The organism is Mesorhizobium sp. C277A, assembly GCF_040324395.1.
Taxonomy (GTDB): domain Bacteria; phylum Pseudomonadota; class Alphaproteobacteria; order Rhizobiales; family Rhizobiaceae; genus Mesorhizobium.
Genome location: NZ_JAMYVW010000002.1, coordinates 1069627 through 1178423 on the forward strand (window position 1 = coordinate 1069627; position 108797 = coordinate 1178423).

Below are 108797 nucleotides of genomic sequence, written 5' to 3' on the forward strand. Positions count from 1 at the left end.
AGGCCGATGCCGAGTTTGATGGCGTCGGCGGGCGAAGCCGGGGCGATCGGCTTGCCGTCGAGCGCAATCGTGCCGGCCGCGATGCGGTCGGCGCCGAAAATGGCGCGGGCAAGCTCGGTGCGGCCGGAACCGACGAGCCCGGCAACGCCGAGGATTTCGCCGGCCTTCAGATCGAGGTTGACGCCTTCGAGCACGATGGCGTGCGGCGCCAATGGGTCGCGTACCGTCCGCAGCCCGCGCACCGAGAGCCTGACCTCGCCGGCGACATCGCGCTGCGTCGGCCGCGCGTAGAGCTCGGAGGCGGCGCGGCCGACCATCTTCTCGATGATTTTTGGAATCTGGATCGGCTGGCCGTCACGGTCGAGATGGCCGGCCAGCCTGCCGTCGCGCAACACCGTCATCCGGTCGCAGATCGCCGACGCTTCTTCCAGCCGATGGGTGACGAACATGATCGCCACGCCGTCCTTGCGCAGCCTGTCCATGATCGACATAAGCTTCTGCACCTCAGTCTCGGTCAGCGCCGAGGTCGGCTCGTCCATGATGATCAGGCGGCTTTCCAGCGACAGAGCGCGGGCGATTTCGACCAGCTGCTGTTCGGCGACCGAGAGCGACGACACCGGCGTCGCCGGATCGATGTCGAGGCCGACGCGGGCGATGATCGCGCGCGACGCGTCCTCCATCCTGCGCCAGCTGACCAGCCCGAGCGGACCGAGCGGCGCGCGGCCGATGAAAATGTTTTCCGCAACCGTCAGCGTCGGGATCAGGCTCAGTTCCTGATAGATGGTGACGATGCCATGCCGCTTCGCATCCTGCGGACTGGACGGCGCGTAGTCGGCGCCGTCGAAGACGATGCGGCCGCTCGACGGCGGCATCACGCCGGACAGGATTTTCAACAGCGTCGACTTGCCGGCGCCGTTCTCGCCGAGCAGGCCAAGGATCTCACTGGGCCGCACCTCGAGCGAAACGTCGCTGAGCGCGGTGACGCCGGAAAAATGCTTGGTCACGCCTTCGACGGAAAGGAGCGGGGGCGATGATGCGGCGGGTTCAACGGCGGACAAGCATTGCTCCCGGATTGCGATAGGCAGCGGGACAGCGCCCCCCTCTGTCCTGCCGGACATCTCCCCCACACGGGGGGAGATCAGCAGTTTTGCCGGCAGCACTATTTCTATAACGTTGGCGATTGGCGAAAGCAGACGTGACGGCCAATCTCCCCCCAAGTGGGGGAGATGTCCGGCAGGACAGAGGGGGGCGCGACAGAGCGCGACCTCCACCCGTCATGGGCCCTACTCTCACTTCGTCTCGTTCAACCTCTCCGCCTTGTCGAGATTGTCCTTGCCGATGACGATCGGCGTCAACAGCACCAGCTTCTCCTTCGGCTCGGTCTTGTCCCTGGCGAAGGCGACCGCGATCTGCACCGCCTTGCGCGACTGTTCGCCGGGGAACTGCTCGACCGTGCCGGCGAGCTTGCCGTCGCGCACAGCGACCAGCGCTTCCGGCAGTGCGTCGAAGCCGTAGATCTTGACGTCGGTGAAGTTGCGGGCGGCACAGGCTTCGAGCGCGCCGAGCGCCATGTCGTCATTGGCGCAGATGATGGCGTCCGGCTTGCCGTTGGCGGCAAGCCCGGCCTCGGTCACCGACAGCGCTTCGGCGCGGGCGAAATTAGCGGTCTGCTCGAAGATGATCTGGTACTTGTCCTTGAGCGGATCGAGCACATTGTGGACGCCTTTGTTGCGGTCGATCGCGGGTCCGGCACCCGGTTGGCCCTGCAAATGGAACAGCTTGGCGCCGTTGGGGAACGCCGCCACCATGGCCTGCGCCTCGGCCTCGCCGCCCTTGACATTGTCGGCGCCGACATGGGCCAGAATGCCCTCGACGCCGTCGACGCGGCGGTCGATGGTGACCACGGGAACCCCGGCCTTGACCGCTTCCTCGATCGCCGGCGCCAGCGCGTTGACGTCAAGCGGCGAAATCACGATGGCGTTGACCTTCTGCACAAGTGCGGCCTCGATGTCGGCGGTTTGCTTCGGCGCCGAGTTCTGGCCGTCGCTCTCGGTCAGGTTGACGCCTTGCGCCTGCGCCTCCGCCTTTATCTCGTTCAGCATGTGCACAAAGAACGGAAAGCCGAGATTGGGCACCGAGCCCAATATGGTCAGTTTGTCGGCGGCAAAGGCCATGGGCGCGGCCAGCGCCATGGCGCCGGTCGCCACCGTCGACAACAGGAATTCGCGTCTGTTCATCAGATATCCTCCACATGAACGCAGGAGCCCGAAACCGGGAGCGGCTCGGGACGGTCCTTGCGTCAATTCAAAAATGGAGTGTCCTGTGAACGCCCCGAAGGGACGCGAGGCGCTCCAGCCGGTCCGCCGCAACGTTCTCCTCCGCACGGCGCCGACCCAGGGATGCTAGCCAAGGAAAATCGATTACGCAAGGTGAGGCGAGGGGCTGAAACTGCTAATCTCCCCCCTTGTGGGGGAGATGTCCGGCAGGACAGAGGGGGGCGCTGTCCCGCCGACATTGGCCAATTTCACTTACATCTTTGAGCTAACCTCTACGCAGAATACTTGATGCGGGCGATCCTTCGCGCCCCCCTCTGCCTTGCCAGGCATCTCCCCCACGAGGGGGGAGATTGGCAGCTTAGACGCCTCTACCGATCGATCGTCGTCATCACCCGCTCATTGTAGCGCGGCCCTGAGACCTTGCCCGGCGCAAGGGCTGCGTCGAGCGCAGCTATCTCGGCCGCGTCGAGCGTGATCGCGGCCGCAGCAACATTTTCTTCGAGATACTTGCGCCGCTTTGTCCCCGGGATCGGCACGATGTCGATGCCGAAACCGTCGCCCTTGCCGAGCACCCAGGCCAGCGCGATCTGCGCGGGCTTTGCCCCTTTGGCCGCGGCCACCTCCTGCACCGCAGCCGCAGCCGCGACATTGGCGTCGTAGTTGGCGCCCTGGTAGCGGGGGTCGCCGCGGCGGAAATCGCCTTCCGGATAATCCTCGGCGCGCTTGACGTCGCCGGCGAGGAAACCGCGGCCGAGCGGCGCGAACGGCACCAGGCCGATGCCGAGCTTTTTGAGCAGCGGGATGATCTCCGGCTCCAGATTGCGCTCCCAAAGCGAATACTCGCTCTGCAGGGCCGACACAGGGTGCACGGCATGAGCACGGCCGATATTCGCCGCGCCCGCTTCCGAGAGGCCGAAGAAGCGCACCTTGCCCTCGGCAACCAGCCGGCCGACCGTGCCGGCGACATCTTCCATCGGCACCGCCGGATCGACGCGATGCTGGTAATAAAGGTCGACATGGTCGGTGCCGATCCGCTTCAGCGAGCCCTCCAGCGCCTCGCGGATATGGTCGGGCCGGCTGTCACGCTCCGTGCCGACCTGTCTGCCGTTTTCGATGCGGAAGCCGAATTTGGTGGCAAGGGTCACCTCATCGCGCCGGCCCTTCAGCGCCCGCCCGAGCAGTTCTTCATTGGCATAGGCGCCGTAGACTTCCGCCGTGTCGAGGAAGGTACAGCCGAGTTCGATGGCTCGGTGCAGGGTAGCGATCGATTCCGCCTCGTCGGCAGGGCCGTAGGACTGGCTCATACCCATGCAGCCGAGGCCGATCACCGAGACCTGCAGCCCCTGGCTGCCGAGTTTGCGGGTGCTGAGGGTCATTGCCGTTCTCCTTGGGGCTGAGGAAAACTATAGCGGCCGCTCCTCCAGTTTCCATAGCTGTTCGGCGGAAGAACAGCGCTTCCCTTGACAAAACCCAGCCGCAAGCGCCTTTGCCGGCGGCCATTGGGGGCCATGGGATACCAATGAAGAAGATCTACGAGAAGCCGACGCTGAACCGGCGTCAGCAGCTCTCGCGTCACCGCGCTCATAATTCCTTCGGACCACTAACCGAATATTGTCGTCGCCATTGCAAAGTCCGCTGCCGAGGCGCAGCGGTTTTTTGCTGCCGTCGGATCGTAGCGCTGCCAGAAGCAGGCGGTCAAAATTGACAGAGCGGCCGATCTCCAGCATCCTTATGCCGCCGCCATGTCTTGCGGTCTTGTGTATGAGTGAGCCATGGCCAGTTCCGTCACCAGCCAGAATTCCAAGCGCGCCGCGGTGCGCAAGGCGCTCGACCGCCACAAGGTCTACGTCACCGCGCAAAGCTTTTCCGGCGGCGTCTACTCGGCCCGCGTGCTGGTCGACGGCGAGGCCTACTGGGTCGACGAGTTCCGGCTGAGCCAGCTCCAACAAGGGCTGTCCCCGGCCGAGCTAGACCTGACGCCCGCCTCAGACGATTGAGCGTGATCTCCACATTCTTCGCACCACGCTGGGAAATCTGAAATGTTGGCGGGACAGCACTGTGCAGGAACGCGGCGCAGGGAAGGTTCGTCCGCCGCCGCCGCTCCCGCCTGACCCATGCCAACCCCGCCAAAACTCAAGGCCTACCGCGCCAAGCGCGAATTTACGAAGACGCCGGAACCGGCGGGCGGGCTCATTTCAGGCGACGGCAACCGCTTCGTCGTCCACAAGCATCACGCCACCGCCGACCATTACGATTTGCGCCTGCAGGTCGGCGGCGTGCTGAAAAGCTGGGCGGTGCCGCGCGGGCCCTCGCTCAACCCGGCCGACAAGCGGCTTGCAGTCGAGACCGAGGACCATCCGCTCGAATATATCGACTTCGAGGGCGTCATTCCCGAAGGCGAATATGGCGGCGGGCCGATGATCGTCTGGGACACCGGCACCTGGGCACCGATGGACGATGTCGACAAGAGCCTGCGCACCGGCGCCTTCAAGTTCCGGCTGGCCGGCGACAAGTTGAATGGCGGCTGGATGCTGACCCGTCTGAAGCCCAAGCCCGGCGAAGACAGCGAGAAGAAAAACTGGCTGCTGTTCAAGGAGCGCGATCTCGCCGCCGATACCGGCCTCGACATCCTGGAAGCGCGGCCGGAAAGCGTGAAGTCCGGCAAGCGGATCGAGGAGCTGGTGGCGCCGCCGAGGAAGCCGGCCCGCCTGCCGCCCAAGCCCGGCGCGCTGAAACCCGGCGCGTTGTCCGGTGCGGTCAGGGGCGATCCGCCGTCGCGCATCGAGCCGCAGCTCGCCACGCAGGTGCCGAAACCGCCGGGCGGGCCGGTGGAAGACACAGGTGAACTCTGGCTGCATGAAATAAAATTCGACGGCTATCGTACCATGGCGCATGTCGGAGATGGCGAGGTCAGGTTGATCACCCGCGGCGGCATCGACTGGACGAAGCGTTACGGCGACCTGCCGCAAGCCTTTTCCCGGCTACCGCTCAGCCAGGCGATCATCGACGGCGAGATCATGGTGCTGGACGAGAAGGGCATCTCGCGTTTCGCGCTGCTGCAGGATGCGCTGTCGGCGGGTGCGAGCAGCAAGCTCCATTTCTATGCCTTCGACCTGCTGCATCTCGACGGCTGGGACCTCCGCAAGGCGCCGCTCGCAAGACGCAAGGCCTTGCTCGCCGAACTGCTAGCCGGGCAGGGCGCCAACTCCGCCATCCAGCTGAGCGACCATGTCGAAGGCGACGGGCAGGGGCTTTACGATCAGGCCTCGATCCTTGGGCTGGAAGGCGTCGTCTCCAAGCGCGCCAACGCCATCTACCAGAGCGGCCGCACCAAGACCTGGACCAAGGTCAAGGCGCTGGAGACCGGCGATTTCATCATCGCCGGCTACACCGTTTCCGACGCGGCCGAAGGACTGGCGGCAATCGGCATGGCTGAATTCGCGGATGGTGAACTGCACTATCGCGGCAAGGTTGGCACCGGCTTCGATGCCGCGACGGCGGGCGACTTGCTGGCCCGGCTGCAGCCGCTGCGCGACGGCGCGACAGCACCCGAGGGTGTGCCGCGCGAGATCATGCGCGAGATGAAATGGGTGCGGCCGATGCTGTCGGCCCGCATCCACTACGCCAACCGCACGGCGGACAATTCGCTGCGCCACGGTGTGTTTCGGGGCTTGCGCGATGTCGGCCTGTCGACGCCGGTGTCGCCGAAGCGCAAGCGACTGATCGCCGAAGCCGATCTCGCAACCATCTGGGTGACCAATCCGGAGCGGCGGCTGTTCGGCAAGACCGGACCGACCAAACTCGACATCGCCGTCTATTACGCGCTGGTCGGCGATTTCATGCTGCCGCACATTATGGGCCGCCCGGTGTCGCTGGTGCGCTGCCCGACGGGCCTGCCGAAGGACTGTTTCTTCCAGCGCCACGCCTTCACCGGCATGCCGCCGTCGGTGGTCACTTTTGACGCCACCAACTCCGAAGGTGAAACCAAATCCTGTCTGTCGGTCGAGGGAGCAAAAGGCTATCTGGCGCTGGCGCAGTTCGGCGTCGTCGAGTTCCACACCTGGGGCACGCATCGCTTGAGCCTCGACAAGCCCGACCAGATCGTTTTCGATCTCGATCCGGGTGAGGGCATCGCCTGGCGCGAGGTGGTCGAGGCCGCCGTCCACATCAAGGGCGAATTGGAGCGGTTCGGCCTGGTGCCGTTCGCCAAGACATCCGGCGGCAGCGGCATCCACATAACCGTGCCGGTGACGCAAAAGCAGAACTGGAAGAAGCTGCACCAGGCGACCAGCGCCATCTCCACGCACCTGGCGGCCACCGCGCCCGACACTTTCACCACCACAATGGGCAAGGAAAACCGCAAGCGCCGCATCTTCATCGACTATCACCGCAACGCGCGCGGCCACACCTCCGCGGCGCCTTATTCGCTGCGCGCCCGCACCAACCTGCCGGCGTCGACGCCGGTGAGCTGGAGCGACCTTGAGACGATCGATGCGCCGCAGGATCTGAACTATTCCTCGCTGCCGGGGTTGTTGGCGACCTCGGGCGACCCCTGGGCGGACATGGAGGATTTCGCGAGGGATTTGCCGGTGTTTTCGGGGAAGTAGATCGGGAGGTGTTGGCGATCCGGCACACCCCCCTCTGTCCTGCCGGACATCTCCCCCGCAAGGGGGGAGATCGGATGTCGCCTCTGCTTTCGCCAATCGCAAACCTTGCAAGAGGAGCGATAAGGTTGAAGCTGCCAATCTCCCCACTTGCGGGGGAGATGTCCGGCAGGACAGAGGGGGGTGCTGTCCCTCCGGCATGACTTACTTCCCCAAGTCCATCGACCATGCGGACAATTTGAATTATCCTCCGTCGGTGCCCTCCAGCTCACCTGGAAGGTTTCGTCAGGAATTTGCCGGTATGTTTGGGGCCGGTGTAGGATTTCCGCAGCACCATTCGTCCTTTGGACGAAGCGCTGCAGTAAGCATGATCCCGAAACGTGGGAACCGGTTTTCGGTTAAGATCATGCTCAGTCTGAAATGTCAGTGCGTGGCCGCGTAGGAGAGTATCATGGCGCCCAGGGCAAGTTGGAAAGGTTACCTCAAGCTCAGCCTCGTCAGCTGTCCGGTCCGGCTCTATCCGGCAACGACGACCAGCGAGCGCATATCGTTCAACCAATTGCACAAGAAGACCCACAACCGCATCAACATGAAGCCGGTCGACCCTGAACTCGGCCTCGTCGAGCGCGCGGACTTGGTCAAGGGTTACGAATACGAGGACAAGCAGTACATCATCATCGATGAGGCCGACCTCGAAGCAGTGCGCATCGAATCCAATCACACGATGAACATCGAGGCCTTCGTCGACGAAGACGAGGTCGACGTCATTTATCAGGATGCGCCGTACTACATGGCGCCGGATGGCGCCATGGCGGAAGAAACCTTCGCCGTGCTGCGCGAGGCCATGCGCAAATCCGGCAAGCTGGCCATTGCCCGCCTTGTCCTGTCCAGCCGAGAGCGCGTGGTGACGATCGGCGCGCGCGAGAACGGCATGTTCGTCTGCACCTTGAGGAACCCGAACGAAGTGCGCGGCACGGCTGAATATTTCGGCAACATCCCTGCCGGCAAGCCCGATCCCGAAATGCTGCAATTGGCCGAAGCGCTGATCAAGCAGAAGGAAACCACCTTCGATCCGAAGAATTATGAGGACCGCTACGAGATCGCGCTGATGACGATGATCCGCGAGAAACTGAAGGGCCATAAGCCGATCATTGCGGCGGCGCCCGAGCGTGGCAATGTCATCAACCTCATGGACGCGTTGAAGGCGAGCCTGTCGCAATCAGCCAAGCCGCCGGCCAAGTCGAAGAGCAAGGCCGACGACGCTGAAAAACCTGCCGCCAAGGGTAAGGCGGGTGCGGCCAAGGAAAACCCGTTGAAGGCCAATCTGCTCAAGGCCGTCGGCAAGAGCAAGGGGTGACGGCGCCTACCGGTATAATCCTGGGCGCCGTCTTCGGCGCCATCGGCGCGCTGGCGGCATTTCCGCTGCGGCTCGCGGCCCGTGAGGTGGAGCGTCAGCACGGCCAGTTGCGGCGCGGCGTCACCAGGCGCACCAGCCATGTTGTGTTCGGCCGAACGCTGATCGCCAAGGCCGGCACGGCGAAGGGCGGCGATGCCGAGATCGAGCGCCGCGTTGCAGCCGAGGGCTCCGCTGGCCGAACACTCCTTAGCGAAAATGGCTTCCTGCGCCTGCTTGGTCTGATGAAGGCGCCGGAGGCGTCTTCGCTGTCCAGGCAGTCTCTCGTCGACCAGTCCAGACTGTCCGGTGCCGACCTCGACCTGCTCAGCCTGTTCGACGCCTTCGAGCACGATTGTGAACCCTACTCGTTCCGCGATCTGATCCTTGCCCGCAAATATGCCGGGCTGGTCGCCGGCGGTGCATCCTGGGGCGCGATCGCGCGCTCCGTGCATCGCTCCGGTCCGGTCGCTTCGCTCACCGCCAAATCGCTCAATGTCGGCTCGCAGCATGGCCGGCCCGGTGCGATCTATCTCGAAGGCGGCCAGAGCGAACTCGACGGCCAGCTGCTGTTTGATCTCGGCAGTGCAGCCGGCGACGACACGCTGGAGGACCTGTTCGCCGAGGCTGAAAGCGCGGAGGAACAGGGCGATCACGAGCAGGCGGCGGCCCTTTACCAGCGCTGCCTTGCCATCGATCCGAGCGACGCCATCGCCGCCTTCAACCGCGCCAACTGCCTGCGCGGCGCAGGGCGTGTCAGTGAGGCCGCGCACGACTACGCCCGCGCGATCAAGCTAGATCCCGCATTCGTCGAGGCCTGGTTCAACCTCGCCGGCCTGATGAGTGAGCAGGGCAAGGTGCCTTCTGCGCGCCGCCATCTGCAAAAGGCGATCACGCTCGACAGGACTTATGCCGATCCAGTGTTCAACCTCGCCCGACTGGAATTCGACGCCGGGGATCTACTGGAGGCGCGGCGGAACTGGGTGCGCTATCTCAAACTCGATGCTGAGTCCGAGTGGGCGCGGATGGCGCAAAAGGGGATACAGTTCGTGGATCTGCAGACGGCGCGGACGGCGGGGTGAGATGTTGGCGCGCGAGCACCCCCCTCTGGCCTGCCGGCCATCTCCCCCTCAAGGGGGGAGATTGGGTGTCGCCATCGCTTTCGCCAATCACTATCGTCGCGAGGTCCGTGAGGCGCTGAAACTGCCAATCTCCCCCCTTGAGGGGGAGATGTCCGGCAGGACAGAGGGGGGCGCGAAGGAACTCGGCCTTTACCGGCAGCGCACCCCATGACCACCTTCCTCTTCGACGGCAATTACACCGCCCCCCTCACCATCCTGCTGGCCCACGGCGCCGGCGCGTCGATGGATTCCCCCTCGATGACCGACACCGCCAAGGCGCTCGCCACAGCCGGCTTCCAGGTTGCGCGCTTCGAATTCCACTATATGGCGGCGCGACGCTATGGCCAGCGCAAGCCGCCGCCGCGCGCCGAGACGGTCAACCCGGAATACATCAAGGCCATCGCCGATCTGAGGGCGAGGGGCGTCGCTGGTCCGCTCATCATCGGCGGCAAGTCGATGGGCGGGCGCGTCGCCTCGATGGTCGCCGACGAGATGTTCGCCAAGGGCGAGATTTCGGGCCTCGTCTGCCTCGGCTATCCCTTTCATCCGCCGGCCAAGCCCGAGCAACTCAGGACAAAACATCTCGCCGACCTCAAGACGCCGACGCTGATCTTCCAGGGCACCCGCGACGAGTTCGGCACGAAAGAAGAGGTCGCGACCTACGGCCTTTCCAAAGCCATCGAGGTGATCTGGCTGGAGGATGGCGACCACGACCTGAAGCCGCGCAAGAGCGTGTCGGGGTTTTCGACCGCCGATCATTTGAAGACGCTGGCCGGGACGGTGAAGGCGTGGACAGGGCGGATCGTTTCCTGATCGCCAAATGAAAATCGCCACCTTCAATATCAACAACATCAACAGCCGGCTGCAAAACCTGCTGGCGTGGCTGGCGGCAGCCAAGCCCGATGTCGTCTGCCTGCAGGAGCTGAAGGCGCGCGACCTGCAGTTTCCGCGCACGGCACTGGCCGACGCCGGCTATGGCGCGGTGTGGAAGGGCGAGCCGACCTGGAACGGCGTAGCCATACTGGCGCGAGGAGCCGAGCCGGTGCTGACCCGTGACGAACTGCCCGGCGATACCGCCGACAAGCAGAGCCGCTACATCGAGGCGGCGGTGTCGGGCGTCGTCATCGCCTGTCTCTACGCGCCCAACGGTAACCCGCAGCCGGGGCCGAAATTCCAGTACAAGCTGGCGTGGCACGCGCGGCTAGAGGCGCATGCCGCAGAACTGTTCGACACCGGCCTGCCGGTGGCGCTGGTCGGCGACTACAACATCGTGCCCGAGCCGCGCGACATCTACGCCACCCGCTCCTATGACGACAACGCGCTGGTGCAGCCGGAAAGCCGGGCGTCATTCCAGCGTCTGCTCGAGCAGGGCTGGACCGATGCGCTGCGCAAGAAGCATCCGAAGGAAACGCTCTACACATTCTGGGACTACCGCCGCAACCGCTGGCCGCGCGATGCCGGGCTGCGGCTCGACCACATCTTGCTGTCGAAGAAACTGGCGCGCCGCCTCACTGCTGCCGGCATCGACCGCGATGTCAGAGGTGAGGACGGCGCCAGCGACCACGCGCCGGTATGGGTCGAATTGAAGTGAATTTGGCTGCGTGATCGCGCCCACTTTCGTGGGCGCAGTTTTGCGCTATTTGTTTCGCTGCGGCGGCCGCATGATGAGCAAGGTGCGGCACCGGAGGGGAGTCCGATGGACAGGTTGGCCGAAAGGCTGTTTGCGCTTCCGCTGCTGGCGGCCGCTTTGGCTTGTCTGGTGCGGGCGTATCTGCTGCTCGGCGACAGAGATTTCAGCTGGAGCGGGATCGACCACATGCTGCACGGCCCAGCCACGCTGCGACCGGTGGTGTTCCTGACCGTCGGCGGGCTTTGCCTGCTTGGCGCCCTGTTGTTCTGGGCCGGACTGCTGCCGGGTCGGCGAAGCCAGCCTGCTGGAACGCCGCTTTTTGGCCGCGACGCCGAGATGGAATCCAAGGGTCGCCCAGGCTGGCGGCGCGCCTTCCTCATGTTGCCGGTGCTCGCCGTGTTGGCGCTGCTGGCCGACCACTTCCCTTGGGCGCGTGACGCCGGCCCGGGCGCTGAGGTCGTCGCCCCGAGGGAGCCCAAAGCCGAGCCGAAGGGCCAGGATATCGCCGGCGTCCCACCGGACCTGGCGACGCCGGCGGTTCCACCGAGTTCGCCGCCGCTCGCCACGCCTCCCGAGCCAACCCCGCCTGAGCAGGCTGCCAAACCGCCGGAACCGGCGCAGCCTACGCCTCCGGCTGCTCCCCCTCGGCCGCCACAAGTCGCAGTCGCTCCGGCGACACCGCCACCGGAGACTGCTCCACCGCCGGCTCCGGCGACACCGCCACCGCAAACCGTCGCGCCGTTGCCGCCGCCTCCGCCGGCGCTGCCGACCGAGCCCGACGGCCATCGCGACGCCGTCGTCTGGCTCGCCGTCTCGGCCGATGGCCGCGACATCATGAGCGCCAGCACCGACCATATGATCAAGCTCTGGGACATCGCCGGCAAGCGGCTGATCCGCAACCTTGGTGAACACAAGGACATGGCGCGCACGGCGCTGTTCATGCCCGACGGCGCAACCGCGCTGACCGCCGGCGACGATGGCGAGATCGTGCTGCGAAAGCTTGCCGACGGCGCGGTGCTGCATGTCTTCTCGTCGGGCGCGAATGGCGGCGTGCGTAAGCTGGCGATCAGCCCGGACGGCAAGCGCGCCGTCAGTGGCCACGACACCGGCAACGTCATCGTCTGGGATCTCGTCAACAAATCGGTGCTGCATGTGATGACCGGACATGACTGGCCGATCAGCACGGTCGCAATCTCGCCCGACGGCACGCGCGCGCTGAGCGGCTCCATCGACGGCACGCTGAAATTCTGGGACGTCGAAAGCGGCAAGCAATTGCGAAGCTGGCACGGCCACGAGCAGGGCACTTACGGCGCTGTCTTCACCGCCGACGGCCATCATGTCGTCACCGGCAGCGGCGACTACACGATCAAGCTCTGGGACCTCGACACGTTTAGGGAATTGCGCCGCTTCGAGGGTCACGAAGGCACCGTCTATACGCTGGCGCTGTCGGCCGACGGCAAGCGCTTGGCCTCCGGCTCGCTCGACGGCACGGCGCGGCTGTGGGATGTCGGCACCGGCGGCCAGACCGCCATGTTCGACAGCCGCACCGGCCCGATCTACGCCGTTGCCTTCGCCACCGACGGCACGCTGCTCACCGGCGGCGACGATCGCACCATCAGGGATTGGCCGGCGGCTGGCGGCGATGGCGAAATCCTGTTCGCCGGCGCACCGCAGTAGCGACATCAAATGCTTTGGATATTCCAGAACAGCCTGGCTTGCGCTATGGATTACTGGTGGCTGCAAATGGATTGGGGACGGTGAGCAACAACGACTGGGCGCCCAAAGTGGATACACCTGTCTACAGCCCGCCCAAGTCGCGTCGCCGAGGGGTCCTTACCGTCGTTCTGGTGTTGCTGGCGGCTTTTGTGCTGCTCGGTCCTGGCCGAAATTACTATGTGCAGTGGTCAGCCATTAAGAAGATTCAAGCGGCTGTCCTGGCAAAGGATTATCGCGAGCAATTCGATCAGATCTCCGTGCTGGCCGACATGGGAAATGCTGACGCACAGTACAATCTGGGATTATTGTACTGGCGTGGCCAGGGTATTGCCCAAAATGACAGGCAGGCGACCTACTGGTGGGGCAAAGCAGCCGAGCAAGGAAATTCAGATGCGGCATCCTTGCTCGCTCAGGCCTATTCCCATGGCCGAGGTGTCGAAAGAAACGACCAACTGGCGTTAAAATTTGCCACACAGTCGGCCGACAAGAGCAACGCGAATGGTTACTATGCCATCGGCACCCTGTACGCGCAGGGCCAAGGTGTTCCGCAAAGCTATGAGCAAGCTCTCTCCTGGTGGCGCAAGGCAGCCGATGGCGGCAGTACCGAAGCTGCCTACTGCATCGGTCGATCCTATTATCTCGGTGAAGGCGTCGAGAAGGACGATCAGCTCGCCGTGATGTGGGTGCGAAAGGCGGTCGACATGGGTGAGCCGAATGCCCAGTCTTTGTTGGGCACGCTGTATTCGCTTGGTCACGGCGTCGGTCAGGATGACCGCCTGGCCTTCGAATGGTGGATGAAAGCCGCGATCGCCGGTGTGCCGGAAGCGCAATACTCATTAGCAAATGCGTATGAATTGGGAAAAGGCATCGGCAAGGACGACGCCCAGTCGTTCGCCTGGTTGGTCAAGGCGGCGGAACAGGACAATGTCCGGGCGCAGTCTGCGCTGGCCTTTGCCTATGCTACGGGCAAGGGCATTGCCACAAGTGATGCCGAAGCATCGTCCTGGTGGCTGAAGGCGGCGAGCCGGGGAGACGCCTATGCGCAGGCGAACCTCGGCCTTGCATATTGGACGGGCGCCGGACTGACTCAGAGCGACGCTGATGCCGTTTCGTGGTGGCTCAAGGCCGCAAAGCAGGGGGACGTTTCGTCTGAACTGTACCTGGCTGTTGCCTATGCCCGCGGCAGAGGGATAGCCAAGGATGAAAAATCCGCCGAATTCTGGTTGCTGGAGGCAGCCAAGGCGGGAAATGTCGAAGCAGAACTCAACCTTGGCAAGCTTTATTACACCGGGATCGGCGGCAAGCCGAACTATCCGGAATCTGCCAAGTGGTTTTCCACATCGGCAAGCCACGGAAACGCCGAGGCCAGGACCTTCCTCGAAATGATGAAGGAAAAAGGCCAGTTCGACAGCAAGACGCTGTGAGCTCAGGGTCAGGCAACGCCGATGATGTCGGTGAGGTCGTGTCATACAATGGACATCGGCAGCGGATACCAAAACTGTCTTTCATCAGTCAATTTCGGAGGCCACTTATGCCTGCCGGCCATCTCCCCACTTGGGGGAGATCAGCAGCGTCGCCGTCACACCTTCCGTTTGAGGCGTGACACTCGCATCGCACGATGCGAAGACTCATTTGCTGCTGCATCTCGAGAATCCCATGCCCAACCTCCAGCTCGTCGAAGCCACGATCGCCGACCTGCGCCGGGCGCTGGAGGCCGGCACCGTCACCAGCGTCGAGCTGGTGGGCGCTTATCTCAGGCGCATCGCGCATTACGACCGCCATGGCATCGCGCTCAATGCCGTGCCGGTGCTTAACCCGGCAATGTTCGAGGAGGCGGCGGCGTCCGACCTGCGGCGGCGCAATGGTGCCACCCTCGGGCCGCTCGACGGCATCCCCTACACCGCCAAGGACAGCTATAAGGTGAAGGGCCTGACGGTGGCCGCCGGCTCGCCCGCCTTCGAGCATCTCGTCGCCAACGAGGACGCTTTCACCATTGCCAGGCTGAGGGCCGGTGGTGCTGTGCTGATCGGGCTGACCAACATGCCGCCTATGGCCAATGGCGGCATGCAGCGTGGCGTCTATGGCCGCGCCGAGAGCCCCTACAATGCCGACTATTTGACCGCCGCCTTCGCTTCCGGCTCGTCCAACGGCTCGGGCACGGCCACCGCCGCCAGCTTCGCCGCCTTCGGGCTGGGCGAGGAGACATGGTCTTCCGGCCGCGCGCCGGCGTCCAACAATGCACTTGTCGCCTACACGCCGTCGCGCGGCGTCATTTCGGTCAGGGGCAACTGGCCGCTGGTGCCGACCATGGATGTGGTGGTGCCGCACACGCGCGGCATTGCCGACATGCTGGAGTTGCTGGATGTGATCGTCGCCGACGATGCGGAGACGCGCGGCGATTTCTGGCGTGTGCAGCCTTGGGTGTCGATCGCGAAAAGCGCTGCTCTCAGGCCGCCGAGCTACACTGCGCTCCAACTGCAAGGCTCATTACAAGGCAAACGCCTCGGCGTGCCGAAAATGTATATTGGCCGCGACGGCGGCGCGCCCAAACCCATCGAGACCCGCGCCTCGGTGCTCGACCTCTGGCGGCAGGCGGCGCGTGACCTGGAAAAGCTCGGCGCGGAGGTGGTCGAGGTCGATTTCCCCGTCGTCTCGAACTATGAGCGCGACCGTCCGGGCACAAAAACCATGGTCGAACGCGGGCTGGTGCCGGAAGCCTTTGCAGAGCGCGAAATCTGGGATCTCTGCATCTGGGGCTGGGACGATTTCCTGCGCGCAAATGCCGATCCGGTGGTCCCCGACCTGGCTGCGGTCGACGGCCCAAAGATTTTCCCGCAGCCGCCGGGCGCGCTGCCGGACCGCTATGGCGATGACGGTTTCGATCTGGCGGACTATGTCACACGCGCCAAACAGGGCGTGACGCCATTGCTGGATATTCCAACGCTGGCGGAAGGTCTGAAGGGATTGGAGGCGACGCGGCGCATCGACTTCGAGGACTGGCTGGACGGGAACCGGCTCGACGCCGTCGTGCTGCCGGCGGTCGCCGATGTCGGCCCGGCCGATGCCGACGTCAACGAGACCTCTGCAGCAATCGCCTGGCGCAACGGCACCTGGGTTGCCAACGGCAATCTGGTGTGGCGTCATCTCGGCATTCCGACCGTCACCGTGCCTATGGGAACGATGGCCGATATCGGCATGCCGGTCGGGCTGACCTTTGCGGGCAAGGCCTATGATGATGCGGAGTTGCTGCGGCTCGCCGGCGATTACGAGCGCGCCACCCAACGCCGCACCAGCCCGCCGCGCACGCCGGAATTGCCGGACGATGTGTTTGCGGGGCGGCCTGGTGGATTGCGGGCCAGCGATGCGCCGGCGCCGAGGCTTACGCTTGTTGCCGAGACGACGCGGCGAGGAGACCAGGCCGAGATCGCCGTGACGGTTGAACTCGATGCGGAGACCGCTGGCGTCAAGGTTCACGTCAATGGCGAACCGGTCGCTCTGCGGCGCAGCGGCACAAGCTTTCACGGTCGCATCCTGGTGCCCGCCGGCGAGCACGAAAGAATGCACAGTGTGTGGCGAGGCGCTTACGGCTCGATCGTTACGGCCGTCATACGGCTGGAGGATGGACGCACGGCTGGTGCTTACGTGGTCGCGGGTGGAATCGGGTGAGGTACATGTAATCTCCCCAAGGGGGAGATCAGCAGCTTCGCCGTCTTGACCCTCCCATCGCCCGCGTTATCTTCTCGCCATGCCAAACCTCGCTCCCCTCATCGTCATCGATCTCCAGACCAACATGTTCGACGGGCGCGTCGAGCCGCCGATCCATGATGCGCCGGGCATAGCCGAGCGTACCCGCTCATTGATCGACTGGGCACGGCGCAGCGGGCGAAAAATCGCGTTCGTGCGGCATGACGGGCCGGCCGGCGATCCGCTGGCGCCGGGCGAGCCGGGTTGGCCGGTATGGCCGGAACTCGGCCAGGCCAAGGACGAGCCGACATTCTCCAAGACCGTCCGCAACGCATTCTCGAATGCCGAGCTTGGCGCCTGGGTGGCCGGGCAGGGGGCCGGCGAAGTCGTGCTCGCCGGAGCGCAAACCGATTTCTGCATCGCCGGCACCGTCAAGGGCGCCCTGGCCGAGGGCCTCGGCGTCACTGTCGTTTCCGATGCGCACTCGACGCTGGACACTGAAGGCGAAACCGCGACCGAGATCATCGCCCGGTACAATGCTGATTTCACCGATGCCGGCGTCACGCTGGTGACGACGAAGGCGCTGACCGGCGACTGAAGCACCGCGCTTCGAAGAGTGGGAGACTGCCGTGCCAACCCTGAAATTGCCGGCCGAAGGCGGATGCCGCTGCGGACGCGTGCGGCTCAAGATTTCCGCAAAGCCGCTTTTGACCATGGCTTGTCATTGCACCGGCTGCCAGACCATGTCGGCCAGCGCCTATTCGCTAAGCGCCGCCATTCGCTCCGACGGCTTCGAGATCACGCTAGGCGAGCCGGTGATCGGCGGGCTGCACGGCGCCTCGAAACATTTCTTCTGCCCACATTGCATGAGCTGGATGTTCACGCGCCCCGAAGGGCTCGACTGGTTCGTCAATCTGCGTCCGACCATGCTCGACGAGCCCGGCTGGTTCACGCCGTTCATCGAGACATGGACCAGAGAGAAGCTGCCCTGGGCGACGACGCCTGCGGTGCACAGTTATGAGGCGCTGCCGGCCTTTGAGGAATATGAGGGGCTGGTGGCGGAGTTTGCTGAAACCGCGAGTCTCCCCACTTGAGGGGGAGATGGCGGCAGGCCAGAGGGGGTCGGTGCGACTGGGCTCGACGTCCTTGCTGCAGATGGAAGGTTGGCGCTTCACGCGCGGCGACCCCCTCTGTCGCCTTCGGCGACATCTCCCCCTCGAGGGGGAGATAAGCCCCGCTAAAAATTTGCATCGAATCGATTGCGCAAACGTTTCGATCACCCTAAGCTCCCCTGAAATCCGCCATCAGAGCGGACGGGAAACGCATAAGGGAGGAGCGCTTGCAGGCGCTGATATGTCTTGCCGACAATGGCTGAAGTGGCGCGGCGCGCCGGCGTGTCGGTGTCGACCGTCTCGCATGTCGTCAACAACACGCGCTTCGTTTCGCTGGAAAAGGCGAGGCTGATCAACGACGCCATTGCCGCCATGGGCTACCAGCCCAACGAGCTGGCGCGCTCGCTGAAGGCCTCGACCACCAACAGCGTCGGCCTGGCGATCTCGGCGATCTCCAACCCTTATTTCACCGACATCATCTGCGCGGTCGAGGCCGAATGCGCACGGCTTGGGCTGATGGTGTTTCTGTCGGATACCCAGGAGGATCCCGACCGCGAACTGCAGGTGGTGCGCGCTTTTCATCAGCGCCGCGTCGACGGCGTCATCCTGGCCCCGTCGGGCTCGCCGCAGCGCGCCATCGATTACCTCGCCGACAAGAAGATGCCATGCGTTCTGATCGACCGTTTCGCCGACGAGCGCTTCGATCAGATCGGCGTCGAGAACGAAACGTCGATGCGCGCGCTGATCGACCATGTCGCCTCCTTCGGCCACAAGCGCATCGGCTATATCGCCGGACAGCCGGGCCTGACGACGACGCGCGAGCGCATCGAGGCGTTCCAGGCTTCGCTCGCCGCCAATGGACTTGAAAGCGTGCCGCGATATCTCTCGGCCGAGAATGTCGACACGGCGGCGGCGACCGCATCCACCCACGCCATCCTGTCGCTGCCGTCGCCACCAACCGCATTGGTCACCGGCAACAACATGACGACGATCGGAGCCGTCCGCGCCATCCGCGAAAAAGGCCTCACCATTCCGGGCGATCTGTCGCTGGCCGGCTTCGACGATTTCGAATGGGCCGATTGTTTCGAGCCGCGCCTGACGCTGGTCGCGCAGCCCTGCACCGAGATCGGCAGGCAGGCGGCGGCGCTGCTCAGCGCCCGCATCGCGGCGACCGCTTCAGCGCCGCGCTCGGTGCGGCTGCAGGCGACGCTGCGGGCGCGCGCCTCCTGCGGGAGGCCGACCCACACGAGGCTAACATGAGCGCGCCGCTGCTGGTAATGACCGGCGCCGTCAAACGCTTCGGCGGCGTGCAGGCGCTGCGCGGCGTCGACTTCGACCTCAAGGCCGGCGAAATCCATGCGCTGCTCGGCGAAAACGGCGCCGGCAAGTCGACGCTGATGAACCTTCTGTCGGGCGTCTACACGCCGGACGAAGGCACGATCGAGATCGACGGCAGACCCGTGCGCTTCAACAACCCGCGCGAGGCGCAAGCGGCGGGCATCGCCACCATCTTCCAGGAGCTCGACCTGGTGCCGTCGCTGGATGTCGCGGCCAATCTTTTCCTCGGCCGCGAACTGATGCGTCCGGGCGGCTTCCTCGACGTGCCGGCAATGCGCCGTGAGGCGAAGAAGCGGCTGGAGGCGATCGAGATCGCCATCGATCCGGCTGCCATGGTCGCCGACCTGTCGATCGGCCAGCGCCAGGTGGTCGCGATCGTCAAGGCGCTGTCTTACGCCTCGCGCGTGCTGATCATGGACGAGCCGACGGCCGCACTTACCGTGGGCGAAGTCGAGCGGCTGTTCGACATCATGAGAAAACTCGCAGCCACCGGCGTCGGCATCGTCTATATCTCGCATCGGCTGGAGGAAGTGCCAGGGATTGCCGACCGGGTGACGGTGATGCGCGACGGTCGCGTCGCCGGCATCACCGAGCCGCACGCGCCGCAGGCCGAGCTGGTGCGCCTGCTGGTCGGACGTCCGCTGGATGAGCTTTATCCGCAACGCGCCAAAGCGGCGGGCAAGCCGCTGCTCAGCCTGAGGAACGCCAGCTTCAAGCTCGCCCGCGATAGCGCCGGCTGGCAGGCGCCGCAAGGCGTTTCGCTCGATGTCCATGAAGGCGAGATCGTCGGCCTGGCCGGCATTATGGGGGCAGGGCGCACCGAGCTGCTTTCCGCGCTCTACGGCACCGGCCTGTCCGGCCGCTGGGAAGGCGAGGTCGCCATATCGGGTGAACCGGTAAAGCTGGACTCGATCAGCGCTGCCCGCCACGCCGGCATCGCCTTCGTCACCGACGACCGCAGGGGCTCAGGCCTGATGCTGCGCATGGCGGTCGGCCTCAACCTGGTGATGTCGGTCATATCCCGAATCTCGCCGAACTGGCTGGTCTCGCCGCGCCGCCAGGCCGAGGCGGTGAAGGAATCCTTCGGTCAGTTCGATATCCGCCCGAAGAACCCCGACATCGCCGTCGGCGCGCTGTCTGGCGGCAACCAGCAGAAGGTGGTGCTGGCCAAGGAGATCCTCGGCAATCCGCGCCTGTTGCTGCTCGACGAGCCGACACGCGGCGTCGATGTCGGCGCCAAGGGCGAGATCTACCAGCGGCTCAGGGCACTCGCGGCGCAAGGGCTGGGCATTCTGGTGGCGTCCAGCGAGATGCCGGAGCTGATCGGTCTGTGCGACCGCATCGTGGTGCTGCGCCAGGGGCGCAATGTGGCGGAATTTTTGGGCGGCGTCGACGAGCACACGGTGCTGGCCGCGGCTAACGGCAGGGAGGCCTGATGTCTCAGGACAACAATCCAGTGGCAGCGAGCCCAGTGACGGCGGCGCCTCAAAAGCATCGCGACCCGCTGGCGCTGATCGTGCGCTTCCAGAGCCTGATCGGCCTGGTGCTGGTGGCGATCGGCGGCATCATCTTCTCGCCGCGCCGCCACGGCGAGATCCTGTTCCTCAACCCCGACAACATCGCCAACATCGTGCGCGCGGTGTCGGAGACCGGCATCATCGCCATCGGCATGACCTTCGTCATCATCACCGCCGGCATCGACCTCTCCGTCGGCGCGGTGCTTGGCCTGTCCAGCGTCGTCACCGCATCGATGATGATCTCCGGCGGCTTCGGCCTGATCCCCACCATCCTCGCCGTGCTCGCTTTGGGCATCGTTTTCGGCGCCATACAGGGCACTATCTCGACCCGTTTCCGGCTGGAGCCCTTCATCGTCACGCTGGCCGGCCTGCAGGCCGCGCGCGGCCTGGCGCTGGTCGTCTCCGGCAACCAGTACATCAACATTTCCTATGGCGAAGGGCCAGGCCTGGCGCCGCCGGTGTTCGCCGTGCTGGGCGAGCGGCTGTTCAACAACACCGTGCCGGTGGCGACGCTTGTGTTCGTCGTCTTTGCCGCGATCGCCACCATCGTGCTCAACACCACGCGCTTCGGCCGCTATGTCTTTGCCGTCGGCGGCAATGAGCGCGCCGCGCGCATATCCGGCGTGCCGGTGTCGATGGTGAAAATCTCGGTCTACGCCATCACCGGCTTTGCCGCCGCCCTTGCCGGCATCGTGCATGCCGGCCAGTTCAATTTCGGCAGCGCCAATGACGGCATGGGCTATGAGCTGACGGCCATCGCCGCCGTGGTCATCGGCGGCACCAGCCTGTTCGGCGGCGCCGGCTCGATGGTCGGCACCGTTGCCGGCACCATCATGCTGGGCGCGCTCGCCAACATCCTGCAGCTCAACAACATTACGCCCGCCATGCAGCTGCTCGCGACCGCCGCGATCATCGTCCTGGCGGCAGTGCTTCAATCCCTCGTTCGCCGCCGCGAGGGGTTGGGTCGTTAGTGCATGTCGCGCAAAAGGTTTTGCGATGACGACATGCACAAACAAACAAGGAGGAGACGGCAACACGTGAACGTCAAACCAAGGTCTGGCCCCCCGGCCGGACGAGGAGGAGAGTGAGTTATGAAAACGACACTAAGAGGATCGACCCTCAAGGCCGTGCTGCTGGCAGGCGCCGGCCTGTGCATTGCAGGCTCCGCTTACGCCGCCGAGCCGCTGGTGAAAGCCTGCGCCAAGGACGGCCAGTTCGTCATCGGTTTTTCGCAGGCCAACAATGCCGAGCCCTACCGCCAGCACGTCAATGACGAGCTGGAGGCGGCGGCCAAGGAAGTGCCCGGCTTCACGCTGCAGATCGCCGACGGCGCCGGCAACGTCAACACGCAGACCTCGCAGGTCGACAATTTCATCACCCAGAAGGTCGACATCCTGCTGATCTCGCCCTTCGAGGCCGCACCGCTGACGCCGGCGGTGAAGCGCGCCATGGATGCCGGCATCCCGGTCATCGAGCTTGACCGCAAGACGGTCGGCGACCCCGGCAAGGACTACACCGCCTTCATCGGCGGCGACAATTTCAAGATCGCCGAGGAAGCCGGAAAGTACACCGCCAAGACGCTGCTGCCCGACGGCGGCGAGGCAGCGGTGCTGCAAGGCCTGCCGAGCTCGACGCCGGCGGTGGAGCGCCTCAACGGCTTCAAGGAAGGCGTGAAAGGCAACCCGAAGGTCCAGATCGTCGCCGAGCAGGCCGCCGACTGGGTGCCGGACAAAGCGCAGGTCGCCTTCGCCGCCATGCTGCAGGCGCACCCCGACATAAAGGTGCTCTACGCCTCCAACGACATGATGGCCGCCGGCGCGCTGCTCGCCGCCAAGGGTGCGGGCAAGGACGTCAAGATCATCGGCACCGATGGCCTGCCGGGCCCGGCCGGCGGCATCGAGGCCGTCGCCAAGGGCGACTGGGTCGCAACCTTCACCTACCCGACAGGCGCCAAGGAAGCGATCGAGATGTCGAAAAAGATCCTGCTCGACTGCGCGACCGAGGTGGACAAGACGGTGACGGTGGAAACCACCGCGATCACGGCCGAGAATGCCAAGCAGATGATGGGGAAGTGAGGGCGGAAGAGCCCGGCACTGAGGTTTGTGAGCAAGGCCCCGGACGGGGCCTTGTTTGTTTGGGGGGAGCGCTGGCCCTGCCGAAGAAATGGCAGCGTCGCGCCTCATCTCGGTCGCGATGACCTGCGTTGCCATACCTGTTCGTTCGCCCCCCTTGGTCGCATGCTCGTCAACGAGTTCGTCAAAGCTCGTGGCGGTCTTGAACGGGCGATATGGTCGAGGCCAGAAAACAACTGAGGGAGGTACACGCTAGGATGCCGAAATACGTCCCCATTGTGGAGCCAGCCACTGCGAGAAGATCGGACTCTTGTTTATTCTCAACTTGGATCACCGTTCCGAGCGATCACCATGTGCCTCTTCATGGGATCGCTTGCTTAGCTGCTGCAAATGGAGTGTTCTGACCAGCATATGGCTCATTCTTTACGGCCGCTGACGATGAAGAGTCCTGCTCAAGCAATTCAGCTCGCTGGCGAGCGGCGCCAGGTAACTGCGCTCTTCTACGACGTCGTTGGATCGACAGAGCTGCTGCAGCGCAGTGATCCGGAAGAATTTTCCCGTTTACTGGCAGATTTTCACCGTGTTTCCGAAAAGATCATCCAGCGTCATGGCGGTTTGCTCCACCAGAAGCTGGGCGATGGGGGATGCAGCTACTTTGGCTATCCTGAGCAAGCGGAGGACGCCGCAGAAAAGGCCGTTCGGGCCTCGCTCGACCTGATCGATGGGTCGGTCAGACTTCAGAAGGCTCAGCATCATCCATTCAAAATCCGAGTGGGGGTGGCTACCAGCCTGGTCGTAATTTCCTCCGACGGCAGCGGGATCATCGGAACAGCACCAGTGGTGGCCGCTCGACTCCAGGCAGAGGCGGAGCCGAATTCGGTTGTTGTCGCCGACTCGACCTATCTACTGACGCGTAATCGATTTGACTACCATTTCCTCCGCGGTGCCCATCTCAAGGGCTTTGCCGACCCGATGCCAATCTGGCGCCCGCTTTCGACAATTGCCACGGCCCAGAGATTCTCGCCCAACCCGGAGCAGCGCACGCCAATGCGCGGCCGCGACGAAGAACTTGGCAAGCTGCGGGCAGCATGGCGTGCTGCCCGCGAGGGAAAGGGCCGGTCAATGGTGGTTCTGGGCGATGCGGGGATAGGTAAATCCAGGCTTGTGAGCGAACTTCGCCGTCAACTCCAACCCGAAAACGACTCCGCTTTCGCTTTGCAATGCCACGCGCGTCTCACCAGCCAGCCTTTACATCCATTCATCGGCTTTCTTGAGACGACCCTTGGGACGTTGGCACTTCAGAGTCGCGACGGCAGTGCGTTACGCAAGGCCCTGCGACAGGCGGGAATAGCGGTTGATGCCAACGCTGCAACAGTGATCGCCGACTTTGTGGGTGAACAACGAAGAGCGACGTCTGGGAGCATCTGGTTGGCCGATATGTCCGGCCAGCAACGCAGGAAAGAAGTGATTGACGCAGCCGCCCAACTGCTTTGCAGCAGGGCATCCAAGGGCCCACTCCTTGTTGCCGTCGAGGATGTTCATTGGGCCGACAATATGACCTTAGAGCTGCTCGACGTGCTGACAGCACACGTGCGGGAGCTGCCTATGCTCCTTGTCCAAACGTCCCGGTCGGCGGTCTCAGGTACAGGGCGTGAGACATTGACGCTTTCGGGTCTCGATCACACAGCGATGAGTCACTTGGTGGCCTCGATTTGGGGAGAAGCGCCGCCACCTGATCTGACTTCGTTTGTTCTGCAAAAATGCGATGGAATGCCCTTGTATGCTGAGGAACTTACCCTTTTCATGCGGACCCGGCACGCCTTGGCACAAGGGTCGTCAAGCTGGACGAAATTACTGAGTGAGAGCGGGGTCTCTACGCTGAATGATCTCCTTTCGGCCAGGCTTGCCGACGTCGGGCATGCCCGTCGAATCGCTCAGCTCGCAAGTGTCATCGGAAGGGAATTCAGCGCTGCTCTCCTGCGTGACCTTCTCGACGGCATTGACGTCTCTACGCTGGAGACCGATCTAAACGCCCTTACGTCGAGCCGCGTCATTGAGCGAAAGGAAACTAACGGCGATATTTATCGCTTTCGCCATGCCCTTCTGCACGAAGCGGCCTACGGGAGCCTTCTCAAGAGTGATCGACGCGACATCCACAAACGCATCGGACGTCTTCTGATTGAAGAAGACGTGCCGAGTCTGCCTGCAAGCGTCGCCGCTTGGCAGTGCGCGCAAGGGGGTATGCATGTCGAGGCTGTGCGCTTCGCTCTGAGCGCCGGCGAAGCATGCGTGCTGCATTCGGCGATGCAAGAGGCGGACCAATTGCTGGAGCTTGCAACTGAACAAATCGATGCGATGCCTCGGCAGCCCGCTCGCACCGTGCTCTTGCTAGACTTGCTACAGCTTCAAGGGGTCGTATCAGTTTCCCTCGAAGGAGAAGGATCTGAGAAAGCGCGCAAGATCTACGCGCGGGCCGTGTCACTCATGCGCCGGCAGCCCGTGGCTAACAGGGCCGAACGTTTTTCGCTGTATTGGGGGTGGTGGTTTACTGCATCGAACATTCGCACACAGCAATCGCGCGCACATTTGCTGGTCCACGAGATGAGGAGCGCCGAAGATGTCGAAACGCGTCTTCAGTCCTACCATTGCGCATGGGCGACAAGTTTTCAGGCGGCGCAACACGATTTCTGCTTGGACTGCGTCGCAAGAGGCCTCGCACTGTATGATCCTGACCGTGCCATCAGAGACCGCGCCTTCTACGGCGGGCATGATGCCAAGGTATGCGGATTGGGGGAGCGCGCCCTCTGCAACCTCCTTACGGGCGAGCATGCCTCCAGTGAGGTGGCAATCAGCCAGTGCTTGGAATGGGCAGCAGCGACCGACCACGTCGGCAGCATCGTGCACGCTCTACATTATACGATCGTGCTGCGTCGCTGTCAGGGCAGGTACCACGACGTGGCCAGTTTGGCGGAGCGTATGCGCTCGATATCCGAGCAACATGGATTAGCCGCGAGCCTCGCACGCGCCGACATCTATGGAGGGTGGGCTGAGGCCATGTCTTCCTCACTCGAGCGCGGCGCCAACCAGTTCGAGTCCGGACTCGACTTGCAGCAGAAGATAGGGACCGGGGACAATATGTCTATCCATATCGACATGCAGTCCGAGATCTTGCAGCGCTCGGGTAGGCCGGCTGAGGCGTCAGCGCTCGTCGACAAGGCGATCCTGCTCGGGCGGAAAGAGGGCCAATGGTTCTGGCTTTCGGAGCTGTATCGTCGCAGAGCGCAATTGCGGCAAGTATTGGGAGACAAGCCGCAGCGTGTCGTGAGCGACCTCCGTCGGGCCATCCAGACGGCAGAGAGCCAAGGCGCCAAATGGCTCGCGGTGCGAGCCGAGGATGACCTGCGCCTTCATGGGGGCTGAGGTGAGTGATCGGGCGAGGTGGATTCCGTCTGAGGAGGCACTTGATACTCTGCTGCAAGGGCCGTTCCCGGCCGCGGATGAGACGTGGGTTACGGTCAACCGGATTCTGGAGCGCAAGCGTGAATTCGGCATTACCAGGCTCGGGTCCATTACCGGACTGGACTGGATCGGTATCCCGGTTGTCCAGGTTGTCCGACCGGATTCGCGCTCGGTTGCCGTCAACCAGGGGAAGGGCCTGACTTACGCCCATGCTGCCATCTCGGGCCTCATGGAATCACTTGAGGGCTGGGCGTCAGAACGCATTTCGGCTGAGAAGACGTGGCAAGCTGGCCTTGCATCGGTTGACGGGGATGGCGCCTGGTCCCACTTGCTTGACCAACTCCTGCCGGCCGAACGCCATTCGCCACTGGGTTGGATCGAAGGTTGGGATCTCATGGCAGCCAGGCCATGCCCGGTGCCGCTTGCTCTGGTCGACACCGCGTACACCATTCCTTCACCGCATCCGCGCTGGTTGCTAAGGAATTCAGCCGGCCTCGCTGCTGGAACCAGTCTCCAGCAGGCTATGGCGCACGCCTGCTTGGAGATACTGGAACGCCATGCGCGTTGTATCGCGATGAGAACGCCGCATTTCTTTGACCGCTTCCAAGTCGAAACAGGAACCATCCATAACGGCACGGCAGCCGAGATCATCGAACGTCTGGCTCATGCTGGCTTTGCAGTCGGTGTTTGGTTACTCCCCTCCGCCCATGGGCTGCCTGTCTACTGGTGCCATGTCATGGAGGGAACCGGGCGACCTCCACTAGCACCACTCCCTGCTGCCGGTTTCGGCTGTGACGTTACTGATGACCGAGCGCTAGCCAAGGCACTTCTCGAAGCCTGCCAGTCGCGCCTCGGGGTCATTTCTGCTGCCCGTGAAGACGTAACTGGCAAGTTCTACGCGGCGCCCGCCGAGCGCGAACTTTCCGCGTGGCGTGAAATGCTGACAAGGTCCGGATCTCGCTATCCCGACGCTCGATCGCGTCCTGAGACCGCCAACCCGTTGAGAGCGGGCCTTGACGCCTTGCGGGTGGCGGGGGCCCGCGCGGTAGTGGCGGTGATCCTATTCTCGGACGAAAGCATTCCCGTTCATGTCGTTCGGGTCGTTGCCCCGCCTTTGCAGTCAAACCCGGAGTTTGAGGATGAGGTCTGATGTCGTTGTGTTTGTCGGGCCAACAATCGGGCCGATTGAAGCTCGGGCGCATCTTAATGCAATCTACTTGCCTCCAGTTAGCCAAGGCGACGTTGTGCGGGCCGTCCTCAAGCATCGGCCCGCTGCGATTGCCATCGTTGACGGTGAATTTGCGCAGCGACCTGCGGTTCGCCATAAGGAGATTCTGTGGGCTATGGCCGTCGGCGTGCAGGTCTATGGGGCGTCCAGCATGGGAGCAATCCGGGCGGCCGAATTGACCGACCAGGGGATGGTCGGGCACGGTTTTGTTTTCAGATGGTATCTACGCACCGTCATGGCCGATGACGCCGAAGTTGCCGTGGCCATGGCGCCGCCAGAGTTTGGCTCGTTTGCCTTGGGCGACGCGCTGCTGGACATAAGGCTGACACTCCGGAGAGCTGAACGCGAGCGCATCATCGGAAGGGAGTGTCGCCTTTACCTGGAGTATGAGGCGCAGTTACTCCATTTCACCGGCCGCAGCTATGACCAGATCCTCTCCATCGCCCTTTTGGGCTGTCGATATGACACGCAATTAAAAGACCTCAAAGGTTGGATCGCTCTCAATAAAGTCAGGCGAAAGCGAGCCGACGCGATTGGATTGCTTCGCCTCTTGGCGAACTTGTCCTTCCCTAGTGACGGTGTAGCGCCCCGCAGCCGCCCGTTTGAAGTCACGGAGGCGTTCCTTTTTGACCTTGAATATTCAGGCCTCTTGCAAGAATTCGTGACTTATCGGCCCCACTGAATATTGGCGTGACATTCGTACAAAGCCATGAGACATTCAAGGCAAGGGGTGGCTTGCATGGATGTGCACGCTGGACAGAAACTTGGCTTGGCCCTGGGCTCTGAGCGGGCGCTCGGCACTCGGTTTCTTATCTTTCCGCAAGCGCCGTTTGTGAAAGGGTATGAAAAGCCCGAGGTAGTTTGGTTGGCTCCGCCCGCTGGGTCTATCCTTGCCGGGCCTGCTGACGAGCGCATGTACGTTGTTGACCCGATCGAGCGGAAACGGCCGTATGCTTTCCCGGTCCTGCCGCCGTATATTGGCAATCAACGGCCGCCGGCAGTGCCAGGACCCGACGGACACTTTGATCACATAATTCCCAGCGCGCCGGCCTTTCTTTCAGCCCACAGCTACGCATGCGCACGCCATGTTCTGGACGTGTGCCAGGGCTATATCGGCCGCGATATAGTGTGGTTCTTTGAGCCGAACCTCAGCCGTCTTGAGATTGTTCCTTACATCCCTGACTGGGACAATGCGCATTCCGGTTTCGGGTTTCTCGAGTTGGGTGAGAACGATCCGGTCAGCCGGGCGTCCTGCTTCGCATTGAACTTTGATTCAATGGCGCATGAGATGGGACATCTCATCCTGCTGAGCGAGCTTGGTGTGCTGGAGGGAGACGGCGCAAATACCGATTTCTTCGCCTATCATGAGGCTGTTGCCGATTTTGTTTCTCTGCTTGGGCTTCTGCAATTCGATACAGCCGTCGATCGAATCCTTCGTCGCACAAGCGGCAATCTTCTTATCAACAATGAACTCGATCGCTTCGCCGAACTGAACGATGAAAAGCAGATCCGTTTGTTCAACAACTCGCTGCGAATTGGTGATGTAAGCGACGAAGTCCATGATCGTTCGAAGCCATTTGCGGCTGGCCTTTTTGACTGTCTGGTTGAGGTCTATCAGACACTTCTCTTCCAACGCGGACTGTCGGATGTCGATCCGCGGCGATATAGCCATCTGCGCCAGCAAATGGCTCCTTCAGTCATCGAAAAGAGCCTTCGCGACTCAAAAGCGGACTATGCAAACAAGCATTTCGCCAGCAAGGCCGCGCTGCAGGAAGCGCGGGATATCATCGGCGAATCGGTGGTCCGTTCCTGGTCTTACCTGGAGCCCGATAGCCTCACCTTCAGGACAGCAGCGCTGGCTTTCCTGGAGATGGCCGACCGCGGCCGGGGCCATCCTTACATGGATCAGCTCGAAGACTGCATGAAGTGGCGAAACATACTTTGACATCGAGGGAGCATCGAAATGATTGACTCGAACATACCAGCACCGCCGAGACCCGGCATCTACTACGCGGATTCTCTTCTACTATACGGAGCAAAAATGAACCAAAGGGAGGAGTATGGGCGGTTCAATGTGGGCCAAGGCGGCGACACGGAGCTGAGAGTCCAGATATTCAAGGCCAGGCAGGCTCAGACCAGCAAGGATTATTCGATCGTTCTCGCCTATGGCTATGCCTTCGAGGGGCATTGCTACAGACTGGATTCCAATCGCATTTTTATTGTCACCGGCCCCCCGATGAAGACCCTGTTGGCTGCGGCTTCGAACCCCAGGTAGGCACTCCTGCACTCTATCGGATGTGGCGTATCAGAGCATCGACAGAACTGCTGGAGATCGCGACCAACTTTAGCGACGCCAAGACGCTCATTCTTGATGCCAATCTGCCTGGAAGGAAATCGCCGACCTCGTATGCCATCAATCAGACAATGGCACATCGAGACGGGCGCCTGACGCGCGACTAGGCTGAATAACGGTACGAAGGGAGAACAGTATGCCGATCACCGCGACAGTCAAATTCTGTGTTGATTTGACAAAGGTATCTATCACCGATGAAGTCTATGGTGGATATTGCAACGATACCACAGGTAAGCCGATTGATAATATAGATGCCCAGAGTGACAACCCTATCAGCTTCAGAGCTGTGCCGGACGACGATACTGACATGGGTTCGGTATCAATCGTTGGAACTGATGCCGCCAATGTAGAGTATAACGACACCTATACATTCAATGACGGCAACTGGTTCTTCTTTCCGAAATCGAAAGCGCCACCGGCCTTGGAAGTTATTACGCAAATGAAGAATTTCCAAGTATTCTCGGATCAATTTATTGTAAAAAAGTAGGCGCGTCGGCCAGCAACTGACGACGCCAACCTAGTGCCGAAATTCCCGAAGACCACAACTCGCGCTCGACCCGTTCTGCGAGGCCACAGACGACGTTGCTCTAGTTCCGCCATGTAGGCATTCGCAGCCCCAAGGGCCGCACGCCAACGTAAGACAAGCACGAACTGGCCCGGTTTGGCGCACCCAACTGAGCGCGCCAGCCCAGCCCCCCACTCACGGCGCAGCCGTGAACCCGCACTGCTTCTGTTCCATGTCGATCTGCTTGGTGATCCGGATGGCGTTCTGGGCGTAGGCTTCGGTCACCGAGCCGCTGTTGACGGTCTTGTCCTTCAGCGGGCTGACGGCTGCGCAGAGGTGGAAGACATGCTCGGTGTCGGACTTGGCGGCGCCGTTTTCCGGCGCGATCCAGTAGACGACATCCTGGCCATTGGGGTGTGCCGCGTCCTTCGTCGCCGCGGCCACCGTGGTGGAGTCGGTGGCGATCGCCTGCGCCTGGGCGGCGACCTCGGGCGAACAGGCCGTGGTCGGCTGCCCCGCCTTGATCTGTTCCGCGCAGGTGTTCATGTCCTGCGTGTACTGCTCGACCGATGGCGGCTGGTAGCTGACCCCGATCAGCGTCGCCAGCACGGCCAGCACGGCGCCGATACCGCCGGCCACCTTCTTGCTCTTCGGGTCCATGTTCTTGTCGTTGAGGATCAAGAGAACCAGCGGAAGGAAGGCAATCAGCGTGATGATCGCGCCGAGCTGGTTCTGGACAAAGAACCTGAACGTGTCGGATTCGCGGGCCGGGTCCTTCCGGTTGGCCGCCTTCCAGAGCAGGCTGCCGACGATGGCGAATATCGCGATCCCGACCAGGATGCCGATCAGCAGCGGCAGGTTGCCCTGGTCGAACTTGTGCTTGTAGAGCAAGACGATCCCGGCGATCTCGCTGCCAATGGCGATGACCCACGACAGCACGGCGAACAGGCGCAGCCGCGTGGCGCCGGACTTCTGGCCCTGCGTTGCCTGCCAGTCCTTGGTAACGTCTACGGTCGGCTTGTTGTCGGTCATGACCAGATCCCCCGGTATCGACACTTTTGCGGGGCGTCAAAGGCGCCCGGCGCAGCGTCATTGAACGAACGTCGCCTGCCCCGGCGCGAAAGCGCCACGGCAGACCCCATCCTTATTGCGCATGATGGGATTCGTCCATAGGCGAGGCTGGCGGACGCCGATGCCGGCGATGGCGCGGAGGAGGGCAGGGCAATCGCATAAGGCGGCGCCAGCGAATACCCCCACCCTTAATCCCTCCCCACAAGGGGGAGGGAGACTTGGTAGGCGCTGATCGCCGCAAATCGCCTAGGTTCCACGCCAGAATGGGTGGCTTGCGGCAGCGTTCCCTCCCCCTTGTGGGGAGGGTTAGGGTGGGGGTCCTCTTCGTAAGAACTCATATGTGATCGCCTTGCGCCGACGAAGGGTAGGTGGGTCGCCGAACCCGAGGGAGCGCCATATGCGATCGCCCTGCCATAGGTCGGATCACGCCACCGCGGGAGTGCAACTAATTTGTATACAAATGTTTCTGGCCGGCATCGGTTTGTGAAGCGCTTCACCGTTGCCGCGCAATCGATCGGTTACAGAGGCCGTGCAAGAGCGGGCCTAAGGCAGCGCTCTGCTGCTGCATGGAGGTAACCGATGTTTGAAAGTCTCAGCAGAATTCGCGCTGCCCTGGCGCGCGCCAGCAAGCACAGGAAGACCGTGCGCGCACTGAATGCGCTGCCGACGGAGATCCAGAAGGACATTGGCTGGACGGAGTCGAGGTCGATCGATGAGATAAGGCTGCCGTTCTAGGGCCGCATCCAGCGTCGCTAATATATCGCTCGCCATCGATTGTTCGGAAGCGTACAGTGCAGCATCGTCAGCCACATCAATGGGCGCTGACGCTTGGGAGCGACCATCGCACTCCTGCCCCGAGAGGAGGCATTGGAGCCATGGCGGAGCAACCGAGACAGTCCGGTCTGAGCGCCGAGACGCTCGCGGCCTTGGCGCGGGAAACCGGGGCCTCCGAGCAGCAGATACAAGAGATCGCATCGCTGATCGGCAACGATCGCTCGTCCATCGTGCGCGAAGCGCGCATGGTTGCGGCTGACCGCCCGAAGCGCTGATCCAGGAAAAAGCTGCTGGATTGATTGATGGGGCGTCGCCCCTGATTTGTCGGTTTTGTACGAAGTACAATGGCTGAATCCGAGTCAGCTATCGTCCAATGACCGTTTGCATTTGGGCAGGGCGCCGACGGCTGGGAGATGACATGTGCTCTTGCCCTTGACGGGAGAGAGCGATGGACCAGTCGGTCAGCAAGGAGAAAAGCGGCCTTTTGCGCCGCATGAACCCGGCCGACTTCGCACTGCTTGCGCCGCATTTGCACCATCGTGTGCTCGATCTCAAAGCCCCGCTCGAAATGGCGGGCGAGCCGGTCGCCTCGGTCTGCTTCCTGGAAAGCGGCCTGGCCTCGGTGGTGGCGAGGAACCGGCCGGGCCTGGACACCGAGGTCGGCATCATCGGCCACGAAGGCATGTCGGGCTCCGCCTTGGTGATGGGCGCCGACTGGGCGCCCCATGACTGCTACATGCAGATGCCGGGCGAGGCGGTGTGCATCGATTCCGAGCCGTTCAAGGCAGCGTTGCAGAAAAGCCCGACGCTTCGCGCCTTCCTGCTGCGCTATGCCCATTATCTGCACGGCCAGACCAAATCCACGGCGCTGAGCAATGCCCGCGCCAAGCTCGAGGATCGGCTGGCCCGATGGCTCCTGATGTGTGACGACAGGGTGGTCGGCCATCAGATCCAGATCACGCATGAGTTCCTGTCCGTCATGCTCGGCGTCAGGCGTCCGGGCGTCACCATCGGCCTGCAGATCCTGGAAGGGCGCGGCCTGATCCGGTCGCGGCGCGGCGAGATCGTCATTCGCGACCGGGATGGCCTGATTGCCGTCGCCGACGGTTTCTATGGCCAGGCCGAGGCCGAATACGAACGCCTGCTGGGCTGAGCCTGGCACGGGCTGGAAATGGCCGACGCGAATGCCGGTGAAAGCATGTTGCCAGAGCCGCGCCGGCCATTTGCGGCCATCTGGGGAGAGGCCGCCCGGCAAATCTAGCATCGACGCAAAAGCGGGCAACGAACCGCAATCGCTTGGTAAAAAGCGTACAATCGAATTGTGTTGAACCTTGGTCCGGCAAGAGTATGAATCCGCTGTCGTCGACCATTGTATGGGGCGCTGGCGCCTGAGGCTTCGACAGGCTCGCGCGCCCGATGTGAACGGGGAAAACCGAAATGGCAGAACTGCTTTTCGATGTATCCGCCTTCGATTGCGCCATCCTGCGCGCCGCCTTCATCAAATCGGTGATGGAAGACAATGTCCCGGAAAAGCGGTGGCGCGCGCTCGCCGCCTCCCTGGTTCGCGACCTGACCGACCACGAAGACGTCGAGCCGGATCTGCTCGGCTGGATCACGCGCAAGTAGCAATATTCTGACGGTCCGGCGGCTACCCCAGCCACCACCACAGCGCCGCGACCGCCGCAAGCACCGCCCCCACCGACAGCCCCAGCATGATGTAGCTGCCCTTGATGATGTCGCGGATGATCTTCTTCACGCTTTCGCGGTCGTTGAGGTTGGGGAAAGGCTCGTTGGGCAGCGCCATGCCGAGGAAGCCGCAGAGCGGCGCCCAGCCATCGCTGACCTTGAACACCAGAAGCTTCTCCGGCGGCACGGCCGCTATCACCTCCTCGGTATAGGCGTTGTAGCGCGCCACCGCCTTGGCGCGGTCGTCCATCACGCCGGCAAGCGTGCGGCCCCAGATCAGCCTGTGCGACATGTCGCCGAATTTGCGGCCGAACGGCGTCAGCCATTCCAGCACCTTGAACTGCCACAATGTCTCGGTGAAGTGGATGGTGTCGATGGTGCTGTCGTACCAGGCCTCGGCGCCGCGCGGATGCAGCGTCAAAAGCACCTTGGCGTCGGGATAGGCGGCCATCAATTCGCGCCACACGCAGCATCCCGGATTGTCGACCGTCGCCTTGTAGTTGGCAAACACTCTGGTCCAGTCGTGCTGGCTGCCGGGCGGGCTGTTGGCCACCTTGCGCCAGAAGTCGAGATGGCCTTTGTTGGCCTTGTTGAGGATGACTTCCTGCATGTGGTAGCTGGGAAGGCCCAGCCTGTTCAGCGCAGCAAAGGTCGACCATGTGCCGGTGCGGCCGAATCCGGCCCCGATGAGCTCAAGCGTCATTTTAACCCCCCCCTTGTTGAGACCGCTTTTCTTTTTATGCCAGTCCGCTCGGAATGAGGTTGCATCCGCGCCCCTCGGCGCGCAACAATTTTCCCTGTCCAGGGCAGAAATGTGTTTGCTTTTTCGTCTGGGCCACGCGGAATGAGGGTCTGGCTATTCCAGCGGGTGAGGGAGCCTGATAATAGGTCAGTTAGATTGACCTAAATCGCATGGGCGGGAACGGTCATGCTGGACCAGATGCCGTATCCCGGGAGGTGGGCTCGTGAGTTTGATGGACCTGTTGGCGTCGCGCGCCTCGCGCATGAAGGCGTCGGAAATCCGCGAGCTGCTCAAACTGCTCGACCAGCCCGACATCATCTCCTTTGCCGGCGGCATCCCCGATCCGGCTTTGTTTCCGGCGCAGGCGATCGCCGATGCTTACGCCTCGGTGCTGGGCGGCGCGGAGGCGAGCGCAGCACTTCAGTATCAGGTCTCCGAAGGCTATCTGCCGCTCAGAAAATGGCTGGCCGGCCAGATGGGCAAGCTTGGCATCGCCTGCGACGAGCACAACATCTTCATCACCTCCGGCTCGCAGCAGGCGCTGGATTATCTGGGCAAGCTGTTCCTGTCGCCCGGCGACACAGCGCTCGTGACGTGGCCGACCTATCTCGGCGCGCTCCAGGCCTTCAACGCCTATGAGCCGCGCTACGACCGGCTGACGCCGGATGGCGGCAACATGACGCCCGCCGCCTACCAGGCGGCGGCTGCCGCTGCAGGCGGCAAAGTGAAATTCGCCTATCTCGTGCCCGATTTCGCCAACCCGACCGGCGAGACGCTGAACCGCCAGCAACGCGAGGCGGTGCTTGACCTCGCCGGCGAGCTCGACATTGCCGTCATCGAGGACGCCGCGTATCGCGCGCTGCGCTATGACGGCGAGGGCCAGCCGCCGATCCTGGCGCTCGACTGCGAACGCTCAGGCGGCATCGACAATGCCCGCACGCTCTATTGCGGCTCGTTCTCAAAGATTCTGTCGCCGGGCATGCGCGTCGGCTGGGTCTGCGCGCCGCGCCGCGTCGTCGAGCGACTGGTGCTGATGAAGCAGGCGTCGGACCTGCACAGCCCGTCGATCAACCAGCTGGTCATGCACCGCGTCTCCGAGGCCGTGTACGACAGCCAGGTGGAAAAGCTGATCGGCGCCTATCGCCAGCGCCGCGACGGCTTGCTTGCGGCACTCGAAGCGGAAATGCCGGATGGCGTCAGCTGGAGCCGACCGGAAGGCGGCATGTTCGTTTGGCTGACGCTGCCCGAAGGTGCGGACGCCACGGCACTGCTCGCCCGCTCGGTCAAGGAAGCCCGCGTCGCCTTCGTGCCGGGCAACGCATTCTACGCCGACGGTTCGGGCCGCAACACGATGCGGATGAGCTTTACGCTGGCTGATGAACGCGCCGTGGGTGAGGGCGTGCCGAGGCTGGCGAAATTGATGGGCTAATCTCCCCCCTCGAGGGGGAGATGTCGCCGAAGGCGACAGAGGGGGTCGCCGCGCGTGGAGCGCTAACCTTCATCAGTCGCAGGAGGTCGCGCCCAGTCGAGCCGACCCCCTCTGGCCTGCCGGCCATCTCCCCCTCAAGGGGGGAGATTAGCTCACTCCGCCACCACCAATTTATCCTGCGTCTTCGTTTCGAAATCGCTGGCGTCGTGGCGCTCGTGCAGTTGCATGGCCGGGTCGCCGAAGGCGCGGTTGACCATGCGGCCGCGTTGCACGGTCGGGCGGGCGTCGATCGCCCTGGCCCAGCGTTGTACGTGCTCGTAGTCCTGCACCGACAGGAACTCGGCGGAATCATTGTACATGCGGCCGAGCGCCAGGCCGCCATACCAGGGCCATACCGCCATGTCGGCGATCGAATAGAAGGCGCCGCCGAGATATTCGGTCTCTGCCAGCCGCCGGTCGAGCACGTCGAGCTGGCGCTTGGTCTCCATGGCGAAGCGGTCGATGGCGTATTCGAACTTTTCCGGCGCATAGGCGTAGAAATGGCCGAAGCCGCCGCCGAGATAGGGCGCCGAACCCATCTGCCAGAACAGCCACGACAAGGTTTCCGCGCGCGCCGGCTGTTCGGTCGGCAGGAACTCGCCGAACTTTTCCGCGAGATAAAGCAGGATCGAACCGGACTCGAAGACGCGGACAGGCGTCTTGCCGCTGCGGTCGAGCAGCGCCGGGATCTTGGAGTTGGGGTTGACCTCGACAAACCCCAAGCCGAACTGGTCGCCATCGTTGATGCGGATCAGCCAGGCGTCGTATTCGGCGCCCTTGTGGCCGAGCGCCAGAAGCTCCTCCAGCATGACAGTCACTTTGACCCCATTCGGCGTCGCCAGCGAATAGAGCTGCAGCGGATGCTTGCCGACCGGCAGCACCTTGTCATGCGTCGGACCGGCAATAGGCCGGTTGATGCTGGCAAACGTGCCGCCATTGGCTTTCTTCCAGCTCCAGACTTTCGGCGGGGTGTATTCGGTCATGCGGGAAATTCCTTGAGTTTGGCGGGGCGAAAACGACTTGCGCGAGGGCGCGAGACTGATGGCGGAAAAGTCGGCGGAACCTAGATACGGGAACACATAGGTGCAATTCAGAAAGGTTCAACTTGTGTTGAACTATTATCGATGTCGGCGCCGCCCCTCATCGCCCTGCCGGGCACTTCTCCCCGTATAGTGACGGGGAGAAGGACGCTGTCGCCTACTGATTTCCCCAATTGCCAGCGTTGCCAAGAGCGCCGATGTTGCGGCCATCTCCCTTCTCCCCGTCGCTATACGGGGAGAAGGTGCCGGCAGGCGGATGAGGAGCAGCGCCAGCCTCTGAAATGATTGCCTTGTTGCCTAAGCCCTTGCGCCCTGTGCAGCGCGGCATACCTATAGAGGATACTGCCCACGCATAATCTGCCAGGATGAAAGCATGCCGATCGGTCCCGTTTCCCCGCTCTTGCGCTCCGTCGTTGGCGTGCGCGCCATGGTTCCCGACGATGCCTTCACGGCCAATGCCCTGGGCACGCGCCGGGAAGGCAGCGGCGTCGTCATCCGCGGCGACGGGCTGGTGCTCACCATCGGCTATCTCATCACCGAGGCCGAGGAGGTCTGGCTGACCGACCAGGACGGCCGCGTCGTGCCGGCGCATGCGCTGGCCTATGACCAGGAGACAGGCTTCGGCCTAGTGCAGGCGCTGGCGCCGCTCGGCCTGCCGGCGGTGGCGCTGGGCGACGCCTCGAAGGCCAAGATCGGCGACCCCGTGGTGTTTGCCGACGGCACCGGCCGCTCGGTCAAGGCACACATCGTCACCAAGCAGGAATTCGCCGGCTATTGGGAATATCTGCTCGACGAGGCGATCTTCATTGCCCCGGCGCATCCGTCCTGGGGCGGCGCGGCGCTCATCGGCCAGGATGGCAGCCTGCTCGGCATCGGTTCGCTGCTTTTGCAGATGAGCCGCAACGGCGAGGTCGCCGACATCAACATGGTCGTGCCGATCAACCTTCTGACCCCGATCCTCGACGATCTCCTGACGCGCGGCCAGGTGGCGAAGCCGCCGCGCCCATGGCTCGGCGCCTTCTCGGCCGAGTCGAACGGTGCGGTCGTGGTGATGAGCGTCGCCGAAGGCGGCCCCGCCGCCAAGGCCGGCCTGCGCCAGGGCGACATCATCTCCGACGTGCGCGATGGCGAGGTCGACGGTCTCGCCGATTTCTACCGCAAGCTATGGCAGAATCCGGCGGGTTCGGAGATTCCTCTCAGGGTCGTGCGTGACGGTCGTGAGACTTGGCTGCGAGTGAAATCCGCCGACCGAAACAGCTTTTTGAAGAAACCGCATCTGCAGTGAAGCCAATCTCCCCCCAAGTGGGGGAGATGCCCGGCAGGGCAGAGGGGGGCGCGAAGGATCGCGACCTCTCGATCTATTTTCTGACAAGAATCGCGGGATAAACGTGGCTGACACTGGCCGGTGCGTTGGCGGGACAGCGGCCCCCTTGCCGGCCATCTCCCCCACGAGGGGGGAGATTGGCTGCCCCCTCAATCCCCGCATACCCTAAAAGGCGTCCCCGTGTCCCACTCCGCGAAGGGCACGACCTGGCCTTCGACAGACACGATACTGTTCACCTTGCTGTCATCATCCTGCGTCTGCATACTTTTGCCCTTGCCGGTCAGCACGTCGTAGTCGCAGCTGCTGTAGACGACAACGGACTGGTATTTGTAATGGTCATAGGCAACGCCGGCGACGACGAAGGCCTCGTTGCGCCAGGCGATGGTCAGCGTCATGTCGGTCCGCTCGCCGGGGCCGATCAGCCCCGGCAGATAGATCTTGATCGAGCCGTTGGGCAGCAAGGTCAACTCCGGTTCGATGCCGGAGCCCTCATAATGCGGCTGGTCGTAGTCGTTCCATTCGCCGTAGACCTGCTCATGCACGACGCCGGCGGGTTTCAGAAAATTGTACTTTTTGTCCCTCAGGAAGAAATGCATGTCCATGGTATCGTCTTCGGGCTCGGTCTCGACGATCATCGCCAGATCGGCGGCGCCGTCCCCATTGAAGTCGCCGGTCAGCGCGGTGATGATCTTCTGGGTTTCGATGGGTTCGGCGAGCGCCGAGGCCGGCAGCAGAAGGATGAGGCCGAGTAACATCGATCGCATGGCATTTCCCCCGAATTGCAGTCTGCCTTGCCCGGCTCGACCAGCCGGGAAACTGCCATGAGCGCCGGCTTGGGCGCAAGCCGGCTCGCAATAGGCTAGGGGGTATCGACGCCGCTGACGGAAACTGGCATCGACAGCCGATACAGCCGGCCCGGCAACAACGAGGTGATGATGGCGCCGTTCAAGGTCGATCCCGACAAGGTTCATGAATTCCCCGATCCCGACAGTTTTTACGCCTGGCTGCGCGAAAATCATGCCGGCGAGAGCGAGGTCTGGATCAAGGTCCACAAGGTCGGCTCGGGCCTCGCCTCGATCACGCCGAAGCAGGCCATCGACGTGGCGCTGTGCTTCGGCTGGATCGACGCCATACGCAAGCCGCTCGACGACAAGAGCTTTCTGCAGCGCTACACGCCGCGCGGCAAGAAGAGCATCTGGAGCAAGATCAACATCGACAATGTCGCCCGCCTGGTCGAGGAGGGCCGCATGACCGAACACGGGCTGAAACAGGTCGAGGCGGCCAAGGCCGACGGCCGCTGGGACCGCGCCTATGCCTCAGGCAAGGACATGAAGATCCCTGACGATCTGCAGGCCGCCATCGACGCCGAGCCGAAGGCGAAGGAGATGCTGGCAAAGCTTTCCGCCCAGAACCGGTTCGCGCTGGCGTTTCGAACGCACAACATGAAGACGGAGGCGGGGCGCAGGAAGAAGATCGAGGCTTTTGTCGAGATGCTGAAGCGCGGCGAGCCGATCTATCCGCAGAAGCGGTGAGGCGACGGCAAGCGGCTGCCATGGCGCGCGCAGCATCCTGGCTTAAGAGTGGAAAACGATGCTGAGAGAGTTGACCGGCGAGCAGCGGCGCCAACTCATAGATACGCAACAGGTCTACGAGGCCTGGCAGCGTGCTGATGACCAGCGCCAAAGGCGCTTTGCAGGCAGCATGCGCTGGGTTGAGCGCAGCGGTGCTGAATACCTGCTGCGGAAGGTCCGGCAGGTCGAGAATTCACTCGGGCCGAAAAGCAGCCAGACGGAGAAGGCGTTCGCTGCGTTTTCCGAGGGCAGGGTGCAGAACAAGGATCTGCTGGCAGGTCTGGCCGATCGCCTGAACGGCCTGGCGAAAGTCAATGTGGCAATGGGGTTGGGCAGGGTACCGGCCATCGCCGCACGGATATTGCGGCGGTGCGCCGAAACAGACCCGCTGGGCAAGCAGTTGCTGGTCGTCGGCACGAATGCGCTGTTCGCTTACGAGGCTCTGGCGGGCGTCCAGATCACCAGCGGTCTCACGGCAACCGGCGACATCGACCTGCTCTTCGATTCCCGACGCCGCATCAGCTTCGTGACCGGCGAGAGGGTAAGCCAGTCCGGCCTGATAGGCGTGTTGCGTAAAGTGGACAGGTCCTTCAAGCCGCTCCAGCCCCGGGCCTTCAGGGCAGCGAACCGTGATGGCTATCTGGTCGACCTGATCCGTCCGCGGGCAAGACATGTCCTCAAGGACAACGCCACTACCTCGATTACACAGCTTGCCGACGACCTCGACAGCGCACCCATGAAGGGGCTGCAATGGCTCATCAACGCCCCGAAGGTGGAGGCTGTGGCGATCGATGAGCGTGGCTATCCCGTAAGCATGCCGACGGTCGACCCTCGAATGTTCGCTCTGCACAAGGCTTGGCTGGCCACGCGGCCTGATCGGTCTGCGGTCAAGGCAATGAGAGATCGTGAACAGGCGGAAGCGGCTGCACGCATTGCCACGGGCTATCTTGCGCTTCCGCTGGACAGCGAGCATCTCAAAGGGCTTCCGGGGGCACTGCTGGACGCTGCGGCCGCAACGCTCTCTCTGCCTGGCCCGAGCGGCTTTTCCGAAGACTCTCCAATTGAGCCCGACTGGTAGCGGCCGCGCTAGCACGCCATGCTACGAAAATAGCATTCTCGCCTCGCGAAATGTGATGCTACGGTTCCCGGCGCACCCAGGGCGGAGGGGTTGCCAAGAGGAGAAGTGGCGGGCGCTGGCCCGGATTTCAGCGAGAACCGGACGGAGTTGTTGAACCATTGCAAGGCCGCCGCGTTTTCCAGCGTCGGCCACAAGGGAGGAACCACCTGTGAAAGCATCCTATCTCGTCTCAGCCGTGCTGCTTGCGGCGACTGCGATGCCGGCGGCGGCCGGCGAAATTTCCGACGGCAAGGTCAAGATCGGCATCCTCAACGACCAGTCGGGCGTCTATGCCGATTTCGGCGGCAAATGGTCGGTCGAGGCCGCCAGGATGGCGGTCGAGGATTTTGGCGGCAAGGTGCAGGGCGCGCCAATCGAGATCGTCAACGCCGATCACCAGAACAAGCCCGACATTGCCTCCAACATTGCGCGCCAGTGGTACGACACCGAGCAGGTCGACGCGATCATGGAACTGACGACATCCTCGGTGGCGCTCGCCGTCCAGGGGTTGTCCAAGGAAAAGAAGAAGATCGACATCGTTACCGGAGCGGCATCGGCCGACCTGACCGGCAAGCAATGCTCGCCCTACGGTTTCCACTGGGCTTACGATACCCACTCGCAGGCGGTCGGCACCGGCGGCGCGCTTGTGCAGCAGGGCGGCGACAGCTGGTATTTCATCACCGTCGACTATGCCTTCGGCTATTCGCTGAAGGAGCAGACCTCAAAGGTTGTTGAGGCAAGCGGCGGCAAAGTGCTGGGCGAGGTGCGTTACCCCTTGGGATCGACGGATTATTCCTCCTTCCTGCTGCAGGCGCAGTCCTCCGGCGCCAAGGTTATCGGCCTTGCCAATGCCGGCCTCGACACCTCCAATACCATCAAGCAGGCGGCCGAGTTCGGCATCGTCGCCGGCGGCCAGCGGCTGGCAGCACTTCTGTTCACGCTTGCCGAGGTGCACGGCCTCGGACTGCAGGCGGCGCAGGGCGTGGTGCTCACCGAAGGGTTTTACTGGGACCGCGACGACAAGAGCCGCGACTTCGCCGGGCGCTTCTTCAAGCGCACCAACCGCATGCCCAACATGATCCAGGCCGGCACCTATTCGGCGGTGCTGCAATATCTCAAGGCCATCGACAAGGCCGGCACCGACGAGACCGAGGCGGTCGCCAAGCAACTCCATGAAATGCCCGTCGACGACATCATCAACGCCAACGGCAAGGTACAGGCCGACGGCTCGATGGTGCACGACATGTATCTCTATCAGGTCAAAAAGCCCGAGGAGTCGAAGAAGGACTGGGACTACTACACCTACCTTGCGACCATTCCGGGCGACAAGGCCTTCATCAAGGCTGAAGACAGCGGCTGCCCGCTCGTCACCAAGTGACGCTGGCGCAAGCCGTGGCCGTCCAGCCGGACGGTGCCGAAATCAAGCCGCGGGTGGTGCTCTCCGCCCGCGGCCTGCGGCGCGATTTTGCCGGTTTCGTCGCCGTCAACAATGTCGACCTCGACGTCCATCACGGCCAGATCCATGCACTGATCGGGCCGAACGGCGCCGGCAAGACGACGATCTTCAACCTCTTGACCAAGTTCCTGCAGCCGAGCAGCGGCAGGATCGAACTGTTGGGCAACGACATCACCCGCACCGCGCCGGCCAGGGTGGCGCGCATGGGTCTCGTCCGCTCGTTCCAGATATCGGCGATCTTTCCGCATCTGAGCGTGCTCGACAATGTCCGCGTCGCCTTGCAGCGGCCGAGCGGGCTCGGCTTCCAGTTCTGGCGCTCGCTGGCCGCGCTTGACCAACTGACTCCACGGGCGCGCGAACTGCTTGCCGTCGTCGGTCTCGACGATGTCGCGCATCGTCCGGCCGGCGATCTCTCCTATGGCCGAAAGCGCGTGCTCGAGATCGCCACCACGCTGGCGCTCGACCCGAAAGTGCTGCTGCTCGACGAGCCGATGGCCGGCATGGGGCACGAGGATGTCGGCGTCATTTCCGGCATCATCCGCTCGCTGGCAACGGACCGCGCCGTGCTGATGGTCGAGCACAATCTCACCGTCGTCGCCGACCTCTGCGACTGGATCACCGTCATGCAGCGCGGCCAGGTGCTCGCCGCCGGCGACTACGCGACGGTGAGCAACGATGAGCGCGTCAGGGTCGCCTACATGGGGACCGAGCAGGGGGACCGAGCATGAGTGAGCCGCTGCTTGCCGTGCGCGATCTCCATGCCTGGTATGGCGAGGGCCATGCGCTGCATGGCGTCAACCTCGACGTTTTTCGCGGTGAGACCGTGACGCTGCTCGGCCGCAACGGCGTCGGCAAGACCACAACGCTGCGCGCCATCATGGGGCTGGTCCGCAAGCGCAGCGGCAGCGTCGCCTTCGATGGCAGCGACCTGATGCGCCTGCCGCTGCATCGTGTTGCCCATCGCGGCATCGGCTTCGTGCCGGAGGAACGCGGCATCTTCGCCACGCTCACCGTCGACGAGAACCTGATCCTGCCGCCGGTGGTGGCCAAGGGCGGCATGAGCGTCGACGAGATCTTCGATCTCTTTCCCAACCTCAAGGAGCGCCGCAACAGCCCCGGCACCAAACTCTCCGGCGGCGAACAGCAGATGCTGGCCATCGCCCGCATCCTGCGGACGGGCGTGCAGATGCTGCTGCTCGACGAGCCGACCGAGGGCCTGGCGCCGGTCATCGTCCAGCGCATCGGCGAACTGCTGGCGACCTTGAAAAAGCGCGGCATGACCATCCTGCTCGTCGAGCAGAATTTCCGCTTCGCCGCCCGCATCGCCGACCGCTTCTATCTGATGGAGCATGGCAAGGTGGTGGAGGGTTTTGCCGTAAGCGAGCTTGCCGCTCACACGCAACAGCTGCACGAGGTGTTGGGGGTATGATGACGACAGCCCACGGCAGTACCCCCACCCCGCTGCTGCGCAGCGACCCTCCCCACAAGGGGGAGGGTGGAGGGCCACCGCCCTACCTCCCCCTTGTAGGGAGGTCGGACCGAAGGTCCGGGTGGGGTACGTGCCGCACAGACGCATCCCGCTTGCAACACCCTCGGTGACGCCATGACCATGATCTTCGGCATCCCCGTCCAGGCCTTGCTCGGCCAGATGCTGGTCGGGCTGATCAACGGCTCCTTCTACGCCATGCTGAGCCTCGGCCTGGCCGTCATCTTCGGCCTGCTGCGGATCATCAATTTCGCCCATGGCGCACTCTATATGCTCGGCGCCTTCATCGGTTACCTGCTGCTCGTCCATCTCGGCATCGGCTACTGGCCGGCGCTGCTCCTGGTTCCGCTCATCGTCGGCGTCTTCGGCATGGCGGTCGAGCGCGTGGCGCTGTCGCGGCTCTACCGCCTGGATCCGCTCTACGGGCTGCTGTTCACCTTCGGACTGGCGCTGGTCATCGAAGGCGTGTTCCGTTTCTACTACGGCGTGTCGGGCAACCCTTATGCCGTTCCGGCGCAGCTTGCCGGCGGCACCAATCTCGGCTTCATGTTCCTGCCCAACTATCGCGGCTGGGTGGTGGTGGCCTCGCTCATTATCTGCATCGGCACCTGGCTCCTGATCGAAAAGACCAGGCTCGGCTCCTATCTGCGCGCCGCGACCGAAAATCCCGAGCTGGTGCAGGCCTTCGGCGTCAACGTGCCGCTGCTGCTGACGCTCACCTATGGGCTCGGCGCGGCGCTCGCCGGCCTTGCCGGTATTCTCGCCGCACCCGTCTATCAGGTCAGCCCGCTGATGGGCTCGGATCTCATCATCGTCGTGTTCGCCGTCGTCGTGGTCGGCGGCATGGGCTCGATCCTCGGCGCCATCGTCACCGGCTACATGCTCGGCCTCGCCGAGGGCCTGACCAAGGTGTTCTATCCCGAGGCGTCGAACCTCGTCGTCTTCGTCATCATGGCGGTCGTGCTGCTCCTGCGCCCCGCCGGCCTGTTCGGAAGGGACGCCTGAGATGAGCGAGGCAGCCCTTCACGACCAGCGCACCGCCGCCTCCGTGCGGCTTGAGCGGGTATTGCTGGCATTGGCCATACTGGCGCTGATAGCCGCGCCCTTCTTCGTCTATCCGATCTTCCTGATGAAGATGCTGTGCTTCGCGCTGTTTGCCTGCGCCTTCAACCTGCTGCTCGGCTACACCGGGCTGCTGTCGTTCGGCCACGCCACCTTCTACGGCGCCGCCGCCTATTTCTGCGCCTACGCCGTCAAGGCATGGGGCTGGCCGCCCGAGGCCGGCATCCTGCTCGGCACCGCCGGCGCGGCCGTGCTCGGCCTGGTCATGGGCTTCCTCGCCATCCGCCGGCAAGGCATCTATTTCTCGATGATCACGCTGGCGTTGGCGCAGATGTTTTATTTCTTCTGCGTCCAGGCGCCGTTCACCGAAGGCGAGGACGGCATACAGGGCGTGCCGCGCGGGCATCTGTTCGGCATCGTCGATCTCAACGTCACGCTCAACATGTATTTCGTCGTGCTTGCCGTCTTCCTCATCGGCGTCTTCGCCGTCTGGCGCATCGTCAACTCGCCCTTCGGCATGATCCTGCGCTCGATCCGCGAGAACGAGAACCGCGCCATCTCGCTGGGCTATTCGGTCGGCCGCTACAAGCTCGCCGCCTTCGTCATGTCGGCAGCCCTTGCCGGGCTTGCCGGCGCCACCAAGGCGATCGTCTTCCAGTTCGCGACGCTGACCGACGTCACCTGGCAGATGTCGGGCGAGGTGATCCTGATGACGCTGCTCGGCGGCATCGGCACCATGGTCGGGCCGGTCGTCGGCGCTGGCCTCGTCGTCGGGCTGGAAAACACGCTCGCCACCTCCGGCTTCCCGGTGACCATCGCCACCGGCCTGATCTTCATGATCTGCGTGCTGGTCTTTCGCCGCGGCATCGTCGGCGAGATTTACGCGCGCTGGCTTTCACCAGGCAATGGCCGCGATCAATAGGTGATGGTCACCACCACCGTGTCGGTGTAGACGCCGGCCGAGGGCGTCGTCTGCGGCGGCACGCGGCCATAGACGGTGAGCGCCTGGGCCGTACCGGTTCCGGTGCCGGCCACCGTGCTTCCCGGCGTTCCGGCGTCACCCCAGGGCTGCGAGCGCGCCAGATCCTTGTAGAGGCCGTAGGTGACCCTCTCGGCGCCCTTCGACATTTTGCGGGTGGTCGGCGTGCCCCCTGTCGTGCCGCCATTGAGCGAAACCGTGTACGCGGTAGACGGGGTGCAGGTGACCGTAACCTGGCCGGCGGCATCGACATTGGCGTCGAGCACCCCCTTGGGGCCGAAATCGATGTTCTGGGTGGCGACCAGGCAGTTTGCCGCGACCGTGGCGTTGATGGTGAAGGTCGGACTGGTGCCCAAGTTGCCCGCGCCGGTGTTGCAGCTGCTGCTCAACAGGGTTGTCCGGGAGCGGAACTCGAGTTGCCCGCCCGAAAATGTCGACAGATAAGTGCCCGGCGGAACGGTCGCCTGGCCGCCGGGAACCCGGCCATAGAGCGTCAGGGTGTCGATTGAGTTGCCGAAGAGATTGGGGCTCAGCAGCAGCGGTGGCGGGCGCGAGGCATAGGCCCAGTTATAGGTGCCCCAGACAACGCTCATTGCGGGGTCCGAATAGAGTTGATAGTTGAGGCTGTTGACGCCGCTCGCCATCTGCCGGGCCGCCGCCGAGGTTGCACCGCCGGTGCCGGCGGCAATATGCGGACAGACCAGGACGGGCAGCAGCAATGGCAAACTGCCGCTGCAAGTCGCGGTGAAGGTGGCTGTCGATGTCGCCGCGGTGCCCGACAGCGTGTCGATGATGCCGAAATTCAAACTGGTGACGGTGTAACTGCAGCTCTGCGCCCGGGCGAGCGACGGGAGCAGCACCAGCAGCAGGGCGATGATTACGGCGCGCAGCATTTTTCCTCCAGCTCTCATTGGCACACCACGTTCCCGATCACCACTTGCCGGCCGCGCGCCGCCTCGAAGGGAAACTCTGCCCGGCATGAACCGCCGTCAGCGCGCTCGACCTGCACTGAATTCTGCTTGCCGAGGCCCTTGATATAGGCCTGCCCGTCATAGCCGACGACGAAGTCTTCGGTGCCGCCATCGACGCGTCCCGACAGTCCGGCTTCGAGCGGCGTTCCGCTCGAGTCGACCAGCGTCACCAGCGCGGCCTGCGCCGCCTCGGACACGCCGAACTTCAGCACGACGCCGTTGCGGTCGGCTGGGACGACGGTCTCCTTGGTAGCCGGGACATCCGCGTCGACTGGTAGATTCTTCGGGTCGATGGAGACCGTGTTCAGCTCATAGGAGTTGAGGCCGGTGACCAGGATGCGGCCTTTGCTGTCGGTCCTGCCTACCGGCCGGTTCTGATGCAAGACCTCGACATCAGGCGTGCCGACATCGACGACGGCAAAGGCATCGTCGATGCGGTTGGTGGCGAACACCCCGCCGCCTGCGACCGCAATGGCGCCGTCCATCTGGCCGGTCACGCGAAAGTCCTTGTCGAATTGCTGGGCGCCGGCCTCAAAACGCGCAAACGACGCGCGGTAGCTCACCGCTGCCGAACGGTTGGGAACCTCGCCTTCGGAGGTGCGCAGCCGCCAGCCGATGCTGCCGTCCTCGGCCCGCTCCGATTTGGCGAGGTCGGCCACGACATTGAGGCCGTCAGGCCCATGCTCGACACCCGTCGACGCCATGACGTCGTCATTGAACGGGATCGAAATCCCCGCAAAGATGCCATAACTGTCGCCGTCGTCGAGATCGGCGAAGGCCGTGGCATAGAGCGTGCTGCGCTTGAAGATCTCCTGACTATAGGAGAGGCCGACGATCTGGCTGGTCTCGCCTTCGGCATCCTTGAGGTGGGTATAGGAGAAGTTGAGGCTGGAGAAGTCGATCGGCATCGGCACGCTGAGCGTCACCTGGTCGACCGCCCGCGGCACGCCGGCGCTGAAACGGGTGAAATCATCGGGATCGAGTATGACCGGCTGTGCCGTCACCGAAGCGATATCTTCAAAGCCGCCGAATGACCGCTGCATGCGGGCGTTGATCGCCCAGCCGTCATAACCGAACTCGGCCCTGGCATCGACCAGCGACCCGGTGCGTCCGTCATGATGGCTGCCGGCGACGGCCAGCGAAGCTGCGCCATATGCCCCGAGCGGGAAGGCAGCACCTATGCCGCCATTGATCAGATCGGCGCCGCCCTCGGCATGGGCTTCCAATGTCAGCCGGTCGGTCACGCCGTAACGCGCGCTGGCGACCCCCATGACGCGGCTGTCATAATCGTCGGAGGAGATGCCGAAATTGCGCCGCGCCATCCCTGCCTCGACGGAAAAGTCGAGCAGTCCCTGGCGCAGCAGCATGCTGGAGGCATAGAACGGCAAGGTGGCCGTGGTCTCGCGGCCCAGGCTGTCGCGCAGCACCACCTGCGCCTGTCCTGCGCCCGTGAACACCGGCAGATTGGTGACCTGGAACGGCCCGGGCTGGATGTCGCCGGAATAGGTGCGCACGTTCTGCGTATAGACCTCCAGCGTCGACGGCACCGCCGCGGTGCCGCCGAAGGAGGGCAGGGGTAGCGTCACCAGGTCCGATCGCAGGTGGAAGTTGCGTTGCGCCTGGATGCCGCCGAGATAGACCGGACGCGTCCACGACAATCCACCGGAGATGAAGTCGCCGGCCCGATAGGTCATCAGCCGGTCGGGGTCGGAATAACTCCATGTCGTGTTGAGCCGCGTGAAGCCGCCCAGCCTGCCGTCGGAATAGCCGGCGATGAAGGATTGGCTGAGCGTTCCATAGGGGCTGAACACGCGCGCATCGAAGCCGCCGGAAACGCCCTGGAACAGCTCGACGTCCTTGTCGAACAATGTGTTGGAGCTGGCAAACAGCGAATAGTTGAGAACCGCGCCCAAGCCCGATTGCGGCGCCGGCCGGTCCTGCAAGCGCAAGCCGAGATCGACCATGCGCGCCTCGCGGCTGTCATTGGCGGCGGTGACGTAGAGGCGCTGCGCCGCTTCGTCGATCTGAAACGACACATCCGCCAGCTGGTCGAGCCTGACCAGGCCGTCGGTGTCTACAGCGCCCTGCGGCGGCTTCAGCCCGAGCTCCTTCAGCTCTAGCGGCGTCGATGCCAGGCCGCCATCCGGCATCTGGGTGAAGCTGCCGATCAGTTTGGTCGAGACGTCGTTGATGAACACCTCTAGATAAAGGCTGCGGCCGGCTTGCTGGCCAGGGTCTTCAGGGTTCGTCACGGCCGGCAATTCTTGCGCGTTCACCGCCGAGAAAGGTGTGAAAATCGCGAGCGCGACGACTAGCGCGATCCTATTTGCCCTTGACGGCAACTTTGGCATCGAAGGGTCCAAGATCGCTCTGTGCCTTCAAAAGCACCGAGCCCGCGGACAGTGATTTGCTGCTGCCGATCGGCCACTGCATGGTCGCGCCGCCCAGGACATAACCGACGAGTCCGTTTCGGCTGCCAAGCTTCTTGCCGTTCTGGGTCAGGGATAGGTTGGACAGGCGGAGGCGACTTTCGCCGGTATTGCTGGCTGTCAGCACAAGACTGCCGCCCTTGCGCGAAACACTCCAGGCGACTGCCGGCGCGGCGGCATCGGCGTCGCGGAAAAACACCGGGACCGAATAGCGAAGCGCGAGCGCGACCGTACCGGCCTTCTTGCGTGAGGGGTCCGGCAGTTCGTCGACGATGACGCGGTAGCTTTCCTCGGCCCGCACCGGCGCCTTCGACACGCGCACGACGCGAACCACGTATTGGGCATTGGGTCCGAGTTTGGTCGATGGTGGGCTGGCGACCACGTCCGTGGTCGGCGTCAGCGTTTCGATGCCGCCGGCCTGGCTCCATGCGAAGACCCGGATCTGCACATTGATCGGCCGCTTGGCGTCATCGTTGCTGAGGTTGAGAACCGCCGAGGCGTCGGGCGAGATCAGCTCGAGACCTGTCGGCGCCACCCTGAGCGAAGCGGCTTGTGAGAGACCGGCGCACAGCAACAGAACAGCCGTGGCTCCGATGCATGAAAGCATGGATCGCATGATCGTCCTCGTGTTGGTATCGATTGTCAGTACGTTATGGTGATCGCAACGGTGTCGGTGTAGAGGCCCGCCGCCGGTGTCGTCTGCGGTGGAACACGCCCGTAGACCGTCAGCGGCTGAATGGCGCCGTTGCCGGTTCCGCCGACCGTGTCGGTGGGGATCGTGGTGCCCCAAAGCTGCGTCCGGGTGCTTTCCCTGTAGATGGTGTAGTCGATCGTCGCCGACGCCGGCCCGGTCATCTTGCGAACAGCAACCGTTGCGCCCGCGCCCGCTCCGGCGCTCAGACCAACATTGTAGGACTTGCCGGTCGTGCATTGCACGTTGATGGTGCTGGTCTGGTCGACATTCGCATCAATGACACCGTGCGAGCCGAAATCGAGATCGCTCGCCGTCTGCACCTTGCATTCGTCGGTAATCGTGATGCGGACATTCATGCTGCCCGTCGCGGTCGCGGCGATCGCGGGCAGGATGGGAAGCAGCGACGCTCCCGCCAGCAGCGCATATTTCAGCAATCTCATGCGTGTTTCCTCCGTCGGGCAGACCGTTCCTCGCAACACAGTCTTGACCCGGATTTCACTCCTACAGCTCCTCCGTTGCATGCTTCGCAAGACATCAACGATACAGTAATGTCAGAAGCGAACTGTGCAATGATTATTACAACTTAGATTCGGATTACGACAGCGAATAACTTCGGTATGTATCGGATAATTTTGGTTAATATTTGGTTAACAGAGATGAAATGGACATTTTTCCGAAGTGAAAGTTCGTCTGTCGAAAATTTATTTTGCTTCTCGTGCCGAAAAGGCGAAAATATCTGGCAAATCATCTTGATTTTGTAGAGTCTCACCTGTCGTCCTTTATTATCGATATTTCGCGGCGTGCACCGGCGCCAAGCAGCCATCGCCATAGCCGCGCCGGTAGCTGTTCGCGCCTGTCCAAGCCTTGCGGCCGTGCTGACAGGGCCGCATCCGCCAAAACCGTGTTCCGCCCGGCCCAAGCATGGCCGTCCCGGCTGAGATAAATCCACCGCCGTCGGATCGCGGCGAAACACATGCGAATCGTTCTTGCCACGCTGGCCCGGATTTCCTTCGGCGGCGCATCGGCCGGACGGGAGATGCGCCTGTTGTCCCTTGGAGCCATGATCCACGGCCGGCAGCCGCGCGGACCGGCTGCCAGACGTCAGAAAAGGAAGAACGATGAAGAAGACCTATGAAAAGCCACAGCTCGAAAAGCGCCAGAAGCTGTCGCGTGTGACCGCTGTCGCCGGCCCGTCAGTGACCAGTGAGAGCTGACGCCGTCGACCGACATCGAACCACCAGCGGACAAGGAGAGCAGTCATGGATCAGCATGCGAACCCGTCACCCGGCTTCAGGCGCAATCCGGGCAAGGTGATCACCGTCGAGCCCTTCAACGGGCGTGTCGTCGTGTTTGCAAACGGCACCATCATCGCTTCCTCGGCAAAAGCCAAAATGGTGACCGAGCCGCCCCATCCCTTCTCCTTCTACATCCCGTTCGAGGACATCGACTTCCGGAAGCTCAGGAAGACGGAGCGGTCGACGCTGTGCCCCTACAAGGGCGACTCCAGCTACTGGAACGTGCTGCCGGCGGGTGAAACCGGCAACGACGCGATGTGGGCCTATGAGCAGCCCTTCGACGAGATGGCCGAGATTCGCGCCCACGGCGCCTTCTATCCCGACCGGGTCACCATCGACGCCACGCCGCGCTGAGCTGAGCGCGTCATGCCTGTCGCCCAAAAGTGCCCAGCGTTTTTGGAGCCGACGACAGGCATGAACAGAGGAATTTTTCAGATCAGCCAAAGCTGTCCTCACCCGGGGGCGCAGCGGTTTTGCGGCAACGGCATGCCGAAACGAAGACAAAAGGTCATGGACGAAAAGCAGAGAGCCATTCTCGACGAAATCCCGCGCCTGCGCCGCTATGCGCGCTCGCTGCTGCGCGACCGCGATTCCGCCGACGATCTCGTCCAGGACTGCCTGGAGCGGGCGCTGCTGCGGCTGGACAACTGGCAGAAGGGAGAGAGCCCGCGAAAATGGCTGTTCACGATCATGCATCATCTGTTCATCGACCAGATGCGCAAGGTGAACCGGCGTGGCGAGGCGTCGATGCTGCCGCTGGAAGCGGGAGAGGCGCAAGCCTCTCCCGCCGACCAACTGGAGAACGTCGCCGCGCGCGAGATCATCGACGCGCTGCAGGCGATCAGCCCGGACCGCCGTGCCGCGCTGACCATGGTCGCCATCGAGGGCTTCTCCTATGCCGAGGCCGCCGAGATGCTCGGCGTGCCGGCCGGCACGCTGATGTCGCGCATTGCGCGCGGCCGTGAGGAACTGCGCGGCCTGCTCGAGGACAATGCGCGCCGCCGCGCGATAAGGATCGTCGAGCCAGGCCCGGCCAGGGCGGTTCCAATCAGGGCGCCAATGGCATGACGAGCCCCAATCGCATGATGACGCCTTACGGCATGGTCCGGCACGATTGCAGGCCTTGTCCGCACTGTGGGCGCGGCGCACCCGGTAACGGTTTCTTCTCTGCTTGCGTGCATAGTGGCGGCGACGGAGTGAGCGAAACCAGGGCATGGCTGAAGAGAAAATACGCAACGGCGAATTCTGGGCGCTTGCGCTCGAACGCGCTCATCTCGGCGTATGGGACTGGGATATTTTGAGCGGCGACTGTTTCTATTCGCCAACCTGGTCGCACATGCTGGGTTATGAGGATGGCGAGCTTGCCAACAGCGACGACCTCTGGCTGAAGCTGACGCATCCCGACGACCGCCAGCGGGCGCTGGCCAGCGGAGAGCGGCACATTTCCGGCCTGACCGCCTCGATCGAGACCGAGCTACGCCTCAAGCACAAGGACGGCCACTGGATCTGGGTGCTGGACCGCGGCGGCATTGTCGAGCGTGACGAGACGGGCAGGCCGGTCAGGCTGATGGGCGTGCAGACCGACATCAGCCGGCAGAAAGAGGCGGAAGCCGAACTGGAGCGGGTCAATGTGCGCTTTCGCCTGGCGCTGGCGGCCAGCGGCACCGGCATCTGGCATCACGATATCGACGCCAACAAGAGCTATTGGGACGCCCGCACCAGGGAGATATTCGGCCTGGTCGCCGACACCGACGAGGTGGCTGCCGACCTTTGGCATTCCTATCTGCACCCCGACGACAAGGATGCCGCAGAGCGCGCCCATCTGGCGCCGCTTTCGACCGACGGCGTCGTCGCCGCGCAATACCGCATCGTCAGGCGCGACGGCGAAATCCGCCATGTCGAATCGCTGGTGCGCTTCATCGCGGCGCCCGAGACGGCGGGCCAGATTCTCGGCACCGTGCGCGACATCACCGAGGACAAGAAGCGCGAGCGGGAACTCGCCTACGCCGCTCACCACGATGCGCTGACGGGCCTCTTGAACCGTGCCGCCTTCGACCGGCTGCTGGCCGTGCACATCGCCACCGAGCGGGCTTTGCCGCTGGCGGTGTTTTACGTCGATCTCGACTACTTCAAGGCGCTCAACGACTTCGCCGGCCACGCCGCCGGCGACCTGGCGCTGAAGGGTGTGGCCGCCGGTATTCTGGGCTGCCTGCCGGCATCGGCGCGTGCCGCGCGCCTCGGTGGCGACGAGTTCGCGCTGCTGGTGCCCAATTGCCAATCGGCCAAGGCCGAGGCGCTGGCCGGCGCCATCCTTGCGGCGGTCCGTGACGCCGACCTCGGACTGCCGGTGACCTCGCGAAAACTCGCGGCCAGCATCGGCATCGCCTTCGTCGAGGACACCACCACCACGGTTGCCGATGCGTTGGCCTGCGCCGACGACGCCTGCTATGCGGCCAAGGCGGCCGGGCGCAATCGCTTCGCGGTGTTTTCGGCCGATGCGGCGTCGGGCTCCGGCGGCCTCAACGCTGCGCGTGTCGCCGCCGACACTGTCGACGCCATGGATGACGGGCGGCTGAAACTGTTCGGCCAGGAGATCCATCTTCTGGGCCAGCCTTGGCAGGAGAGCCGCCATGTCGAGGTGCTGGCGCGGCTTGCCGGGCGCAATGGCAAGCTGATCCCACCCAACGAATTCATTCCGGTCGCCGAGCGCTTCGGCATTGCCTCGCGGCTGGACCGCTGGATCATCAAGACAGCGCTTTCGCAGCATGGCGCGGCGATGCGGTCAGGCGCCATCTTGCTCGGCTTCAACCTGTCGGCGCAGACGCTGAGCGATCCGCTGCTATGGGATTTCGTCGACGCCGTCATCGCCGAGACCGGGGCGCCGCATTCCGGCATCGGTTTCGAGATCACCGAGACCGCGGCCGTCACCAATTTCGACGCCGCCGAGCAGTTCGTGCGCAAGGCGCGCGAGCGGCAATGCCGCGTCAGCCTTGACGATTTCGGCGCCGGCATGAGCTCGTTCGAATATTTGCGGCGCTTTCCGGTCGATCAGATCAAGATCGACGGCTCGTTCATCGAGAATATCGCGGAAAGCCGTTTCGACCGCGAGATCGTCTCGGCCATAGCGGGCATCGCCAAAAGTCTCGGCTGCGCGGTGGTGGCCGAAAAGATCGAGCAGCAGGAAGCGCTCGACATTCTGCGCGGCATGGGCGTGGCCTATGGCCAGGGTTTTCTGCTGCACCGGCCGGAGCCGCTCGAGGCGATCGTCGCGCGGGCCGGCGAACAGTCACCGGCCAGCGGACAGTCGCCGGAAAAGCGCTTCGGCTGACGGCTCTCATCGCCTCGGGCTCTCGCGAATTGTCCGGCTAACCGGCGTCGGCCTTTTCCTGCTTTCGCTGCGCCGCCTCCTTCTTGCGGCGCAACACCTCATCTGTACCGACAAGGTCCTTCGAGCCGCCGGAAATGGCGGTCGAGACGACGGCGGGCGGATCGCTGGCCGGAAAACTGTCTTCGAGGCCTGATTGCAACTGCTCCTCGAGCGTCTGCGGGTTCTCGGAGCGGCCTTCGGCGCGGCGCTCGCCAACGGCTTCGACATCGCTCTTGGTGTCGGGGTGAGCGCGGGCTTCCGATATCGTCGACACCACCAGCTCGATGGCGAACTCTTTCATCGCCTCGGCTTGCGGCCCATCGACATCAGAGTCTTCGATCAGGCGGATGAGCGACTTTTCCAGGGCGCCCAGTTCCTTGACGCCCTGACACCGCGCCAGACGCTTGGTGAGCGAACCGATCAGCGCCGGGGCAAAGGTCGAATAGGCAAGCCTGCGTGTGTCGTCGACCTGCTCGGGATGAAGCTTTTGCAAGGACATAGATGCCTCCAGTCAATCAGCCGTGCAGCTTCTGCCGCTGGCCCCTCCTTAGGAAACAGAGGGGAGGGCAAGAGGTTCCATACAGTCCTCGACAGGGTCGACGAGTTCAACTCCACAGCGACGCCATGGTCAGCGACGCTTCGAATATCTGCTCCCTGTTCTCGTTCAGCATCTTGACGGTGATCCGCCGGTGGTCGCCCTCCGGTATCTCGTCGCGCGCCACATCGTGCAATATGCGCAGCGCTTCGGCTCCCGCACGCTCCCGGCTGGGAAAAAGCTGCCCCTCTTCATCAATCTGGGTCTCGGCGTTGTACAAGTCGAAGTAGAACCGTTCCATGTGTGCAAGGATCCCTGCGTGAGAACGCTAAGGCGCATCGCGGTTGAAGGACGCAGGCGACGCGCTTCAGGTCTGTGTTTTTATGCATGTCGTTGTCTCAAAATCGGGGCCATTTTTGAGCGACATGGATTAAATCCCAACCCGCACCCATGGTTCCATGCGACTGTGTCCTGAGCAGATTTCCTGCCAGGAGCCGTCGCCGTGCCGGCCGATTGCAACCGCACCCGATCTCCGGCGTTTGGCTAGGCCACGAATGTCCACGAAATCTCGAACTGGATCCTCGATGCTAGAACCGCTTTATCTCAACCTTGGCCAGCATGACGCTTTGTCCGAGCAGGAAAAGGGGCTGCTGGCCGCCGCCATGACCATCGAGATGGATTTTGCCACCGGTCAGGACATCGTTTCAGAGGGATCGAGGCCAGGCTACAGCACGCTCATCATCGAGGGTCTGGCGGCGCGCTACAAGGTGCTGGAGGATGGCGGCCGCCAGTTCACCTCGTTGCAGGTGCCAGGCGATTTTGTCGATTTGCACGCCTTCCTGCTCAAGACAATGGACCATGGCATTATAGCTTTGTCGCCATGCCGGGTGATCGCCGCCGACCACAGTCGGCTAAGGACGATCACCGAACAGGCGCCTCATCTCAGCCGCTTGCTTTGGCTGGACACGCTCGTCGATGGCGCCATCCATCGGGAATGGATCGTGGCCATGGGCCGGCGGTCCAAGACTTCGCATCTGGCGCATCTTGTGTGCGAGCTGTTCGTGCGGCTCCAGGTCGTCAAGCAGACCAACGGCATGAGTTTCCGGCTTCCCCTGTCGCAGGCGGAACTGGCCGATGTGCTTGGGCTTTCGGTCGTCCACATGAACCGGGTCATCGGCGCGCTGCGCAAGATCGGTGTGATCGGCTGGGCAAATTACATGGTGACCATTCTGGACTGGCAGCAGCTGGTGGAAATCGCCGAGTTCGACCCGACTTATCTCAGCATGAACCGCGAGCCGAGATAGGCTATCCGGCGTTCGCCATGACATCGCAGGCAATCCGTCAGCCGGTCTTTCAACGATGCCCATCCAGCGACGCCAATTCGTCGAGCATGGCAAGGGCGGCACTTGGCTTGGCCGGCTTCAGCAAGCCCTGTTGGGCGGCGGCATTCTGGAAAGCGGCAAAGGCGATGTCCGGGCGGCAAATGCCGTTCAACGCGTCGTCCACCAGCCTGTCGGCCGCCTTGTAGGCCGCCGTCTGCTTGTTCTTCCATGTTCCGCCTAGCGCCCTCCTGGCGTCGGCGATCGACGACACCGTCATCGCGCTTCCGTCCACGAATCTGATCGTCAGGGGCAGAAAACGGCTCATGCGCTCACCATCCAAACCATTCGCGTCTCGCCCGGATCGATCTCATCACTTGCCTCCTTGAAAACGGGATCGCCATAAACGAGGAAATCACAAACTGGTTGCAGCCCGGCGAGCTACATGTTGCTTGCCGGCCAGATCGGCCGATGCGGACGATAAGGCTGCCGCGGCGCCGGCTTCAACGGGATGTCGGCGAGCGAGTTGCGGATCGGCCTGAACAGTATCGGCGAAGACGCGGCGCGGCGGTGCAATACCGCGGCTGACAATTTGGCAATCAGATTTCGAACGTCCATGGGACACCTCGAGCGCGTTGAGAGTCCCCCCATCGCGATCACCTACCACCTCACCCCCACCATCCGCATTTAACTTTGATATAGGCCGGACGAATACGCGCCGCGCGCAATGTCTGCCGCCGAGATTCTGCCGATCCTCGGCGGCGGCTATTGAGCGGCGTCGCCAGGCTGGCGGTCACGCATCCCAGCAGCGACGTCGCAGACGCTGCTGCAACCGGATGAATTTTCGTGCATTCTTGTGCATGGCCACAATGCTTCGAACCGACACGCCGGCAAAATGCTGCTCCTATTGCGGTTCGCGAGAGCATGACTACGAGGATTGTCCGAAGCGCAAAGCAGAGGCGGAGCGGCAGTGGGAAGGCCAGGCAAAGCCCGGCGCCGAATCCGAGGCGACGGCCGAAGTCTAGCTGGGCTCGAACAGCTCGATCACGTTGCCGGACGGGTCTTCACAAAGAATCTGTCGCCCGCCCGGACCTTCGACGATCTGGTTGCGGAACCGCACGCCGGCCTCGCGCATCTTAGTCACGACTGCCGGCAATTGCTCGACTTCGAGCACGAAGCGGTTCCATCCGCCCGGCTCGGGTGTCCGGCCGTCCGGCATCGGCCTGGCTGCCGACGCCAAGGGACCGGCGAGCCAGAGCGAGAGGTCGCCGCGCGTCAGGATGGCCATCGCCGGACCGAATTGCTGCTTCAGCGCGAAGCCCAGATGGCTCGTATAAAACGCGATGGACAGATCGACATCGCGGACCAGATATCGGACGGACACCATTCGCAGTCTCCCTCACAAACGCCCCTTCCGAGAGATAGCTGGCGGGACAAGTCGGGGCAAGCCCGCGCGCACGCTTCGGGTGTCTATGGTGCGATTGCGTGGTCGGCCTGTCTCTCTCTCACGAAGGCCGTCAGCAGGAGCGCGGCATCATCGCCGGCTACCGGGCCGCGATCGATCCCACCGCCCTCGGTCTCGGCACCATGGCCATGATCCGCCTGCGCACCAGCATGAGCACATTCAGACCTGCCTGAAGAAATTCGCGGCCATGCCGGAAGTGGTTGAGGTGCTGTGGGGTGACCGGTGAGGATTGTTTTCTGGTCAAGGTGGTCGTCCCGTCGCAGCCCGACCTCGAAAGCATCGTCGACGCCATCGGCCGCTACGGCGCGGTGACGACCAATGTGGTGCAGCGCGCCGAGCCGCCGAAGCGGTTGTGGCGGGAGCTGACGGCGAAGCTCTGAGCGGGCGGCAATCAGGCTTGCCCGCAAGCGGCGGCCTTTTCAGAAGTTCTGCTTCGCCGGGAAAGAATTTTGCGGGACGATGTCGGATCGGCGGCGTCGCGCCCGTCCTTGGGATGAAACCCGTTGCAAACCTTTGGAGCACATCATGGAAGCCGTTCAATCGCCGTGGCAGACCGCGGCCATTCTCATCGCCCGCCTGACCCTGGCCGCCATGTTCGCGATGGGAGCAGCGTTCAAGTTCATGGATATGAACATGACCGCCGGCTACATCGCCGCCGCCGGCTTCCCGTTCCCGCTGTTTCTGGCCTGGTGCGCCGCGATCCTCGAAACGCTGCTGGTGATCGCCCTCCTGACCGGAGCATTCTTCACACCGGCCGCCCTGGTCGCCGCCGTCTACGTGGTCTTCCTCGGCTTTGCCTTCCACGGTCCGTCGCACTGGACCGGCAACCAGGCCGAGTTCGGCGCCTTCATGTCCCATTTCCCGTTCGCCGCCGGCCTGCTGTTCGCCGCCGTGCATGGACCGGGCAGCGTGCTGGCCTCGAAGCTCGGCCGAGGGTGAGGCCCCGCGTCGGCAGACCGCCTCACATCTGGTCGTTGTAGGGTTCCTTCATCTGGCCGACCATGCGGGCCAGTTTCGAGAAGGACGGCATGTCCGCCTCCGGCTGGCATTGATTGGCCAGTTCCAGCAGTCGGATCGGAAAGTTGACGGCGTCGCGGTTGGACTCCGACATGCCGTCGGACCGCTCCTCGCCGGTTTCGATGGCCTCGGCCTTGCGCAGCGCAATGTCGATATCCTCCACCGTGAGCAGGCCCTTGCGCACCAGCACCTGATTGATCGAAGCGACGGCCATCAGCAGGCCTTCGAGTTGCAGATTGGCGACGTTCATGGCTGTTGCTCCCATTTGGCTCACGCTCAACGCATGAGCCGCTGTTACGATCCGGACGGGGATGCAAGCGATAGGCGTCGGCCGATGGCCTGCGCTACTCTTCCATCCAGCGGCGGCCATATTCGGCCCACAGCGCCTTGACCTCCCGGCTGCCGAGGCGCGGGGCCGAGCCGTCGCCATAGGCGATCGAAACGCCGCTGATGTCGTAATGGGGATGGGCGTCGATGACGAAGCGGATCGCCTCGCCGAGCGGCCTTCTGCCGATGACCGGATTGGCCTGGCCTTGGCCGACGCTGCGAACGCCCGAAACAGTGGCTGGCGCTTGCCGCATCCTGAACACGGATGCCATGGCTGGTTTGTCCATCCCGCTCTCCCCCGAGTTGGAGTGGAATGATTCCATAAGAGCCAGCTAATGACCAGTCGCTAGACGGCCTGTCGAAGGCTGCGTCTTGTATCCTGCAGCCGGTTGAAGGACTGTTCAGGCCAGCGGATCCGCCGCCGGCGGCCTGGCGGGAAGGCCGAGCCTTGTCCGCTCGCCGTCGGCAAACTCCTCGGCCGCTTCCTGGGCCATGAACAGATGCTGGGTCACCGTGCCATTCTCGGCAACCAGCACCGCCCATTGGCGGCGGTCGACACGTTCCACGCGAACGTCATTGGGCTCTCCGGCCACCACGATCGTCCTCCAGCAGGCGTACGGCACGGAGGGGGCGTGCCTTTACGCCTTGGTCTTGCTCTTGGCCGGCGCCTTGGCGGCCGGGGCCTCGGGTGTCCTGATGCCGAGCCCGAACTCCTTTGCCAGCTCCGAGCGCTTGGCGGCGTAGCTGGGCGCCGTCATCGGATAGTCACCGGGCAGGTCCCATTTGGCGCGATAGGCTTCCGGCGTCATGCCATGGGCGGAGCCGAGATGACGCCGCAGCGACCTGAACTTCTTGCCATCCTCGAGGCAGTAAATGAAATTCGGCGTTACCGAGCGCTTGCGGTTGACCGCGGGCTCAGGCGCAGGTTGCGGCGGAGCAACGGGATTGTCCACGGCCGCGAGCGCTGAATTGACGCTCTCGATCAACGCCGGCAGGCTATCCGGAGGCACTGAATTGTTGCGCACGAATGCCGCGACGATGTCGGCGGTCAGATTTATATTTCGGATTTTGTCCTCAGACATGGCTTCTTTTGCCCCCTTGATGCCAAAGGGCAAATTATCAGACAACATCCGCCGACGGCATGGCACTTTAGAACATATGCATATGACTTGACGCCGGATGTGGTAGCGCTAGCATCGCCGAGTCTCCGATCGATGTCGATGTAGGAATTCTTTCCTGACATATCTTGACCGGTGAGGGCAGCTATGCTATGATTTGTTCATGGTGCTGATTTGCGCCAGCAACCCGCCGCCGAGGCGGGTTTTTGTTTCATGCCGGCTTGGAAACAATAACGGCCAGTGACGCGAGTTTTCCCTCGCTCAGGCTGCTTATGTAGTTTTTTCGCCGCTGCACAAACTCGGCGCCGAGCACGATCTCATTGGCCTGCTGCTGGGCGGGCGAGGGCACGATGCCGGAATTTGCCCGTTTCAACGCCAGCTCGACGTGATCGCCGGTTTCGTCGATGACATCGTCGACCCGGAATCCGGCTGAAGCAAACAGAGCCTTCAGGGTCTCGCCGTCGACAAGATGGCTGGCCGCCGACGACACCGCCCAAGGCAAGGGATAGTAAGGCTCGCCGTCCGCCAGCACCGCCTCGGTCCAGACAAGCCTGGCTTTCGGCTTCAGCACGCGCCACGCTTGCCCGATGACCGCCGCCTTGTCGGCGATATTCATGCCGACATAGAAGCAGATTGCCGCGTCGAATGTGTCGTCTGCAAAAGGCAGCCTTGTCGCATCGGCCTCATAGAAACGCACTTTGTCGCCGAGGCCGCAGAGCTCGGTCAATCGGCGGGATGCCTCGACGAACGCCTGCGTCAGGTCGACGCCGTCGACGCTGCACCCATAGGTCTCGGCAAGGAACCGGGCCGGGCCGCCAATGCCGCTGCCGATGTCCAGAACCCGATCGCCAGCGGAGGGCGCAAGACGCGCGGCATGCTCCTGCGTGGCGATCAGCTCGCGGCCATGAAGCTGATCGAACGGATAGAGTTGTTTGGCTGCGAGGCTGCCGGCCCTGGCGTCCGGCACAGCCGACAGGATGCGCTCGACAATGCCGCCGCTGCCATAGTGACTGGTCACATCGCTCATTGTGCGCTCTCCGACGAGGCCCAGCATCCCATCGAAGCGGCCCTCGCGCAATGCTGGCGGCGGAGGACGAGGCTTTGACCAGAGTAGGAATTATTTCTTATCTGCATTGACGGGTGAGGGCAGCTTTGCTATTATTTACCCATGGTGCTGATTTGCGCCAGCGACCCGCCCACAAGGCGGGTTTTGTTTTCCTGATGCCCACAACGTGCGGATATCGGATGTCGGCGGGACAGCACCCCCTCTGGCCTGCCGGACGTTCGTCGTTCGGAAAGCCAAGCAATTGGCTTTCCGTCCGCTGCGCGGACCACTCCTCAACCCCCACACGGGGGGGAGATCGGACTGCCGCTTTGCTTTCGCCAATCGTCAGCGCTGCATATTGGTCGCGACCCTGGAGCTGCCAATCTCCCCCCTAGAGGCACTGTTGCAAAATTGGGTGGATGTGATTCCCTGTTTTTGAAACGGGGATTTTTGCGATGACGACAAAGCCGAGCGGTCAGTTCAGTTTTGTAGAGGCTCTGCTGCCGCAGGGTCTTGGTCGGAGCGGACGACTGGACCGGCTGTCGTCGCTGGTGAAGTGGTATCGCTTCGAGAAGATCCTGGCACGGCTGCGCTCGCCAACTGGGCCGGGGCGGCCTGCGTACAATTCGCTGGTGATGTTCAAGGCGCTTCTGCTGCAATCCTTGTATGGGCTGTCGGACAACGAACTGGAGGAGGCGCTCGCCGATCGGCTGTCGTTCCGCCGCTTCGTTGGACTGACGCTCGAGGAGACGGTGCCCGACCACACCACGCTCAACCGCTTTCGCAATCTTCTCGTGGAGGCCGGGCTTCTGGAGAAGCTGTTTGGCGAACTGGACCATCAACTGGACAAGGCCGGGCTGATCCTGCGGCGCGGCACGATGCTCGATGCCACGGTGATCGAGACGGCGGCGGCACGGCCGCCCAGTGGGGCCGCGCACGAAGCGGGCGATGCCGGCGATCCCGATGCCGGCTTTACACGCCGGCAGGGCAAGCCTGGCTCCTCCTACGGCTACAAGGCCCATGTCGGCGTCGACCAGGGTTCTGGTCTGATCCGCCGGGTGAGGACGACAGCAGCCAACGTCAACGACACGGTCGAGGCGGATCATCTGATCTGTGGCGACGAAGGCGCGGTGCTGGCGGATGCGGCCTATCACACGAAGGCGCGCGAGCTGTCGCTGAGGCAGCGCGGGATCAAGCCGCGGCTGATGCGGCGGGCCAACAAGCATCATCCGCGCCTGCCGGCGCGCCTGAAGCAGTTCAACCAACTGATCGCCCGGCAACGTTTTGCCGTCGAGACGACCTTCGCCACCTTGAAGAACCGCATGCGACTTTGCGCCATCCGCTATCGCGGTCTGGCCAAGGCGGCAGGACAGGTTCTCATCGCCGCCATGGCCTTCAACATGCGTCGCTGGGTGACGCTGGCGACCTGATCTAGGGTCGCACTGCGCCCGAAATCCGCCGAATACGCCAACTCCTACCCCATCTGGCCACAAACCAGCGCCGGAAACCACCTCGCATTGCCCTTGCCGTCTCTCTCCACGCCCAAAGCCTATAACGCAACGGGCCCCTAGAGGGGGAGATGTCCGGCAGGACAGAGGGGGGAACGCTATCTTCGGTTCATTCTGCCTTATCCGCGAGGCCTCCCTTGTCCAACCGCTATGCCACCATCATCACCGACGATGACGGCCGCGAGGTCGTCAGCGCCATTGGCGTGTTCGAGGGCACCGCCTCGCAAGCGCGCATCGGCCGCGTCGAGCCGGTCGTGCCGGGCGTGCTGATCGGCATGGTTCGCGGTGGCCCTGTCGATGCAGTCGGCGGCTTCGGTTTTCCGCGCGGCACGCACGACGGCCGGGCGATCGCCCTTGCCAGGGCAACCCTGAAAGCCGCGCCCGCCGGAAAACGCCACGCGCCGGCCGCTGATGCGGCCCGCAAGGCCCCTCCAAAACGGTCAAGGGCAAAATCGGCTCGGCGCAAGTCCGGCAAGATCAAGTCCGGCAAGATCAAGCGGGCAAGGCCGGCAAAGCAGGCGAAGCAGGCAGGGACCGCCGAGCCCGCCGGGATCTCGGATCATGGCTGACCGGACGGCGCCGCGTTCTCGTCCTGGCCGCAAGGCGACTGCCGCCGCTGCCAAGCCGAAGCGGACGAAGAAGACGCTTGGCGATGATTTCCTCGACGCGGTGCGCGCCGATTTCCGCGCCCATGGCGCTGGCGTCATTGCCGCGGTCCGGGCCGACAAGCCCGACCAGTATCTGAAGATCGTGCAATCGGTGCTGCCCAAGGATCTGGCCAAGGATTTGCATGTTTCATCTGACAATCTGGAAGCCCTGAGCGATGACGAGATCCGCCGCCGCATCCGTGGCCTCGAAGCCGTCCTCGGGCCGTTTGGCGACCAGCCTGAAGACGCGCCGCCACTATCTGGCGCTGCTGCAGGAACTGGACCGCAGGCGCAGGACTAACCAGCTTGCCGCCTACCGGCCTTATCCCAGGCAGGCGCAGTTTCACGCCGCCGGCGCGCAGAACCGGGAACGTCTGTTCATGGCCGGCAACCAGCTCGGCAAGACCAGGGCCGGCGGCGCCGAATGGGCCATGCACCTCACCGGCCGCTATCCCGCGTGGTGGCAGGGCAAGACCTTCGACACCGCCGTCAGGCTATGGGCTGCCGGCGTGACCGGCGAGAGCACGCGCGACAACCCGCAGCGCGTGCTGGTCGGCCCGCCGCAGCAGCAGGCGGCATGGGGCACCGGCATGATCCCGGCCAACGCCATTTTGCACACGACCATGGGCCGCGGCGCCCCGGGCGCGCTCGACAGCATCGTGGTGCGCTGGGGCGGCGGCGGCGACGTGCAGGCCGATGAATCGGTGCTGTCGTTCAAGAGCTATGAGAAGGGCCGCGAAAAGTGGCAGGGCGAAACCCTGCACGGCGTCTGGTTCGACGAGGAGCCGCCGCTCGATATCTATTCCGAAGGCCTGACCCGCACCAACGCCACCGGCGGCATCGCCATCGTGACGTTCACGCCGCTGCTGGGCATGAGCGACGTGGTGTTGCGTTTTTTGTCGGGTGAGGTGCGCGCTCTTCCTCCCCTTGTGGGAGAAGGTGGATCGGCGCGATAGCGCCGAGACGGATGAGGGGTGTTCCAGCGGAGTGACGCGTCGGCGTTCCCTGGAACACCCCTCATCCGTCGCCTTCGGCGACACCTTCTCCCACAAGGGGAGAAGGGAAGACCCGCCGCGTTCGGCCCAAAAATATCGTGCGCGAACAAAGCCATATCACGGCATCCCGAATCAATCCGGCAGGCCCCATGACCCGTCACGTCACCTTCATGACCATCGATGACGCCGAACATTATTCGCCGGACGAGCGAGCCGCGATCATCGCCGCCTATCCCGAACATGAGCGCGAAGCGAGGGCCAAGGGCATTCCGGTGCTGGGCTCCGGCCGCATCTTTCCGATTGCCGAGGAGCTGATTGCCTGCGAGCCCTTCCGGCTGCCGCGCTACTGGCCGCGGATCGGCGCCCTCGATTTCGGCTGGGACCATCCGTCGGCCGCGGTCGAGCTGGCCTGGGATACGGAGGCCGATGTCGTCTATATCTCCAAGGCGGCGCGGGCCTCGCAGCAGACGCCGGCCATGCAGGTACTGGCCCTGAAGCCGTGGGGCGAGTGGCTGCCCTGGGCCTGGCCGCGCGACGGCCGCCGCGAGACGCTGGAAGGGGCGGGCACCGCACTTGCCAGACAATATTCCGCGCATGGGCTGAACATGCTGTCGGGCCACGCCCGCTTCGCCGACGGCTCGGTCTCGGTGGAGGCCGGGCTGATGGAGATGCTCGACCGCATGCAGTCCGGCCGCTTCAAGGTGTTCTCGTCGCTGCTGCCCTGGTTCGAGGAATTTCGGCTTTACCATCGCAAGGACGGCAAAGTGGTGAAACTGCGCGACGATTTGATGGCCGCGACGCGCTATCGCAAGCTGACGCTCGCCTATGTCAGCGGCGCCGGCACTTTGCCGACGGCGGCCAACGGCATCTGGCTGATGTTCGACCGGGCCGGCGACAGAGGCGCCGACGGGACGGGAGTAGGAGATTTTTTGGGGCCTGCGTCTTCGGCAACCGACAATATTGTCACTTTCGCGGGCACGACGGGCAAGGTGGGGAAGGATAGTGGGATCGCGGTGTCCAGCCTGGCGCCGAAGGCCAGCCCGACATTTACCGGGACGCCAACGGGGCCGACCGCAGCGCCTGGAACGAATACCACGCAATTGGCTACAACGGGGTTCGTCAAGGCTGGGTTTGATCTGAAACTTGATAGCCGACCCAACCTCGGTGTCGTCGCGCAGACGATCACCGATTGGAACAACGCCCTGGACAACGGCTGGTATATGGCCTCGGCGGCGGCTAATGCGCCAGACGGCGTAAATTGGTTCCTGGGGTTTGTGGAAGCGCACGGAAGCACTGGCTACCGGACGCAGACGGTGCATGATTTCGTCAACGACACTACGGCGGCAGACCAAAAGCTATGGCGGCGCAGGCAGGCTGGCGGTGCCTGGGGAGGATGGATCAAGCTGCAATGGTCGCAGGCCGAACAGGATGCACGCTATGTCCAGTCGTCCACGGCGTTGCTTCAGAAGTTTTATGAAAGCGCGCAGCAGACCATCACGAATGCCGGATCACTGACGCTAGCGCATGGACTCGGCGTCAAGCCAAAAAACTACTTTGCCGTGCTGCAATGCACTACGGCAGATGCCGGGTATTCCATTGGAGACGAAGTACTGGCTAATCCGGGCGGCGGTACAGGCAACAAAGGTCTATCGCTGGTCCCGGACGCCACCAACATCAATGTGCGGTTTTCGTCCACCGCTGTTGATATCACCGCCAAAGGCACCGGCGCAGGCACCACAATTACCAACAGTAGCTGGAGGCTCGTCGTGCGAGCGTGGGCCTAATTATTAGCGGCTTCTCTCCTGGCCTGCAGCAGATCCTGCTGAGCGCAGTATTTCTCGTAGGGCGACCCCGTATACCGGGAAATGATGTCTACATTACCGATACAGGCAAAACAGCCAAAAAGAAGCCGCCTGTCGATAGCAGCCATCCGGCACCGCAACATAGGCGCCAAGAGCGACAAGTGCCACCAGTCCAATTTGCAGGGACTGATACCGGTACAGAAGCCACATCTAAAAAGCCCTTTCCAATTTTGAGGCGACACCATGACAAAATACTCGTTGACGGCAATGGCGCCTATCTCGGCGGCTTTGATGGTGAAGACCTCGAGCTTCCTGAAAATGGCATCGAAGTGCCTGAAGCCCCGGAAGATGCGCGTCAAATATGGGATGGCTAGGCTTGGAGTGCTGCCCCGGCAGTCCGCCACATTGTGCTGAAATCCATAGTGCAAGCCCGCATCATCGGCGGCGGCAAGATGCCGCAGGCCTATGGCATGCTCACCGGCAACCCGATCTATTTCGCCCGCTGGTTCGCTCCGGACGATCCCTCTCTCTACAGCGACGATCCTGATGCTGTGAACTTGGTCCGAGGGCTCGGGCTCGATCCGGCGGTAATCCTCGCCCCTAGCTCACAACCCCAAAAGAGGCACAAAATGAACCGCAACTTCGCGCGGGCGCTTGCGCTCGTCCTCAAATCGGAAGGCGGCTGGTCCGACAATCCGGCCGATCCCGGCGGCGCAACCATGAAGGGCGTGACGCTGGCCAATTTCCGCCGCTACGTGAAGGCGGATGCGACGAAGGACGACCTTCGCCATATCACGGATGCTCAGGTGGCCACGGTCTATCGCCGCTTCTATTGGGATGCCGCTGCGGGCGCCGAGCTTCCCGGCGGTGTCGACTATGCCGTCTTCGACTTCGCCGTGAACAGTGGGCCGGGCAGGGCGGCTAAATATCTGCAGGCGGCAGTTGGCACCGCACAGGACGGCAGGATCGGCCCGGCCACGCTCAAAGCTGTCGGCGCCAGGCCACTGGGCGCAGTCATCGACGATCTTTGCGATGCCCGCCTGGCATTCCTGCGGCGGCTGCCGACCTGGCCGGTTTTCGGCAAGGGTTGGAGCGATCGCATCCGGTCGGTCCGTTCCCAGGCGCTGTTGATGTCGGCACTACAGCCCGCGGCACCTTTGCCGGGCACCCCGCCCCAGCCATCAGCGCTCTCGCCGAAGCCCGGCAGTGCGATGCCGCCGGTGTCTACCGGCGGGCGCGTCAGCCCCGTCGAACGCCTGCCGTTCTGGCGTGCGCTGCTTCAAATCCTGAAATCGATTTTCGCAAGGAGTTCGACATGATCGCCGTCTTCATCCGCATCGGCTTGCGTTACGGCGCCGGTGTTCTGGTCGCGCGTGGCCTGCTCGGCGCCGACGACGCGGCGGCATTTTCTTCCGACCCCGACATTCAAGCTGGTCTGGAGATCGCCGCCGGTCTCGCCATCGCCTGGGTCACCGAGACCTGGCACTGGCTGGCCCGCAAATCCGGCTGGGAGCACTGACATGGAAGGGTTTCAACAACTGCTCATCGCCTATCTCGAAGCCGCGAAACCCTATGCTATCGGCTTTGCCGCCGGGCTTGTCGCCGGGTGGCTGCTGTGAGCGCGCTCCTCGCCGTCCTGCTTGGCAACAAAGCGCTGCTGGGCTTCCTGGCATCGGTCATCGCCGCCCTTTGCTGGGGCGCTCACCAGCGGCTGGCCGGCGCCAGGGCCGAGCGCGGCAAACTGGCGGCCGCTGAGGCCGCGGCGCGCGCGGTCGCTGAGCAGGTGCAGAACGACGTCGGCGCATTGCCGGCGGACGCTGTTCGAAAGGAGCTGAAATCATGGGCAAGGGACTGATGCTTGCGCTGCTTGTGGCGCTTGCCGGGTGCACGACTGCTTCGGGCGGCTTCTGCGCGATTTCAAGCCCGCTGCGCCTGTCGGCCGAAGCCGTCGACGTCCTGTCGGACGCCGAGGCGAGAGCGCTCCTGGCGCACAACCGCAAGGGACAAAAGCTCTGCGGATGGAGGCCTTAGCCGATGCACGACCTCTTCGACATACTCGGCATCAAGGGGCCGGTCGTCGCCGCCGGGCTAGCCGGCGGCGTGCTGCGAGCACTGTCGCGCCATCGCTACAAGCTGCGCGAGATGATTGCCTCGCCGATCTGCGGGGCGCTGGCGGCTGCGTATCTGACGCTGCCTGCCGACGCCTGGTTCAGGGCAACCGGCATGCCTATCCCCGATCCGGCCGACGATACCACGACGCTCGCCGCCGCCTTTTTGATCGGCGTCTCGGCCATGTGGATTTCCGACATCGTCTTCGAGGTCATCGTGCGGCGGTTCGGCTCGGCCGGCAACGAGTGATGCACTTGAGATGCTGGAAGAAGCCAGCGACAATGCCTACCTAAGGAGCAATCCAATGGAGGTATGATATGGCGACGTCCACCGAACGTGCAGTCCTTGCCGGCGGCTGTTTCTGGGGCATGCAGGATTTGATCCGGCGCTATCCCGGCGTGATCTCTACCCGCGTCGGCTATAGCGGTGGCGATGTGCCCAACGCCACGTATCGCAACCACGGCAGCCATGCCGAAGCCATCGAGATCGTTTTCGATCCGGCCAGGATCAGCTTTCGCACATTGCTCGAATCCTTTTTCCAGATCCACGATCCGACCACCAGGAACCGCCAGGGCAACGATGTCGGAATGAGCTATCGCTCGGCGATCTTCTACACCAGCGACGAGCAGAAGCGCGTCGCCGAAGACACCATCGCCGATGTCGATGCCTCTGGACTGTGGCCGGGCAAGGTCGTCACCGAGCTTGCGCCGGTGGGCGATTTCTGGGAGGCGGAGCCAGAGCATCAGGACTATCTCGAGAAATACCCCAACGGCTATACCTGCCACTTTGTCAGGCCGGGCTGGAAGCTTCCGGTCCGCGAAAAGGCTGTTTCGTAACGCAGCCGCTATCGTCTGCTTATCTGGCGGTCGAACTATTCTTCCGCGCGATCGGTATGCCGGCCGCCTTGTTGAAGTGGCCGTGCTCGGGCTGCCCATAGATGAACGCGCCGTGGACGGGTTTGCCGTCGACCTCAGAGCCTGAGAACGCGACGGCCTCGATCTTCTTTGTTCCGGTCAGGCTCTGGTTTCGAAGATAGGCGAAGGTTCGCACCGCTTCTCCGACAATTCGATCGAGAAACGGTTTTGGCCGCCTCCCGGGCCGTCGCACGAGGCTTGGAAGGCGCTCTCGTCCCGAAACAAAATGGTGCTGTGCGCAAAGCGCCGGCATGATCTGATAGATTCGGTTGACCGAGCAGGTCATGAATCCTGGGTGAAAAAGAACGAAGTCGACCTCTCCTCTCAGATGCATGGTCCTGCGCAGCAATCTTTGCGCTGCCGATCTGGAGATGACATAGCCTGCGGCGCCCGCGTGCAGGCCATAAAGTCTGGCAAGCGAAAACCCATCATCGAGAGCGACTTCCTTGCGTCCGACCCTCACTTTGGCAAAATGCGTTTCCAGCTTGATCACATCGGCATCGCGCGGCACCCATCGATCGGAAGCAAGCAGCGAGCCGGCGCCCGCGCCGAAAACGACGTCGTCCTCGAAAACCGCGCCATATTGATCCGCGCCGTTCGCAACGATCTCCCAACACGAGCGGTGGCTCAGGAAACAGCAAACCTCAGCAGCGCTTAGCGGGCTTTTGGCGACAGAGCAGCAATCGGGGCAATCGATGGCGGAGACACGCTCAAATGGTACTCCGATCCGGCCGAACTCGGACGCGACATGCGCCAGCCGATCGCGAGAACGATCAAGATTGATCACCAGACACCTCATCAGCGCCCCCTTGTCCGGTGATCAGTGAATATCACGTTCCCGTGATTGCACAAAATTTGCTTACGTGCGGGGCAGTGGGTAGCGGCGTACGGTGCCGCCGGTTGGTTTTGGAGGTTGGGTGGACATTGACGGCGTCCCCCGCGTGGCGCGAGCCTTTACCGTGCGCGCCTAGACGAGTCGCCCTAGAAGCCGAAGAATTGCCGACCGATCATGTATCCGAGCGCGACGACCACAAGGGGAAACAGGGCGGGCGTCAGCCCACCAAGAGCGGAGGTCTTTGGCTGTTGCCTGGAGATGGTCCTGGGTGCATTGCCGAGATTCTTGGTCATCCGGTATAGTAGCAAGCGCTGATTAACGATTCCGTAACCCGATCGAGGCCGCCGCGGCTTTTTGCGTTTCTGGCGCGACCTTGACAATGCCCAGCCCGTGACGCAACTGGGCCGTCTTTGAGAGCATTGTGAGGCAAGGTCAATGCGGGTGACGCTCGTTTTGAAGGGCGTAATACCCTGCCGAGGTTACGGTGGGATTCAGCGTCAGGTCGAATGGCTGGCCACGGAGATGGTTCGTCTCGGACACGAAGTCGTGGTGATCGCTGGCCCTGGCTCCAGCCACCCGCTCTTCGAAGTCCGGCACGCTTCGACCGATGCCGAATGCCGGGCAGCCATTCCGCGCGACACGCAAATCGTCCACACCCATAGTTGGCCCGTCGAGGTGCCATTTCCAACGCTGAATACGCAGCGCGGCTTTATGCCGGACCAGCCCATGCCAGTTGCGAACTGGAGCTTTATCAGCGCCAATCATGCCCGCCAGCATGGGCGCGAGACATTCGTCTACAATGGCTTTCCGGTGGACGCCTATCGTTTGTCGGCTGCAAAGGGCGACCGCCTGCTATTTCTCGCCGGCATTGCACGATCAAGCAAAGGCCTCAACCGCGCCGTCGATCTCGCCAAAAAATTCGATTTCGGTCTCGATATCGCCGGTGGCTCGCGTTGGAAACTGCTGGGCCGAAGTCAGACCCGCCGCGAAGGGTTGTTTTTCAAGAGCCTTGGCAGGCGATACCGTTTCCACGGAATCGTTGACGGCGAGCCGAAGCTTCGCCTTCTCGGCGAAGCGCGAGCCTTCCTCAACCCCATCGCCTGGGAGGAGCCGTTCGGCAACGCACCGGTCGAAGCCATGTTGTGCGGCACTCCGGTGCTGACGACGACGCGAGGCGCATTGCCCGAGACGGTCGATGCCGACAGCGGGCGCTTCTTTGAGACCGATGAAGAATTTGCGGCCGCTTTCGAGGCCGTCGCCGACCTTACGCCTCAGCAATGCCGCGAATCGGCCGCGACGAGATTTCCCATCCAAAAAGCGGCGCGCGGCTATCTGGATCTCTATGCCCGCATCCTTGACGGCGAAGCGCTTCCTTGACGACCGGCGATCCAATCCTCTTCGTCGGCTTCCCCGCGGTCGGCGACTTCGTCCGTTGCCATTCTGCCATCCAGATCATCGCTGCGCGATTTCCTGATCGCCCCATAGATGTCGTCACCTCGCCTGTCGCAGCGCCGCTGGCGCGCCTGATGCCGCATGTCAGGAAGGGCTGGGCGCTTGCCAAGCGTCATCAGCGCCCCGGTTTTGGCGAGCGCAGCCGCCTGGTTGGCGAGTTGCGCAAGGAAAATTACCGTACGGCCTATCTGATGACCAGCAGCACCAAGGCGGCGCTGATGGCGTTCATGGCCGGAATAGAGGAGCGCATCGGCTATCCGCAGGAGTTGCAATTCGGCCTCCTCAATCGCTTCCCCGCCGGCTGGTTGGCGCATCTATGGGCCTTCGGACCCCGCAAGACGCGGCTCTTCGAGGAGGTCTGCTCGATTGCCTCGCTTGGCGAAAAGCCGGCTGCGGGCGCAGAGTGGCCGGCGCCCCGGCTTGTGGTCGATCCGGCCGAGTTGGACGATTGGCGCCAGCACAAGAAGATCGATGCCGGCCGACCGGCCCTGGCGCTCTATACTGCCGACATTGAGAATTTCCGCTCATGGCCCGTCGAGCGCTTCATTTCGATCGCCAGAGACCATCATGATCGCGGCTGGGCAATCTGGATTGTAGGCGGACCGCGCGAGCACGCCGGTGCCGCAAAAATCCGCGCCGCCATTCCTGAGGCAATCGACTTCACCTCGACCCCGTCGATTGCTGACGCGATGTGCCAGATCGCTGCGTCGACCATGTTCCTCGGGGTTGATGGCGGGATTTCCCACGCCGCCGCTGCCCTGAACGTCCCATGCGCGCTTATCTACGGGCTGAATCGCCCCTATGTGCATGGGCCCGTAAACAACCATGTTCGCTTTATCGAACCACCGCTTTCGACGCCCAGCTGGGTCAAGGACACGCGGGGCATCAGCGAAACTCGGGTGAGGGAGGCTCTGGCTGACATCTCAGCCGGTATCGCCAACTGACCAATGGTCTCGCCGGCCCCAGGCGTCTGGTTAAAAACGCCCCGTGGGGGCAACCGTCGCCGCGTTTCGGTTACCCCATGGCCCTGCGGCTTTCGGGCTCGTGATTGCCGACCCAATGTGCACGGATGCGGTCGCTGGCTTCAAGGTAGGCCATGTCGATGAGATAAGTCAGAAGCTTCTCGCCGTCGGCTTCGGCTTTTTGCCTAAGCTCCCGCAGAATCCCTTGCGCGAACTGCAGGTTCTCCATTTTGCTCGGCTGGTCCATCGGTGCTCCCCCAACGTCTGCGTATGAACTTTGCGCTGGCTATGCTTGCATGAAGATTGCCGTGAAGTGGATATTGCACGTGCGGACCGCGATCCTGCGAAGGCGCTGGCTGCATGAAAGCCGCCCCATCCGGCTTCAAGATTCGCTACACTATGTGACGGAAAGAAAATAAACAAAGCGTTCTTTTGTACAAGACAGGAAGATTCCTTCAGTTCACACCACGAGATACTTGGACAGCATAGTTGACGTAACGATATTGCGTGGCCTTAGGCTCTCGTTTCGAAACAAAACGTAGCATCGTTGCAACCACAAGACGAATTCCAGCTGACCGGGGCCGCTCCGTAGTCAATCGCCGGTTACAAACGGCACCGGGTCTCAGCGCAGGGCTTTGGCCAACCCATCGTTCCACGGCAGCGCAGGCCGGATGATCTACCGCCCGCCTTGGCTTGACGCCAAGGCGGGCTTTTTGCGTTTGGCTTCTACCGGGTGAAATGTTGTCGGACCCGGTCCTGTCGGCATCGGGCGGTTTCGAGAATGAATTTCCTGCCTGCCGGCTTTCTGCGCCGCTCGCGCTAGGCCGACTTGCGTTGCGGCAAGCTAGACGGCGTCTCGACACCGTCAGAAATCGGTTCGGCTGTCCGGTTTGTCGGCTCGTCATCGACCCGGTCGTGCTCGAATTGCCGGGCGGCAGGCAAGGGTTGCAACCAGTGCTCACGGCGATTGACCCAGAGTTCATAGCTGGGCTCCAGCCCTTCGGTGGGCACCTCATCGAGGCTGCCAATCGTCACTTCCACCTCATTCTCACGAACCAAAGGGACCCGGCCGCCGCAGGTGGGACAAAAACTTCTGTCGCCGTAGCTATTGACGATACCCGTCGTTTCGAACGCCTCGAGCGGCCACACTGCAAACGCCGAAAAAGCCGACCCGCTAGCCTTGCGGCAGTCCTTGCAATGGCAAAGGCCAATCCGAAAGGGATCTCCCGTCACCGAAAACTGGATGCCGCCGCACAGGCAGCTGCCGCTCCGCCTTGTATCATTGGGCATGACCGCTCCTCCATCTGGTTGGGCATCACACCGCTACATCTTGCAGCGCCATGCGCACAATCAATTCACGCGCGGCGCAACGGTTCCATGTCGCCTCGCGCAATGCATTGTCTGGACCCGGCAGCGCCATGGCGACGACCGCCGCAAGGCTGCTGGACATGTCAGTTCGGGAAATCGAATACCGGTTCCCGGCACCAATAGACACGGCACTGGCCATCACGTGTCGGAACGGAGGCAGCGACCGGCACCTCCGGCCAGTCGCACTCGTTGCCGTATTGGCGGACATAGCGATCGTAAGTATTCCGGCCGGTCGTCAACACCGCCGAGTGATGGCTCTGGATCAGGCGCTGCGTTTCCTCGCAGGTCATCGAACGCGTGTTGGGTCGGGCGTAGGCCGTGCTTGTCGCGACAAACAACGCCGTTAAGATGATCCCTGCGATTGCTTGTGATGTCATGGCGATCCATATCCTAAAATATTGCCAGGTATTTCAACAGCGAAATAATGCCGATAATGATGACAACGATCTGCGCGATCTGCCTCGTGCGGCCATCGAGCGGCAGACGCTGGACGAGATAGAGCACCAGGATGATCACCAGGAAAGTGATCAGAATGCCGATAAGTACCGATGAAGCCATGTCCCTCACTCCGTCTGGCTACGTCTGAGAAGAGTACGCAGCGGCAAACGCTCTGGCCATAGATTGGTTCCTGTCGATGCGAAGCCGCCGGCGCAACGTAAAGGCTGCGAAACAGCGTTCCGCGGCCTTTGAAGCTGAACGCCGATCAGGGCCTGTTTGCCGCACGGTTGTCGTTTACCGTCGGCGACACCGTTTCCAGGCGACTTGTTGCTGGCGTCAGGCGAGCTAACGGGAGAACCGCCTCGGGTTGACGGGGTTCCGACAAAAACGGCCTGAGTTGCGCTTCGTTGTCGACATTTGCGCGAGCCCTGAGATCCGGCGCCGCCCGGCGGGTGATCGCTTTTTCGCAGGAGAACAATTGCCGTCCCAAGGGGACGACGGGAACCGAAACCTCGCACGTGCATCTCAGCTACCGCGGAACGGGCAAATCGAGCAGGTGGGGAATTTGGGGTAGGGGAATACGTCATCCAAACATGCGGGGATTGGAATCCCTGGAATTTGGGGAACAAGGCGTTGTCTGGACGCTCAAGGCGCCGCTGCGCTCGGTCCAAATCTCTCTCGCGGATTTTTGTCGATTGAAAGAGCGGGTCGCGCCTTAGGACAATCCCAGCAGGGGAGCGGGTTGGCCGCCTGTGGTGTCGGAATTGCCGATGCCAGGCAGTTCGTGCTTATCGTCGGCAAGCGAAGTCAATCTCCCCGCCTCGACGGAGGTCAGTCCGTCCAACTCCATCACCGCGCCGTAGAGTTGGGCCGTCTGCATCACAAGCCGCTCGACGTCTTCAAGGGCGACGTTCTCGTCCAGGTTACGCAATCGTATGTCCTCGGCAACCACCGCAATATTGACCATTCCGCGCGAGCGCAGCGCGCCCAGGACCCGTGAATTGAGATCCTCCCGTAGCCGAGCCGAATATCCGTAGCGCATGGAAACCTTCCTTTCAGGAGCCGGTTGTCCCGTCGTGATCAAGATGCGCTAACGACCTTCAGATGGCAAGAAGAATATAAAATATTCTCAACTAAATCAAATAGTTAGAAGACTACACTGGTTGTGCTATCGGCGTATCTCCCTCATCGTTGGTCTTGTATGTGAGTCACCCATCAGCCTCTCTTGACGCGCTGCACGGGGACCCCTAGCTATACTGCAATTGAGGCACATACTAACTCACCATATTTTTTGGTCTTGACGGTTGGAGGCGCGAATGGCCGACCTGGAACGACCCGAGCGACTGCAGATCATGCTGACAGCCGAGGAATTGGCTGCCTTGGAAAACTGGCGCTTCGAAAAGCGCATGCCAAGCCGGTCCGCGGCAGTGCGGGAACTGCTGCGGCGCGGCCTGGATGCGGATGGATTCCTGACTGCGGGACAAGGAACTAAGTCTCAGGACTTTGGAATTCTGGGCAGCAGTGTGACTGGCGACGGCCAGTCGGGCGAGTAATTCGACGGCGGTTAGCCAACAATCGCTTTTTCTGGAAGTGCCGCTACCAATTTATTGCGGTGGCGGAAACGCAAAGCGGGTCGGCTCTCGGCAGGGTACTGGTCTCAGCAGGGTACTCTTGGCGTATGGTTGCAAAGCCCGCTCCGGTTCGCCGGAGCGGGCTTTTTGCGTTTTCCCAACAGGAAATAGTCGCGATCGCTTCAGACACGCTCAAGGTTCTCTTCGCACTCCATGCACGCGACGCTGTGACCGGGGCAACTGAGCCGGTGTGTTCCTCCGGGGCAGCAATGGCCGTTCGAGCTCGCCCACCGGGCACAGACAAACACCTTGCGGGTTCCGTGGCATTGTGGACATTCCATCGGGCGGGCCAGCAGAGCCTCGTTTTCCGAGACACGGCATTCCCTCTCAAGAACCTGGACCATCTGAAACCCCAAGGCCGAAATATGGCTAAGCTATCCATACCCGGAAAGCCTAAATTAGAATTTAATTACATAAGCCGCGAGCCTCCCGAGGGGGAAGTTTCGCGGATGGCAATCTCAGGCCACCGGCAGTCCGCCGCGCGTGTCTCATTCCCAATTTCGGCCGTCTCAAGATCAAGCTCCGGTTGCTCCCGGCATCGGTCGACCCGCGATTTTGCCCACCGATTTTCGCATTCGGATCGTTATAGGCTTTCGCTTTGCTGGAGCGGCGTTAAAGCTGCCCGGCAAATGCCTGAGCGGGAACAGTCCGTTCCTGCGTCGGTTCGTTTGGACAAGGATGTCTGCCAATGACATTGATGGGCGCAGCGGCACTTTTGATCCTTGTCCTGACTTATGCCGGCGTCGCAATCGGGCGTATTCCAGGCCTCCGTCTCGACCGGGCAGGGATCGCCTTGCTGGGGGGTGCGGCGATGATCGCCATCGGCGCACTCAGTATGGAAGATGCCTATCGCGCCATCAATTTCGACACCATTACGCTGCTGCTCGGGATGATGATCGTGGTGGCGCATCTGAAGGTGTCCGGCGCCTTCCGGGCGCTTGGCGCCTACGCTATCGAGCATGCGCACGCGCCTTTCGTGCTGCTGGTGATGGTGACGCTGTTGACCGGCGTGTTGTCGGCGTTCCTGGTCAACGACGCCATCTGCCTGGTCATGGCGCCGATCGTCGTCCACGTCACCCGTGTTATCAATCGCAATCCCATTCCCTATCTGATCGCCACCGCCACCGCGTCCAACTGCGGCAGCGTCGCTACCATCACCGGCAACCCGCAGAACATGGTCATCGGCGCGCTGTCGGGAATTTCCTACCCAGCCTTTTCGGCCGCCCTGGCGCCGGTTGCCCTCTTCGGCTTCGTCGCGGTCATCGTCATCGTGCGCATCGTCTACCGCGCCGAATTCGCCCGCACCGCCGATCTCAACCCGGAAGTCTATCGCGGCCGCATGCTGCCGGGACAGGTGCTGAAGGCGGTGGTTGTCTGCATCGGCCTGGCCATCGCCTTCTTCGCCGGCGTTCCGGTTGCCAAGGCAGCGCTCATCGGCGGCGCCATCCTGTTGCTCACCCGCGCCATCAAGCCGGCGCGCATCTACCGCGAGATCGACGGTCCGCTGCTGTTCATGTTCGCCGGCCTGTTCATCGTTGTCGCCGGCGCCGAAAAGACGCTGCTGACGCCCGACATCATCGCCTCGGCCAAGAACCTCGGGCTGGACGACGTCTGGCGTCTATCGGGCTTCACCGCGGTGCTCTCCAACATCATGAGCAATGTTCCGGCCGTGCTGGCGCTGCGGCCATTCATACCCGGCCTTGAGAACCCCGGGCGTGCCTGGCTGGTGGTGGCGATGAGCTCGACGCTGGCCGGCAACTTCACCTTGCTTGGCTCGGTCGCCAACCTGATCGTCGCCGAACAGGCGCGGGCGGCCGGCACGCAGCTGTCCTTCTCAGCCTTCTTCAAGGTCGGCCTGCCACTGACGCTGCTGACCCTTGCCGTCGGCACGGCATGGCTGGCGGCTGGATTCTAGAGCAACTCCACGAAAAGTGTGAAGTGGTTCTCCGTCCGGAATTGCGTCAAAGAGATAGCGTGTTTCGCCGTCTCCATTAAACGGTGAACGCTCTAGCGGATAGTCGCCGATCCTGACCTTGCTCGAACCAGCGTTGCAGCGGCATGTCCGGCGGCCTCGACATAGTCGGGGTTGCGGTGGATCAGCATGATCGAGAACGCGCCGTCCATTAAAAGCACGATTTCGCGCGCCAGGGTCTGCGGCTCGTCGACGCCGTGGCCTGTGAGTTCGCCAGCCAGCCAGGTCTCGAAATTCTGCTTATGCCGCGCCCCCGCTTTAACGGCCGGGTGTCCGGGCATGGAAGCGAGTTCGGCTGCCGTGCGCAGAAAGCCGCAGCCTCTCCATTTCGGGTGCTTCGCCACGCGCGCCAGATTGGTGAAAATCGCCTCGACCTTGCGCTCGACATCGCCTTCGGCCGTCTCGAACCAGCCGGCCATCTGCTTGAGGTTCGGCTGGTCGCGACCGTCGAGATAGGCCGCGATCAAATCGTCCTTGCTCTTGAAATGATAGTAGAGCGTGCGCTTGGTCAGCCCGGCTTTTTCCGCCACTGCATCGACGCTGACGCGGCCGATCCCCTCGGCATAGAACAGCTTCGTTGCGGCATCGACAATGCGTTTGCGGGTAGGGGTTGGTGCTTCGCTCATACGCAAGTATACCGACTAGTGAATATACATACAACCGAAAGCCTGATCCTCTCCGTCGACAAACACAGGGAAGGAAAAGACATGACCGAGCTTGTGCTCACCGGGGCCCGCAACGGGATCGCCATCCTCACACTTAATCGGCCGGAGAAGCTCAACGCCTTGAACTATGCGCTGATTGATCGCCTGCTTGCGCTCCTCGATGCCGCCGAGACCGACGATGCCATCCGCGCCGTCATCCTCACTGGAGCAGGAGAGCGCGCCTTCTCCGCCGGCGGCGACATCCATGAATTCTCAGGCAGCGTGGACATCGGCGTCGACGTTGCCCTGCGCGACTTCGTCATGCGCGGACAGCGCCTGACCGCAAGGCTGGAGGCGTTCCGCAAGCCCGTCATCGCCGCCGTCAACGGCATCGCCTTCGGCGGCGGCTGCGAGATCACCGAAGCCGTGCCGCTCGCTATCGCCAGCGACCGCGCCTTGTTCGCCAAGCCTGAGATCAACCTTGCAATGCCGCCTGCTTTCGGCGGCACGCAGCGGCTTCCGAGGCTGGCAGGGCGCAAGCGGGCGCTCGAGCTGCTGTTGACCGGCGATTGGTTCCCGCCGCCGCGCGCCCTCGAACTCGGCCTCGTCAATCAGGTGGTGCCGCATGAGGAGCTGATGCCCGCCGCAATTGATCTCGCCCGGCGCATGACCAGGCATTCTCCTGCAGCAATTGCCTCGATCCTCACAGCAGTGGCGCGCGGCCTGAACCAGAGCATCGCGGATGGCTTGGCTGTCGAGGCCGAGCAGTTCGCCCGCATGGCTCCGACCGCTGATCTGCGCGAAGGGCTGGATGCCTGGATCGCACGCCGCCAGCCGGGCTGTCACGGCTCGTGGACGCACATCACCCGGCCGGATGAAGCCAGGCGAGCCTCAACGCAGCAGGACGGGCTTGCGGACCGGGATCAAGGCGCCGTCACGGCCACATGACCTTTCATGTTGGGGTGGAAGCGGCAGAAATATTCGACCGCTTCCGCCTTCCGCAGGGTCAGGCTCGCTGTTGCCTTCGGCGGGATCATCACTTCCCAGCCACCCTTGACGGTAGCCGTATGTGCGAACACGTCCTTGTTCACCCACTTGATCGTGTCGCCGACCTTCGCGTCGACGGTGGCCGGCGAAAAGACAAGTTTGTTGATGGTGACCTGGATGGTTTCGGCCTGCACGGGTGAGGTCCCGAAGACCAGCGCCAGTGCAATCCACAGCTGCCGTTTCGACATGGCCTGGTCCTTACTTCAGCATACCTGCAACATGCTCGGCGTGCTGTTCATGGCCCTGGAAAATCTTCAGGCCGGTCTCCAGCAGGCTCTTCAACTCGGTATTACTGGCCGATGGGATCAAAAGGGTTTCAAGCGCGCCGTCGACCTGTTTGTGGTAGGCGATCTCGTTGTCGACATAGGCTTTGTCAAAGGCTGCGCCGTCGAGTTTGGCGAGCTTCGCCCGCTCCTCGGCCGCAGCCTTGGTCAGCGCCTGGCTGGTTGCGTTGTCTTCCGGCGTCACCTTCAGCTTCTTTACCAGTTCCAGTGCCTGCGCGTTGACCGCTTCGTGGTCGCGCACCATGTCGTTGGCGAAATCCACGACCTCCTTGGTCTTCGATTTCTTGATCGCCTGCTTGGCGGCTTCCACATCGATGACGCCTGCCGTGTAGGCGATGTGGGCGATCTGCGGGTCCGTCGGCTTGTCGGCGGCTTGTGCGAGCGGGGCAGCGCCAAGCAGCAGCAAGGCAGCGAGGGCGGCGGTGTGTCGGGTAACCATGGCATCTCCTTCGCCCGGACGCGGGATCGCGCCGGGCCGTGTTTTTCAGTTGACGGTCATTGGATGCGCAGCGGCGGCAAACGTTCCCGGGGAAATCGGCCAAATCAGCCGATGATCAGCTCTCCAGGCCGAGCCGCTGCATGACGGCGCTGGTCAGCCTGTCGCAGCGCCGGCCGGCAAACGGGAAGGCGTCGAGCAGCACCGGCCCGATCTGGTCGTCGAGTGCCTTGCGTACCAGGGCGCGGGCGCGGTGTAGCCTTGTCTTGACGGTTTCCGGCCGCACGCCAAGCAGCTCGGCGGTCTCCTCGATACTGAGCCCCTCGATAACCCGCGCCACGAACACCGTCCGATAAACATCGGGTAGGCTGTCGGTCGCCCGTTCCACCAACTCGAGGATCTGCCGCTGCGCCATCGTCCGCTCCGGATCGTCGCTGGGATTGAGGGGGAACTGGATGATTTCGGCTTGCGGGTTTTCCGCCACCGTCCGCCGCCTTTTGCGCAGACGACCGAGCGCCTCGTTGATGACGATGCGCGACAGCCAGGTGGCCAATGAGGACTCCCCGCGAAAGGCATCGAGATGGGCAAAGGCTCTGACATAGGCCTCCTGGACGATGTCCTCGGCTTCGGCATCGTTGCGCACCACCCCGCGAGCGATGCGATAGAGCCGCTGATTATGGGTCTTCATGATGATGCAGAAGGCGTTGCCTTCGCGTGCCAGCGCGCGGCGCACGAGAAGCATCTCGCTTGAAGCAGCCGTGGGCATTGGTAAAGACATAGCAGGCATGGCCAGTTCCTCGATCCAATCCCCGTCCGAAACCTCGATCAAGACATTGGATGACATCGCCGGCAAAAGGTTCCCGGCCATTTTCGCCCGGCTCCGACGGCGCCTAGAAATACTGCTTCCGCCAGCGGCTTGTCAGCAGCCTGCACTCGCGCCGTGGCCGCAAGCAGGTCGGTCTGCGTGATCAGGCCAAGGATGCGGCTGTCCCCGTCCAAGATGATGACTGCATGGGTGCGGCCGTCGGTGAGCACCGGTAGCAGGGCCATGGCGGGCGTACCGGCGGCGGCGGTCGACGCTGTCGAGGTAACGCTTCCGACGGCTTCGTCGGCTCGCGCCAATTCCCTTAATCCAACGGTGCCGACCAGCCTGGCGTCCTTGTCTACAACCGGCAGCGTGCGGATATTGTGGTCGAGCAGCAGATGACGCGCCCGATCGGCGGACGCGTGTTCATCGACCGAAATCACGTCGCACGACATGATGTCCTCGCACAACATGGTTCGGTGTGCGCGCATCGTCGCTTGCAGTTCGACCTGTCGCAGCAGTTGTTCGAGATCGTTGCGGTCGATGTCGAAGGTCTCGTCGAGCGCAGCCAGCGCGGCATCGATGTCCTCGGCCCGGAAGCCGATGCGCTCCTGAGCCGGCGGATCGCTGGTTCCGTGCGTGCTTTTCGGGGCAGGGGCCGGCACATGCGGGTAGCTGCGTCGCGACAGCCTGTGGAAAGCATAGCCGAGCGCGACCAGCATCATGGAGTTCAGCGCCACCGGCACGAACGGAAACAGGAAGCCGGCACCGATCACGGCCGGCCCGCCGAGCACGGCGGTCAGTGCGGCGGCTCCGCCCGGCGGATGCAGGCAGCGCGAGAACGACATGGCGGCGATCGCCATCGCCACGGCAATGCCCGTGGCGAGAACGGGCTGATGGACGAAATGGGCCACGATCACGCCGACCAGCGCCGATATTGTATTGCCGCCGATGATCGACCATGGCTGCGCCAGCGGGCTTGCAGGCACCGCGAACAGCAGCACCGCCGACGCCCCCATCGGCGCCACCAGCAGCGGCACATGCGGGCCATTGCCAAGCACCAGCGCGCCGATCGCGCCGGTCAGCGCAATGCCGATCATCGCCCCGATGCAGGCGATGAGGCGCTCGCGCAGCGTCGCGCCGGCGAGAATGGGGACAAAGAGACGAAAGGCCATGGCAAGCTCAGTCCGGCTGGAATTGTGCGCGCAGCGCCTGCAATGGCGTTGGCCCGACGATTTTGAAAGTCAAACCGATCCGAAAAAGCGCGCGTTGGGGAAATAACATTGCGCTTGGTTGACCGATGAGCGGCTTTGCGAGGTCGATCGCCCTACGAAAGCCGCTCGCCAATCCTTTCAACGGGTTAAGCCGGCTAGCGGAATCAGCTTGGCAAGTTTGCTGGTGTCATGCCGCAGCGGCCGCTTCCAGCCCGCGCAGGATATCGGCCTTGAGGTCCTCGACATCCTCGAGCCCGATCTGCAGCCGGATCAGCGGGCCGTCATAGGGGCCCTTGGCGACGGTACGGTCGCCGAGGAAGACCGGCACGGCAAGGCTCTCATAGCCGCCCCAGGAATAGCCGAGACCGAAGATTTTCAACGCATCGAGGAAGGCATGCTGCTGTCTCTGGCCGCCGCCTTTGAGCACGATGGAAAAGATGCCGCTCGAGCCGGAAAAATCACGCTTCCACACCGCGTGGTCGGGGTGGCTGGGGAGCGCCGGGTGCAGCACGCGGGCCACGCCGGGCTGGCCTTCAAGCCAGACGGCAATGGCAAGCGCGCTCTTTTGATGGTGATCCAGCCGAACGCCCATCGTGCGCAGGCCGCGCAGGACTTGGTAGACGTCGTCGGGGCCGGCGCAGCAGCCCATCGTGTAGAACGTCTCGCAAAGCTGCTTCCAGCAGTTGGCATTGGCAGACACTGTGCCCAGCAGCACATCCGAATGCCCGGCCGGATATTTCGTCGCCGCATGGATCGAGATATCGACGCCGTGGTCGAGCGGACGGAAATAGAGCGGCGTTGCCCAGGTATTGTCCATCATGACGATGGCGCCCGTTTCATGCGCCGCCTTGGCGATCGCCGGAACGTCCTGCACCTCGAAGGTGTTGGAGGCCGGTGATTCCGTAAACACGACTTTGGTGTTCGGCTTGATCAAGCTGGCGATGCCGGCGCCGGCATGCGGATCGTAATACTCGACCTCGACACCCAGCCGCTTCAGCATCGTGTCGGCGAAATTGCGGGTCGGATGGTAGACGGAATCGACAATCAGGATGTGATCGCCTGCCGAGAGAAACGCCAGCAACGGGACGGTCACCGCCGCCAGGCCCGACGGCACGATTATTGTGCCGGCGGAGCCTTCCAGCGCGTCGATCGCATGCGCCAACGCATCGGTGGTCGGCGTGCCGCGTGTGCCATAGGTGTATTTCTGGCTGCGCGCCGCCATCACCGACGCATTGGGATAGAGCACGGTCGAGGCATGCACGATCGGCGGATTGACGAAGCCGAAATAGTCGTGCGGATTGTTGCCCGAATGGGCAAGCCGCGTGTTGATACCCATTTCGTTGCCGTCAGTCGCCATTGCTCTTCGCCTTGTGGTGAAAGCGCTAGCCATAGAGCGGCGGCATTGGCCGTGCAACAGCGGGCGCCCGCCAGGCGGTGCCCTTTGCATAGGCCAATTCCCCCATGAATAGTCTGGAATGCGTGGCGATCCAGAGCCGCGGATTTCATGAGTGGATGTGGATTAGCGTCGACGGACTTTGCCGGTTTTATTTGCGGGGCTTGCTGCTTTCCTGATGCTGTTGTCTGCAATTCAGGCATTTGCGGCAATTGGTTTTCAAAGCTGTCGTGAAACGGTCATTTCCCTTGACCTCACAGAGATAATCGCCTTCGATGCAGTTCGTGAATGGGAGGGGCCGGGCGTCGGTTACGACGCGGGGTTCCGGGAATGAGCCGGATGGGAGCCGGGTTCACGCGGGAAAAGATCAGGATTTGCCTGAGGATCAGGGTTTACCTGAAAACAGAAAAGGGTCTGTGGGTTATGAAACACATTGCAATTGGCATTCTCGGCGCCGCTGCGCTTGGATGGATGGCTTCGGCCGCGTCGGCGAGCACGCTCGACGACGTCAAGGCGAAAGGCTTCATCCAGTGCGGTACCAACACAGGTCTTGCCGGCTTCGCTGCGCCTGACGACAAGGGTGAATGGAAAGGCATCGATGTGGATTTCTGCCGCGCGGTCGCGGCCGCCGTCTTCGGCGACGGCACCAAGGTCAAGTTCACGCCGCTCAGCGCCAAGGAGCGCTTCACCGCACTGCAGTCGGGCGAAGTCGACATCCTGTCGCGCAACACCACCTGGACCATCAATCGCGATACGGCACTTGGCCTGAACTTCGTCGGCGTCACCTATTATGACGGCCAGGGCTTCATGATCAACGCCAAGAAGCTGCCGGGCGTCAATTCGGCGCTGCAGCTTTCGGGTGCGGCAGTCTGCGTGCAGAGCGGCACCACGACCGAGCTCAACCTCGCCGACTACTTCAAGGCGAACAAGATGGAGTACAACCCGGTCGTCTTCGAAAAGCTTGAAGAGGTCAACGCCGCCTACGACGCGGGCCGTTGCGATGTCTACACCACCGACCAGTCGGGTCTCTACGGCATCCGCCTGACGCTCAGCGCGCCGGCAGACCATGTCGTGTTGCCCGAGATCATCTCCAAGGAACCGCTCGGCCCGGCCGTGCGCCAGGGGGACGACCAGTGGTACCACATTGTCAAGTGGACCTATTTCGCGCTGCTGCAGGCAGAGGAACTGGGCATCACCCAGGCCAATGTCGACGAGATGAAGACCTCGGACAACCCGGAGATCAAGCGCGTGCTCGGCCAGGAACCCGAAACCAAGATCGGCACCGATCTCGGCGTTAGCAATGACTGGGTCGTCAACATCGTCAAGGCAGTCGGCAATTACGGTGAGATGTTCGAGCGCAATGTCGGCACCGGCAGCCCGCTGAAGATCGCGCGCGGCATCAATGCGCTGTGGACCAAGGGCGGCCTGCAATACGCGCCACCGATCCGCTGATCGAAATGCGATCCGGAAGGCAGATTGTCTGCCTTCCGGTTTCTCTTTGCAGGGGATGGGCAATGGCGTCGCAGGAAGTCCTACGCGAGGAGCCGAGCCGCGGTTCCTTCATCAACGATCCAAAAGTCCGTGGAGTTGTCTTCCAGGCGGTGGTTGTCGTCTTGCTGGTGGCGAGCGTCTGGTGGATTGTCCACAACGTCATCGACAATCTGCAGCGCCTGCACATTTCTTCCGGGTTCGGCTACCTGAAAAGCCGTGCCGGCTTCGATATCTCAGTCAGCGCCATCCCCTACAACTCGGACGATACCTATGGCAAAGCCATTGTCGTCGGGCTGATCAACACCCTCATCGTCGCCGTTGCCGGCATCATCACCGCAACCATCATCGGCTTCATCGTCGGCATCGGCCGCTTGTCGCACAACTGGCTGATCCGCAAGATCTGCACGGTCTATGTCGAGATTTTCCGCAACATCCCGCCGCTGCTGGTGATCTTCTTCTGGTATTCGGGCGTGCTGGCGGTCTTGCCCGTGGTGCGTGAAAGCATCAACCTGCCATTCGGCTCGTTTCTCAACCAGCGCGGCTTCTATCTTCCTCGTGCAATCTGGGGTGATGGCTCCTGGCTGATCTTTGTCGCCTTGCTTGTCGGCATCGCCATGGCATGGTTCGTCGCCCGCACGGCGCGCCAGCGGCAGATGGCGACCGGTCAGCAGTTTCCCGTATTCTGGACGTCCCTGGCGCTGATCGTCGGCCTGCCGATTCTGGCCTATGCGCTGAGCGGCTTTCCCCTGACCTTCGATTTTCCGAAGCAATCGACCTTCAACCTGGCCGGCGGTTTCCACATCGGGCCGGAATTCCTGTCGCTCTATCTGGCGCTGTCCTGCTACACAGCCTCCTTCATCGCCGAGATCGTGCGTGCCGGCATTCTCGGCGTCTCGAAGGGCCAGTCGGAAGCGGCTGGCGCTCTGGGGCTGCGGCCGGGATCGATCCTGCGGCTAGTCGTCGTGCCGCAAGCCATGCGCATCGTCATCCCGCCGCTGACCAGCCAGTATTTGAACCTGACCAAGAACTCGTCGCTGGCCATCGCTATTGCTTACCCGGACCTGACGGCGACCGCCGGCACAGTGCTCAACCAGACGGGGCAGGCGGTCGAAAACGTGCTGATCATGATGGTCGTCTATCTCGTCATCAGCCTGGTGACGTCGGCGGTCATGAATGTGGTCAACGCCAGGATGGCGCTGGTGGAGAGGTAAGGCCATGCAGGAACATGATACCGCTTGGGTGCGGACCGAAATGGCACTGGCGCAACAGGCGCCGGCCGGCGTGCGGGGGCCTATCGCCTGGGTCCGCAAGAACCTGATCGGTTCGGTGGGCGACACCATCCTGACCGTACTGGGCATCGCACTGGTGGTGATGATCCTGCCGCCAATCATCAACTGGGCCTTCATCAGCGCCCAGTGGGTAGGGTCCGATCGCTCGGTATGCGCCACGGCGGCGCAAGGCGGGGTTCAGCCGGATGGCTGGTCCGGCGCTTGCTGGGCGTTCGTCAACGCCAAGTTCGGCCAATTCATGCTCGGCCGCTATCCTATTGAGGAGCGCTGGCGGCCGATCCTGGTCGCCATACTGTTCGTGGCGCTGCTGGTGCCGCTGCTGATCCCGCGCGTGCCGCGCAAGGGGCTGAACGCGATCCTGCTTTTCCTGGTGCTGCCGATCGTCGCTTTCGTGCTGCTGGTCGGCGGCATGTTCGGCCTGCCGCATGTCGAGACGCAGCTATGGGGCGGCCTGCTGGTGACGCTCAGCCTGGCCTTTGTCGGCATTGCAGTGTCGCTGCCGTTCGGCATCGTGCTGGCGCTTGGTCGGCGCTCGAAGATGCCGATAGTCAAGATGCTGTGCGTCATCTTCATCGAATTCGTTCGCGGCATCCCGCTGATCACCGTTCTGTTCTTTGCCAGCGTCATGCTGCCGCTGTTCCTGCCCCCCGGCGTTTCCTTCGACAAGTTCCTCAGGGCGCTGATCGGCTTCTCGTTGTTTGCCGCCGCCTACATGGCGGAGGTGGTGCGCGGCGGTCTGCAGGCGATCCCCAAGGGCCAGTATGAGGGGGCGGATTCGCTTGGTCTCGGTTACTGGCAGAAGATGAACCTGATCGTGCTGCCGCAAGCGCTGAAGCTGGTCATACCCGGCATCGTCAACACCTTCATCGGCATGTTGAAAGACACAAGCCTGGTTATCATCATCTCGATGTTCGACCTGCTCGGTGTCGTCAAGCAGAACTTCTCCGATCCCAACTGGGCGACGCCGCAGACCACCAAGTCCGGCCTGATTTTCGCTGCCTTCGTCTTCTGGCTGTTCTGCTTCGGCATGTCGCGCTATTCGATGTATACGGAACGCCGGCTCGACACCGGCCACAAACGTTAAAAACAAAAAAGGGGAACCTGCCATGGTCATAGAAAACGCCGTCAGCGCCGAAGAGATCAAGGTCGATGCCAAGAAGATGCACATCTCGACCACCGATGTCGCAATCGACATCATCGGCATGCACAAATGGTATGGCGAGTTCCATGTGCTGAAGGACATCAACCTCAAGGTGATGCGCGGCGAGCGCATCGTCATCTGCGGTCCTTCGGGCTCGGGCAAGTCGACCATGATCCGCTGCATCAACCGGCTGGAAGAGCACCAGAAGGGCAAGATCATCGTCGACGGCAAGGAACTCACCAACGATCTCAAGAAGATCGACGAGGTGCGCCGCGAGGTCGGCATGGTGTTCCAGCACTTCAACCTGTTCCCGCATCTGACCATCCTGGAGAACTGCACGCTGGCGCCGATCTGGGTGCGCAAGACGCCGAAGAAGCAGGCCGAGGAAATCGCCATGCACTTCCTCAAGCGCGTCAAGATCCCCGAACAGGCCAACAAATATCCGGGCCAGCTGTCGGGCGGCCAGCAGCAGCGCGTAGCGATCGCGCGTTCGCTGTGCATGAACCCGCGCATCATGCTGTTCGATGAGCCGACCTCGGCGCTCGATCCCGAAATGATCAAGGAAGTGCTGGAGACGATGGTGGGCCTGGCCGAGGAAGGCATGACCATGCTGTGCGTCACTCACGAAATGGGCTTTGCCCGCAAGGTCGCCAACCGGGTGATCTTCATGGATCAGGGCCAGATCGTCGAACAGAACACGCCGGCCGAGTTCTTCGACCATCCGCGCCACGAGCGCACGAAGCTGTTTCTGTCGCAGATCCTGCACTGAGCATTTTCATGCGAACCAAAAGAGCCCGGCCGTAATGCGGCCGGGCTCTTTTGCTATCTGGGGTCGGGGTTGATCTTCTCCATTGAAACACAAAGCCGCCGCCGCATGAGAAAAGCCCTGCATTTCGTGGCCATGCTGATTATCGTGGTCGCGCTCGCTGCCACGCTCGGCACGCTGGTGCCGCGTCCGCTGTGGCCGGCGTCAGCGGCGGGTGAGGGCACGCGCCATATTCTGGTGCTGGAGAATCCGATCCACACCGACATCGCCATTCCCGTCGATGACGAGGTGCGCCGGCGCTTCCATTTCCTGGTCGCTGCCGGCATCCCTGTCGACGCCCCGGAAGTGCGCTACATCGTCTTTGGCTGGGGCGGCCGGGCCTTCTATCTGGAGACGCCGAGCTGGTCGCAGCTGAAGACAGTGCCCGTCCTCAAGGCGCTGACACTGGACGCCTCGGTCATGCATGTCGATATCGCCGGGGCCATCGCCGAGCCGCACCCTGCTGTCACCGGTTTCGACATCGATGAGGAACGTTTTGCAGCGCTGCTCAACTATATCGACGCGAGTTTCCAGCAAGGGCCGCATGGTCCGGTCGTCATCGAGAACGCCGCCCATTCCAGCTTCGACCGCTTCTTCGAGGCGAACGGCCATTTCAACGCGCTTGTCGGCTGCAACACCTGGACAGCCGCCGGGCTGCGCACCGCCGGCCTGCGCACCGGCTGGTGGAACCCGCTGCCGGCCTCGCTGGGCTTGTCGATGCGGTTTTATAACTAGCAGTCCTTCATCGCACCGCGACAGTGTTGGATCTTTTGAAGTCAGCGGGACAGCACTCCCCTCTGGCCTGCCGGCCATCTCCCCCGCAAGAGGGAGATCAGCCGTTTTGCCCGCGCTCCTGCTGCAACGCCGGCGATTTTGGCGAAGGCGACGGCGACATCCAATCTCCCCCCTTGCGTGGGAGATGTCCGGCAGGACAGAGGGGAGTGGGAAGGATCGCTACGTCGACGATCTAGACTGCCGAGTGTCCGCTCGCCATCCATAGAGCCAGTCGAGGTCGGCGGCGAGCTTGTCGGGCGAGCGCATGGCCAGGAACAGATTGCGGGCGATCGCCACCGGGCCGGCAGCATGCCAGGCGAGGCGGTTTACGGCCCCACGACGCGCGGCCTTGGCGACACGCGGCCGCCGAAGATTTTCCCAGATTCGAAAACTTCTGGGCAGATCGCCAGGGAAATCGGCGATAGCGTCGGCAAGCGTGATGGCATCTTCGATCGCCATCGCGGCACCTTGCGCCGCAAACGGCGTCATCGCGTGCGCGGCGTCGCCGATCAGCGCGATGCCCTGCGGGCTCGTCCACCGCTGTTGTTCGACGGTGTGGATCGGAAAGGCCGTCCATGGGCCGGCCAGTGCCACAAGCTTCGTCAGGCCCGGCGCGGTGCCGCGCAGGGCAGCCGTGAGGATCGCGGGATCGGCATGGCCCGACCAACCTTCGGCCATGCGCTCACCCTTGGTGAAGGCGGCGAGATTGAAGGCCCGGCCTTTGCTGACGGGATAGGCGACCATGTGGAAGCCTGGATGCAGGAACGTGGTGACGCAGTCGGCGGCGCCGATCGCGGCAAAGGCCTCTCCGGCCGCACCGTCGCCTGCGATTGTAGCCCGCCAGGCGAGTTCGCCCGAAAAACGGCTTTTGACGAAGTCCTCGCCTGCGAGTTGCGCCCGGACCGCCGACCAGACGCCATCGGCGCCGATCAGGAGTTTGGCGCCTGCCTCGATCTCGCGGCCGTCCACTTCGGCGGTCACGGCGACATATTGCGCGTCTTTGACGATGCCGGTCACGCGGGCGCCGGTGATGAGCTCAATCTCCGGCCGTTCAGCCATTTGCGCCAACAGCGCTGCCTGCAGATCTGCGCGGTGAGCAACGAGATAAGGCGACTGCCAGCGCGCTTCGGCGGCGTGCCCGAGCGGTACCCGCGCCAGTTCGCGCAGCGTCCCGGCGTCCTTGAGCACGACCGCTTCCGGCCGCAACGCTGCCGGCAACAGCCGGTCGAGCACGCCGAGTTGTCGAAGAATGCGTGTTGCGTTGGGCGAAAGCTGGATGCCGGCGCCAGCCGCTTCTAGGTGCTGTGCCTGTTCGATAAGCTTTACCGGATAACCCCCTCCGGCGAAGGCAAGGGCGGCGGTCAGCCCGGCGATGCCGGCCCCGGCGATTATGACCTGCCGGGACCTTATGTCTTCCATCGGGCTTGTCGCGGAAGGATCAGGCGGCCTGGTCGATATAAAGGCAACCAGCCGGCAGCGTTTCCGTCGCCCTCAGCTTCGCCGAATAGCGGTAGAGCGTCGAGCAATACGGGCAGACCTTTTCATTGTCGTCGCCCATGTCGAGGAACACATGTGGGTGGTCGAAGGGCGGGTTGGCGCCGGTGCACATGAATTCCTTGACGCCGATGTCGATTGCCGGATGGCCCGCATCGTTCTGGAAATGGGGAATGGAACCGCCTGCCATCGTCGTCTCCTTGATCTCGTCGAAAAGCATCTGGAACATAACAGGCCTGTTTGCAAGATCGATGAAATGAAACTGTCGCAAAAGCCTGTCAGAGGATACGGTGAGCCGGTTAAGTGCACGTCCCTGAAATCGGAATGGTTTTCGCCGAAGGGCCATGCGTCACAAAAGCGTGTTAGAGGCATGGCACGTCCAGCGGCGCTCCAAGGGACGGTTGGCGGGGAAGAGCAGGAACCATGAACGAACTGAAGCCGGTGCAGAGCGAATTCATCAATGTCGAAGTGGCGAGCCCCGAGGGCGGCAACCCCGATCGGTTCGTCAACCGTGAGTTCTCCTGGCTGCAGTTCAACCGGCGTGTGCTCGAGGAATCACAGAACGAGCACCATCCGCTGCTCGAACGCGTCCGTTTCCTGTCGATTTCGGCCGCCAATCTCGATGAATTCTTCATGGTCCGCGTCGCCGGCCTTGCGGGCCAGGTGCGCGAAGGCATAGCGCTCAAGAGCCCCGACGGCCGCACGCCGGAGCAGCAGCTGGAACAATTGCTGCGCGAGGTCGAGCGGCTGCAGGAGGACCAGCAGAACAGCCTTTCAGCGCTGATGCTGCTGCTCAACAAGGAAGGCATAGAGAGCATCACCCGCGATGCACTAACCAAGGATGAGAAAGTCTGGCTGGAAGACCATTTCCAGGACCAGGTCTTCCCGGTCCTGACTCCACTGTCGATCGACCCGGCGCATCCGTTTCCGTTCATTCCCAATCTCGGCTTCTCGATGGCGCTGCAATTGCGCCATCGCAAGAATGGCGAGGAGATGAGCGCGCTTCTACGCCTGCCGGTGGCGCTGAAGCGCTTCATCCGTCTGCCCGACCGCAAGCAGCACGTTCGCTTCATTCCGTTGGAGGAGGCTGTCGGCCTCTATATCGGCAAGCTGTTCCCCGGCTATGAGGTCAAGGGTTCCGGCACCTTCCGCATCATCCGGGACAGCGATATCGAGGTCGAGGAAGAGTCGGAAGATCTCGTGCGCCTGTTCGAGACGGCGCTGAAGCGGCGCCGCCGCGGTTCGGTCATCCGCATCGAATTCGACAAGTCGATGCCCGGCGAATTGCGCGAGTTCGTCGCCGGCGAGCTTGGCGTCTCTTCGAGCCGCATCAGCGTTCTGACCGGCCCGCTGGCGCTCAGCCAGATTTCCGAGATCGTCGCCGTGCCACGCGACGACCTGAAGTTCACCCCCTACAATCCACGCTTTCCCGAGCGCATCCGCGAGCATGGCGGCGACTGTTTCGCGGCCATCCGCGAGAAGGACATCGTCGTCCACCACCCCTATGAATCCTTCGACGTGGTGGTCCAATTCCTGCGCCAGGCGATGGCCGACCCCGAGGTGGTGGCGATCAAGCAGACGCTCTACCGCACCTCCAACGACAGCCCGATCGTGCGCGCCTTGGTCGACGCGGCCGAGGCCGGCAAGTCGGTAACCGCCCTGGTCGAGCTCAAGGCGCGCTTCGACGAGGAAGCCAACATTCGCTGGGCGCGCGACCTCGAACGCGCCGGCGTTCAGGTCGTGTTCGGCTTCCTCGAACTCAAAACCCATGCGAAAATGTCGCTGGTAGTGCGGCGCGAGGACGGCAAGCTGCGCAACTATGTGCATCTCGGCACCGGCAACTACCATCCGGTGACCGCGCGCATCTACACCGACCTGTCCTTCTTCACCACCGATCCGACGATCGCGCACGATGTCGCCCAGCTGTTCAACTTCATCACCGGCTATGCCGAGCCGACCGATGAGATGCGGATCGCCATCTCGCCGTTTACGCTGCGCAGCCGTATCCTCAAGCACATTGCCGACGAGGTCGCCTACGCGCAGGCTGGCCGTCCGGCGCGCATCTGGATGAAGATGAACGCGCTCGTCGATCCCAACATCATCGACGCGCTCTATGACGCCAGCCGTGCCGGCGTCGAGATCGATCTCGTCGTGCGCGGCATCTGCTGCCTGCGGCCGCAGGTGCCCGGCCTGTCGGAAAACATCAGGGTCAAGTCGATCGTCGGCCGCTTCCTCGAACACAGCCGCATCTACTGCTTCGGCAACGGCCATGGCCTGCCGTCGGACGAGGCGATCGTCTACATCGCCTCGGCCGACTTGATGCCACGTAATCTCGACCGCCGCGTCGAGACCATGGTGCCGATCACCAATCCAACGGTGCATGAACAGATCCTTGGCCAGATCATGCTGGGCAACATCATGGACAACCAGCAAAGTTTCGACGTATTGGCTGACGGAACCTCCCGGCGCGTCGTGCTGGAGGAGGGTGAGGAACCGTTCAACGCGCAGGAATATTTCATGACCAATCCGAGCCTGTCGGGACGGGGTGACGCGCTGAAGTCGCATGCGCCCAAGCGCATCGCGCAGTTCAAGCGTCGCAAGAAGAACACCGGCTGATGATTTCAACGTCCCAAGGCCGGCTGCAGGATCGCCGGCCGCTGTCCATCATCGACATCGGCTCGAACTCGATCCGCCTTGTCGTCTATGAAGGGCTGGCGCGCTCGCCGACCTTGCTGTTTAACGAAAAGATGCTGGCCGGTCTCGGCCGCGGCATCGTTTCGACCGGCAAGCTCGATCCCGAGGCGGTGACGCGCTCGATGGAGGAGTTCCGCCGTTTCCGCGCGCTCTCCGACCAGGCGGGTGCGGAGCACATGTTTGTGCTGGCAACGGCCGCGGCCCGCGAAGCGATCAACGGCCCCGATTTCATCCACCGGGCCCAGGATGTGCTCAAGACCGAGATCCGCGTGCTCACTGGCCGGCAGGAGGCGCATTATTCGGCGCTTGGCGTCATTTCGGGCTTCCACCCCGCCAATGGCATTGCCGGCGATCTTGGCGGCGGCAGCCTGGAGCTTATCGACATCAATGGCGAGGCGATCGGCGACGGCATCACGCTGCCGCTGGGTGGCCTGCGGCTGCAGGACATGGCCAGGAATTCGCTCGCCCAGGCGGCAAAGATCACCCGCGACGAACTGGCGCGCGCCAAATTGTTGAAGGGCGGGCCGGGACGGCCCTTTTACGCCGTTGGCGGCACCTGGCGAAACCTTGCCCGGCTGCACATGGAAATGACCAACTACCCGCTTGGCGTCATGCACCACTATGAGATCGGTGTCGAAAGCGCCGCCAATTTCCTGAAGCAGGTGGCGAAAGGCGAGATCGAGAAGGTCAAGGGCATCGAAGGTGTGTCGAAGAACCGCCGTTCGCTGCTGCCCTATGGCGCGGTCGTGCTGCAGGAGATCATGGCGGCGATGCAGCCGTCGAAGATCATCGTCTCGGCATTGGGCGTGCGCGAAGGGTTTCTCTATTCGCTGCTCGACCCTGCCGAGCAGAAGGCCGATCCGCTGGTCTCCGCTTCGGAGGAACTGGCGCGGCTGCGGTCGCGCTCGGTCACCCATGCGCATGAGCTTGTCGAATGGACGGACAAGACCTTTGCCGCCTTCGGCATCGACGAGACGGAGGATGAGGCGCGCTATCGCCACGCTGCCTGTCTGCTGGCCGATATAGGCTGGCGCGCACACCCGGAATATCGCGGCAAGCAGTCGCTCAACATCATTGCCCACGCCTCCTTCATTGGCGTCGATCACCCCGGCCGTGCCTTCCTGGCGCTGGTCGGCCTGTTCCGCCACGAAGGCGTGTTCAACGATGCGGCGCCGGAAATCCGCGGCCTGGCGACGCCGCGCTATCTCGAGCGCGCCCGCATCCTGGCGGCGGTGCTGCGCGTCGTCTATCTGCTGACGGCGGCCATGCCCGGCGTCATGCCGCGGCTGAAATGGGAAAACCGCGGCAATGGCACGTTGGCGCTGGTGCTGCCGGCCTCACTTTCCGATCTTTACGGCGAACGCCCGGCCGGACGGCTGGCGCAACTGGCGCGGATCACCAACCGCCGGCTGGTGCTGGCGGTCGAGGGTGGGCAGAGCGTGTCGGTGAAGTAGGCGCGGCCTGACAGCAAAACCATGTCGTCGTCGGCCTCGCGTTCGAGCACCGGCTTCCTCAATCCGTCGCTGCTTCGCAGCGCCACCTCCCCCTCCGGAGGGAAAGGGAAGGGAGCCTCGTTGGAAAGCGTTGGCGGCAATAGGCTCGCGCCCTTCCTCTACCCCGTCGATCGGGGGAGAGGTGGCTCGACGAAGCCGAGACGGAGTGGGGGTCGACCTGGCACGGGCGTCGATGGTTCAACCGGGACGATATTTGACGATATCAGACCGCGGCGCGGCGCCCGTCGATCGACCAGGCCCCGGCGCCGGCCATGGCTAGCGCCAGGAATCCACCGGCGATGGCAATATCCTTCATCAGCATCTGCTGGTGCAGGAAGGTGAGCATCGGGTCATCGCCGCCCTGGCCGTAGTGGCCGATGGAGCCTGCAACGATGCAGAAAGCGGCAAGAAGTATCGCAACGACCGGCGTCTGAAAGCCGACCAGTATCAAGAGACCGGCAATCAACTCGAACAGCCCGGTGCCCCAGGCGGCAAGCGTCGGCAATGGCATGCCGAGGCCGGCGAAATAGCCGGTCGTCCCGGCAATGTCGGCGAGCGCGTGGTAGCCGGAGGGAACGAGCAGGGCGGCGAGCAGCAGCCGGGAAATCAGAAGCAATGCATCGCGGGGCATGGTCATCTCCGTTGTCTGTCCGCAGGCTGTTTCGAGACCGATCCTAGCAGGGATGGGGCGGGCGCGCGCTTGGGCAGACAACGAAAAAGCGGCGTGGAAATTCCACGCCGCTTTTTTCAGGCTTGGGAGGGAAAGCTCAGCCGCGCTTGGCGTCGATCGAGTAGGCGCCAGGGCCCGAGGAAGCCAGCAGCAGGAAACCGCCGGTGATGGCGACGTTCTTCAGGAAATGGATCATCTGGTTCTGGTCGGCCCAGCCGGTATGGGCGACAAAGGCCGAGGCGATGGTGAAGACCGCGAGCACCCAGGCGGCGATGCGGGTCTGAAAGCCAACGAGCACGGCAAGGCCGCCGAGCAATTCGATCAGGCCGACGACAATGGCCGTTATGGTCGGCACCGGCAGGCCCATGGCGCCGAAATAGCCGGCGGTGCCGGAAATGGCGGTGAGCTTGCCGAAGCCGGAAAGCAGGAAGATGGCGGCGAGCAGGATGCGGCCGAGCAGGATGGTGGTGGAGCTGTTGGACGCGATGCCGGCGCCGGCAGCGGAAGTGTTGATGGACATGGTGGCTCTCCGAAAAGGGTTGATGTCCCGTCAGATAGACCAAGCCGACTGTTCACCAAAGCCGCCAGTCCGGCGACACATTGTTCACAGGACGTACATTTCGGGATCGTTCGACCGACGCAAAATTCTTGTCGCGGCCAGCAGCGGCGGGAGCAAATTGTCCCGCCACACAATTCGGATTTCTAGTTGACGCAATTCCAAAGAGGAAGGGCTGCGCGATTCGAGGAAGGCACTTCCCCTGGAATCGCTTAACCCGGATGCGTCATGTCCTCCGGCCGCACCAGCCGGTCGTAGTCTGCCTCGCTGACCAGCCCGGTGGCCAGTGCTTCCTCGCGCAAGGTGGTGCCCTTCTTGTGCGCGGTCTTGGCGATCTTGGCGGCATTGTCGTACCCGATCGTCGGCGCCAGCGCCGTCACCAGCATCAGCGAGCGGTCGAGCGCGGCCTTGATGTTGTCTTCGCGCGCCTCGATGCCGACGACGCAATTGTCGGTGAAGGAGATCGAAGCGTCGGCCAACAGCTGCACCGACTGCAGGAAGTTGTAGGCCATCAGCGGGTTGTAGACGTTGAGCTCGAAATGGCCCTGGCTGCCGGCGAAGGTCAGCGAGGCGTTGTTGCCGAACACCTGCACGCAGACCTGCGTCAGAGCCTCGCATTGGGTCGGGTTGACCTTGCCCGGCATGATCGAGGAACCCGGCTCGTTTTCCGGCAGCGACAGTTCGCCGAGGCCCGAGCGCGGGCCGGAGCCGAGGAAGCGGATGTCGTTGGCGATCTTGAAGAGGGCGGCGGCCGCCGCGTTGATGGCGCCATGCGAGAACACCAGGGAATCGTGCGCGGCGAGCGCCTCGAACTTGTTCGGCGCGGTGACGAAGGCGATGCCGGTGATTTCGGCGATGCGCGCCGCCACCTTTTCCGCAAAGCCGACCGGCGCGTTGAGGCCGGTGCCGACGGCGGTGCCGCCCTGCGCCAGTTCCTGCAGGCCGGGCAGCGTCATCTCGACGCGCTTGATCGAAGAGGCCACCTGCGCGGCGTAGCCGGAAAATTCCTGGCCCAGCGTGAGGGGTGTCGCGTCCTGCGTATGGGTGCGGCCGATCTTGATGATGTGGGCGAAGGCCTTCGTCTTGACCTCGAGCGCAGCGTGCAGATGCTTCAGCGCCGGCAGCAGATCGTGCACGATGCGCTCGGCGCACGCGATGTGCATGGCTGTCGGGTAGGTGTCGTTCGACGACTGGCTCATATTGACGTGGTCGTTGGGGTGCACCGGCTTCTTCGAGCCCATGACGCCGCCCAGAAGTTCGATCGCCCGGTTGGAGATCACCTCGTTGGCGTTCATGTTGGACTGCGTGCCCGAGCCGGTCTGCCAGACGACCAGCGGGAAATGATCGTTCAGCTTGCCGTCGATCACCTCTTGCGCCGCCTCGATGATCGCCTTGCCGACTGCCGGATCGAGCCGCTTCAACTCCATATTGGCTTCCGCCGCCGCTCGCTTGACGATGCCGAGCGCACGCACGATCGAGGCCGGCTGCTTTTCCCAGCCTATCCTGAAATTGCCGAGGGAACGCTGCGCCTGCGCGCCCCAGTAACGGTCGGCGGCAACCTCGATGGGGCCGAACGTGTCGGTTTCGGTTCTGGTCCTGGCAGCGGTCACTTGTCTCTCCGACGATCGAATTCGGCAACGGCGTATCGCGTTGCACAATGGCCTTCAAGCAGAGATTGCGGCCGGCAGGCAGTAAATCGGTTGAAGCAGTAGCGCCGCCCTTCGGGATCCTGCACCCTCCACTTTCGTGTGAAGGAAATTGCTCCTCAGTGCGGCTTGATCCCATGAAGTGGACGGAAACTTGCGGATTTAGCTCGATAAGATCATGTCGAGCTGGCGGATTGCTCTACGCAAACTTCCCCCAGGATCAGCAATGCGCAATTCATGTCTACCTACTCTACCTACGAGCGACGCTGCCACACAAACTACCATCCGTGCCGGCGTCTCACTGGCAACAGCAGCGATGAGGTAGCTTATGCACTTGTCCTTCTGTTCAGTTTCCCGACCAAAATCCGGCATCGCATCCGGATCGAGCTTCGGATCGCGAAGCCGAGAATTTCAAGTCCACCCTGGGAGCGCCTCCACATGGCCTCGGAGTTTTCCAAGATGCATTGCGGCAAGGTCGAAGCCGTCTCGACGTCGCAAGAGACGCTCTTTGTCCTCGGTATTTTGCTGAAAGCGCGCCTGATCGCGGACCGTCAGCTCGGAACCTTTTTCCTCCAACGGCGCAGCTTTGTCCTGAGATAGGCTCTATAGCCGAACGGAAGTGTTCGCCGTCCGGAAGGCGTGCTTGTCCGCGCCTCCAGACGCTGGCGCACGACGCTCATCAGTCTGCAGAACGCGGGTGTTTCCAATGATTGCACCCGTTTGACGAGATTGTCGGGCAATGGCTTTGAGCGCCAGTCGAAATAAGCCTCGTAGTCTTGCGGCGTTGCGATCAGGTGCTGGAGATAGGCTGCAAGATCGCTGGCGCTGGCGAAGGCACTGGCGTCAATAAAGGAGTGCTCCGGAACGAACTCGTCCACATTGGGAGCGCCAAGGTAGATCGGCACCGTGCCCGCCATGAACGCGTCATAGATTTTCTCGGTGACATAGTCGGCCTCGATCGAGTTCTCCATGGCCAGGCAGAATTTGTGCCGCGCAATGGTTTCGATCTTGGTCTTCGAGCCCAGATCGGGGCCAGAGACCGATCGGTTGTTGCTATATCGGCCATAAGAATCGATCTTGATGTGGCGCGCCAGTTCGTTCGCCAAATCGACACGGCCGCTATAATTCAGGCCGGCCGACTGGAAGAGTGCGACCGGCGCTTCTTCCGTTTTCGGCACGATTGGTCTGGCCAGCGCATCTTTCCACCACACCGCACGCGGAAGGTAGGGTACCCAGACATCGGACCGGGATTCATGCGTCATGATGATATCGAAGTGCCGCATGATTTTGGGGTCGGCAAGTCGCTTGTAGTTTTGGCCGCATTCCATCGACCAGGCGACCCAATATTGACCAGGGTATTTGTAGGCATCGCCAACTTCGCGAAAGTTCGGAATATGGAAGACGACTGCCGCGGCCTCGGAAATCCGTCGTTTGTCCAGTGTCCACCGCCCGGGCATTTCGCACTGTATCGACGCGATATCGACGGGTTTGCTGAAGAACGTTGTGTAGAAGAGGATCAGTGGATCGATAGACGGCATGGCACCACGAATGTCTGAAGCATTGCTCAATCTGCAGACAGACGCGGTATCGGAAGTTTGGTCACCCCGCCGTATACCCGCCATCGATCGCGAAAATGCCGCCGCTGGTCCACGCCGCCTCGTCGCTGGCCAGATAGACGGCGATGCCGGCAAGATCGCTGGTCTGGCCGATGCGGCCGAGCGGGTAGCTGCGCTCGACATAGGTTTTCAGCTCGGCTTGCGCTGCCGCCGGCAGGTTGTCGATCGACTTGCGCCGCATGGCGGTGTCGACCGTGCCGGGCGCAATCGCATTGACCCTGATGCCGCGCGGACCAAGCTCGAAGGCCAGCGACTTGGTCAGCGAATTCAGCGCGCCCTTGGACAAGGAATACAGGCTCGACGGCCGCTTCGGGATCATCTTGTCGGCGAAGTAGGACGAGATATTGATGACGGAGGCGTTGGCGCCGAGATGCGGCAGCAGCCGCTGGGTAAGGAAGAACGCCGCCGTCACATTGAGCGCGAAGGATTGCTGGAATTGGTGCTCGGTGACGGTCTCGAAAGGCACCAGATAAGCGACGCCGGCATTGTTGACGAGGATGTCGAGCGGGCCGGTTGCTTTCGCGCGATCGACCACGGCATCGATGCCGGACGAGGTCGAGAGATCGGCCGACTGGGTGCCGACGTTGCCCGCCGCCGCAAGTGTCTCGCGGGCGGTCTCGAGCTTGCTGGTGTCGCGACCGACGATCAGCACGTCGGCGCCCTCGCGCAAGAAAGCTTCCGATATCGCCAGGCCGATGCCGTCCGAGCCGCCGGTCACCAGTGCTCGCTTGCCAGAAAGTCTCATTGAAGGCCAAGTCGCATCGAATGCTCTCGCTGTTGCCCGCGTCACGAAGGCAATGCCGATCGGCGAGGGCGGTCAAGCCGCCGGCCTATCGCTCAGTATGAACTTCGGTTGGCCGCGTGCCGATCCGGTTACCGCAGCAGCGACTGCGACGTCGGCGTCAGGCGCAAGGTTTCGGTCCGCCAGGTCACATCGGCCGCTTGCCATTGGGGCGAAGCGGCAACTGCGGCTTCGTAACTGGCATGCGCCTCGGGACTGTCGAAACCCGTCACCGCGATAAAGACGTTTTCGCTCAAGCGCACCGGCAGGCGGGGAAAGCTGTTTTCAGCGTGCTCGGTGATGAAGGCGCCAAGCAACCGTCCGCCGGCGCCGATAAGGACCGGAACGGCGTCCGTTTCGAAATTGCCGGCGAAATCGGCTTCGGCGCCAGACCGCAGATGATGAATCTGGATGACAACAACACCGGTCAAGCCATTGTCTGCGCTCAACTTTCCATCCGCCGGCATGGCGCCTCGCTGCGAGCCTGACAGATCGAAGCCGGCGCCTGGCCATGCCGGCTTCAAGAGCAGTACATCGTCGGAATCGATCATCGTCGCATTGGCGGCGTCGCGGTGCGCCGTCCACACCGGCCCGTCATAGAAGGCGGTGAGCGCCTGCTTCCGCGCTTCCATGCCACCGAAGCCGCGCAGCCAGACGAACATGTCGGGGCGGTCGAGGTCGCGGAACTGTCCGATGATGGTCATGCCGGCGTGTTCCTGGCCTTCGATGAACCGACTGTCGAAGATGTCGATCAGCGTCTCGCGCCGGCCCGGCTTCAGCGTGTACTGCCGCAACTCGACGACAGGCGAAGCGAGCAGTTTTGCCGCCGCAGGCGCATTCAGGGGTACGGTCATTGTGTCGTCTCCAAAAAACAGGATGATCATCCGGTTTATAAAACAGACCGGTTGTCCTGTTTTGTCAATCTGCTATCGTTGGCAAATGTCAGCAGAGATTGCTCGGGCTCCGAAAGGGCCGCCGCGAAAACGCACCAACGATCCCGAAGGGCTGCGCAACAAGGTGCTCGATATCGCCGAAGCGTCGTTCCAGGCGCGTGGCTATCATGCATCCGCCCTTGGCGAGCTGATGACGACCGCAGGCGTCAGCGGCGGCGCGCTGCATCATCATTTCCCGACGAAGAAGGCGCTCGTTCTGGCGGTGATCGAGGAGCGCGTGGCAGCGGCCCTCGATGAAACCTGGATCAACCCTGTACGGGCGGCAGGCTCGGCGCGCGAAGGCGTGCGCGCGGTGTTCGAGGCGGTGGCGACCGAGCTTGAGCAGCAAGGCTTCGTGCGCGGCTGTCCGCTCAACAATCTGGCGCATGAACTGTCGCTCGCTGACCCGGATTTCCGCGCCGCTCTGGACGATATCTTTGCCGGATGGCGTCAGGCGGTTGCCGACAAGGTGCGAGCCGACCAGCAGTCGGGGAGGGAGCAGGGCACCGACCCCGAGCGCTTTGCGGCACTCGCCATCGCCGCCTATTCCGGCGCCATGTCGATGGCCAAGGCGGCACAGGATGCCAGCGTGCTGCGCGATTGCCTGGCCGAACTTCAGGGTAGCTCAACGCCGCCATTCCCGAGCAGAGCGAAGCGGCGTAGCAGGATCCTGCTGCGGCCGGGAAAACCTTGAGGCCGGAACTGCGCTGTTCTAGTTGGAAAGCGGCTTGATCGTCTCGTAACCGTTCACCGATTCCGCGCTGGTCCCTTCGTCGTAGCGCCGGGCGAGGGACGCTTGCAGATCAGGCGCATAAAGCGCGGTAAATGTGTCCAGCGTTTCGCCGGCGCCGTTCTTGAAGGTCTCCGTGACCGCCAGCACGTTGTATTTGCAGCCGCCGACACTGAACGTCTCCTTGCCCTTGACGACCAGGCTCAGCGTCTTGGTGCTCTTCGGCTGCTTGTTCGGCGACAGCTCGACGAATTCGATCGTGCTCTTGGCTCCCGTCTTCAGCGGAAACAGTTTTCGCAGATCGGAAAACGGGATCGTCGCCACCCGTCCGGTATCGCTGTCGCGAAACACTTCGACCAGGCCGGCAAACAGGAACTGTGTCTGCGGCGATTGCGATTCGTAGGTGTTGGCAACGGAGACCATGCCGCCGGCCACCGGCCGAAACTCGCTGCGGACGCCGGGCATTTCCAGAACGAAGCCGGCTTTGGCCGATTTTGCGTCGACACAATCGGCGGCATGCACCGCAGCCGCCGGCAGCAACCCAGCCAGCACCACGCCTATCGAAACGGCTCTCATGAAATCCTCCCCTCTGCTTGTATTTGCTGCGCGCCAGCATGACCCAAGAAATGCCAGAGCCTCAGTGCCGTGTCGACCTGCCATTCCTGGCAACTGGACGGTGGGGCGCCGGCTGTGCTGAATTTCAGGTCATGAATCGCAAGCTCGTCCTCTCCCGTCGCAATTTCCTCGCACAGGCAGCCGGCCTTGCCATGGCTGGCATGCTGCCGCGCGCCGCGCTTGGCCAGACCGGCAAGCGCATCCAGCCCATCGACGCCACCTTTCTGTTCATCGCCGATGTCCATGCCTGCCGCATGTCGAGCGGCCTCAGCCCCAACTGCCTGGAGGAAGGCAAGACCGATGCCGCGCTGTTGCGCAATGTCGCTGTCCTCAATGGCTTGGCCGGCCGGCAATGGCCAGTCGAGATCGATGGCGTTGCAACCCGCCTGCGTTCGGCCGGCGGCCGCATCGATGCGCCGCTCGGCCTCGTTGTCGGCGGCGACATCACCGACGATGGCGGCGGCCAGATCACCGAGCCCAGCGAAGGCACGCAACTGTTGCAGTTCAGCCAGCGCTATCAACAGGGCGTCGGTCCCGATCGCGTGCACATGCCGGTCTATGTCGGCCTCGGCAATCACGATCTCGACCAGAACGGCTCGCCGCCGCACGTCGACTGGTACCGGCGCGAATTGCGCGACTATGTCGAGGTCAACCATCGCCCCGGCGTGTTCTTCAAGCCCCCGGTGCCGGCCACCGAATACGATGTCGACACCGACTGCTATTCCTGGGACTGGGGCGGCCTGCATCTCGTCCAGACCCACCGGTTTGCCGGCGACACCGGCCACGGCGCGGTGAGCAGCCTGCCGTGGCTGAAGCAGGATCTGACGACCTACGCTGCGGATGGCCGTCCCGTCATCCTGTTCCAGCACTATGGCTGGGACACTTTCTCGGTCGAGCGCTGGGACCCGGCCAAGCGCACCTATGACGATGACGGCGCAGGCGCGCCGCATTGGTGGAGCGAGGCCGACCGCCAGGCGCTGCTGGCGGCGCTGAAGGGCTACAATGTCATCGCCATCTTCCATGGCCATCAGCACGAAGTGCCTATGATCTACAAAAGCGATGGCCTCGACCTGTTCAAGCCGAAGGCTGCCTATATGGGTGGCTTCGCGCTGGTGAGGGTAACCGGGGACGGCATGGACGTGGTGCTGGGCGAGGCGGCGGGCGACCGGGGCGGGGTCAAGTTCACCAGCGCCTTCAGCAAGAGCCTCAGCCTCTGACAAGAAAAAGGCGGCCTTGAGCCGCCTTCCTCATTGCCTGCAAGATCGGGTCAGAGCGCCTTTTTGATCTTGTCCTTCACGTCGCCATAGACCTTCTGCACCTTGCCGGCGGTCTTGTCGGCCGTGCCTTCGGCCTGGGTCTGCCTGTTGCCGGTCGCCTTGCCGCCGGCCTCCTTGACCGAGCCCTTGACCTGCTTGGCCACGCCGGCAACCTGATCCTTGTTCACCATCTTTGCATCTCCTGGGATTCCGGGGATTCATTCGCAGGAGGCAAACGGGCCGGCTTGGCTTAGGTTCCCTGGGCGGCGATCATCGTCGCATCTGGTCGCTTATATGGTCGCCGAAACGCTTTGCCGCGTCGTATCGTGTGACTAGTGTGACGAAATTTTGGGGAGACCGCCTTGGCTGAATTTACGCTCATCATCGCCAACAAGTGCTTTTCGTCCTGGTCGCTGAGGCCATGGGTGGCGATGAAGCATCTGGAGATCCCGTTCGAGGAAGGTTTCGTGCGCCTGCGCACGCCCGAGACTTTTGCCGCTCTGGCGAAAGTCTCGCCCACCGGCCTTGTGCCAGTGTTGAATCACAATGGCAGGATTGTCTGGGAAACCCTTGCCATCCTTGAATATCTGGCCGACCTGTTTCCGGAGAAAAAACTTTGGCCGCAGGATATCGGCGCCCGCGCCTTGGCTCGCTCGGTGGCGACCGAGATGCATTCCGGCTTTCGCGAGGTGCGCTATGGCTGGCCGATGAATTTGCGCCGGCCGAAGGGCCACAAGCCGCTCGACGCCGAAGGCGAAATGCAGCGCGCGCGCATCGAAACGATCTGGCGCCAGTGCCGGGAACAATACGGCAAAGGCGGCCCCTTCCTGTTCGGTCATTTCACCGCGGCCGATGCCATGTATGCACCTGTCGTCACCCGCTTCGACACCTATGGCGGCAAGCTCGCGCCCGACACGCGCGCCTACGTCGACGCCGTGTTGGCAACGCCGGCGATGCGGCACTGGTATGCGGAAGCAGCGAAGGAGACTTGGCCGGAACCCGGCCCGGACGAATAGGACCACTAATGACATCACGGTGAGTGACCGATGGCCAGCAATGATGGACCGCGTGAGACTACCGCGCCAACAATCTTCCACTGCCGGCTGATCCCGCCTCGGCCGGACTTCGCCTTCACCCTGACGGAGGAGGAGAGGGAGTTGATGGGCCGGCATGCCGACTATCTGCGCGGCAAGCTTGCCGAGGGCACCATGATCCTGGCCGGGCCGGTCGCCGACCCGGCCGGTCCTTGGGGTCTGCTGATCCTGCGTGTCGGCAGCGAAGCCGAGGCAAGAGCGGTCACCGACGGCGATCCGGTGTCGAGCTCCGGCCGCGGTTTCCACTACGAGATCCTGCCGCTGATCAGCGCGATCCTGTAGGCGAGCGTAAGTTTAAGGAAAAGTGTGAAACGGTTTTCCCTTGGGAATTGTGTCAGACAACGGCACATACAAGAACGCCTCTCGCACCGTTTAATGTGCGGGAGGCGTCCTTTTGCCAGCATTACCGAGATTGCTCTCTGAATTGCTCACACCGCGGAAATGCGCCGGCTTGCGATTGGTTTCGGGGCGTGGAATATTTTTTGGGAACGTCTTGCGCTCCGCCACCTCGTCAGTTGAGGCTTATGCCTCAGGCATCCTCAGGTTGAATTTGGGCCGCGGCCAAACCAGAAATTGACTCGGCGCTAAAAGAAGTCTATAAGAAATATGTCGATATTTGTTTGACCGACTTTTGTTATCCGCGCATGATGCGCGCCTTTGACGAACTTCCCCATCAAAAATCGAGACAAAACGCTGTTGTGCAGTCGCACGATGGTGAACGAATATTTGCCAGGGAAAGGGTTCTTCATGGCCACCGGCACAGTGAAATGGTTCAACGCCACCAAAGGTTTTGGTTTTATTCAGCCTGACGACGGCTCCGCCGACGTTTTCGTCCACATCTCGGCCGTAGAGCGCGCCGGCATGCGTGACATCGTCGAGGGTCAGAAGCTCGGCTACGAGATGACCCGCGACAACAAGTCGGGCAAGATGTCCGCCGACCAGTTGAAGGCGGCCTGATAAGGAATTCGGCCTTCCGGTGACCACGGATGTACTGGCACCGATGAAAGGCTGAAAGGAGCGCCTTGCGCATCCAACTGGATGCGCGGCGCTTTCATGGAAGGTCAGGCGGTGCCTGGCCTTTTTCATTTTATGCGTCATGCCGCTAAAAGTGCGCCGCACGCCCGCCGGAACGTGCTAAGGGACGATCCAGCAATCTGAACCGCCCATATTGCCCCGATGCCGTATTGCATTGGTCGTGACCGAAGCCCGGTCTCGCTCTATCGGCACCAGGCTCCCGACAGGAGAAAGTTTTGACCACTCAATCGAAGACCGCCGAACAGGCCGGCTCGCCGTTCAGCAAGACGCAAACCCAGTCGATGTCACTCAACCGCATCCTGTCCGAGCGTGATGCCGTCAGCGAGGCGCGCGAAGCCAAGACCGCGCGCTTGCGCGAACTGCGCAAGGAAAAGGAAGCCGACGACATGGCAGCGGCCGCAGCCCTTGCGGCGCTGCCGAAGCGGGCAGGCAAACGCTGATGGCCACCAAGCGCGTACCGCCGACGCCGATCGATGCCGATGCGACCATCGCGTCCATGGTCCCGGGACTGGACAAGCCGGTCGAATATGTCCGCCGTGTGCTGGAAAAGCTCGAGCGCTGCAAGCGCGCGCATGGCGATGCCCAGGTGCGCGTCGGCGTGCGCGGCCGTGCCGAAGCCCCGAACTATCTGGTCGAATATGTCCGCGAGGACAAAAAGACCCAGGAGCGCGTGACCTACCAGGATGCCGCCTATAGCGGCAGCACGCATCGCGAACTGGCGGCGCACCACATTGCCGAGGCGAGGAACTGGTCGCCCGAGGAAATGAACATCACAGCGGTCTCGGCGCTGATCGGCCGCTTGCGCAATCCGCGCGCACCATCATCCCGCTTTTCCGACGAGGACTGACATGGCCATAAAGTTTTCCACCAAGGACCAGCCGGCAGCGCCGGCTGCTGCCACTGCAAAGCAGGCCAAGCCCGCTGCCGCGCCGAAGGCCGCCGAACCGTCGGCGACCGATCTGTTCGAGGCGCCAGCCGCCACGCCCAAGGGCAAGGCAGGCAAGAAGAAATAGCGCCTTGCCGCACCAAGCCGATCGCAATCTCGCAGCGCCTGGGCTGGTCGCGTTGGCCGCCAGGGATATCCGGTCGTCAAAACAGGACGACCAGCCGGTTTTCGATTGCCAGAGCTGCGGCGCCTGCTGTTCCTACTCGGCCGAATGGCCGCGCTTCTCGACCGAGGACGATGCGCAACTTGACCGCATTCCGGAAAAGTTCGTGTCCGCCGACCTGTCCGGCATGCGCTGCGAGGGCGTGCGCTGTTCGGCGCTTACGGGCGAGATCGGCAAGCGCACGGCCTGCGGCATCTACGAGATCCGCCCGGACGTCTGCCACGCCTGCATGCCTGGCGGCGACGATTGCCTGATGGCGCGCAAGGCGCACGGGATGCCAACGATCTAGCCGACGCCCACCTTGCCTCATCCCACATCCCCCGATAGCTTCCACCACGGGCAGGGCGTTGGAGGAACCATGAGCATCGAATTCCTGTTGACGTCGCTGATCGTCGTGGCTTCGCCCGGCACCGGCGTTCTCTACACGCTGAGCGCCGGGCTTTCGCGAGGCGCGCGCGCCTCGATCACTGCTGCATTCGGCTGCACGCTTGGCATCATCCCGCATATGGCCGCCGCCATCACCGGCCTGGCGGCGCTGCTGCACACAAGTGCTGTCGCCTTCGAGACGCTGAAATATCTCGGCGTCGCCTATCTCCTCTACATGGCCTGGAACACGCTGAACGAGAAGGGCGGCCTGAGCGTCGATGAAAACGCGGCACCCCGCTCGGCAGCCAAGGTCATCACCTCCGGTATCCTGATCAACATCCTGAACCCGAAGCTGTCGATCTTCTTCTTTGCCTTCCTGCCGCAATTCGTCAGCACGACCGAACCGAACGCATTTGCCAAGATGCTCGAACTCTCGAGCGTCTTCATGCTGCTGACCTTCGTCGTCTTCGTCGCTTACGGCATCTTTGCCGCCTCGATCCGCAGCCATGTCGTGTCGCGGCCGATGGTGCTGACCTGGATGCGCCGCACCTTCGCCGGCGCCTTTGTCATGCTCGGCGCCAAGCTGGCGCTGGCTGATCGATAGAACAGGAGCTGCCAGGCCTCGGCCTACTCTTCGTCGGTTCCGGGTCCGGTCCGGATGCCTAGACGCCAGGCCGAGGGCGGAAGCCGATCATCTTCTTGAAGGCGCGGCTGAACGCTGCCTCGGATTCGTAGCCGATTTCAGCGGCGATGCTGGCCATGTTGCTGGAGCCGGCGCTGAGCAGCTCCGAGGCGATCTGCATGCGCCATTTGGCGAGATAATGCATTGGCGGCATGCCGACCAGCCTGGTGAAGCGTTCGGCGAGCACGCTGCGCGACAGCGCGGAGTCCTTCGCCAGCGCCTCCACCGTCCAGTTATGCGCCGGCCGGTCGTGGATCAGCGCCAGTGCCCTCGCCAGGTGCGGATCGCGCAGGCCAGCCAGCCATCCCGTGGTTTGTGGCGGCAGCGATTCCAAGTAACGGCGCAACACGTCGACAAACATCAGTTCGCTCAGTTTGGTGAGCACCGTTTCACTGCCTGCGCGCTTTTGCGCCACCTCCGTGACAGCCAGGTTGATGAACTGGCTGAGCCAGCCGCCATCGCCTTTGGCATCTCCGGCCTTGATCACCGGCGGCAAAGCCTCGAGCAGTGGATTGAAAGGCTGTGCATCACAGGCGAGATAGCCGCAAACCAGCCTGGCCGAGGTCGCGCCGTCGCCGGCGCAGTTGATGTAAAACGGCATCCGGCCGGCTGTTGCGATGTCGAGAACGTCGGCTGTCGGCGGATCGGCGCGCAACGCCGGATTGCTGGACATAATGTGCGGGTCGCTCCTGGTGAAGACGACGAC

At 62.8% G+C, this 108797-nt stretch carries 119 protein-coding genes and 4 pseudogenes (2 of these 123 only partly in view); 77 read left to right on the forward strand and 46 right to left on the reverse strand.

The features are described 5' to 3' along the window. From NKK52_RS05285 to NKK52_RS05295, 3 genes are all read right to left on the reverse strand, one after another. Positions 1–1118, reverse strand: partial view of a sugar ABC transporter ATP-binding protein gene (locus NKK52_RS05285; RefSeq protein WP_502902989.1) — the 5' portion only. 514 nt of this gene lie to the left of the window's left edge; the window shows 1118 of its 1632 coding nt (coding positions 1–1118); it begins with the start codon at positions 1116–1118; the stop codon falls past the left edge of the window. A gap of 171 nt (positions 1119–1289) precedes the next feature. Further along, positions 1290–2237 (reverse strand): substrate-binding domain-containing protein, encoded by a 948-nt coding sequence (locus NKK52_RS05290; protein WP_023673481.1) that lies wholly within the window; start codon positions 2235–2237, stop codon positions 1290–1292. 407 nt (positions 2238–2644) lie between these two features. Next, on the reverse strand, positions 2645–3652 hold the full coding sequence (locus NKK52_RS05295) for an aldo/keto reductase (protein WP_023685885.1): 1008 nt from the start codon (positions 3650–3652) through the stop codon (positions 2645–2647). Between the two features lie 396 nt (positions 3653–4048). Here NKK52_RS05295 and NKK52_RS05300 point away from each other — a divergent pair, with 396 nt between their 5' ends. From NKK52_RS05300 to NKK52_RS05400, 21 genes are all read left to right on the forward strand, one after another. Continuing rightward, positions 4049–4273 carry a hypothetical protein gene (locus NKK52_RS05300; RefSeq protein ID WP_023673483.1) on the forward strand — a complete coding sequence of 75 codons (225 nt, stop codon included), beginning with the start codon at positions 4049–4051 and terminating at the stop codon, positions 4271–4273. 117 nt (positions 4274–4390) lie between these two features. Continuing rightward, entirely contained in the window at positions 4391–6883 is a 2493-nt protein-coding gene (gene ligD / locus NKK52_RS05305; protein ID WP_023685884.1) for a DNA ligase D, read from the forward strand. Positions 6884–7331: 448 nt separating this feature from the next. Beyond that, on the forward strand, positions 7332–8237 hold the full coding sequence (gene ku / locus NKK52_RS05310; RefSeq protein WP_023685883.1) for a non-homologous end joining protein Ku: 906 nt from the start codon (positions 7332–7334) through the stop codon (positions 8235–8237). Next, positions 8234–9355 (forward strand): tetratricopeptide repeat protein, encoded by a 1122-nt coding sequence (locus NKK52_RS05315; protein WP_023715150.1) that lies wholly within the window; start codon positions 8234–8236, stop codon positions 9353–9355. The genes ku and NKK52_RS05315 overlap by 4 nt, the downstream gene beginning before the upstream one ends. Positions 9356–9562: 207 nt before the next feature. Beyond that, positions 9563–10207 (forward strand): alpha/beta hydrolase family protein, encoded by a 645-nt coding sequence (locus NKK52_RS05320; protein WP_023685880.1) that lies wholly within the window; start codon positions 9563–9565, stop codon positions 10205–10207. Between the two features lie 7 nt (positions 10208–10214). Then, positions 10215–10985 carry an exodeoxyribonuclease III gene (locus NKK52_RS05325; protein ID WP_023685879.1) on the forward strand — a complete coding sequence of 257 codons (771 nt, stop codon included), beginning with the start codon at positions 10215–10217 and terminating at the stop codon, positions 10983–10985. 105 nt (positions 10986–11090) lie between these two features. Continuing rightward, the gene (locus NKK52_RS05330) at positions 11091–12701 is read left to right on the forward strand and encodes a WD40 repeat domain-containing protein (RefSeq protein WP_352515048.1); all 1611 of its coding nucleotides are present in this window, start codon (positions 11091–11093) and stop codon (positions 12699–12701) included. A gap of 80 nt (positions 12702–12781) precedes the next feature. Next, positions 12782–14164: an SEL1-like repeat protein gene (locus NKK52_RS05335; protein ID WP_155922508.1), complete on the forward strand. Its 1383-nt coding sequence runs from the start codon at positions 12782–12784 to the stop codon at positions 14162–14164. A 232-nt stretch (positions 14165–14396) separates the two neighbouring features. Continuing rightward, positions 14397–16406, forward strand: a complete 2010-nt coding sequence (locus tag NKK52_RS05340; protein WP_031204510.1) for an amidase — start codon at positions 14397–14399, stop codon at positions 16404–16406. Positions 16407–16485: 79 nt separating this feature from the next. Further along, positions 16486–17022, forward strand: coding sequence for an isochorismatase family protein (locus NKK52_RS05345; RefSeq protein ID WP_023685909.1), 537 nt, complete (start codon positions 16486–16488; stop codon positions 17020–17022). A gap of 31 nt (positions 17023–17053) precedes the next feature. Further along, entirely contained in the window at positions 17054–17518 is a 465-nt protein-coding gene (locus tag NKK52_RS05350) for a GFA family protein (protein WP_031204511.1), read from the forward strand. Positions 17519–17782: 264 nt separating this feature from the next. Continuing rightward, positions 17783–18796 (forward strand): LacI family DNA-binding transcriptional regulator, encoded by a 1014-nt coding sequence (locus NKK52_RS05355; protein WP_031204512.1) that lies wholly within the window; start codon positions 17783–17785, stop codon positions 18794–18796. After that, positions 18793–20310 carry a sugar ABC transporter ATP-binding protein gene (locus NKK52_RS05360; RefSeq protein WP_023685912.1) on the forward strand — a complete coding sequence of 506 codons (1518 nt, stop codon included), beginning with the start codon at positions 18793–18795 and terminating at the stop codon, positions 20308–20310. Before NKK52_RS05355 ends, NKK52_RS05360 begins: the two co-directional genes overlap by 4 nt. Continuing rightward, positions 20310–21362 carry an ABC transporter permease gene (locus tag NKK52_RS05365; protein WP_023671400.1) on the forward strand — a complete coding sequence of 351 codons (1053 nt, stop codon included), beginning with the start codon at positions 20310–20312 and terminating at the stop codon, positions 21360–21362. The genes NKK52_RS05360 and NKK52_RS05365 overlap by 1 nt, the downstream gene beginning before the upstream one ends. Before the next feature lie 120 nt (positions 21363–21482). After that, complete coding sequence (locus NKK52_RS05370; RefSeq protein WP_023685914.1) at positions 21483–22466, forward strand: substrate-binding domain-containing protein; 984 nt, start codon at positions 21483–21485, stop codon at positions 22464–22466. 435 nt (positions 22467–22901) lie between these two features. After that, a complete protein-coding gene (locus NKK52_RS05375; protein ID WP_023685915.1) occupies positions 22902–25883 on the forward strand; it encodes an ATP-binding protein in 2982 nt (993 codons plus the stop codon). Beyond that, on the forward strand, positions 25858–27072 hold the full coding sequence (locus tag NKK52_RS05380; protein WP_023685916.1) for a YcaO-like family protein: 1215 nt from the start codon (positions 25858–25860) through the stop codon (positions 27070–27072). Before NKK52_RS05375 ends, NKK52_RS05380 begins: the two co-directional genes overlap by 26 nt. Next, positions 27062–27832: a TfuA-like protein gene (locus NKK52_RS05385; protein ID WP_023685917.1), complete on the forward strand. Its 771-nt coding sequence runs from the start codon at positions 27062–27064 to the stop codon at positions 27830–27832. The genes NKK52_RS05380 and NKK52_RS05385 overlap by 11 nt, the downstream gene beginning before the upstream one ends. Positions 27833–27889: 57 nt before the next feature. Next, a complete protein-coding gene (locus NKK52_RS05390; protein WP_023715157.1) occupies positions 27890–29095 on the forward strand; it encodes a gluzincin family metallopeptidase in 1206 nt (401 codons plus the stop codon). Between the two features lie 18 nt (positions 29096–29113). Continuing rightward, complete coding sequence (locus NKK52_RS05395) at positions 29114–29425, forward strand: hypothetical protein (RefSeq protein WP_352628408.1); 312 nt, start codon at positions 29114–29116, stop codon at positions 29423–29425. A 214-nt stretch (positions 29426–29639) separates the two neighbouring features. Then, entirely contained in the window at positions 29640–29990 is a 351-nt protein-coding gene (locus tag NKK52_RS05400) for a hypothetical protein (RefSeq protein WP_023715159.1), read from the forward strand. A 213-nt stretch (positions 29991–30203) separates the two neighbouring features. On the opposite strand, the gene NKK52_RS05405 is transcribed toward NKK52_RS05400, so the two are convergent. After that, the gene (locus tag NKK52_RS05405) at positions 30204–31040 is read right to left on the reverse strand and encodes an SLC5/6 family protein (protein WP_023685921.1); all 837 of its coding nucleotides are present in this window, start codon (positions 31038–31040) and stop codon (positions 30204–30206) included. 618 nt (positions 31041–31658) lie between these two features. On the opposite strand from NKK52_RS05405, the gene NKK52_RS05410 reads away from it, so the two are divergent. The 4 genes from NKK52_RS05410 to NKK52_RS05425 all read left to right on the forward strand — a co-directional run bounded on the left by NKK52_RS05410 (position 31659) and on the right by NKK52_RS05425 (position 33479). Next, positions 31659–31814 (forward strand): DUF1127 domain-containing protein, encoded by a 156-nt coding sequence (locus NKK52_RS05410; RefSeq protein ID WP_023671409.1) that lies wholly within the window; start codon positions 31659–31661, stop codon positions 31812–31814. Between the two features lie 140 nt (positions 31815–31954). After that, positions 31955–32128 (forward strand): hypothetical protein, encoded by a 174-nt coding sequence (locus NKK52_RS05415; RefSeq protein ID WP_023671410.1) that lies wholly within the window; start codon positions 31955–31957, stop codon positions 32126–32128. A gap of 173 nt (positions 32129–32301) precedes the next feature. Beyond that, positions 32302–33006 carry a Crp/Fnr family transcriptional regulator gene (locus tag NKK52_RS05420; RefSeq protein ID WP_023685922.1) on the forward strand — a complete coding sequence of 235 codons (705 nt, stop codon included), beginning with the start codon at positions 32302–32304 and terminating at the stop codon, positions 33004–33006. Positions 33007–33290: 284 nt separating this feature from the next. Then, complete coding sequence (locus NKK52_RS05425; protein WP_023671412.1) at positions 33291–33479, forward strand: hypothetical protein; 189 nt, start codon at positions 33291–33293, stop codon at positions 33477–33479. Between the two features lie 22 nt (positions 33480–33501). On the opposite strand, the gene NKK52_RS05430 is transcribed toward NKK52_RS05425, so the two are convergent. Beyond that, the gene (locus tag NKK52_RS05430) at positions 33502–34242 is read right to left on the reverse strand and encodes a sulfotransferase family protein (protein WP_023685923.1); all 741 of its coding nucleotides are present in this window, start codon (positions 34240–34242) and stop codon (positions 33502–33504) included. A 271-nt stretch (positions 34243–34513) separates the two neighbouring features. On the opposite strand from NKK52_RS05430, the gene NKK52_RS05435 reads away from it, so the two are divergent. Beyond that, positions 34514–35710 carry an aminotransferase-like domain-containing protein gene (locus NKK52_RS05435; RefSeq protein WP_352630464.1) on the forward strand — a complete coding sequence of 399 codons (1197 nt, stop codon included), beginning with the start codon at positions 34514–34516 and terminating at the stop codon, positions 35708–35710. A gap of 152 nt (positions 35711–35862) precedes the next feature. Here the strand turns inward: NKK52_RS05435 and yghU are convergent, their stop codons facing one another. Then, complete coding sequence (gene yghU, locus NKK52_RS05440) at positions 35863–36732, reverse strand: glutathione-dependent disulfide-bond oxidoreductase (RefSeq protein ID WP_023685925.1); 870 nt, start codon at positions 36730–36732, stop codon at positions 35863–35865. A 430-nt stretch (positions 36733–37162) separates the two neighbouring features. Between yghU and NKK52_RS05445 the strand changes: the two genes are divergently transcribed. Then, positions 37163–38074 carry a S1C family serine protease gene (locus NKK52_RS05445; RefSeq protein ID WP_031204516.1) on the forward strand — a complete coding sequence of 304 codons (912 nt, stop codon included), beginning with the start codon at positions 37163–37165 and terminating at the stop codon, positions 38072–38074. A gap of 188 nt (positions 38075–38262) precedes the next feature. Here NKK52_RS05445 and NKK52_RS05450 read toward each other — a convergent pair whose 3' ends face one another. After that, entirely contained in the window at positions 38263–38877 is a 615-nt protein-coding gene (locus NKK52_RS05450; protein WP_023715162.1) for a hypothetical protein, read from the reverse strand. Between the two features lie 171 nt (positions 38878–39048). Here NKK52_RS05450 and NKK52_RS05455 point away from each other — a divergent pair, with 171 nt between their 5' ends. From NKK52_RS05455 to NKK52_RS05485, 7 genes are all read left to right on the forward strand, one after another. Continuing rightward, positions 39049–39645 (forward strand): YdeI/OmpD-associated family protein, encoded by a 597-nt coding sequence (locus tag NKK52_RS05455; RefSeq protein WP_023743926.1) that lies wholly within the window; start codon positions 39049–39051, stop codon positions 39643–39645. Positions 39646–39703: 58 nt separating this feature from the next. Further along, positions 39704–40762 (forward strand): GSU2403 family nucleotidyltransferase fold protein, encoded by a 1059-nt coding sequence (locus tag NKK52_RS05460; protein WP_023685929.1) that lies wholly within the window; start codon positions 39704–39706, stop codon positions 40760–40762. A gap of 208 nt (positions 40763–40970) precedes the next feature. After that, a complete protein-coding gene (locus NKK52_RS05465; RefSeq protein ID WP_023685930.1) occupies positions 40971–42179 on the forward strand; it encodes an ABC transporter substrate-binding protein in 1209 nt (402 codons plus the stop codon). A 14-nt stretch (positions 42180–42193) separates the two neighbouring features. After that, positions 42194–42985, forward strand: coding sequence for an ABC transporter ATP-binding protein (locus tag NKK52_RS05470; RefSeq protein ID WP_352460554.1), 792 nt, complete (start codon positions 42194–42196; stop codon positions 42983–42985). Continuing rightward, on the forward strand, positions 42982–43686 hold the full coding sequence (locus NKK52_RS05475) for an ABC transporter ATP-binding protein (RefSeq protein WP_023671422.1): 705 nt from the start codon (positions 42982–42984) through the stop codon (positions 43684–43686). Before NKK52_RS05470 ends, NKK52_RS05475 begins: the two co-directional genes overlap by 4 nt. 174 nt (positions 43687–43860) lie before the next feature. Continuing rightward, complete coding sequence (locus NKK52_RS05480; protein WP_023685932.1) at positions 43861–44748, forward strand: branched-chain amino acid ABC transporter permease; 888 nt, start codon at positions 43861–43863, stop codon at positions 44746–44748. A gap of 1 nt (position 44749) precedes the next feature. Further along, complete coding sequence (locus NKK52_RS05485) at positions 44750–45727, forward strand: branched-chain amino acid ABC transporter permease (protein ID WP_023685933.1); 978 nt, start codon at positions 44750–44752, stop codon at positions 45725–45727. On the opposite strand, the gene NKK52_RS05490 is transcribed toward NKK52_RS05485, so the two are convergent. Genes NKK52_RS05490 through NKK52_RS05505 form a run of 4 tightly spaced genes read right to left on the reverse strand, consistent with a single transcriptional unit; the run spans position 45721 to position 50318 of the window. Further along, the gene (locus NKK52_RS05490) at positions 45721–46677 is read right to left on the reverse strand and encodes a Csu type fimbrial protein (protein WP_023685934.1); all 957 of its coding nucleotides are present in this window, start codon (positions 46675–46677) and stop codon (positions 45721–45723) included. The two genes, NKK52_RS05485 and NKK52_RS05490, sit on opposite strands and share 7 nt — an antisense overlap. Before the next feature lie 14 nt (positions 46678–46691). Further along, positions 46692–49106 carry a fimbria/pilus outer membrane usher protein gene (locus tag NKK52_RS05495; protein WP_023828876.1) on the reverse strand — a complete coding sequence of 805 codons (2415 nt, stop codon included), beginning with the start codon at positions 49104–49106 and terminating at the stop codon, positions 46692–46694. Beyond that, the gene (locus NKK52_RS05500) at positions 49078–49800 is read right to left on the reverse strand and encodes a fimbrial biogenesis chaperone (RefSeq protein WP_031204518.1); all 723 of its coding nucleotides are present in this window, start codon (positions 49798–49800) and stop codon (positions 49078–49080) included. The genes NKK52_RS05495 and NKK52_RS05500 overlap by 29 nt, the downstream gene beginning before the upstream one ends. A gap of 26 nt (positions 49801–49826) precedes the next feature. After that, positions 49827–50318, reverse strand: a complete 492-nt coding sequence (locus NKK52_RS05505; RefSeq protein WP_023685937.1) for a Csu type fimbrial protein — start codon at positions 50316–50318, stop codon at positions 49827–49829. Positions 50319–51137: 819 nt separating this feature from the next. Here NKK52_RS05505 and NKK52_RS05510 point away from each other — a divergent pair. The 3 genes from NKK52_RS05510 to NKK52_RS05520 all read left to right on the forward strand — a co-directional run bounded on the left by NKK52_RS05510 (position 51138) and on the right by NKK52_RS05520 (position 54501). Then, a complete protein-coding gene (locus NKK52_RS05510) occupies positions 51138–51527 on the forward strand; it encodes a DUF427 domain-containing protein (RefSeq protein ID WP_023685939.1) in 390 nt (129 codons plus the stop codon). 156 nt (positions 51528–51683) lie between these two features. Next, on the forward strand, positions 51684–52241 hold the full coding sequence (locus NKK52_RS05515; protein WP_023685940.1) for an RNA polymerase sigma factor: 558 nt from the start codon (positions 51684–51686) through the stop codon (positions 52239–52241). 145 nt (positions 52242–52386) lie between these two features. Further along, positions 52387–54501, forward strand: coding sequence for an EAL domain-containing protein (locus NKK52_RS05520; protein WP_023685941.1), 2115 nt, complete (start codon positions 52387–52389; stop codon positions 54499–54501). Positions 54502–54538: 37 nt separating this feature from the next. On the opposite strand, the gene NKK52_RS05525 is transcribed toward NKK52_RS05520, so the two are convergent. Further along, the gene (locus NKK52_RS05525; RefSeq protein ID WP_023685942.1) at positions 54539–55039 is read right to left on the reverse strand and encodes a hypothetical protein; all 501 of its coding nucleotides are present in this window, start codon (positions 55037–55039) and stop codon (positions 54539–54541) included. Between the two features lie 106 nt (positions 55040–55145). Next, positions 55146–55376, reverse strand: a complete 231-nt coding sequence (locus tag NKK52_RS05530) for a DUF6894 family protein (protein ID WP_023671435.1) — start codon at positions 55374–55376, stop codon at positions 55146–55148. Between the two features lie 283 nt (positions 55377–55659). Here NKK52_RS05530 and NKK52_RS05535 point away from each other — a divergent pair, with 283 nt between their 5' ends. Further along, positions 55660–56379 carry a Crp/Fnr family transcriptional regulator gene (locus NKK52_RS05535; protein ID WP_023671436.1) on the forward strand — a complete coding sequence of 240 codons (720 nt, stop codon included), beginning with the start codon at positions 55660–55662 and terminating at the stop codon, positions 56377–56379. Between the two features lie 49 nt (positions 56380–56428). Here NKK52_RS05535 and NKK52_RS05540 read toward each other — a convergent pair whose 3' ends face one another. Further along, entirely contained in the window at positions 56429–56722 is a 294-nt protein-coding gene (locus NKK52_RS05540) for a DUF982 domain-containing protein (RefSeq protein WP_023685943.1), read from the reverse strand. Positions 56723–56835: 113 nt separating this feature from the next. Then, positions 56836–57012, reverse strand: coding sequence for a hypothetical protein (locus NKK52_RS05545; protein WP_023685944.1), 177 nt, complete (start codon positions 57010–57012; stop codon positions 56836–56838). 242 nt (positions 57013–57254) lie between these two features. Between NKK52_RS05545 and NKK52_RS05550 the strand changes: the two genes are divergently transcribed. Then, positions 57255–57419 (forward strand): hypothetical protein, encoded by a 165-nt coding sequence (locus NKK52_RS05550; RefSeq protein WP_023685945.1) that lies wholly within the window; start codon positions 57255–57257, stop codon positions 57417–57419. Here NKK52_RS05550 and NKK52_RS05555 read toward each other — a convergent pair. Next, positions 57416–57781, reverse strand: coding sequence for a VOC family protein (locus NKK52_RS05555; RefSeq protein ID WP_023685946.1), 366 nt, complete (start codon positions 57779–57781; stop codon positions 57416–57418). The two genes, NKK52_RS05550 and NKK52_RS05555, sit on opposite strands and share 4 nt — an antisense overlap. A gap of 128 nt (positions 57782–57909) precedes the next feature. Between NKK52_RS05555 and NKK52_RS05560 the strand changes: the two are divergent. Beyond that, positions 57910–58239 (forward strand): annotated as a pseudogene (locus tag NKK52_RS05560) (Lrp/AsnC family transcriptional regulator); the annotation flags it as partial. Between the two features lie 145 nt (positions 58240–58384). Further along, positions 58385–58798, forward strand: a complete 414-nt coding sequence (locus NKK52_RS05565) for a DoxX family protein (RefSeq protein ID WP_023685949.1) — start codon at positions 58385–58387, stop codon at positions 58796–58798. A gap of 22 nt (positions 58799–58820) precedes the next feature. On the opposite strand, the gene NKK52_RS05570 is transcribed toward NKK52_RS05565, so the two are convergent. The 5 genes from NKK52_RS05570 to NKK52_RS05590 all read right to left on the reverse strand — a co-directional run bounded on the left by NKK52_RS05570 (position 58821) and on the right by NKK52_RS05590 (position 61348). Beyond that, the gene (locus NKK52_RS05570; RefSeq protein WP_023671444.1) at positions 58821–59126 is read right to left on the reverse strand and encodes a hypothetical protein; all 306 of its coding nucleotides are present in this window, start codon (positions 59124–59126) and stop codon (positions 58821–58823) included. Positions 59127–59220: 94 nt separating this feature from the next. After that, a complete protein-coding gene (locus tag NKK52_RS05575; RefSeq protein WP_023685950.1) occupies positions 59221–59490 on the reverse strand; it encodes a hypothetical protein in 270 nt (89 codons plus the stop codon). Between the two features lie 114 nt (positions 59491–59604). After that, the gene (locus NKK52_RS05580; RefSeq protein ID WP_023689866.1) at positions 59605–59799 is read right to left on the reverse strand and encodes a hypothetical protein; all 195 of its coding nucleotides are present in this window, start codon (positions 59797–59799) and stop codon (positions 59605–59607) included. Between the two features lie 42 nt (positions 59800–59841). After that, the gene (locus tag NKK52_RS05585) at positions 59842–60285 is read right to left on the reverse strand and encodes a Ros/MucR family transcriptional regulator (RefSeq protein ID WP_023685952.1); all 444 of its coding nucleotides are present in this window, start codon (positions 60283–60285) and stop codon (positions 59842–59844) included. Between the two features lie 247 nt (positions 60286–60532). Further along, on the reverse strand, positions 60533–61348 hold the full coding sequence (locus NKK52_RS05590) for a class I SAM-dependent methyltransferase (protein WP_031204522.1): 816 nt from the start codon (positions 61346–61348) through the stop codon (positions 60533–60535). A gap of 473 nt (positions 61349–61821) precedes the next feature. Between NKK52_RS05590 and NKK52_RS05595 the strand changes: the two genes are divergently transcribed. The 13 genes and pseudogenes from NKK52_RS05595 to msrA all read left to right on the forward strand — a co-directional run bounded on the left by NKK52_RS05595 (position 61822) and on the right by msrA (position 69263). Beyond that, positions 61822–62796, forward strand: coding sequence for an IS5 family transposase (locus NKK52_RS05595; RefSeq protein ID WP_023743626.1), 975 nt, complete (start codon positions 61822–61824; stop codon positions 62794–62796). Between the two features lie 215 nt (positions 62797–63011). After that, complete coding sequence (locus NKK52_RS05600) at positions 63012–63443, forward strand: hypothetical protein (RefSeq protein ID WP_023684355.1); 432 nt, start codon at positions 63012–63014, stop codon at positions 63441–63443. Next, positions 63436–63822, forward strand: a complete 387-nt coding sequence (locus tag NKK52_RS05605; protein ID WP_023684354.1) for a hypothetical protein — start codon at positions 63436–63438, stop codon at positions 63820–63822. Before NKK52_RS05600 ends, NKK52_RS05605 begins: the two co-directional genes overlap by 8 nt. Further along, a pseudogene (locus NKK52_RS05610) lies at positions 63761–64424 on the forward strand (terminase large subunit domain-containing protein); the annotation flags it as partial. The gene NKK52_RS05605 and the pseudogene NKK52_RS05610, both read left to right, overlap by 62 nt. Before the next feature lie 262 nt (positions 64425–64686). Further along, a pseudogene (locus NKK52_RS32190) lies at positions 64687–64767 on the forward strand (phage terminase large subunit family protein); the annotation flags it as partial. Between the two features lie 21 nt (positions 64768–64788). Further along, positions 64789–66300, forward strand: coding sequence for a phage terminase large subunit family protein (locus tag NKK52_RS05615; protein WP_502903001.1), 1512 nt, complete (start codon positions 64789–64791; stop codon positions 66298–66300). Continuing rightward, on the forward strand, positions 66291–66692 hold the full coding sequence (locus tag NKK52_RS05620; protein WP_156939281.1) for a hypothetical protein: 402 nt from the start codon (positions 66291–66293) through the stop codon (positions 66690–66692). The genes NKK52_RS05615 and NKK52_RS05620 overlap by 10 nt, the downstream gene beginning before the upstream one ends. Positions 66693–66740: 48 nt before the next feature. Then, on the forward strand, positions 66741–67637 hold the full coding sequence (locus NKK52_RS05625; protein ID WP_023684350.1) for a glycosyl hydrolase 108 family protein: 897 nt from the start codon (positions 66741–66743) through the stop codon (positions 67635–67637). Continuing rightward, positions 67634–67837, forward strand: coding sequence for a Pam3-gp28 family putative phage holin (locus tag NKK52_RS05630; protein WP_023684349.1), 204 nt, complete (start codon positions 67634–67636; stop codon positions 67835–67837). Before NKK52_RS05625 ends, NKK52_RS05630 begins: the two co-directional genes overlap by 4 nt. Positions 67838–67933: 96 nt before the next feature. After that, positions 67934–68173 (forward strand): hypothetical protein, encoded by a 240-nt coding sequence (locus NKK52_RS05635; RefSeq protein WP_023684348.1) that lies wholly within the window; start codon positions 67934–67936, stop codon positions 68171–68173. After that, positions 68158–68349 carry a hypothetical protein gene (locus NKK52_RS05640; RefSeq protein ID WP_023671459.1) on the forward strand — a complete coding sequence of 64 codons (192 nt, stop codon included), beginning with the start codon at positions 68158–68160 and terminating at the stop codon, positions 68347–68349. The genes NKK52_RS05635 and NKK52_RS05640 overlap by 16 nt, the downstream gene beginning before the upstream one ends. A gap of 3 nt (positions 68350–68352) precedes the next feature. Beyond that, the gene (locus tag NKK52_RS05645; RefSeq protein WP_023684347.1) at positions 68353–68676 is read left to right on the forward strand and encodes a hypothetical protein; all 324 of its coding nucleotides are present in this window, start codon (positions 68353–68355) and stop codon (positions 68674–68676) included. Between the two features lie 68 nt (positions 68677–68744). Continuing rightward, on the forward strand, positions 68745–69263 hold the full coding sequence (gene msrA / locus NKK52_RS05650; protein ID WP_023671461.1) for a peptide-methionine (S)-S-oxide reductase MsrA: 519 nt from the start codon (positions 68745–68747) through the stop codon (positions 69261–69263). Between the two features lie 19 nt (positions 69264–69282). On the opposite strand, the gene NKK52_RS05655 is transcribed toward msrA, so the two are convergent. Continuing rightward, the gene (locus NKK52_RS05655) at positions 69283–70128 is read right to left on the reverse strand and encodes a glycosyltransferase family 25 protein (RefSeq protein ID WP_050586903.1); all 846 of its coding nucleotides are present in this window, start codon (positions 70126–70128) and stop codon (positions 69283–69285) included. Between the two features lie 483 nt (positions 70129–70611). Here NKK52_RS05655 and NKK52_RS05660 point away from each other — a divergent pair, with 483 nt between their 5' ends. Continuing rightward, positions 70612–71553, forward strand: a complete 942-nt coding sequence (locus NKK52_RS05660; RefSeq protein WP_023808296.1) for a glycosyltransferase — start codon at positions 70612–70614, stop codon at positions 71551–71553. Continuing rightward, positions 71550–72572 (forward strand): lipopolysaccharide heptosyltransferase II, encoded by a 1023-nt coding sequence (waaF, locus tag NKK52_RS05665; protein ID WP_023684344.1) that lies wholly within the window; start codon positions 71550–71552, stop codon positions 72570–72572. Before NKK52_RS05660 ends, waaF begins: the two co-directional genes overlap by 4 nt. Before the next feature lie 70 nt (positions 72573–72642). On the opposite strand, the gene NKK52_RS05670 is transcribed toward waaF, so the two are convergent. The 6 genes from NKK52_RS05670 to NKK52_RS05695 form a co-directional block, all read right to left on the reverse strand. Then, positions 72643–72837, reverse strand: a complete 195-nt coding sequence (locus tag NKK52_RS05670; protein ID WP_023684343.1) for a hypothetical protein — start codon at positions 72835–72837, stop codon at positions 72643–72645. 572 nt (positions 72838–73409) lie between these two features. Next, entirely contained in the window at positions 73410–73880 is a 471-nt protein-coding gene (locus NKK52_RS05675) for a GFA family protein (protein WP_023715175.1), read from the reverse strand. A gap of 25 nt (positions 73881–73905) precedes the next feature. Then, positions 73906–74040, reverse strand: a complete 135-nt coding sequence (locus NKK52_RS05680; RefSeq protein ID WP_023684341.1) for a hypothetical protein — start codon at positions 74038–74040, stop codon at positions 73906–73908. Position 74041: 1 nt separating this feature from the next. Then, entirely contained in the window at positions 74042–74335 is a 294-nt protein-coding gene (locus NKK52_RS05685) for a hypothetical protein (RefSeq protein ID WP_023684340.1), read from the reverse strand. 13 nt (positions 74336–74348) lie between these two features. Beyond that, positions 74349–74516 (reverse strand): Thivi_2564 family membrane protein, encoded by a 168-nt coding sequence (locus NKK52_RS05690; protein WP_023684339.1) that lies wholly within the window; start codon positions 74514–74516, stop codon positions 74349–74351. Between the two features lie 595 nt (positions 74517–75111). Next, positions 75112–75438: a hypothetical protein gene (locus NKK52_RS05695; protein WP_023715176.1), complete on the reverse strand. Its 327-nt coding sequence runs from the start codon at positions 75436–75438 to the stop codon at positions 75112–75114. A 274-nt stretch (positions 75439–75712) separates the two neighbouring features. On the opposite strand from NKK52_RS05695, the gene NKK52_RS05700 reads away from it, so the two are divergent. Continuing rightward, on the forward strand, positions 75713–75949 hold the full coding sequence (locus NKK52_RS05700) for a hypothetical protein (protein WP_023684337.1): 237 nt from the start codon (positions 75713–75715) through the stop codon (positions 75947–75949). 766 nt (positions 75950–76715) lie between these two features. Further along, positions 76716–77942, forward strand: a complete 1227-nt coding sequence (locus NKK52_RS05705; protein ID WP_023715177.1) for an anion transporter — start codon at positions 76716–76718, stop codon at positions 77940–77942. Positions 77943–78034: 92 nt separating this feature from the next. Here NKK52_RS05705 and NKK52_RS05710 read toward each other — a convergent pair whose 3' ends face one another. Then, positions 78035–78625 (reverse strand): TetR/AcrR family transcriptional regulator, encoded by a 591-nt coding sequence (locus NKK52_RS05710; RefSeq protein ID WP_023684335.1) that lies wholly within the window; start codon positions 78623–78625, stop codon positions 78035–78037. Between the two features lie 81 nt (positions 78626–78706). Here NKK52_RS05710 and NKK52_RS05715 point away from each other — a divergent pair, with 81 nt between their 5' ends. Then, positions 78707–79591: a crotonase/enoyl-CoA hydratase family protein gene (locus NKK52_RS05715; protein WP_023684334.1), complete on the forward strand. Its 885-nt coding sequence runs from the start codon at positions 78707–78709 to the stop codon at positions 79589–79591. Here NKK52_RS05715 and NKK52_RS05720 read toward each other — a convergent pair. From NKK52_RS05720 to NKK52_RS05740, 5 genes are all read right to left on the reverse strand, one after another. Then, entirely contained in the window at positions 79567–79878 is a 312-nt protein-coding gene (locus tag NKK52_RS05720; protein WP_023684333.1) for a cupredoxin domain-containing protein, read from the reverse strand. The genes NKK52_RS05715 and NKK52_RS05720 overlap by 25 nt on opposite strands. Positions 79879–79888: 10 nt before the next feature. Then, positions 79889–80413, reverse strand: a complete 525-nt coding sequence (locus NKK52_RS05725) for a DUF4142 domain-containing protein (RefSeq protein ID WP_023705691.1) — start codon at positions 80411–80413, stop codon at positions 79889–79891. A 115-nt stretch (positions 80414–80528) separates the two neighbouring features. Next, a complete protein-coding gene (locus tag NKK52_RS05730) occupies positions 80529–81197 on the reverse strand; it encodes an RNA polymerase sigma factor (RefSeq protein WP_050591998.1) in 669 nt (222 codons plus the stop codon). Between the two features lie 38 nt (positions 81198–81235). Beyond that, positions 81236–82390, reverse strand: coding sequence for an HPP family protein (locus NKK52_RS05735; protein WP_023684330.1), 1155 nt, complete (start codon positions 82388–82390; stop codon positions 81236–81238). A gap of 226 nt (positions 82391–82616) precedes the next feature. Then, the gene (locus NKK52_RS05740) at positions 82617–83786 is read right to left on the reverse strand and encodes a cystathionine beta-lyase (protein ID WP_023684329.1); all 1170 of its coding nucleotides are present in this window, start codon (positions 83784–83786) and stop codon (positions 82617–82619) included. A gap of 178 nt (positions 83787–83964) precedes the next feature. On the opposite strand from NKK52_RS05740, the gene NKK52_RS05745 reads away from it, so the two are divergent. The 6 genes from NKK52_RS05745 to NKK52_RS05770 all read left to right on the forward strand — a co-directional run bounded on the left by NKK52_RS05745 (position 83965) and on the right by NKK52_RS05770 (position 89283). Continuing rightward, a complete protein-coding gene (locus NKK52_RS05745; RefSeq protein ID WP_023684328.1) occupies positions 83965–84156 on the forward strand; it encodes a hypothetical protein in 192 nt (63 codons plus the stop codon). A gap of 89 nt (positions 84157–84245) precedes the next feature. Continuing rightward, complete coding sequence (locus NKK52_RS05750; protein ID WP_023684327.1) at positions 84246–85274, forward strand: amino acid ABC transporter substrate-binding protein; 1029 nt, start codon at positions 84246–84248, stop codon at positions 85272–85274. A gap of 62 nt (positions 85275–85336) precedes the next feature. Then, positions 85337–86524 (forward strand): amino acid ABC transporter permease, encoded by a 1188-nt coding sequence (locus tag NKK52_RS05755; protein WP_023684326.1) that lies wholly within the window; start codon positions 85337–85339, stop codon positions 86522–86524. Between the two features lie 4 nt (positions 86525–86528). Next, complete coding sequence (locus NKK52_RS05760) at positions 86529–87686, forward strand: amino acid ABC transporter permease (protein ID WP_023684325.1); 1158 nt, start codon at positions 86529–86531, stop codon at positions 87684–87686. 22 nt (positions 87687–87708) lie between these two features. Continuing rightward, the gene (locus tag NKK52_RS05765; protein WP_023671483.1) at positions 87709–88512 is read left to right on the forward strand and encodes an amino acid ABC transporter ATP-binding protein; all 804 of its coding nucleotides are present in this window, start codon (positions 87709–87711) and stop codon (positions 88510–88512) included. Between the two features lie 105 nt (positions 88513–88617). After that, positions 88618–89283 carry a TIGR02117 family protein gene (locus NKK52_RS05770; protein ID WP_031204164.1) on the forward strand — a complete coding sequence of 222 codons (666 nt, stop codon included), beginning with the start codon at positions 88618–88620 and terminating at the stop codon, positions 89281–89283. A 219-nt stretch (positions 89284–89502) separates the two neighbouring features. Here NKK52_RS05770 and NKK52_RS05775 read toward each other — a convergent pair whose 3' ends face one another. Then, on the reverse strand, positions 89503–90741 hold the full coding sequence (locus NKK52_RS05775) for an FAD-dependent monooxygenase (RefSeq protein ID WP_023684323.1): 1239 nt from the start codon (positions 90739–90741) through the stop codon (positions 89503–89505). A gap of 19 nt (positions 90742–90760) precedes the next feature. Then, on the reverse strand, positions 90761–91006 hold the full coding sequence (locus tag NKK52_RS05780) for a zinc-finger domain-containing protein (RefSeq protein WP_023705697.1): 246 nt from the start codon (positions 91004–91006) through the stop codon (positions 90761–90763). Between the two features lie 233 nt (positions 91007–91239). On the opposite strand from NKK52_RS05780, the gene NKK52_RS05785 reads away from it, so the two are divergent. Together NKK52_RS05785 and ppx are read left to right on the forward strand one after the other, a co-directional pair. Then, positions 91240–93432 carry an RNA degradosome polyphosphate kinase gene (locus tag NKK52_RS05785; protein ID WP_023684322.1) on the forward strand — a complete coding sequence of 731 codons (2193 nt, stop codon included), beginning with the start codon at positions 91240–91242 and terminating at the stop codon, positions 93430–93432. After that, positions 93432–94964, forward strand: coding sequence for an exopolyphosphatase (gene ppx, locus NKK52_RS05790; protein ID WP_023684321.1), 1533 nt, complete (start codon positions 93432–93434; stop codon positions 94962–94964). Before NKK52_RS05785 ends, ppx begins: the two co-directional genes overlap by 1 nt. Positions 94965–95226: 262 nt before the next feature. Here the strand turns inward: ppx and NKK52_RS05795 are convergent, their stop codons facing one another. From NKK52_RS05795 to NKK52_RS05820, 6 genes are all read right to left on the reverse strand, one after another. Continuing rightward, positions 95227–95634, reverse strand: a complete 408-nt coding sequence (locus NKK52_RS05795) for a DoxX family protein (protein WP_023712732.1) — start codon at positions 95632–95634, stop codon at positions 95227–95229. A gap of 136 nt (positions 95635–95770) precedes the next feature. After that, positions 95771–96193 (reverse strand): DoxX family protein, encoded by a 423-nt coding sequence (locus NKK52_RS05800; protein ID WP_023671490.1) that lies wholly within the window; start codon positions 96191–96193, stop codon positions 95771–95773. Positions 96194–96441: 248 nt separating this feature from the next. After that, positions 96442–97839, reverse strand: coding sequence for a class II fumarate hydratase (gene fumC, locus NKK52_RS05805; protein WP_023684320.1), 1398 nt, complete (start codon positions 97837–97839; stop codon positions 96442–96444). 587 nt (positions 97840–98426) lie between these two features. After that, positions 98427–99413 carry a glycosyltransferase family 10 domain-containing protein gene (locus NKK52_RS05810; protein WP_023684319.1) on the reverse strand — a complete coding sequence of 329 codons (987 nt, stop codon included), beginning with the start codon at positions 99411–99413 and terminating at the stop codon, positions 98427–98429. Between the two features lie 61 nt (positions 99414–99474). Further along, a complete protein-coding gene (locus NKK52_RS05815; RefSeq protein WP_023697718.1) occupies positions 99475–100236 on the reverse strand; it encodes an SDR family NAD(P)-dependent oxidoreductase in 762 nt (253 codons plus the stop codon). A gap of 128 nt (positions 100237–100364) precedes the next feature. Then, complete coding sequence (locus NKK52_RS05820; protein WP_031204161.1) at positions 100365–101126, reverse strand: NIPSNAP family protein; 762 nt, start codon at positions 101124–101126, stop codon at positions 100365–100367. 85 nt (positions 101127–101211) lie between these two features. Between NKK52_RS05820 and NKK52_RS05825 the strand changes: the two genes are divergently transcribed. Further along, complete coding sequence (locus NKK52_RS05825) at positions 101212–101898, forward strand: TetR/AcrR family transcriptional regulator (protein WP_023684316.1); 687 nt, start codon at positions 101212–101214, stop codon at positions 101896–101898. Positions 101899–101916: 18 nt separating this feature from the next. On the opposite strand, the gene NKK52_RS05830 is transcribed toward NKK52_RS05825, so the two are convergent. Beyond that, positions 101917–102510, reverse strand: coding sequence for a hypothetical protein (locus NKK52_RS05830; RefSeq protein WP_023671496.1), 594 nt, complete (start codon positions 102508–102510; stop codon positions 101917–101919). A 131-nt stretch (positions 102511–102641) separates the two neighbouring features. On the opposite strand from NKK52_RS05830, the gene NKK52_RS05835 reads away from it, so the two are divergent. Beyond that, entirely contained in the window at positions 102642–103766 is a 1125-nt protein-coding gene (locus NKK52_RS05835) for a metallophosphoesterase (RefSeq protein ID WP_023671497.1), read from the forward strand. Between the two features lie 50 nt (positions 103767–103816). Here the strand turns inward: NKK52_RS05835 and NKK52_RS05840 are convergent, their stop codons facing one another. Continuing rightward, positions 103817–103996, reverse strand: coding sequence for a CsbD family protein (locus tag NKK52_RS05840; RefSeq protein ID WP_023671498.1), 180 nt, complete (start codon positions 103994–103996; stop codon positions 103817–103819). A 171-nt stretch (positions 103997–104167) separates the two neighbouring features. Here NKK52_RS05840 and NKK52_RS05845 point away from each other — a divergent pair, with 171 nt between their 5' ends. The 8 genes from NKK52_RS05845 (at position 104168) to NKK52_RS05880 (ending at position 108013) form a co-directional block, all read left to right on the forward strand. Beyond that, positions 104168–104821 (forward strand): glutathione S-transferase family protein, encoded by a 654-nt coding sequence (locus tag NKK52_RS05845; protein ID WP_023684314.1) that lies wholly within the window; start codon positions 104168–104170, stop codon positions 104819–104821. A 30-nt stretch (positions 104822–104851) separates the two neighbouring features. Further along, positions 104852–105181, forward strand: coding sequence for a YciI family protein (locus NKK52_RS05850; RefSeq protein WP_023824496.1), 330 nt, complete (start codon positions 104852–104854; stop codon positions 105179–105181). A gap of 465 nt (positions 105182–105646) precedes the next feature. Next, entirely contained in the window at positions 105647–105856 is a 210-nt protein-coding gene (locus NKK52_RS05855) for a cold-shock protein (protein WP_023671502.1), read from the forward strand. Positions 105857–106149: 293 nt separating this feature from the next. Continuing rightward, the gene (locus tag NKK52_RS05860; protein WP_023684311.1) at positions 106150–106374 is read left to right on the forward strand and encodes a hypothetical protein; all 225 of its coding nucleotides are present in this window, start codon (positions 106150–106152) and stop codon (positions 106372–106374) included. Continuing rightward, positions 106374–106781 (forward strand): hypothetical protein, encoded by a 408-nt coding sequence (locus NKK52_RS05865; protein WP_023671504.1) that lies wholly within the window; start codon positions 106374–106376, stop codon positions 106779–106781. Before NKK52_RS05860 ends, NKK52_RS05865 begins: the two co-directional genes overlap by 1 nt. 1 nt (position 106782) lies before the next feature. Beyond that, complete coding sequence (locus NKK52_RS05870) at positions 106783–106947, forward strand: hypothetical protein (RefSeq protein ID WP_023671505.1); 165 nt, start codon at positions 106783–106785, stop codon at positions 106945–106947. Between the two features lie 4 nt (positions 106948–106951). Beyond that, positions 106952–107332 carry a YkgJ family cysteine cluster protein gene (locus NKK52_RS05875; protein ID WP_023684310.1) on the forward strand — a complete coding sequence of 127 codons (381 nt, stop codon included), beginning with the start codon at positions 106952–106954 and terminating at the stop codon, positions 107330–107332. A 69-nt stretch (positions 107333–107401) separates the two neighbouring features. Further along, entirely contained in the window at positions 107402–108013 is a 612-nt protein-coding gene (locus NKK52_RS05880; RefSeq protein WP_023671507.1) for a LysE family translocator, read from the forward strand. A gap of 58 nt (positions 108014–108071) precedes the next feature. On the opposite strand, the gene NKK52_RS05885 is transcribed toward NKK52_RS05880, so the two are convergent. Together NKK52_RS05885 and NKK52_RS05890 are read right to left on the reverse strand one after the other, a co-directional pair. Then, positions 108072–108452: a helix-turn-helix transcriptional regulator gene (locus NKK52_RS05885; protein WP_352630467.1), complete on the reverse strand. Its 381-nt coding sequence runs from the start codon at positions 108450–108452 to the stop codon at positions 108072–108074. Between the two features lie 27 nt (positions 108453–108479). Beyond that, positions 108480–108797 (reverse strand): annotated as a pseudogene (locus NKK52_RS05890) (cupin domain-containing protein) (its annotated part continues 230 nt past the right edge of the window); the annotation flags it as partial.

What these genes read in the sequence shown, in the direction of transcription:
- NKK52_RS05815 (WP_023697718.1), bottom strand. Translation starts at nt 100,236, where the DNA reads ATGAGACTTTCTGGCAAGCGAGCACTGGTGACCGGCGGCTCGGACGGC.
- NKK52_RS05885 (WP_352630467.1), bottom strand. Translation starts at nt 108,452, where the DNA reads ATGTTTGTCGACGTGTTGCGCCGTTACTTGGAATCGCTGCCGCCACAA.
- NKK52_RS05370 (WP_023685914.1), top strand. Translation starts at nt 21,483, where the DNA reads ATGAAAACGACACTAAGAGGATCGACCCTCAAGGCCGTGCTGCTGGCA.
- ligD (WP_023685884.1), top strand. Translation starts at nt 4,391, where the DNA reads ATGCCAACCCCGCCAAAACTCAAGGCCTACCGCGCCAAGCGCGAATTT.
- NKK52_RS05530 (WP_023671435.1), bottom strand. Translation starts at nt 55,376, where the DNA reads ATGGAACGGTTCTACTTCGACTTGTACAACGCCGAGACCCAGATTGAT.
- NKK52_RS05460 (WP_023685929.1), top strand. Translation starts at nt 39,704, where the DNA reads ATGCTGAGAGAGTTGACCGGCGAGCAGCGGCGCCAACTCATAGATACG.
- NKK52_RS05780 (WP_023705697.1), bottom strand. Translation starts at nt 91,006, where the DNA reads ATGGCAGGCGGTTCCATTCCCCATTTCCAGAACGATGCGGGCCATCCG.
- NKK52_RS05765 (WP_023671483.1), top strand. Translation starts at nt 87,709, where the DNA reads ATGGTCATAGAAAACGCCGTCAGCGCCGAAGAGATCAAGGTCGATGCC.
- NKK52_RS05405 (WP_023685921.1), bottom strand. Translation starts at nt 31,040, where the DNA reads ATGACCGACAACAAGCCGACCGTAGACGTTACCAAGGACTGGCAGGCA.
- NKK52_RS05820 (WP_031204161.1), bottom strand. Translation starts at nt 101,126, where the DNA reads ATGACCGTACCCCTGAATGCGCCTGCGGCGGCAAAACTGCTCGCTTCG.
- NKK52_RS05340 (WP_031204510.1), top strand. Translation starts at nt 14,397, where the DNA reads ATGCCCAACCTCCAGCTCGTCGAAGCCACGATCGCCGACCTGCGCCGG.
- NKK52_RS05705 (WP_023715177.1), top strand. Translation starts at nt 76,716, where the DNA reads ATGACATTGATGGGCGCAGCGGCACTTTTGATCCTTGTCCTGACTTAT.
- NKK52_RS05360 (WP_023685912.1), top strand. Translation starts at nt 18,793, where the DNA reads ATGAGCGCGCCGCTGCTGGTAATGACCGGCGCCGTCAAACGCTTCGGC.
- NKK52_RS05795 (WP_023712732.1), bottom strand. Translation starts at nt 95,634, where the DNA reads ATGCCCCGCGATGCATTGCTTCTGATTTCCCGGCTGCTGCTCGCCGCC.
- NKK52_RS05770 (WP_031204164.1), top strand. Translation starts at nt 88,618, where the DNA reads ATGAGAAAAGCCCTGCATTTCGTGGCCATGCTGATTATCGTGGTCGCG.
- NKK52_RS05715 (WP_023684334.1), top strand. Translation starts at nt 78,707, where the DNA reads ATGACCGAGCTTGTGCTCACCGGGGCCCGCAACGGGATCGCCATCCTC.
- NKK52_RS05720 (WP_023684333.1), bottom strand. Translation starts at nt 79,878, where the DNA reads ATGTCGAAACGGCAGCTGTGGATTGCACTGGCGCTGGTCTTCGGGACC.
- NKK52_RS05325 (WP_023685879.1), top strand. Translation starts at nt 10,215, where the DNA reads ATGAAAATCGCCACCTTCAATATCAACAACATCAACAGCCGGCTGCAA.
- NKK52_RS05455 (WP_023743926.1), top strand. Translation starts at nt 39,049, where the DNA reads ATGGCGCCGTTCAAGGTCGATCCCGACAAGGTTCATGAATTCCCCGAT.
- NKK52_RS05755 (WP_023684326.1), top strand. Translation starts at nt 85,337, where the DNA reads ATGGCGTCGCAGGAAGTCCTACGCGAGGAGCCGAGCCGCGGTTCCTTC.
- NKK52_RS05330 (WP_352515048.1), top strand. Translation starts at nt 11,091, where the DNA reads ATGGACAGGTTGGCCGAAAGGCTGTTTGCGCTTCCGCTGCTGGCGGCC.
- ku (WP_023685883.1), top strand. Translation starts at nt 7,332, where the DNA reads ATGGCGCCCAGGGCAAGTTGGAAAGGTTACCTCAAGCTCAGCCTCGTC.
- NKK52_RS05480 (WP_023685932.1), top strand. Translation starts at nt 43,861, where the DNA reads ATGACCATGATCTTCGGCATCCCCGTCCAGGCCTTGCTCGGCCAGATG.
- NKK52_RS05630 (WP_023684349.1), top strand. Translation starts at nt 67,634, where the DNA reads ATGATCGCCGTCTTCATCCGCATCGGCTTGCGTTACGGCGCCGGTGTT.
- NKK52_RS05810 (WP_023684319.1), bottom strand. Translation starts at nt 99,413, where the DNA reads ATGCCGTCTATCGATCCACTGATCCTCTTCTACACAACGTTCTTCAGC.
- NKK52_RS05520 (WP_023685941.1), top strand. Translation starts at nt 52,387, where the DNA reads ATGGCTGAAGAGAAAATACGCAACGGCGAATTCTGGGCGCTTGCGCTC.
- NKK52_RS05500 (WP_031204518.1), bottom strand. Translation starts at nt 49,800, where the DNA reads ATGCGATCCATGCTTTCATGCATCGGAGCCACGGCTGTTCTGTTGCTG.
- yghU (WP_023685925.1), bottom strand. Translation starts at nt 36,732, where the DNA reads ATGACCGAATACACCCCGCCGAAAGTCTGGAGCTGGAAGAAAGCCAAT.
- NKK52_RS05640 (WP_023671459.1), top strand. Translation starts at nt 68,158, where the DNA reads ATGGGCAAGGGACTGATGCTTGCGCTGCTTGTGGCGCTTGCCGGGTGC.
- NKK52_RS05555 (WP_023685946.1), bottom strand. Translation starts at nt 57,781, where the DNA reads ATGGTGTCCGTCCGATATCTGGTCCGCGATGTCGATCTGTCCATCGCG.
- NKK52_RS05445 (WP_031204516.1), top strand. Translation starts at nt 37,163, where the DNA reads ATGCCGATCGGTCCCGTTTCCCCGCTCTTGCGCTCCGTCGTTGGCGTG.
- NKK52_RS05395 (WP_352628408.1), top strand. Translation starts at nt 29,114, where the DNA reads ATGATTGACTCGAACATACCAGCACCGCCGAGACCCGGCATCTACTAC.
- NKK52_RS05800 (WP_023671490.1), bottom strand. Translation starts at nt 96,193, where the DNA reads ATGTCCATCAACACTTCCGCTGCCGGCGCCGGCATCGCGTCCAACAGC.
- NKK52_RS05400 (WP_023715159.1), top strand. Translation starts at nt 29,640, where the DNA reads ATGCCGATCACCGCGACAGTCAAATTCTGTGTTGATTTGACAAAGGTA.
- NKK52_RS05380 (WP_023685916.1), top strand. Translation starts at nt 25,858, where the DNA reads ATGACCTGCGCCTTCATGGGGGCTGAGGTGAGTGATCGGGCGAGGTGG.
- NKK52_RS05385 (WP_023685917.1), top strand. Translation starts at nt 27,062, where the DNA reads ATGAGGTCTGATGTCGTTGTGTTTGTCGGGCCAACAATCGGGCCGATT.
- NKK52_RS05670 (WP_023684343.1), bottom strand. Translation starts at nt 72,837, where the DNA reads ATGGACCAGCCGAGCAAAATGGAGAACCTGCAGTTCGCGCAAGGGATT.
- NKK52_RS05545 (WP_023685944.1), bottom strand. Translation starts at nt 57,012, where the DNA reads ATGGACGTTCGAAATCTGATTGCCAAATTGTCAGCCGCGGTATTGCAC.
- NKK52_RS05365 (WP_023671400.1), top strand. Translation starts at nt 20,310, where the DNA reads ATGTCTCAGGACAACAATCCAGTGGCAGCGAGCCCAGTGACGGCGGCG.
- NKK52_RS05435 (WP_352630464.1), top strand. Translation starts at nt 34,514, where the DNA reads ATGGACCTGTTGGCGTCGCGCGCCTCGCGCATGAAGGCGTCGGAAATC.
- NKK52_RS05595 (WP_023743626.1), top strand. Translation starts at nt 61,822, where the DNA reads ATGACGACAAAGCCGAGCGGTCAGTTCAGTTTTGTAGAGGCTCTGCTG.
- NKK52_RS05390 (WP_023715157.1), top strand. Translation starts at nt 27,890, where the DNA reads ATGGATGTGCACGCTGGACAGAAACTTGGCTTGGCCCTGGGCTCTGAG.
- NKK52_RS05700 (WP_023684337.1), top strand. Translation starts at nt 75,713, where the DNA reads ATGGCCGACCTGGAACGACCCGAGCGACTGCAGATCATGCTGACAGCC.
- NKK52_RS05425 (WP_023671412.1), top strand. Translation starts at nt 33,291, where the DNA reads ATGGCAGAACTGCTTTTCGATGTATCCGCCTTCGATTGCGCCATCCTG.
- NKK52_RS05485 (WP_023685933.1), top strand. Translation starts at nt 44,750, where the DNA reads ATGAGCGAGGCAGCCCTTCACGACCAGCGCACCGCCGCCTCCGTGCGG.
- NKK52_RS05590 (WP_031204522.1), bottom strand. Translation starts at nt 61,348, where the DNA reads ATGAGCGATGTGACCAGTCACTATGGCAGCGGCGGCATTGTCGAGCGC.
- NKK52_RS05565 (WP_023685949.1), top strand. Translation starts at nt 58,385, where the DNA reads ATGGAAGCCGTTCAATCGCCGTGGCAGACCGCGGCCATTCTCATCGCC.
- NKK52_RS05475 (WP_023671422.1), top strand. Translation starts at nt 42,982, where the DNA reads ATGAGTGAGCCGCTGCTTGCCGTGCGCGATCTCCATGCCTGGTATGGC.
- NKK52_RS05690 (WP_023684339.1), bottom strand. Translation starts at nt 74,516, where the DNA reads ATGGCTTCATCGGTACTTATCGGCATTCTGATCACTTTCCTGGTGATC.
- NKK52_RS05410 (WP_023671409.1), top strand. Translation starts at nt 31,659, where the DNA reads ATGTTTGAAAGTCTCAGCAGAATTCGCGCTGCCCTGGCGCGCGCCAGC.
- NKK52_RS05710 (WP_023684335.1), bottom strand. Translation starts at nt 78,625, where the DNA reads ATGAGCGAAGCACCAACCCCTACCCGCAAACGCATTGTCGATGCCGCA.
- NKK52_RS05645 (WP_023684347.1), top strand. Translation starts at nt 68,353, where the DNA reads ATGCACGACCTCTTCGACATACTCGGCATCAAGGGGCCGGTCGTCGCC.
- NKK52_RS05510 (WP_023685939.1), top strand. Translation starts at nt 51,138, where the DNA reads ATGGATCAGCATGCGAACCCGTCACCCGGCTTCAGGCGCAATCCGGGC.
- NKK52_RS05420 (WP_023685922.1), top strand. Translation starts at nt 32,302, where the DNA reads ATGGACCAGTCGGTCAGCAAGGAGAAAAGCGGCCTTTTGCGCCGCATG.
- NKK52_RS05830 (WP_023671496.1), bottom strand. Translation starts at nt 102,510, where the DNA reads ATGAGAGCCGTTTCGATAGGCGTGGTGCTGGCTGGGTTGCTGCCGGCG.
- msrA (WP_023671461.1), top strand. Translation starts at nt 68,745, where the DNA reads ATGGCGACGTCCACCGAACGTGCAGTCCTTGCCGGCGGCTGTTTCTGG.
- NKK52_RS05855 (WP_023671502.1), top strand. Translation starts at nt 105,647, where the DNA reads ATGGCCACCGGCACAGTGAAATGGTTCAACGCCACCAAAGGTTTTGGT.
- NKK52_RS05725 (WP_023705691.1), bottom strand. Translation starts at nt 80,413, where the DNA reads ATGGTTACCCGACACACCGCCGCCCTCGCTGCCTTGCTGCTGCTTGGC.
- NKK52_RS05680 (WP_023684341.1), bottom strand. Translation starts at nt 74,040, where the DNA reads ATGTCCAGCAGCCTTGCGGCGGTCGTCGCCATGGCGCTGCCGGGTCCA.
- NKK52_RS05430 (WP_023685923.1), bottom strand. Translation starts at nt 34,242, where the DNA reads ATGACGCTTGAGCTCATCGGGGCCGGATTCGGCCGCACCGGCACATGG.
- NKK52_RS05785 (WP_023684322.1), top strand. Translation starts at nt 91,240, where the DNA reads ATGAACGAACTGAAGCCGGTGCAGAGCGAATTCATCAATGTCGAAGTG.
- NKK52_RS05300 (WP_023673483.1), top strand. Translation starts at nt 4,049, where the DNA reads ATGGCCAGTTCCGTCACCAGCCAGAATTCCAAGCGCGCCGCGGTGCGC.
- NKK52_RS05840 (WP_023671498.1), bottom strand. Translation starts at nt 103,996, where the DNA reads ATGGTGAACAAGGATCAGGTTGCCGGCGTGGCCAAGCAGGTCAAGGGC.
- NKK52_RS05730 (WP_050591998.1), bottom strand. Translation starts at nt 81,197, where the DNA reads ATGCCTGCTATGTCTTTACCAATGCCCACGGCTGCTTCAAGCGAGATG.
- ppx (WP_023684321.1), top strand. Translation starts at nt 93,432, where the DNA reads ATGATTTCAACGTCCCAAGGCCGGCTGCAGGATCGCCGGCCGCTGTCC.
- NKK52_RS05550 (WP_023685945.1), top strand. Translation starts at nt 57,255, where the DNA reads ATGGCCACAATGCTTCGAACCGACACGCCGGCAAAATGCTGCTCCTAT.
- NKK52_RS05535 (WP_023671436.1), top strand. Translation starts at nt 55,660, where the DNA reads ATGCTAGAACCGCTTTATCTCAACCTTGGCCAGCATGACGCTTTGTCC.
- NKK52_RS05675 (WP_023715175.1), bottom strand. Translation starts at nt 73,880, where the DNA reads ATGCCCAATGATACAAGGCGGAGCGGCAGCTGCCTGTGCGGCGGCATC.
- NKK52_RS05375 (WP_023685915.1), top strand. Translation starts at nt 22,902, where the DNA reads ATGAAGAGTCCTGCTCAAGCAATTCAGCTCGCTGGCGAGCGGCGCCAG.
- NKK52_RS05450 (WP_023715162.1), bottom strand. Translation starts at nt 38,877, where the DNA reads ATGCGATCGATGTTACTCGGCCTCATCCTTCTGCTGCCGGCCTCGGCG.
- NKK52_RS05540 (WP_023685943.1), bottom strand. Translation starts at nt 56,722, where the DNA reads ATGAGCCGTTTTCTGCCCCTGACGATCAGATTCGTGGACGGAAGCGCG.
- NKK52_RS05575 (WP_023685950.1), bottom strand. Translation starts at nt 59,490, where the DNA reads ATGGACAAACCAGCCATGGCATCCGTGTTCAGGATGCGGCAAGCGCCA.
- NKK52_RS05865 (WP_023671504.1), top strand. Translation starts at nt 106,374, where the DNA reads ATGGCCACCAAGCGCGTACCGCCGACGCCGATCGATGCCGATGCGACC.
- NKK52_RS05490 (WP_023685934.1), bottom strand. Translation starts at nt 46,677, where the DNA reads ATGCTGCGCGCCGTAATCATCGCCCTGCTGCTGGTGCTGCTCCCGTCG.
- NKK52_RS05415 (WP_023671410.1), top strand. Translation starts at nt 31,955, where the DNA reads ATGGCGGAGCAACCGAGACAGTCCGGTCTGAGCGCCGAGACGCTCGCG.
- NKK52_RS05525 (WP_023685942.1), bottom strand. Translation starts at nt 55,039, where the DNA reads ATGTCCTTGCAAAAGCTTCATCCCGAGCAGGTCGACGACACACGCAGG.
- NKK52_RS05870 (WP_023671505.1), top strand. Translation starts at nt 106,783, where the DNA reads ATGGCCATAAAGTTTTCCACCAAGGACCAGCCGGCAGCGCCGGCTGCT.
- NKK52_RS05585 (WP_023685952.1), bottom strand. Translation starts at nt 60,285, where the DNA reads ATGTCTGAGGACAAAATCCGAAATATAAATCTGACCGCCGACATCGTC.
- NKK52_RS05505 (WP_023685937.1), bottom strand. Translation starts at nt 50,318, where the DNA reads ATGAGATTGCTGAAATATGCGCTGCTGGCGGGAGCGTCGCTGCTTCCC.
- NKK52_RS05295 (WP_023685885.1), bottom strand. Translation starts at nt 3,652, where the DNA reads ATGACCCTCAGCACCCGCAAACTCGGCAGCCAGGGGCTGCAGGTCTCG.
- NKK52_RS05835 (WP_023671497.1), top strand. Translation starts at nt 102,642, where the DNA reads ATGAATCGCAAGCTCGTCCTCTCCCGTCGCAATTTCCTCGCACAGGCA.
- NKK52_RS05495 (WP_023828876.1), bottom strand. Translation starts at nt 49,106, where the DNA reads ATGCCAAAGTTGCCGTCAAGGGCAAATAGGATCGCGCTAGTCGTCGCG.
- NKK52_RS05320 (WP_023685880.1), top strand. Translation starts at nt 9,563, where the DNA reads ATGACCACCTTCCTCTTCGACGGCAATTACACCGCCCCCCTCACCATC.
- NKK52_RS05775 (WP_023684323.1), bottom strand. Translation starts at nt 90,741, where the DNA reads ATGGAAGACATAAGGTCCCGGCAGGTCATAATCGCCGGGGCCGGCATC.
- NKK52_RS05605 (WP_023684354.1), top strand. Translation starts at nt 63,436, where the DNA reads ATGGCTGACCGGACGGCGCCGCGTTCTCGTCCTGGCCGCAAGGCGACT.
- NKK52_RS05825 (WP_023684316.1), top strand. Translation starts at nt 101,212, where the DNA reads ATGTCAGCAGAGATTGCTCGGGCTCCGAAAGGGCCGCCGCGAAAACGC.
- NKK52_RS05570 (WP_023671444.1), bottom strand. Translation starts at nt 59,126, where the DNA reads ATGAACGTCGCCAATCTGCAACTCGAAGGCCTGCTGATGGCCGTCGCT.
- NKK52_RS05850 (WP_023824496.1), top strand. Translation starts at nt 104,852, where the DNA reads ATGGCCAGCAATGATGGACCGCGTGAGACTACCGCGCCAACAATCTTC.
- NKK52_RS05760 (WP_023684325.1), top strand. Translation starts at nt 86,529, where the DNA reads ATGCAGGAACATGATACCGCTTGGGTGCGGACCGAAATGGCACTGGCG.
- NKK52_RS05290 (WP_023673481.1), bottom strand. Translation starts at nt 2,237, where the DNA reads ATGAACAGACGCGAATTCCTGTTGTCGACGGTGGCGACCGGCGCCATG.
- NKK52_RS05740 (WP_023684329.1), bottom strand. Translation starts at nt 83,786, where the DNA reads ATGGCGACTGACGGCAACGAAATGGGTATCAACACGCGGCTTGCCCAT.
- NKK52_RS05345 (WP_023685909.1), top strand. Translation starts at nt 16,486, where the DNA reads ATGCCAAACCTCGCTCCCCTCATCGTCATCGATCTCCAGACCAACATG.
- NKK52_RS05880 (WP_023671507.1), top strand. Translation starts at nt 107,402, where the DNA reads ATGAGCATCGAATTCCTGTTGACGTCGCTGATCGTCGTGGCTTCGCCC.
- NKK52_RS05685 (WP_023684340.1), bottom strand. Translation starts at nt 74,335, where the DNA reads ATGACATCACAAGCAATCGCAGGGATCATCTTAACGGCGTTGTTTGTC.
- NKK52_RS05750 (WP_023684327.1), top strand. Translation starts at nt 84,246, where the DNA reads ATGAAACACATTGCAATTGGCATTCTCGGCGCCGCTGCGCTTGGATGG.
- NKK52_RS05515 (WP_023685940.1), top strand. Translation starts at nt 51,684, where the DNA reads ATGGACGAAAAGCAGAGAGCCATTCTCGACGAAATCCCGCGCCTGCGC.
- NKK52_RS05735 (WP_023684330.1), bottom strand. Translation starts at nt 82,390, where the DNA reads ATGGCCTTTCGTCTCTTTGTCCCCATTCTCGCCGGCGCGACGCTGCGC.
- NKK52_RS05660 (WP_023808296.1), top strand. Translation starts at nt 70,612, where the DNA reads ATGCGGGTGACGCTCGTTTTGAAGGGCGTAATACCCTGCCGAGGTTAC.
- NKK52_RS05695 (WP_023715176.1), bottom strand. Translation starts at nt 75,438, where the DNA reads ATGCGCTACGGATATTCGGCTCGGCTACGGGAGGATCTCAATTCACGG.